The 113,896-nt window shown below is 72.2% G+C and carries 103 protein-coding genes, 1 tRNA gene and 1 pseudogene; 65 read left to right on the top strand and 40 right to left on the bottom strand.

Annotation, left to right across the window (positions count from 1 at the left end):
- Positions 1-44: 44 nt before the first annotated feature.
- From KUM32_RS10165 to hmgA, 4 genes are all read right to left on the bottom strand, one after another.
- Positions 45-380, bottom strand: a complete 336-nt coding sequence (locus tag KUM32_RS10165) for a hypothetical protein (RefSeq protein WP_217141502.1) — start codon at positions 378-380, stop codon at positions 45-47.
- A gap of 377 nt (positions 381-757) precedes the next feature.
- A complete protein-coding gene (locus KUM32_RS10160; protein ID WP_217141501.1) occupies positions 758-1,918 on the bottom strand; it encodes a type ISP restriction/modification enzyme in 1,161 nt (386 codons plus the stop codon).
- A 22-nt stretch (positions 1,919-1,940) separates the two neighbouring features.
- Positions 1,941-2,690, bottom strand: coding sequence for a GntR family transcriptional regulator (locus tag KUM32_RS10155; RefSeq protein ID WP_217141500.1), 750 nt, complete (start codon positions 2,688-2,690; stop codon positions 1,941-1,943).
- Positions 2,691-2,716: 26 nt separating this feature from the next.
- Positions 2,717-4,042 carry a homogentisate 1,2-dioxygenase gene (gene hmgA / locus KUM32_RS10150; RefSeq protein ID WP_217141499.1) on the bottom strand — a complete coding sequence of 442 codons (1,326 nt, stop codon included), beginning with the start codon at positions 4,040-4,042 and terminating at the stop codon, positions 2,717-2,719.
- A 257-nt stretch (positions 4,043-4,299) separates the two neighbouring features.
- Between hmgA and KUM32_RS10145 the strand changes: the two genes are divergently transcribed.
- From KUM32_RS10145 to KUM32_RS10115, 7 genes are all read left to right on the top strand, one after another.
- Positions 4,300-4,989 carry a hypothetical protein gene (locus tag KUM32_RS10145; protein ID WP_254405302.1) on the top strand — a complete coding sequence of 230 codons (690 nt, stop codon included), beginning with the start codon at positions 4,300-4,302 and terminating at the stop codon, positions 4,987-4,989.
- Between the two features lie 275 nt (positions 4,990-5,264).
- Entirely contained in the window at positions 5,265-5,882 is a 618-nt protein-coding gene (locus KUM32_RS10140) for a TetR/AcrR family transcriptional regulator (protein ID WP_217141498.1), read from the top strand.
- Positions 5,883-5,994: 112 nt separating this feature from the next.
- On the top strand, positions 5,995-8,226 hold the full coding sequence (locus KUM32_RS10135) for a molybdopterin oxidoreductase family protein (protein WP_217141497.1): 2,232 nt from the start codon (positions 5,995-5,997) through the stop codon (positions 8,224-8,226).
- A gap of 191 nt (positions 8,227-8,417) precedes the next feature.
- Positions 8,418-9,890, top strand: a complete 1,473-nt coding sequence (locus tag KUM32_RS10130; protein WP_217141496.1) for a CitMHS family transporter — start codon at positions 8,418-8,420, stop codon at positions 9,888-9,890.
- 67 nt (positions 9,891-9,957) lie between these two features.
- Positions 9,958-11,304 carry an MFS transporter gene (locus KUM32_RS10125; RefSeq protein WP_217141495.1) on the top strand — a complete coding sequence of 449 codons (1,347 nt, stop codon included), beginning with the start codon at positions 9,958-9,960 and terminating at the stop codon, positions 11,302-11,304.
- A gap of 90 nt (positions 11,305-11,394) precedes the next feature.
- Positions 11,395-12,783 (top strand): aldehyde dehydrogenase family protein, encoded by a 1,389-nt coding sequence (locus KUM32_RS10120; protein WP_217141494.1) that lies wholly within the window; start codon positions 11,395-11,397, stop codon positions 12,781-12,783.
- 19 nt (positions 12,784-12,802) lie between these two features.
- Entirely contained in the window at positions 12,803-13,900 is a 1,098-nt protein-coding gene (locus tag KUM32_RS10115; RefSeq protein WP_217141493.1) for a zinc-binding dehydrogenase, read from the top strand.
- On the opposite strand, the gene KUM32_RS10110 is transcribed toward KUM32_RS10115, so the two are convergent.
- The 3 genes from KUM32_RS10110 to KUM32_RS10100 form a co-directional block, all read right to left on the bottom strand.
- A complete protein-coding gene (locus KUM32_RS10110) occupies positions 13,897-14,937 on the bottom strand; it encodes a DMT family transporter (protein WP_254405300.1) in 1,041 nt (346 codons plus the stop codon). The two genes, KUM32_RS10115 and KUM32_RS10110, sit on opposite strands and share 4 nt — an antisense overlap.
- 120 nt (positions 14,938-15,057) lie before the next feature.
- Positions 15,058-15,771 (bottom strand): helix-turn-helix transcriptional regulator, encoded by a 714-nt coding sequence (locus KUM32_RS10105; protein WP_217141492.1) that lies wholly within the window; start codon positions 15,769-15,771, stop codon positions 15,058-15,060.
- A gap of 47 nt (positions 15,772-15,818) precedes the next feature.
- Entirely contained in the window at positions 15,819-16,460 is a 642-nt protein-coding gene (locus KUM32_RS10100) for a TetR/AcrR family transcriptional regulator (RefSeq protein WP_217141491.1), read from the bottom strand.
- Positions 16,461-16,664: 204 nt separating this feature from the next.
- On the opposite strand from KUM32_RS10100, the gene KUM32_RS10095 reads away from it, so the two are divergent.
- The 3 genes from KUM32_RS10095 to KUM32_RS10085 all read left to right on the top strand — a co-directional run bounded on the left by KUM32_RS10095 (position 16,665) and on the right by KUM32_RS10085 (position 18,937).
- The gene (locus tag KUM32_RS10095; RefSeq protein WP_217141490.1) at positions 16,665-17,816 is read left to right on the top strand and encodes an acyl-CoA dehydrogenase family protein; all 1,152 of its coding nucleotides are present in this window, start codon (positions 16,665-16,667) and stop codon (positions 17,814-17,816) included.
- A 99-nt stretch (positions 17,817-17,915) separates the two neighbouring features.
- A complete protein-coding gene (locus tag KUM32_RS10090; RefSeq protein WP_217141489.1) occupies positions 17,916-18,206 on the top strand; it encodes a YiaA/YiaB family inner membrane protein in 291 nt (96 codons plus the stop codon).
- A gap of 86 nt (positions 18,207-18,292) precedes the next feature.
- A complete protein-coding gene (locus KUM32_RS10085) occupies positions 18,293-18,937 on the top strand; it encodes a TetR/AcrR family transcriptional regulator (RefSeq protein ID WP_217141488.1) in 645 nt (214 codons plus the stop codon).
- On the opposite strand, the gene KUM32_RS10080 is transcribed toward KUM32_RS10085, so the two are convergent.
- On the bottom strand, positions 18,928-19,389 hold the full coding sequence (locus tag KUM32_RS10080) for a MaoC family dehydratase (RefSeq protein WP_217141487.1): 462 nt from the start codon (positions 19,387-19,389) through the stop codon (positions 18,928-18,930). The two genes, KUM32_RS10085 and KUM32_RS10080, sit on opposite strands and share 10 nt — an antisense overlap.
- Before the next feature lie 104 nt (positions 19,390-19,493).
- Between KUM32_RS10080 and soxR the strand changes: the two genes are divergently transcribed.
- Positions 19,494-20,018 carry a redox-sensitive transcriptional activator SoxR gene (soxR, locus tag KUM32_RS10075; RefSeq protein ID WP_217141486.1) on the top strand — a complete coding sequence of 175 codons (525 nt, stop codon included), beginning with the start codon at positions 19,494-19,496 and terminating at the stop codon, positions 20,016-20,018.
- A 225-nt stretch (positions 20,019-20,243) separates the two neighbouring features.
- Here the strand turns inward: soxR and KUM32_RS10070 are convergent, their stop codons facing one another.
- Complete coding sequence (locus tag KUM32_RS10070; RefSeq protein ID WP_217141485.1) at positions 20,244-20,849, bottom strand: hypothetical protein; 606 nt, start codon at positions 20,847-20,849, stop codon at positions 20,244-20,246.
- Positions 20,850-21,068: 219 nt separating this feature from the next.
- Between KUM32_RS10070 and KUM32_RS10065 the strand changes: the two genes are divergently transcribed.
- Positions 21,069-23,876 carry a penicillin acylase family protein gene (locus KUM32_RS10065; RefSeq protein WP_217141484.1) on the top strand — a complete coding sequence of 936 codons (2,808 nt, stop codon included), beginning with the start codon at positions 21,069-21,071 and terminating at the stop codon, positions 23,874-23,876.
- A gap of 15 nt (positions 23,877-23,891) precedes the next feature.
- Here KUM32_RS10065 and KUM32_RS10060 read toward each other — a convergent pair whose 3' ends face one another.
- A complete protein-coding gene (locus KUM32_RS10060; protein ID WP_217141483.1) occupies positions 23,892-25,145 on the bottom strand; it encodes an exo-beta-N-acetylmuramidase NamZ domain-containing protein in 1,254 nt (417 codons plus the stop codon).
- A gap of 174 nt (positions 25,146-25,319) precedes the next feature.
- Here KUM32_RS10060 and KUM32_RS10055 point away from each other — a divergent pair, with 174 nt between their 5' ends.
- Together KUM32_RS10055 and KUM32_RS10050 are read left to right on the top strand one after the other, a co-directional pair.
- Positions 25,320-26,090, top strand: a complete 771-nt coding sequence (locus KUM32_RS10055; RefSeq protein WP_217141482.1) for an SDR family oxidoreductase — start codon at positions 25,320-25,322, stop codon at positions 26,088-26,090.
- A 203-nt stretch (positions 26,091-26,293) separates the two neighbouring features.
- Complete coding sequence (locus KUM32_RS10050; protein ID WP_217141481.1) at positions 26,294-26,887, top strand: TetR/AcrR family transcriptional regulator; 594 nt, start codon at positions 26,294-26,296, stop codon at positions 26,885-26,887.
- Between the two features lie 75 nt (positions 26,888-26,962).
- On the opposite strand, the gene KUM32_RS10045 is transcribed toward KUM32_RS10050, so the two are convergent.
- The 3 genes from KUM32_RS10045 to KUM32_RS10035 all read right to left on the bottom strand — a co-directional run bounded on the left by KUM32_RS10045 (position 26,963) and on the right by KUM32_RS10035 (position 29,681).
- The gene (locus tag KUM32_RS10045; RefSeq protein ID WP_217141480.1) at positions 26,963-28,186 is read right to left on the bottom strand and encodes an acyl-CoA dehydrogenase family protein; all 1,224 of its coding nucleotides are present in this window, start codon (positions 28,184-28,186) and stop codon (positions 26,963-26,965) included.
- A 6-nt stretch (positions 28,187-28,192) separates the two neighbouring features.
- Complete coding sequence (locus KUM32_RS10040; protein WP_217141479.1) at positions 28,193-29,218, bottom strand: phosphotransferase family protein; 1,026 nt, start codon at positions 29,216-29,218, stop codon at positions 28,193-28,195.
- A 166-nt stretch (positions 29,219-29,384) separates the two neighbouring features.
- Positions 29,385-29,681, bottom strand: coding sequence for a hypothetical protein (locus KUM32_RS10035; protein ID WP_217141478.1), 297 nt, complete (start codon positions 29,679-29,681; stop codon positions 29,385-29,387).
- 73 nt (positions 29,682-29,754) lie between these two features.
- On the opposite strand from KUM32_RS10035, the gene KUM32_RS10030 reads away from it, so the two are divergent.
- Positions 29,755-30,699: an NADP-dependent oxidoreductase gene (locus tag KUM32_RS10030; RefSeq protein ID WP_217141477.1), complete on the top strand. Its 945-nt coding sequence runs from the start codon at positions 29,755-29,757 to the stop codon at positions 30,697-30,699.
- 96 nt (positions 30,700-30,795) lie between these two features.
- On the opposite strand, the gene KUM32_RS10025 is transcribed toward KUM32_RS10030, so the two are convergent.
- The 5 genes from KUM32_RS10025 to KUM32_RS10005 all read right to left on the bottom strand — a co-directional run bounded on the left by KUM32_RS10025 (position 30,796) and on the right by KUM32_RS10005 (position 34,585).
- Positions 30,796-31,128 carry a DUF202 domain-containing protein gene (locus KUM32_RS10025; RefSeq protein ID WP_217141476.1) on the bottom strand — a complete coding sequence of 111 codons (333 nt, stop codon included), beginning with the start codon at positions 31,126-31,128 and terminating at the stop codon, positions 30,796-30,798.
- A 4-nt stretch (positions 31,129-31,132) separates the two neighbouring features.
- The gene (locus KUM32_RS10020) at positions 31,133-31,525 is read right to left on the bottom strand and encodes a DUF202 domain-containing protein (RefSeq protein WP_217141475.1); all 393 of its coding nucleotides are present in this window, start codon (positions 31,523-31,525) and stop codon (positions 31,133-31,135) included.
- 125 nt (positions 31,526-31,650) lie between these two features.
- Positions 31,651-32,160 carry an NUDIX hydrolase gene (locus KUM32_RS10015; RefSeq protein WP_217141474.1) on the bottom strand — a complete coding sequence of 170 codons (510 nt, stop codon included), beginning with the start codon at positions 32,158-32,160 and terminating at the stop codon, positions 31,651-31,653.
- A gap of 374 nt (positions 32,161-32,534) precedes the next feature.
- Entirely contained in the window at positions 32,535-33,932 is a 1,398-nt protein-coding gene (locus tag KUM32_RS10010; RefSeq protein ID WP_217141473.1) for a GntP family permease, read from the bottom strand.
- A gap of 125 nt (positions 33,933-34,057) precedes the next feature.
- Positions 34,058-34,585: a gluconokinase gene (locus KUM32_RS10005; RefSeq protein WP_217141472.1), complete on the bottom strand. Its 528-nt coding sequence runs from the start codon at positions 34,583-34,585 to the stop codon at positions 34,058-34,060.
- A 130-nt stretch (positions 34,586-34,715) separates the two neighbouring features.
- Between KUM32_RS10005 and KUM32_RS10000 the strand changes: the two genes are divergently transcribed.
- A complete protein-coding gene (locus KUM32_RS10000) occupies positions 34,716-35,417 on the top strand; it encodes a FadR/GntR family transcriptional regulator (RefSeq protein WP_217141471.1) in 702 nt (233 codons plus the stop codon).
- A gap of 17 nt (positions 35,418-35,434) precedes the next feature.
- On the opposite strand, the gene KUM32_RS09995 is transcribed toward KUM32_RS10000, so the two are convergent.
- Together KUM32_RS09995 and KUM32_RS09990 are read right to left on the bottom strand one after the other, a co-directional pair.
- The gene (locus KUM32_RS09995) at positions 35,435-35,809 is read right to left on the bottom strand and encodes a YchJ family protein (RefSeq protein ID WP_217141470.1); all 375 of its coding nucleotides are present in this window, start codon (positions 35,807-35,809) and stop codon (positions 35,435-35,437) included.
- Positions 35,810-35,879: 70 nt separating this feature from the next.
- Positions 35,880-35,967, bottom strand: a tRNA-Leu gene (locus KUM32_RS09990).
- 172 nt (positions 35,968-36,139) lie between these two features.
- Between KUM32_RS09990 and KUM32_RS09985 the strand changes: the two genes are divergently transcribed.
- The 3 genes from KUM32_RS09985 (at position 36,140) to KUM32_RS09975 (ending at position 38,886) form a co-directional block, all read left to right on the top strand.
- Complete coding sequence (locus KUM32_RS09985; protein WP_217141469.1) at positions 36,140-37,465, top strand: M20/M25/M40 family metallo-hydrolase; 1,326 nt, start codon at positions 36,140-36,142, stop codon at positions 37,463-37,465.
- 196 nt (positions 37,466-37,661) lie between these two features.
- A complete protein-coding gene (gene chpH / locus KUM32_RS09980; protein ID WP_217141468.1) occupies positions 37,662-37,895 on the top strand; it encodes a chaplin ChpH in 234 nt (77 codons plus the stop codon).
- Positions 37,896-38,094: 199 nt separating this feature from the next.
- On the top strand, positions 38,095-38,886 hold the full coding sequence (locus KUM32_RS09975) for a chaplin (protein WP_217141467.1): 792 nt from the start codon (positions 38,095-38,097) through the stop codon (positions 38,884-38,886).
- A 90-nt stretch (positions 38,887-38,976) separates the two neighbouring features.
- Here the strand turns inward: KUM32_RS09975 and KUM32_RS09970 are convergent, their stop codons facing one another.
- Positions 38,977-39,165, bottom strand: a complete 189-nt coding sequence (locus KUM32_RS09970) for a DUF5703 family protein (RefSeq protein ID WP_217141466.1) — start codon at positions 39,163-39,165, stop codon at positions 38,977-38,979.
- Positions 39,166-39,212: 47 nt separating this feature from the next.
- Here KUM32_RS09970 and KUM32_RS09965 point away from each other — a divergent pair, with 47 nt between their 5' ends.
- Entirely contained in the window at positions 39,213-39,983 is a 771-nt protein-coding gene (locus KUM32_RS09965) for a hypothetical protein (protein ID WP_217141465.1), read from the top strand.
- Positions 39,984-40,106: 123 nt separating this feature from the next.
- Here the strand turns inward: KUM32_RS09965 and KUM32_RS09960 are convergent, their stop codons facing one another.
- Both KUM32_RS09960 and KUM32_RS09955 read right to left on the bottom strand, forming a co-directional pair.
- Complete coding sequence (locus KUM32_RS09960; protein WP_374227497.1) at positions 40,107-42,752, bottom strand: helix-hairpin-helix domain-containing protein; 2,646 nt, start codon at positions 42,750-42,752, stop codon at positions 40,107-40,109.
- On the bottom strand, positions 42,749-43,735 hold the full coding sequence (locus KUM32_RS09955) for an aldo/keto reductase (RefSeq protein ID WP_217141464.1): 987 nt from the start codon (positions 43,733-43,735) through the stop codon (positions 42,749-42,751). The genes KUM32_RS09960 and KUM32_RS09955 overlap by 4 nt, the downstream gene beginning before the upstream one ends.
- A gap of 111 nt (positions 43,736-43,846) precedes the next feature.
- Here KUM32_RS09955 and KUM32_RS09950 point away from each other — a divergent pair, with 111 nt between their 5' ends.
- Both KUM32_RS09950 and KUM32_RS09945 read left to right on the top strand, forming a co-directional pair.
- Complete coding sequence (locus tag KUM32_RS09950) at positions 43,847-44,902, top strand: LLM class F420-dependent oxidoreductase (protein ID WP_217141463.1); 1,056 nt, start codon at positions 43,847-43,849, stop codon at positions 44,900-44,902.
- A gap of 170 nt (positions 44,903-45,072) precedes the next feature.
- Positions 45,073-45,459, top strand: a pseudogene (locus KUM32_RS09945) (ferritin-like domain-containing protein); the annotation flags it as partial.
- Positions 45,460-45,511: 52 nt separating this feature from the next.
- On the opposite strand, the gene corA reads toward KUM32_RS09945, so the two are convergent.
- Positions 45,512-46,507 carry a magnesium/cobalt transporter CorA gene (gene corA / locus KUM32_RS09940; RefSeq protein ID WP_217141462.1) on the bottom strand — a complete coding sequence of 332 codons (996 nt, stop codon included), beginning with the start codon at positions 46,505-46,507 and terminating at the stop codon, positions 45,512-45,514.
- Between the two features lie 61 nt (positions 46,508-46,568).
- Between corA and KUM32_RS09935 the strand changes: the two genes are divergently transcribed.
- The 5 genes from KUM32_RS09935 (at position 46,569) to KUM32_RS09915 (ending at position 51,138) form a co-directional block, all read left to right on the top strand.
- Positions 46,569-47,255 (top strand): histidine phosphatase family protein, encoded by a 687-nt coding sequence (locus KUM32_RS09935; protein ID WP_217141461.1) that lies wholly within the window; start codon positions 46,569-46,571, stop codon positions 47,253-47,255.
- A gap of 85 nt (positions 47,256-47,340) precedes the next feature.
- A complete protein-coding gene (locus KUM32_RS09930) occupies positions 47,341-47,931 on the top strand; it encodes a DUF3090 domain-containing protein (RefSeq protein WP_217141460.1) in 591 nt (196 codons plus the stop codon).
- Complete coding sequence (locus KUM32_RS09925) at positions 47,895-48,725, top strand: SCO1664 family protein (RefSeq protein WP_217141459.1); 831 nt, start codon at positions 47,895-47,897, stop codon at positions 48,723-48,725. Before KUM32_RS09930 ends, KUM32_RS09925 begins: the two co-directional genes overlap by 37 nt.
- 103 nt (positions 48,726-48,828) lie before the next feature.
- A complete protein-coding gene (gene mshC / locus KUM32_RS09920; RefSeq protein WP_217141458.1) occupies positions 48,829-50,058 on the top strand; it encodes a cysteine--1-D-myo-inosityl 2-amino-2-deoxy-alpha-D-glucopyranoside ligase in 1,230 nt (409 codons plus the stop codon).
- Between the two features lie 120 nt (positions 50,059-50,178).
- Complete coding sequence (locus KUM32_RS09915; protein ID WP_217141457.1) at positions 50,179-51,138, top strand: SMP-30/gluconolactonase/LRE family protein; 960 nt, start codon at positions 50,179-50,181, stop codon at positions 51,136-51,138.
- A gap of 71 nt (positions 51,139-51,209) precedes the next feature.
- Here KUM32_RS09915 and KUM32_RS09910 read toward each other — a convergent pair whose 3' ends face one another.
- From KUM32_RS09910 to KUM32_RS09885, 6 genes are all read right to left on the bottom strand, one after another.
- Complete coding sequence (locus KUM32_RS09910) at positions 51,210-52,193, bottom strand: PAC2 family protein (protein WP_217141456.1); 984 nt, start codon at positions 52,191-52,193, stop codon at positions 51,210-51,212.
- Positions 52,194-52,367: 174 nt separating this feature from the next.
- A complete protein-coding gene (locus KUM32_RS09905; protein ID WP_217141455.1) occupies positions 52,368-53,039 on the bottom strand; it encodes a FadR/GntR family transcriptional regulator in 672 nt (223 codons plus the stop codon).
- Positions 53,040-53,213: 174 nt separating this feature from the next.
- On the bottom strand, positions 53,214-54,830 hold the full coding sequence (locus KUM32_RS09900; RefSeq protein WP_217141454.1) for a glycerol-3-phosphate dehydrogenase/oxidase: 1,617 nt from the start codon (positions 54,828-54,830) through the stop codon (positions 53,214-53,216).
- An 18-nt stretch (positions 54,831-54,848) separates the two neighbouring features.
- Positions 54,849-56,387, bottom strand: coding sequence for a glycerol kinase GlpK (gene glpK, locus KUM32_RS09895; protein ID WP_217141453.1), 1,539 nt, complete (start codon positions 56,385-56,387; stop codon positions 54,849-54,851).
- Between the two features lie 85 nt (positions 56,388-56,472).
- On the bottom strand, positions 56,473-57,267 hold the full coding sequence (locus tag KUM32_RS09890; protein WP_217141452.1) for an MIP/aquaporin family protein: 795 nt from the start codon (positions 57,265-57,267) through the stop codon (positions 56,473-56,475).
- Positions 57,268-57,593: 326 nt separating this feature from the next.
- A complete protein-coding gene (locus KUM32_RS09885; protein ID WP_217141451.1) occupies positions 57,594-58,358 on the bottom strand; it encodes an IclR family transcriptional regulator in 765 nt (254 codons plus the stop codon).
- Positions 58,359-58,696: 338 nt separating this feature from the next.
- On the opposite strand from KUM32_RS09885, the gene metH reads away from it, so the two are divergent.
- The 3 genes from metH (at position 58,697) to KUM32_RS09870 (ending at position 65,094) form a co-directional block, all read left to right on the top strand.
- Positions 58,697-62,209 (top strand): methionine synthase, encoded by a 3,513-nt coding sequence (gene metH / locus KUM32_RS09880; RefSeq protein ID WP_217141450.1) that lies wholly within the window; start codon positions 58,697-58,699, stop codon positions 62,207-62,209.
- Positions 62,210-62,345: 136 nt separating this feature from the next.
- Positions 62,346-63,047, top strand: a complete 702-nt coding sequence (locus KUM32_RS09875) for an HAD family phosphatase (RefSeq protein WP_217141449.1) — start codon at positions 62,346-62,348, stop codon at positions 63,045-63,047.
- 445 nt (positions 63,048-63,492) lie between these two features.
- Positions 63,493-65,094, top strand: a complete 1,602-nt coding sequence (locus KUM32_RS09870; RefSeq protein ID WP_217141448.1) for an ABC transporter substrate-binding protein — start codon at positions 63,493-63,495, stop codon at positions 65,092-65,094.
- A 94-nt stretch (positions 65,095-65,188) separates the two neighbouring features.
- Here KUM32_RS09870 and KUM32_RS09865 read toward each other — a convergent pair whose 3' ends face one another.
- Positions 65,189-65,860, bottom strand: coding sequence for a response regulator transcription factor (locus tag KUM32_RS09865; RefSeq protein ID WP_217141447.1), 672 nt, complete (start codon positions 65,858-65,860; stop codon positions 65,189-65,191).
- 84 nt (positions 65,861-65,944) lie between these two features.
- On the bottom strand, positions 65,945-66,916 hold the full coding sequence (locus KUM32_RS09860; RefSeq protein ID WP_217141446.1) for a RecB family exonuclease: 972 nt from the start codon (positions 66,914-66,916) through the stop codon (positions 65,945-65,947).
- A 174-nt stretch (positions 66,917-67,090) separates the two neighbouring features.
- Here KUM32_RS09860 and KUM32_RS09855 point away from each other — a divergent pair, with 174 nt between their 5' ends.
- From KUM32_RS09855 to KUM32_RS09845, 3 genes are all read left to right on the top strand, one after another.
- Entirely contained in the window at positions 67,091-68,704 is a 1,614-nt protein-coding gene (locus KUM32_RS09855) for a site-2 protease family protein (protein WP_217141445.1), read from the top strand.
- 47 nt (positions 68,705-68,751) lie between these two features.
- On the top strand, positions 68,752-69,654 hold the full coding sequence (locus KUM32_RS09850; protein WP_217141444.1) for a tRNA (adenine-N1)-methyltransferase: 903 nt from the start codon (positions 68,752-68,754) through the stop codon (positions 69,652-69,654).
- A 244-nt stretch (positions 69,655-69,898) separates the two neighbouring features.
- Entirely contained in the window at positions 69,899-70,477 is a 579-nt protein-coding gene (locus KUM32_RS09845; RefSeq protein WP_217141443.1) for a hypothetical protein, read from the top strand.
- A 74-nt stretch (positions 70,478-70,551) separates the two neighbouring features.
- Here the strand turns inward: KUM32_RS09845 and KUM32_RS09840 are convergent, their stop codons facing one another.
- A complete protein-coding gene (locus KUM32_RS09840; protein WP_217141442.1) occupies positions 70,552-70,857 on the bottom strand; it encodes a ferredoxin in 306 nt (101 codons plus the stop codon).
- Between the two features lie 244 nt (positions 70,858-71,101).
- On the opposite strand from KUM32_RS09840, the gene arc reads away from it, so the two are divergent.
- The 6 genes from arc (at position 71,102) to prcA (ending at position 77,210) form a co-directional block, all read left to right on the top strand.
- Positions 71,102-72,868 carry a proteasome ATPase gene (gene arc / locus KUM32_RS09835; protein ID WP_217141441.1) on the top strand — a complete coding sequence of 589 codons (1,767 nt, stop codon included), beginning with the start codon at positions 71,102-71,104 and terminating at the stop codon, positions 72,866-72,868.
- 232 nt (positions 72,869-73,100) lie between these two features.
- The gene (dop, locus tag KUM32_RS09830; protein ID WP_374227496.1) at positions 73,101-74,612 is read left to right on the top strand and encodes a depupylase/deamidase Dop; all 1,512 of its coding nucleotides are present in this window, start codon (positions 73,101-73,103) and stop codon (positions 74,610-74,612) included.
- Between the two features lie 179 nt (positions 74,613-74,791).
- A complete protein-coding gene (locus KUM32_RS09825) occupies positions 74,792-75,010 on the top strand; it encodes a ubiquitin-like protein Pup (RefSeq protein WP_011027899.1) in 219 nt (72 codons plus the stop codon).
- On the top strand, positions 74,949-75,533 hold the full coding sequence (locus KUM32_RS09820) for an endonuclease domain-containing protein (RefSeq protein WP_308408628.1): 585 nt from the start codon (positions 74,949-74,951) through the stop codon (positions 75,531-75,533). The genes KUM32_RS09825 and KUM32_RS09820 overlap by 62 nt, the downstream gene beginning before the upstream one ends.
- A gap of 14 nt (positions 75,534-75,547) precedes the next feature.
- Positions 75,548-76,393, top strand: a complete 846-nt coding sequence (gene prcB / locus KUM32_RS09815) for a proteasome subunit beta (RefSeq protein ID WP_217141440.1) — start codon at positions 75,548-75,550, stop codon at positions 76,391-76,393.
- 64 nt (positions 76,394-76,457) lie between these two features.
- Positions 76,458-77,210 (top strand): proteasome subunit alpha, encoded by a 753-nt coding sequence (gene prcA / locus KUM32_RS09810; protein ID WP_217141439.1) that lies wholly within the window; start codon positions 76,458-76,460, stop codon positions 77,208-77,210.
- Positions 77,211-77,394: 184 nt separating this feature from the next.
- On the opposite strand, the gene KUM32_RS09805 is transcribed toward prcA, so the two are convergent.
- A complete protein-coding gene (locus KUM32_RS09805) occupies positions 77,395-78,405 on the bottom strand; it encodes a LacI family DNA-binding transcriptional regulator (protein WP_217141438.1) in 1,011 nt (336 codons plus the stop codon).
- 107 nt (positions 78,406-78,512) lie between these two features.
- Between KUM32_RS09805 and KUM32_RS09800 the strand changes: the two genes are divergently transcribed.
- From KUM32_RS09800 to KUM32_RS09725, 16 genes are all read left to right on the top strand, one after another.
- A complete protein-coding gene (locus KUM32_RS09800; RefSeq protein WP_217141437.1) occupies positions 78,513-79,772 on the top strand; it encodes an MFS transporter in 1,260 nt (419 codons plus the stop codon).
- Between the two features lie 9 nt (positions 79,773-79,781).
- Complete coding sequence (gene pafA, locus KUM32_RS09795; protein ID WP_217141436.1) at positions 79,782-81,143, top strand: Pup--protein ligase; 1,362 nt, start codon at positions 79,782-79,784, stop codon at positions 81,141-81,143.
- A 159-nt stretch (positions 81,144-81,302) separates the two neighbouring features.
- Positions 81,303-82,304, top strand: a complete 1,002-nt coding sequence (locus tag KUM32_RS09790) for an FKBP-type peptidyl-prolyl cis-trans isomerase (RefSeq protein WP_217141435.1) — start codon at positions 81,303-81,305, stop codon at positions 82,302-82,304.
- 60 nt (positions 82,305-82,364) lie between these two features.
- Positions 82,365-82,736, top strand: a complete 372-nt coding sequence (locus KUM32_RS09785; protein ID WP_217141434.1) for an FKBP-type peptidyl-prolyl cis-trans isomerase — start codon at positions 82,365-82,367, stop codon at positions 82,734-82,736.
- A gap of 126 nt (positions 82,737-82,862) precedes the next feature.
- A complete protein-coding gene (locus KUM32_RS09780) occupies positions 82,863-83,840 on the top strand; it encodes a YafY family protein (protein ID WP_217141433.1) in 978 nt (325 codons plus the stop codon).
- 18 nt (positions 83,841-83,858) lie between these two features.
- A complete protein-coding gene (locus tag KUM32_RS09775) occupies positions 83,859-84,914 on the top strand; it encodes a YafY family protein (RefSeq protein WP_217141432.1) in 1,056 nt (351 codons plus the stop codon).
- Positions 84,915-84,943: 29 nt separating this feature from the next.
- Positions 84,944-85,204, top strand: coding sequence for a phage terminase large subunit family protein (locus KUM32_RS09770; protein ID WP_254405294.1), 261 nt, complete (start codon positions 84,944-84,946; stop codon positions 85,202-85,204).
- Between the two features lie 10 nt (positions 85,205-85,214).
- Positions 85,215-85,409 (top strand): hypothetical protein, encoded by a 195-nt coding sequence (locus tag KUM32_RS09765; RefSeq protein WP_217141430.1) that lies wholly within the window; start codon positions 85,215-85,217, stop codon positions 85,407-85,409.
- Between the two features lie 269 nt (positions 85,410-85,678).
- Positions 85,679-85,966 carry a Sec-independent protein translocase subunit TatA gene (gene tatA, locus KUM32_RS09760; protein WP_217141429.1) on the top strand — a complete coding sequence of 96 codons (288 nt, stop codon included), beginning with the start codon at positions 85,679-85,681 and terminating at the stop codon, positions 85,964-85,966.
- A 47-nt stretch (positions 85,967-86,013) separates the two neighbouring features.
- Positions 86,014-86,964 carry a twin-arginine translocase subunit TatC gene (gene tatC / locus KUM32_RS09755; RefSeq protein ID WP_217141428.1) on the top strand — a complete coding sequence of 317 codons (951 nt, stop codon included), beginning with the start codon at positions 86,014-86,016 and terminating at the stop codon, positions 86,962-86,964.
- Positions 86,965-87,044: 80 nt separating this feature from the next.
- Positions 87,045-89,897, top strand: a complete 2,853-nt coding sequence (locus KUM32_RS09750; RefSeq protein WP_217141427.1) for an RNA helicase — start codon at positions 87,045-87,047, stop codon at positions 89,895-89,897.
- Between the two features lie 455 nt (positions 89,898-90,352).
- A complete protein-coding gene (locus KUM32_RS09745; RefSeq protein WP_217141426.1) occupies positions 90,353-91,972 on the top strand; it encodes an ATP-binding protein in 1,620 nt (539 codons plus the stop codon).
- A gap of 26 nt (positions 91,973-91,998) precedes the next feature.
- Positions 91,999-92,376, top strand: a complete 378-nt coding sequence (locus KUM32_RS09740; RefSeq protein ID WP_254405316.1) for a roadblock/LC7 domain-containing protein — start codon at positions 91,999-92,001, stop codon at positions 92,374-92,376.
- Positions 92,373-92,789, top strand: a complete 417-nt coding sequence (locus tag KUM32_RS09735) for a DUF742 domain-containing protein (protein ID WP_217141424.1) — start codon at positions 92,373-92,375, stop codon at positions 92,787-92,789. The genes KUM32_RS09740 and KUM32_RS09735 overlap by 4 nt, the downstream gene beginning before the upstream one ends.
- On the top strand, positions 92,770-93,390 hold the full coding sequence (locus KUM32_RS09730; protein ID WP_217141423.1) for an ATP/GTP-binding protein: 621 nt from the start codon (positions 92,770-92,772) through the stop codon (positions 93,388-93,390). Before KUM32_RS09735 ends, KUM32_RS09730 begins: the two co-directional genes overlap by 20 nt.
- A gap of 57 nt (positions 93,391-93,447) precedes the next feature.
- Entirely contained in the window at positions 93,448-94,941 is a 1,494-nt protein-coding gene (locus KUM32_RS09725; protein WP_217141422.1) for a cytochrome P450, read from the top strand.
- Here KUM32_RS09725 and KUM32_RS09720 read toward each other — a convergent pair.
- On the bottom strand, positions 94,935-95,903 hold the full coding sequence (locus KUM32_RS09720) for an RluA family pseudouridine synthase (protein ID WP_217141421.1): 969 nt from the start codon (positions 95,901-95,903) through the stop codon (positions 94,935-94,937). The genes KUM32_RS09725 and KUM32_RS09720 overlap by 7 nt on opposite strands.
- A 99-nt stretch (positions 95,904-96,002) precedes the next feature.
- On the opposite strand from KUM32_RS09720, the gene KUM32_RS09715 reads away from it, so the two are divergent.
- The gene (locus KUM32_RS09715) at positions 96,003-96,584 is read left to right on the top strand and encodes a GNAT family N-acetyltransferase (protein WP_217141420.1); all 582 of its coding nucleotides are present in this window, start codon (positions 96,003-96,005) and stop codon (positions 96,582-96,584) included.
- Positions 96,585-97,065: 481 nt separating this feature from the next.
- Here the strand turns inward: KUM32_RS09715 and KUM32_RS09710 are convergent, their stop codons facing one another.
- Positions 97,066-97,908: a siderophore-interacting protein gene (locus tag KUM32_RS09710; RefSeq protein WP_217141419.1), complete on the bottom strand. Its 843-nt coding sequence runs from the start codon at positions 97,906-97,908 to the stop codon at positions 97,066-97,068.
- Between the two features lie 180 nt (positions 97,909-98,088).
- Positions 98,089-98,994, bottom strand: coding sequence for a 5'-3' exonuclease (locus KUM32_RS09705; RefSeq protein ID WP_217141565.1), 906 nt, complete (start codon positions 98,992-98,994; stop codon positions 98,089-98,091).
- A 266-nt stretch (positions 98,995-99,260) separates the two neighbouring features.
- On the opposite strand from KUM32_RS09705, the gene KUM32_RS09700 reads away from it, so the two are divergent.
- The 4 genes from KUM32_RS09700 (at position 99,261) to KUM32_RS09685 (ending at position 104,694) form a co-directional block, all read left to right on the top strand.
- On the top strand, positions 99,261-100,349 hold the full coding sequence (locus tag KUM32_RS09700) for a glycine betaine/L-proline ABC transporter ATP-binding protein (protein WP_217141418.1): 1,089 nt from the start codon (positions 99,261-99,263) through the stop codon (positions 100,347-100,349).
- The gene (locus KUM32_RS09695; protein WP_217141417.1) at positions 100,342-102,960 is read left to right on the top strand and encodes an ABC transporter permease/substrate binding protein; all 2,619 of its coding nucleotides are present in this window, start codon (positions 100,342-100,344) and stop codon (positions 102,958-102,960) included. The genes KUM32_RS09700 and KUM32_RS09695 overlap by 8 nt, the downstream gene beginning before the upstream one ends.
- Before the next feature lie 437 nt (positions 102,961-103,397).
- Positions 103,398-103,967: a helix-turn-helix domain-containing protein gene (locus KUM32_RS09690; RefSeq protein ID WP_217141416.1), complete on the top strand. Its 570-nt coding sequence runs from the start codon at positions 103,398-103,400 to the stop codon at positions 103,965-103,967.
- 7 nt (positions 103,968-103,974) lie between these two features.
- The gene (locus tag KUM32_RS09685; RefSeq protein ID WP_217141415.1) at positions 103,975-104,694 is read left to right on the top strand and encodes a helical backbone metal receptor; all 720 of its coding nucleotides are present in this window, start codon (positions 103,975-103,977) and stop codon (positions 104,692-104,694) included.
- On the opposite strand, the gene KUM32_RS09680 is transcribed toward KUM32_RS09685, so the two are convergent.
- On the bottom strand, positions 104,621-105,775 hold the full coding sequence (locus KUM32_RS09680; RefSeq protein WP_217141414.1) for a TDT family transporter: 1,155 nt from the start codon (positions 105,773-105,775) through the stop codon (positions 104,621-104,623). The two genes, KUM32_RS09685 and KUM32_RS09680, sit on opposite strands and share 74 nt — an antisense overlap.
- 70 nt (positions 105,776-105,845) lie before the next feature.
- On the opposite strand from KUM32_RS09680, the gene KUM32_RS09675 reads away from it, so the two are divergent.
- Entirely contained in the window at positions 105,846-106,805 is a 960-nt protein-coding gene (locus KUM32_RS09675) for a LysR family transcriptional regulator (RefSeq protein ID WP_374227495.1), read from the top strand.
- 92 nt (positions 106,806-106,897) lie between these two features.
- On the opposite strand, the gene KUM32_RS09670 is transcribed toward KUM32_RS09675, so the two are convergent.
- Positions 106,898-107,632, bottom strand: coding sequence for a FadR/GntR family transcriptional regulator (locus tag KUM32_RS09670; protein ID WP_217141413.1), 735 nt, complete (start codon positions 107,630-107,632; stop codon positions 106,898-106,900).
- A 73-nt stretch (positions 107,633-107,705) separates the two neighbouring features.
- On the opposite strand from KUM32_RS09670, the gene KUM32_RS09665 reads away from it, so the two are divergent.
- From KUM32_RS09665 to KUM32_RS09650, 4 genes are read left to right on the top strand one after another with little or no spacing between them, the layout of a single operon-like run.
- Complete coding sequence (locus KUM32_RS09665) at positions 107,706-109,073, top strand: glutamine synthetase family protein (RefSeq protein WP_217141412.1); 1,368 nt, start codon at positions 107,706-107,708, stop codon at positions 109,071-109,073.
- An 8-nt stretch (positions 109,074-109,081) separates the two neighbouring features.
- Positions 109,082-110,482 carry an aldehyde dehydrogenase gene (locus KUM32_RS09660; protein ID WP_217141411.1) on the top strand — a complete coding sequence of 467 codons (1,401 nt, stop codon included), beginning with the start codon at positions 109,082-109,084 and terminating at the stop codon, positions 110,480-110,482.
- Positions 110,479-111,270, top strand: a complete 792-nt coding sequence (locus tag KUM32_RS09655) for a 3-oxoacyl-ACP reductase (RefSeq protein WP_217141410.1) — start codon at positions 110,479-110,481, stop codon at positions 111,268-111,270. The genes KUM32_RS09660 and KUM32_RS09655 overlap by 4 nt, the downstream gene beginning before the upstream one ends.
- A gap of 37 nt (positions 111,271-111,307) precedes the next feature.
- The gene (locus tag KUM32_RS09650; RefSeq protein WP_217141563.1) at positions 111,308-112,315 is read left to right on the top strand and encodes a DUF2510 domain-containing protein; all 1,008 of its coding nucleotides are present in this window, start codon (positions 111,308-111,310) and stop codon (positions 112,313-112,315) included.
- A gap of 10 nt (positions 112,316-112,325) precedes the next feature.
- Here the strand turns inward: KUM32_RS09650 and KUM32_RS09645 are convergent, their stop codons facing one another.
- Positions 112,326-113,528, bottom strand: a complete 1,203-nt coding sequence (locus tag KUM32_RS09645; RefSeq protein WP_217141409.1) for an amino acid deaminase/aldolase — start codon at positions 113,526-113,528, stop codon at positions 112,326-112,328.
- Between the last annotated feature and the right edge of the window lie 368 nt (positions 113,529-113,896).

The raw sequence follows: 113,896 nt of genomic DNA, 5'->3' as shown, positions 1-113,896 counted from the left end.
CGCCCCCCCGTCTCCCCGCCCGGCGGTGACGCGCTCGGGTCCGCTCAGTGCTCGCCGTGTGCGTACCGGCGCACGACGAGCGGGGCGAACACCGCCGGCAGCACCCGTGCACCGGGCGAGCGACCCGGCGACCGGATCACCACCGGCCAGGCGGCCCCCTCCGGCACGGGAGCGTTGCCGAAGAGGCCCTCGGCCGGGACGTACGGGTGGGACGGCAACGGCAGGATGAAGGCCGTGCCGCCCAGTTGACCGGCGGCCTCCTCATTCCGGGTGAGCAGGCCCGGGTGGATGCCGGTCCACGTCGTCGTGAACCGGAACAGCGGCGACAGCCCGACGGCGTCCGCCGCGCCGAGCGCACCGCCCTCCACGCGCAGGCCCACCGCGACGTCGGCCAGCAGGAGGGGGCACGGTTCCGACGGTCGTGACGAACACGTCCGCGACCGACGTCGGTCACCCCGCCCCGGCGCGAGTCCTGGGCGGCCTCGGGTGCTGGACGGCTTCACCCGATCCGGCGTCCACCGGACGATCAGGCCCGCGCCGGTGGGCCCGTCCACGGTCCCGGGACCGTCCGGCGGGGCGTGGTCCTCCGGCGGGGCGGTGGCCGTTCGGCAGGGCGGTGGCCGTCCGGCGGGTGCACGGACTGTCCGGCGGGCTGTGCATGGCCCGTCCGGCCGGTGGCCGGGCCGTCCACGGCCCGGGACCGTTCGGTGGACCGGTGGGCCGGTGGGCCGGTGGGCCGGTGGGCCGGTCGGGACGCCTAGAGCAGTGCCAGCTGTCCCTCCGGCCCCTCCTCCTGCCGGTCCAGGACGGTGGCCGGTCTGCGGGCCGCCGGGGGTGGCGGCAGTACGCCCGCCTCGCGGAGCTCGGTCGCCGTGATCTGCTCCGTCACCGCCAGCTCCCGGCAGCGTGGCCGGACTTCGGCGAGCAGCGCGAGGACCGTGATGAGTTCCAGCAGCTCGGACGTCCAGGCCTGCGGCCAGGTGGCCGGCCGGATCGCCGCCAGCGTGCCCGGCTCGCCCTGGGCGGTGCGGGCCGCGAACCACTGCTCCAGCACCCGGGCCCCGCCCACCTCGAAGTCCCAGGCACCCGGCGGTACGGGGGAGACGCGCCCCTCGTCGAGGAGGAGCGCCTCCTCGTCGCGGACGTAGCGCAGGGTCAGCGGGCGCGGGGGCAGCGGGGCGCGGACGTACGGGCGACGGCCGCCGGGCAGCTTGGGGCGCTCGCCGTCGCGCCGCATCAGCCACAGGGTGCGCCGGCCCAGCTCGACGCCGCGCTCCCACAGCGTGGGGTCCGCGGTGAGCGGGACCACACAGCCGGGCCGCACGGCGGCCACCGCCCAGGCCAGCACGTCCACCGGGTCGGGACGGCGGCCGAGCCGGGCACCCAGGTGGTCCAGGAGGCCGGGGGCCAGGTTGGGGTCCGCGCCGCCGGGGCGGCGGTGCAGGGGCCGGATGCGGGAGCCGCCGAGCAGGGGCAGCCGTGAGGTCGCGAGGAGCAGGGGAGGGCGGGCGGCGTCGGGCGCCTCGACGACGAAGACCTGCCGCTCGTCCGCCACCCGCCACAGCTCCGGACGGGCCGCGTCGATCAGCCGGTGGTCGGGGATCAGCCACTGCTCGTCGAAGGGGGCACGCAGCACCCGGACGGGCTCCGGACACCGCCCCGAGGCGCGCACCAGTTTCTCCGTGCCACCGGCCCCGCCGGGCAACCGGCCGACCGCCGTGTGCAGACCGCGCGACCGGGTCGGTTCGAACAGTGCCTCGCGATCGGGCCCCTCGGCCCTGAGCAGGGCGTCCCAGCGGGCCTTCAGGGACGCCGGGTCGGGGGCCGCCGGCCACCCCCGGCCGAGCCGCGGCGGTGCGACGGACCACGGCATGAGGTCCGCCAGCGGCGGAGCGTCGTCGTGCGTCACGCTGGGCATCGTACGACGGGGCGGAACGGCCTCACGTGGCATCCAGGGTGACCGTGAAGGAGAACCGGTCGCCCCGGTAGTGGATGACCGCCACGTCCAGCACCCGCCCCGCCGGGTCGTACGTGACGCCCGTGTAGTGCAGGATCGGGCTGAGCAGCGGGACTTCGAGCAGTCGCGCCGTCTCCGGGTCCGCGAGCCGGGCCTCCACGGTGTCCGTGATCCGGCTGATGTCCACACCCACCACGTCCCGCAGCACCTTGGTCATCGGCCAACGGGCCAGGTCGTCCACGTCGATACGGGCGGCGACCTCGGGACGGACGTAGTTGCGGGCGTGGTTGGTGGGCTCGCCCGTCTTCTCGTCGCAGCGCAGCCGGTGGTACGTCGCCACCTCCGGCGACTGGGGGAAGTACTCGGCGAGTCGGGGCGGCACCGGGCCGGTGCCGTGGTCCAGCAGCTCGGCCTTCATGCCGGACTGCTGGGCCACGATCGCGTCCACCGACCCCAGCAGCCGCACCGGTGCGCCCCGCCTGGCGTCCGGCTCGATGAACGTGCCGCGCCGGCGGTGGCGGGTGATCAGCCCCTCCTCCTCCAGCTCCTTGAGCGCCTGCCGCATGGTCAGCACGCTCACCCCGTAGTGGCCGGCCAACTGCTCCTCCGTGGGCAGGCGGAGCGGGTCCCTGGGCGAGCGGCCGAGTATCGAGGCGCGCAGTGACTGCGACACCTGGTACCAGAGGGGCAGCTTGCGGTTCAGGACGATGGAGTCCGGGGCGAAGGAGGTCACGGGCCATCCGTACCGGTCGGGAACCCTCAGTGCAAGGGGCGGAAGTGCCGTTCCAGGCCCCGCCAGACGTCGTCGTAGTGCGGTTGCAGGTGTTCGGCGCGGGCCGCCTGGGGCGTGAGGGTCACCGGCCACCGCGTCTCGAACATGAACGCCAGCCCGTCGTCGATCCGCTGCGGCTTCAGCTCGGCGGTGCTCGCCCGTTCGAAGGTCTCCCGGTCCGGGCCGTGCGCCGACATCATGTTGTGCAGCGAGCCGCCGCCCGGCACGAAGCCCCCCGGACCGGCGGTCTTGGCGTCGTAGGCGCCCTCGATCAGGCCCATGTACTCGCTCATCACGTTCCGGTGGAAGTACGGCGGCCGGAAGGTGTCCTCGCCCACCAGCCAGCGCGGCGCGAAGACCACGAAGTCGACACCCGCGAGGCCGGGGGTGTCCGACGGAGAGGTGAGCACCGTGAAGATCGACGGGTCCGGGTGGTCGTAGGAGATGGTGCCGATCACGTTGAACCGGCGCAGGTCGTAGACGTACGGCACGTGGTTGCCGTGCCAGGCGACCACGTCGAGCGGGGAGTGGTCGTAGACGGCCGTCCAGAGGTTGCCGCAGAACTTGTTGACCACCTCCACCGGGCCCTCGGTGTCCTCGTAGGCCGCGACGGGCGCCAGGAAGTCCCGGGCGTTGGCGAGCCCGTTGGCGCCGATCGGGCCGAGGTCGGGGAGGCGGAAGGGGGCGCCGTAGTTCTCGCAGACGTAGCCGCGGGCGGCCTCGTCCAGCAGTTCGACGCGGAAGCGGACCCCGCGTGGGACCAGCGCCACATGGCCCGGCTCGGCGTGCAGCAGCCCGAACTCGGTGCGCAGCAGCAGCCCGCCCCGCTCGGGGACGATCAGCAGTTCGCCGTCCGCGTCGCTGAAGACGCGGTCCATGGAGGCCGTGGCGTGGTACAGGTGCACGGCCATGCCGGTGCGCTGGGTGACGTCCCCGTTGCCGCCGAGCGTCCACAGTCCCGCGACGAAGTCCGTCCCGGCCTCGGGTGCGGGCAGCGGGTCCCACCGGAGCCGGTTCGGGTCCGGCACGGCCTGGGTGAAGGGCGCCGCGCGGATCGCGCCGTTGCCCGCGCGGGTGAACGCCGGGTGCGCGGCCGAGGGGCGGATGCGGTACAGCCAGGAGCGCCGGTTGTGCGCCCTCGGCTCCGTGAACGCCGTGCCGCTCAGCTGCTCCGCGTACAGCCCCTCGGGCGCCCGCTGCGGCGAGTTCCGGCCCTCGGGCAGCGTGCCCGGAACGGCCTGCGAGCTGTGCTCGTTGCCGAAACCGGACAGGTAGGCCAGCCCCTCGGCGGTCTTGCGCGCGTCCCCGCTCATTGATCGCTCCCTCGCAGCCGGATTCCTATGCAACACCGTAGGATTGCGGTTTCCCGCGCGCAAGGGGCCGTACCGGAATTCCCGCCCGGCCCTGGCCCCGGTCCCGTCCCGGCCCGTCGGAGCCCGTTGCGTTCCGTCCGTTCTCCGCCGTTCGCGCCGGGTTTCTTCGCGGTCCCGCGCGGGCCCTCCCGGAGCGGATGACCGGAACCGCACCCCGGGGGCTCCGGCGTCTCGGACCGGTGTTCTAGTCTCCCGTCATGTCGTGGACGCGGGGAGTACTCGCCGTGCTCGCGGTCTGTGTCCTGTTGCTGACCGGATCCGCGGGCTGCGGCTCCAGTGGTACGGGTGAACCGGGCACCCGTGATTCGCCCACACCGGTGGGCCGGCTGCTCGACGACACCGACGAGGAGGGCCGGCGCTACCGGGAGGTGGACGGCGAGCGCGCGCCCGAGGTCGGCATCGAGGTGCAGCCCGAGAGCGACGACAGCTGGGACGTGCGGGTGACCGTCCGCGACTTCGCGTTCTCGCCGGCCGGCGCGGAGGCGAAGGCGGTGGCCGGCCGCGGCGTCGCCCACCTCTTCCTCGACGGCGACCTCCTCACCCGCCTGCGCGGCCCGCGGTACCGCATCGCCGCCGACCTCCTCCCGCGCGGCACGCACCAGGTCACGGTCCGCCTGTACGCCGACGACGGCACCGTCTGGGCCGTCGACGGCGAGCCCGTCGAGAGCACGGCCGACGTGACGGCGTCGGGCACGGGGCCGACGGAGGCCACGGAGCCGGCGGGGAACCCGCAGCCAGGAAGTGCTTCGGGGCCGGAAGGGGCTTCGGGGCCGGGGAAGGGTCCGGGCGCGGTGCCGGAGCCGGCGGTGGTCACGGTGCCGGGGCGGATCACCGAGACGGTGGTGATCGGGTCCCGGGTGCTGCCCGGCGGCGCGGGGGACCGGTGAGAGCCGGGGGAGGAGCCGCGCCGGCCGGTCCTGCCGGTCCTGCCGGTCCTGCCGGCCGGTCCGGTCTCGGGAGACGAGCCGTTCGAGCCGCATGAGCCGCATGAGCCGCATGAGCCGTTGAGCCGCATGAGTCGTGCGAGCCCGATGAGTCGTGTGAGCCGGACGAGTCGTGTGAGCCGGACGAGCCGTGTGAGCCGGACGAGCCGGACGAGTCGGTCCGCCGTCCGTTCCCGTACTGGAGGTCACGGTTCACCGGACCGCGGCGGGAGGGCATCATGAGGACCGTGTCCCACGCGACCCCGCTCCGACGTGCCCCCGTGCAGCGGCGCAGTGCCGAACGGCTGGCCAGGATCCTCGACGCCTGCGCCGACCTCCTCGACGAGGTCGGCTACGACGCCCTGAGTACCCGGGCCGTGGCCCTGCGGGCGGCCGTCCCCATCGGCTCGGTGTACCGCTTCTTCGGCAACAAGCGGCAGATGGTCGACGCGCTGGCCCAGCGCAACCTGGAGCGCTACGCGGAGCGCGTGACCGAGCGGCTGACGGAGGCGGGCGACGGCGGCTGGCGCGGGGCGCTGGACGCGGTGCTCGACGAGTACCTGGCGATGAAGCGGACCGCGCCCGGTTTCTCCCTGATCGACTTCGGCAACCAGATCCCGGTCGGCGGCCGCCACGCCGTGCCCAACCACCGCGTGGCCGACCGGCTCACCGAGCTGATCTGCGGCTACCTCGGCCGTCGCCCCGACGACCATCTGCGCCGTACCTTCCTCGTCGCCGTGGAGACCGCCGACGCCCTCGTGCAGCTCGCCTTCCGCGTCTTGCCGGACGGGGACGACGGGATCATCGAGGAGGCCCGCGAACTCCTGCGGGCGTATCTGGGGCGCGTACTGGACTGACGGGCCGGTGCCGTACGGCCGCCCCCTGAGGGCCTCCCCAACATGCCTACCGGTCGGTATGCTCGCCGTGAGTCCCACGTCCGTGCGCCACCGCCGCCTTCCGGGAGGACCCGTGCCCCGCACCGCCCTGCGTATCTGCCCCCTGTGCGAGGCCACCTGCGGCCTGGCCCTCACCATCGAGGGCACCACGGTCACCGCGGCCCGCGGCGACGGCGACGACGTCTTCAGCCGCGGCTTCGTCTGTCCCAAGGGCGCCTCCTTCGGCGCCGTCGACTCCGACCCCGACCGGCTGCGCACGCCTCTGGTGCGCAGGGACGGCGAACTGCGCGAGGCGACCTGGCAGGAGGCGTTCGACGCGGTCGCCGCGGGCATCCGGCCGGCCGTCGAGCGGTACGGGCCGCACGCCGTCGGCGTCGTCCTGGGCAATCCCAACGTGCACACCGTGGCCGGCGCCCTCTACCCGCCCGTCCTGCTCGGCGCTCTCGGCACCCGCAGCCTGTTCACCGCCTCCACGCTGGACCAGATGCCCAAGCACGTCTCCAGCGGGCTGCTCTTCGGCGACGCCAACGCCATCCCGGTGCCCGACCTCGACCGCACCGACCACCTGCTCCTCATCGGCGCCAACCCGCTGGAGTCCAACGGCAGTCTGTGCACCGCGCCCGACTTCCCCGGCCGGCTCAAGGCCCTCAGGGCCCGCGGCGGCACCCTCACCGTCATCGATCCGCGCCGCACCCGTACCGCCAGGCTCGCCGACCGGCACGTCGCGATCCGCCCCGGCACCGACGCACTGCTCCTCGCCGCGATGAGCCACGTCCTGTTCGAAGAGGACCTGGTGGACCTCGGCGCGCTCGCCCCGCACGTCACGGGGGTCACGGAACTCGCCGACGCCGTACGCGACTTCACCCCCGAGTCCGTCGCCGCCGCCTGTGACGTGGACGCCGGCGTGACGCGCGCCCTCGCCCGCGAACTCGCCGCCGCCCCCACCGCCGCCGTCTACGGCCGCATCGGCAGCTGCACCGTCCCGCACGGCACCCTCGCCAGCTGGCTCGTGGACGTCCTCAACGTCCTCACCGGCAACCTCGACCGGCCCGGCGGCGCCCTCTTCCCGCAGGCGGCCACCGACAGGACGCCCCGCCCCGCCGGACCCGGCCGCGGCTTCGCGCTCGGCCGCTGGCGCTCCCGGGTGAGCGGACACCCCGAGGCGAAGGGGGAGCTTCCCCTGTCCGCCCTCGCCGAGGAGATCGACACCGTCACCGACGAGGGCGAGCCGGTGCGCGCGCTGATCACCGTCGCCGCCAACCCCGTCCTGTCCGCCCCCGACGGCGACCGGCTCGACAAGGCGCTGGCCTCGCTCGACTTCATGGTGAGCGTCGACCCGTACCTGAACGAGACCTCGCGCCACGCCCACGTCGTCCTGCCCCCGCCCCCGCCCGCGCAGAGCCCGCACCACGACTTCGCCTTCAACACCCTCGCCGTGCGCAACCAGGTCCGCTACACCCGCCCCGCCGTCCCGCTGGAGCCCGGCCGCATGGCCGAGACGGAGATCCTGGCCCGCCTGGTCCTGGCCGCCACCGGCATGCACGGTGCCGACCCGGCGGCCGTCGACGCCATGGTGATCGAGCAGACCCTCGGCAAGGCCGTGCGGGAGCCGCACTCACCCGTGCACGGCCGCGACCCCGGTGAACTCACCGCACGACTCACCGGCGAGAACGGCCCCGAGCGGCGGCTCGACATGATGCTCCGCCTCGGCCCCTACGGCGACGGCTTCGGCGTACGACCGGACGGGCTGACCCTCCAGCGGCTGCTCGCCCACCCGCACGGAATCGACCTCGGCCCGCTGCGCCCGCGCCTGCCGCAGCCGCTGAGGACCCGCAGCGGGAAGGTGGAGCTGCTGCCCGAGCCGATCGCCGACGACCTGCCGCGCCTGCGGCGGGCCCTGGCCGAGCGCCCCGACGGGATCGTCCTCGTCGGCCGACGCCACCTGAGGTCCAACAACAGCTGGATGCACAACATCCCGCCCCTCACCGGCGGTTCCAACCGCTGCACCCTGCACCTCCACCCCGACGACGCCGAACGGCTCGGCGTGCGCAACGGTGAGCCGGTACGTGTGAAGGGCGCCGGGGGAGAGGTGACCGCCCCCGCCGAGGTGACCGGCACCGTCCGGCCCGGCGTGGTGAGCCTGCCGCACGGCTGGGGTCACGACCGGCCCGGCACCCGCCTGACCCACGCCGCCGGCGACCCCGGCGTCAACGTCAACCAGCTCCTCGACGGCAGCCTGCTGGACCCGCTCTCGGGCAACGCGGTGCTCAACGGCGTACCCGTGGAGCTCGCCCCCGCCACCTGACCCCCGCCACCTGATCTCCCCGTCATCTGACCCCCTGTCACCTGGCCCCTGACGCGAGCAAAGCCGTGACCTGGAGTTCTGCGCTTATTGCTCGCATGTCAACGTCTTGTTAACGCGAGCTCGCGGCACCTAACGTCATCGCACCGCCTGCCCCGGTGGGATGTTCAAGGGCGAACGTTAGGTACTCATTCATGCTGACCATCCTCGGCTTCGCCATGATCGCGACCTTCCTGGTCCTGATCATGATGAAGAAGATGTCGCCGATCGCGGCGCTCGTGCTGATCCCCGCGCTGTTCTGCGTGATCGTCGGCAAGGGCGCCCACCTCGGCGACTACGTCATCGACGGCGTGTCGAGCCTCGCCCCCACCGCGGCGATGCTCATGTTCGCGATCGTCTACTTCGGGGTGATGATCGACGTCGGACTGTTCGACCCGATCGTCCGGGCCATCCTGAAGTTCTGCAAGGCCGACCCGATGCGCATCGTCGTCGGTACGGCGCTGCTCGCCGCGATCGTCTCGCTGGACGGCGACGGCTCCACCACCTTCATGATCACGGTCTCGGCGATGTACCCGCTGTACAAGCGCCTGAAGATGAGCCTGGTCGTGATGACCGGTGTCGCCGCCATGGCCAACGGCGTGATGAACACCCTGCCCTGGGGCGGCCCCACCGCCCGGGCCGCGACCGCGCTGAAGGTGGACGCCACCGACATCTTCGTCCCCATGGTCCCGGCGCTGGCCGTGGGCCTGGTGGCCGTCGTGGTCCTGGCGTACGGCCTCGGACTGCGCGAGCGCGGGCGGCTGGGCACGCTGACGCTGGACGAGGCGCTGGTGCGGGAGCCGGAGACCGAGACGGTGCTGGTCGGCGCGGGCGGCGGCGCGGGCGGTGGCTCGGGTGCGGACGCCGGTGCGGGCGGTGGCTCGGGTGCGGACGCCGGTGCCGGTACGGGCGAGGCGTCCGCGTCCGCCGCGGGTTCCGCCGGTTCCGGTGACCTCGCCGCCCGGGGCGACGAGTCCGACGACGACTTCCAGGGCCTCGACCCGAACCGGGCCACCCTGCGCCCCAAGCTGTACTGGTTCAACGCCCTGCTCACGGTCGCCCTGCTCACCGCCATGATCATGGAGCTGCTGCCGATCCCGGTGCTCTTCCTGCTCGGCGCCGCGCTCGCGCTCACCGTCAACTTCCCCCACATCCCCGACCAGAAGGCCCGCATCGCGGCCCACGCCGACAACGTCCTCAACGTCTCCGGCATGGTCTTCGCCGCCGCCGTCTTCACCGGCGTCCTCACCGGCACCGGCATGGTCGACCACATGGCCAACTGCCTCGTGGGCGCCATCCCCGACGGCATGGGCCCGCACATGGGCCTGGTCACCGGCCTGCTGAGCCTGCCGCTCACCTACTTCATGTCGAACGACGGCTTCTACTTCGGCGTCCTGCCGGTGCTCGCCGAAGCCGGTCAGGCGCACGGCGTGTCGACGCTGGAGATCGCCCGCGCCTCGATCGTCGGCCAGCCGCTGCACATGTCCAGCCCGCTGGTGCCGGCCGTGTACGTCCTGGTCGGTATGGCCAAGGTCGAGTTCGGCGACCACACGCGGTTCGTGGTGAAGTGGGCCGTCCTGACGAGCCTGGTCATTCTCGCGGCGGGCATCCTGTTCGGCATCATCTGATCATCGGACCGGCTCCGTAGGAGTCGTGCGGGGCTCGGCGGTCGGCGGGTCCGGGAAGGACAGGATCATGGCGCCCGGTGGGAACCGCGGCTGGCTGCTCCGCCTCGTCATCGCCTTCGGCTTCGCGCAGGGGGCGGTGTCGATGGCCCGGCCCGCCGTCTCCTACCGGGCCCTCGCGCTGGGCGCGGACGAACGGGCGGTCGGTGTCATCGCCGGTGTGTACGCGCTGCTGCCGCTGTTCGCCGCCGTCCCCCTCGGGCGCCGCACCGACCACGGCCGCTGCGCGCCGTTGCTGCCCGTCGGCGTGGTGCTCATCGCCGGCGGCTGTGCGCTGAGCGGCATCGCCGGGTCCCTGTGGGCGACGGCCCTGTGGAGCGGCGTCATGGGCCTCGGGCACCTCTGCTTCGTCATCGGCGCCCAGTCACTGGTGGCCCGCCAGTCCGCGCCGCACGAACAGGACCGCAACTTCGGCCACTTCACCATCGGTGCCTCGCTCGGCCAGCTGGTGGGCCCCATCGCGGCGGGCGCCCTGATCGGCGGCCACGACATGGCGGGCAGCAGCGCGCTCGCCCTGGTGGCGGCGGGCGCGGGCGGGGCGGTCGCGTTCACGTCGCTGTGGCGCATCGAGCACCCGACGGCCGCCGAGTCCCGTACGGAACGGGGCACGCGCGTCCCGGTGGGGAGCATCCTGCGGGCCCGTGGTGTGCCCGCGGGCATCCTGATCAGCCTGTCCGTGCTGTCCGCGACCGACATCCTCACCGCCTACCTGCCGGTGGTCGGCGAGCACCGGGGCATCTCCCCGGCCGTGATCGGCGTACTGCTCAGCCTGCGGGCGGCGGCCACCATCGCCTGCCGGCTGGTGCTCACGCCCCTGCTGCGGCTGCTCGGCCGCACCGCGCTGCTCACGGTCACCTGTCTGCTGGCCGCCCTGCTGTGCGCCGGCGTCGCGCTGCCGGTGCCGGTGTGGGCGCTCGGGCTGATGCTGGTCGTCCTCGGCTTCTGCCTCGGCGTGGGCCAGCCGCTGTCCATGACGACCGTCGTCCAGGCGGCCCCCGACGGGGCCCGCTCCACCGCCCTCGCCCTGCGCCTGACCGGCAACCGCCTGGGCCAGGTCGCCGCACCCGCCGCGGCGGGTCTGATCGCCGGCGTGGCGGGTGCGGCCGCGCCGTTCGTGATGCTCGGCGCGCTGCTGCTGTTGTCCTCCGGCGTGGCCCTGCGCGCCCCGTCCACCGGACCGGCCGCGGACCGGCGACCCACCGTGGGTCAGGCCAGGAGCGGCCCCGGGGACGCTTCCGCGAACGGTCCCGGGGATGTGCGTCTTCGGCCGGCCCGGCGAACGCGTCTGCCCCGCCCCGGCCCGGCTGCCGGCCCTGGACGAGTGAGCCCACCGGGAAACCGCCCCCCGCAAGGGTGAGCCGCGCCACCATGGGAGCCGCCCCTGGTGCCGAAAAACTATCGGCGCTAGTTTGGGGCCGGACGACGAGGCCCGCCCGGAAGGAATCCGATGAAGGCACACGACGGCATGTACATCGACGGAGCCTGGCGACCCGCCGGCGGCCGGGACACGATCGACGTCGTGAACCCGGTCGACGAGCAGGTCATCGGCAAGGTCCCCGCCGGCACCGCCCTGGACGTCGACACCGCCGTACGGGCCGCCCGCGCCGCCCTGCCCGGCTGGGCCGCCACCCCGCCCGCCGAACGCGCCGCGCGCCTGGCCGCCCTGCGGGACGTGCTGGTGGCCCGCAAGGACGAGATCGCCGAGACCGTCACCGCCGAGCTGGGCTCGCCGCTGCAGTTCTCGCAGGCCGTGCACGCGGGCGCCCCGATCGCGGTCGCGGGCTCCTACGCCGAGCTGGCGGCGACGTACGCGTTCGAGGAGAAGGTCGGCAACTCCGTCGTCCACCACGAGCCGGTCGGCGTGGTCGGCGCCATCACCCCCTGGAACTACCCGCTCCACCAGATCGTCGCCAAGGCCGCCCCGGCGCTCGCGGCCGGCTGCACCGTCGTGCTGAAGCCCGCCGAGGACACCCCGCTCACCGCCCAGCTCTTCGCGGAGGCGGTGCACGAGGCGGGCGTCCCGGCGGGCGTCTTCAACCTGGTCACCGGCCTCGGCCCGGTCGCGGGACAGGCCCTCGCCGAGCACCCCGGTGTCGACCTGGTCTCCTTCACCGGCTCCACGGCCGTCGGCCGGCGGATCGGCGCCACCGCCGGCGCGGCCGTCAAGAAGGTCGCCCTCGAACTCGGCGGCAAGTCCGCCAACGTGATCCTCCCGAGCGCCGACCTCGCCAAGGCCGTGAACGTCGGCGTCGCCAACGTCATGTCCAACTCCGGCCAGACGTGCAGCGCCTGGACCCGCATGCTGGTCCACCGCGACCAGTACGACGAGGCCGTCGCGCTGGCCGCCGGGGCAGCCGCCAAGTACGGCGACCGGATCGGCCCCCTCGTCAACGCCAGGCAGCGGGAGCGGGTGCGCGGCTACATCGAGAAGGGCGTCGCCGAGGGCGCCCGCCTCGTCGCGGGCGGGCCCGAAGCCCCGCGCGAGCGGGGCTACTTCGTCAGCCCGACGGTCTTCGCCGACGTGACCGAGGAGATGACCATCGCCCAGGAGGAGATCTTCGGGCCGGTCCTGTCCGTCCTGCGCTACGAGGACGAGGAGGACGCCCTGCGGATCGCCAACGGCACGGTCTACGGCCTCGCCGGCGCCGTCTGGGCCGGGGACGAGGCCGAGGCGGTCGCCTTCGCCCGCCGCATGGACACCGGCCAGGTCGACATCAACGGCGGCCGCTTCAACCCGCTGGCCCCCTTCGGCGGCTACAAGCAGTCGGGCGTGGGCCGGGAACTCGGCCTGCACGGGCTCACCGAGTACCTCCAGACCAAGTCCCTCCAGTTCTAGCCAGGGAGTTGCCCACGTCATGGCCGTCCGCACCGCTGTCCGTGCCGCCGTCGTACCCGCCGTAGGCGCCCCGCTGGACGTCACCGGGATCGAGCTCCCGGAGCCCGGACCGGGGCAGGTCCGGGTGAAGCTCGCCGCCGCCGGGGTCTGCCACTCCGACCTGTCCCTGGCCAACGGCACCATGCGCGTGCCGCTCCCCGCCGTCCTCGGCCACGAGGGCGCCGGCACGGTCCTCTCCGTCGGCGAGGGCGTCACCCACCTCGCACCCGGCGACGGCGTCGTGCTCAACTGGGCCCCGTCCTGCGGCTCCTGCCACGCCTGCTCGCTCGGCGAGGTCTGGCTCTGCGCGAACGCCCTGGCCGGTGCCGCGAACGTGCACGCCCGCCGCGCCGACGACGGCACCGACCTGCACCCCGGCCTGAACGTCGCCGCGTTCGCCGAGGAGACGGTCGTGAGCGCCGGCTGCGTCCTGCCCGTGCCCGACGGCATCCCGCTCACCGACGCGGCGCTGCTCGGCTGCGCCGTCCTCACCGGCTACGGCGCCGTCCACCATTCGGCGAAGGTCCGCCGGGGCGAGACGGTCGCGGTGTTCGGCGTCGGGGGAGTGGGCCTCGCCACCCTCCAGGCGGCCCGGATCGCGGGCGCCTCCAGGATCGTCGCCGTCGACGTCTCCCCCGAGAAGGAGGGGCTGGCCCGCGCCGCCGGGGCCACCGACTACCTCGTCGCCTCCGACACCACCGCCCGTGAGATCCGCGCCCTCACCGGCAAGCAGGGCGTCGACGTCGCCGTCGAGTGCGTCGGCCGCGCGGCCACCATCCGCACCACGTGGGAGTCCACCCGGCGCGGCGGCCGCACCACGGTCGTCGGCATCGGCGGCAAGGACCAGCGGGTCACCTTCAACGCCCTGGAGATCTTCCACTGGGGCCGCACCCTCTCCGGCTGCGTCTACGGCAACGCCGACCCCGCCCGGGACCTCCCGGTGCTCGCCGAGCACGTCCGCGCCGGCCGCCTGGACCTCGGAGCCCTGGTGACCGAGCGCACTGCGCTGGACGGCATCCCGGCGGCCTTCGAGAACATGCTGGCAGGCAAGGGCGGCCGGGCGCTGGTGGTCTTCTAGGCCGTTCCGGACCGGTCCGGACGTCCTGGGCTGTTCCAGCGCGTTCCGGACCGGCCCTGGCGTCGGCCCACGTCGTCACGGCGCGGGTCCGGGGCGGGGCCGGCCCGCTCCGGACCCGCCCCCGCGCGCCTCCTCGACCGCGACACCGCCACGCCCGCCAGACACAGCGCGCCGCCCGCCAGGGTCAGCAGCCCCGGCACCTCACCCAGTACCAGCCACGACATCAGGACGACGAGGGCGGGCACGGCGTACGTGGTCGCGCCCATGCGGCCGGCGGTCGTACGGGCCAGGGCGTACGCCCAGGTCGTGAAGGCGAGCGCGGTCGGGAACACGCCCAGGTACACCATGTTGAGCGTCGCGGAGAGCGGCGCGTCGGCCGCCTCGTGCACCAGCTGCCCCGTGAACGGCAGGCAGACCACCGCTCCGACCAGGCAGCCGAACGTCGTCACCTGCAGCGCGCTCGCGCGGCCCAGGGCGGGCTTCTGGGCGACCACCCCGCCCGCGTAGGCCACGGCGGCCAGCAGGCACAGCACCACCCCGAACAGCGAGGAACCGCCCTCGCCGGACATGGACAGGCCCACGGTCACCGCACCGGCGAAGGACACCGCCATCCCCGCCAGCAGCCGTGGCGGCAGCGCGTCCCCGAGCAGCCGGGCGCCGAGCAGCGCGATGAGGATCGGGCCGACGTTCACCACGAGGGCGGCCGTACCGGCGTCCACCCGCTGCTCGCCCCAGTTCAGGACGACCATGTAGAAGCCGAACCACAGCAGCCCCGATATCGCGATCCCGCGCCGGGCCGACCGCGGTGGCAGTCCCTCCCGGCGCAGCAGACAGATCGCCCCGAGCGTCAGCGCACCCGACAGCAGCCGGCCGAGCGCCAGCGCGCCCGGCGAGTACGCCTCGCCCGCACTGCGGATCGAGACGAAGGCGGAGGCCCACAGGACCACGGTGACCGTGGCGGCGCCGGCCGCGAGCAGGCGCGGACGCCGGGAGGAGGCGTCGGGACGGGAGGAGGCGTCGGGACGGACGGTGCGCATGATGCTCCAGAGGCTGGGGACGCGACGGTCTCGGGACTCGCGGACTTCGGACCTGGCCGTTGGTCGCTGGCCGTTGGCCGTTGGCCGCTGGTTGTGGACGTGGACGTGGCACCACGGTGCTCAGCGCAGCACCACCGGGTCGATGCCCAGCAGTTCGGACAGCGCGTCCTCGCCCGCCGGTGTCACCTTCACCGCCCGTTCCGAGCCGATGCGCACGCACCAGCCCGTGTCCAGGGCGTGCCGGCACAGGGCCGCGCCCGCGACGCCCGCGAGGTGGGGGCGGCGTTCGGTCCAGTCGAGGCAGGCCCTGGCCAGCGGCCGGCGACCGGTGGGCTCCAGCGGAATGCCGGCGGTGACGAACCATCCGAGCCCCGCGTCCGTGAGCGCGAAGCCGGTGTCCTGGCGCAGCAGTCCGCGCCCGGTCAGCGCGTCGGTGACCGTGATGCCGAGCCGCCCGGCGAGGTGGTCGTAGCAGGTGCGCCCCCGGGCCATCGCGGCCCCGGCGCCCGACGCCCGCAGCGTGCGCGGACGCCGTGCCGCCGCCGTCGGCGCCACCTGGGCGGCCAGGTCCTCCACCAACTGCGCGACCCGTTCGTCCGCCAGGCGCACGTACCGGTGCCGCCCCTGGCGCTCCTCGGCGAGGAGGCCGCCCGCGACGAGCTTGCTCAGGTGCTCGCTGAGCGTCGACGCGGCGACCCCCGCGTGCCGGGCCAGCTCACCGGCGGTCCACGCCCGCCCGTCGAGCAGCGCCAGCAGACACGCGGCTCTGGTCTCGTCCGCGATCAGCCCGGCCAGCCGTGCCAGCCCGGGCGCCTCGGCGTCCTTGTCGGTCATGCCTCCCAGGATGCGGGAGTCACGGTTCGGCGGGCGCCGAAGTGTCCTCAGGCGCTCTCCGTCACCTGCTCGTACTGCTGCGCCAGCCCGTCGAGCAGCGCCGCGAGGCCGGTCTCGAAGGCCCGCTCGTCGATCTTCTCCTGCTGCTCGGCGAGGAGGTGGGCCTGCTGCAGGTGCGGGTAGTCGGCGGGGTCGTAGGCGCCGGCGTCGTCCACGAAGCCCGCGGCGAAGGAACCGAGCGCCGAGCCCATGATGAAGTACCGCATCAGCGCGCCGATGGACGTGGCCTGGGCCGGGGGCCAGCCCGCCGCGACCATCGCGCCGTAGACGGCGTCGGCCAGGTGCAGCGCGGCCGGGCGGCGGCCGGGACCGTGGGCCAGGACCGGGACGATGTTGGGGTGGTCGCGCAGCGCCGCCCGGTAGGAGACGGCCCAGTCGTGCAGTGCGGTCCGCCAGTCCCGGCCGTCCTCGAACATCGACAGGTCGACCTGCGCGCTCACCGAGTCGGCGACCGCCTCAAGGATCTCGTCCTTGGTGCGGAAGTGGTTGTAGAGCGAGGGCCCGCTGACACCCAGTTCCGCGGCGAGCCGGCGCGTGGAGACGGCCGCGAGGCCCTCCGCGTCCACCAGCGCGCGGGCCGTCTCGATGATCCGGTCGGTGCTGAGCAGGGGCTTGCGCGGTCGGGCCATGGCGCACATAGTAGGGCTGCGGACCTAAACTAGCAGTGCTAATTTAAAGGTCCGGCTTTCAAGGTCCGCCGTTCCGGACCTTCCGTCCTCCCTGCCTCCCTCCCTTCCCGCCCTCCTTCCCTCCTTCCCTCCTTCCCTCCTTCCCTCCTTCCCTCCTTCCTTCCTCTCTTCCTTTCCCGACCGTCTTCTGTGGGGTGACTCGGCATGAATCTGGAGCTCAGCGAGGAGCAGAGCGCCGTACGGCGGCTCGCCCGGGACTTCGTGGAGCGTGAGATCGCCCCCCACGTCGTGGACTGGGACCGCGCCGAGGAGGTGGACCGGTCCATCGTGAAGAAACTCGGCGAGGTCGGCTTCCTCGGCCTGACCGTCGACGAGGAGTACGGCGGTTGCGGTGGCGACCACCTCGCGTACTGCCTGGTGACGGAGGAGCTGGGCCGCGGCGACAGCTCCGTGCGCGGCATCGTCTCCGTCTCCCTCGGCCTGGTCGCCAAGACCATCGCCGCCTGGGGGGACGAGGAGCAGAAGCGGCGCTGGCTGCCGGGGCTCACCTCCGGCGAGTACGTCGGCTGCTTCGGCCTGACCGAGCCCGGCACGGGGTCGGACGCCGGGAACCTGACCACCCGCGCGGTCCGCGACGGCGACGACTACGTCATCAACGGCACCAAGACGTTCATCACCAACGGCACCTGGGCCGACGTGGTGCTGCTCTTCGCACGCTCCACGGACGCCCCCGGCCACAAGGGCGTCTCCGCCTTCCTCGTCCCGGCCGACACCCCGGGCCTGACCCGCCGCACCATCCACGGCAAGCTCGGGCTGCGCGGCCAGGCCACCGCCGAACTGGTCCTGGAGGACGTCCGCGTCCCCGGCTCCGCGATGCTGGCCCCCGAGGGCAAGGGCTTCTCGGTCGCCATGTCCGCCCTGGCCAAGGGGCGGATGTCGGTCGCGGCCGGCTGCGTCGGCATAGCCCAGGCCGCCCTGGACGCGGCCGTGCGGTACGCGGGCGAGCGCGAGCAGTTCGGGAAGACCATCGCCCACCACCAGCTGGTGCAGGAACTGATCAGCGACATCGCCCTCGACGTGGACGCGGCCCGGCTGCTGACCTGGCGGGTCGCCGACCTGATCGACCGCGGCCGGCCCTTCACCGTCGAGTCCTCCAAGGCCAAGCTCTTCGCCTCGGAGGCCGCCGTCCGCGCCGCCAACAACGCCCTCCAGGTCTTCGGCGGCTACGGCTACATCGACGAGTATCCGGCCGGAAAGCTGCTGCGGGACGCCCGCGTGATGACCCTCTACGAGGGCACCAGTCAGATCCAGAAGCTGGTCATCGGGCGCGCGCTGACCGGGGTCTCGGCCTTCTGAGTGCCCGAACCGAGTGCCCGAGCTGGTGCCTGGACTGAGTACCCGAACTGAGTACCCGGGCGGATGTGGCCCCGGCCACATCCGCCGACCCTTGTCCCCATGAGTGACACACCGGTCAAGCAGCAGAGCACGGCGGCCTTCTACGGGCAGGCCGTGGCCTCGTTCGCGGTGGCGATGACCGCCACCGCCATCGGCATCTACAACCTCCAGGCCGACGCCTGGGTGCGCGCCTTCCTGGCCATCGCCGTCCTGTACCTCGTCACCTCGGCCTTCACGCTGGCCAAGATCATCCGGGACCGTCAGGAGGCCGGGCAGATCGTGAGCCGCGTCGACCAGGCCCGGCTGGAGAAGCTCCTCGCCGAGCACGACCCCTTCGAGAAGCTGGGCTGATCCGTCCGTGTGGCGGCTGCCCTAAGCGACCGCTCAGCGTCGGCGGGTATGGTGGTGCTCCTGTCACCGAGAGGGGCGAACAAGCGATGAGTACGGCGGCCGAGACGGCGGGCGGCGACATCGAGCCGTGGGAAGAGGTCACCCCCGACGCGGCCCGGCGACTCCTGGTCGCCGCCGTGGAGGCCTTCGCCGAGCGCGGGTACCACGCGACCACGACCCGCGACATCGCCGGGCGGGCCGGCATGAGCCCGGCCGCGCTCTACATCCACTACAAGACCAAGGAAGAGCTGCTCCACCGCATCAGCCGCATCGGCCACGACCGGGCGCTCGCCATCCTGCGGACGGCGTCCCAGGGGGAGGGCGGTGCCACCGAGCGCCTCGCCGACGCCGTGAGTTCCTTCGTGCGCTGGCACGCGGGGCGGCGCACCACCGCACGCGTGGTGCAGTACGAGCTCGACGCGCTCGGCCCCGAGGCCCGCGACGAGATCCTCGCGCTGCGCCGGCAGGTCGACGCCGAGGTGCGCGGGATCATCGAGGAGGGTGTGGCCTCGGGCGAGTTCGACGTGCCCGACGTGCGCGGTACGACCCTCGCCGTGCTGTCGCTCTGCATCGACGTGGCCCGCTGGTTCAACGTGAACGGCCCCCGGACGCCCGACGAGGTCGGCGCGCTCTACGCCGACCTCGTCCTGCGGATGGTGGGAGCGGAGGCGCCCGGCGCCGCTCAGAGGTAGTAGCGCGAGACGGACTCGGCGACGCACACCGGCTTGTCGCCGCCCTCGCGCTCCACGGTGAAGGCGACCGTCACCTGGATCCCTCCCTCGACGTCCTCGACGCCGGTGATCGTCGCCGTGGCGCGCAGTCGCGAGCCGACCGGGACGGGGGAGGGGAAGCGCACCTTGTTGGTGCCGTAGTTGACGCCCATCTTCACGCCCTCGACCCGGATCAGCTGCGGTCCGAAGAGCGGAAGCAGCGACAGGGTCAGGTAGCCGTGCGCGATGGTGGTCCCGAACGGACCCGCCGCGGCCTTCTCCGGGTCCACGTGGATCCACTGGTGGTCGCCGGTGGCCTCCGCGAACAGGTCGATCCGCTTCTGGTCGACGTCCAGCCAGTCGGTGTGTCCCAGCGGCTCGCCCACCGCCGCCTTCATGTCGTCGGCGGATGTGAAGATCCTCGGCTCTGCCATGTCCCGGCCTCCCGCGTCGAAGTCTAAGCGACTGCTTAGCATGGTCGTCGGCAAGGCCCGTGTCAACGGACCGGGCGGGTGACGCGGTAGGTAGGCTTCGAGGGGTGCCTCAGATTCCCGAGAAGATCCACGAGCTCACGGTCGGCCAGCTCGCCGCGCGCAGCGGTGCCGCCGTCTCCGCCCTGCATTTCTACGAGTCCAAGGGCCTGATCAGCAGCCGCCGCACCTCCGGCAACCAGCGTCGCTTCAGCCGTGACACGCTGCGCCGGGTCGCCTTCGTCCGCGCAGCCCAACGGGTCGGCATCCCGCTGGCCACGATCCGCGAGGCGCTCGCCGAACTGCCCGAGGAGCGCACGCCCACGCGGGACGACTGGGCCCGGCTGTCCGAGTCCTGGCGGTCCGAGCTGGACGAACGCATCAAGCAGCTCAACCGGCTGCGCGATCACCTCACCGACTGCATCGGCTGCGGATGCCTCTCCCTGGACAGCTGCGTCCTGTCCAACCCCGACGACGCCTTCGGTGAGCGCCGTGCCGGCTCGCGCCTGCTGGTGGAGCGCCGCCGCGAGGCCAACACCCGCGACAAGCGCGCGAGTCGCGCCCCTGAGCGGGAGACGGAGTGCTGCGGCTGACCGGCGCGGTGCCCGGCCGCGGGCCGGCGGGGGCCTGCTCCGACCCTCCCGCACCCCGCACCGGGCGGGGGGATCCGGCCGAGCGGGCGGTGCGCGGCCATGACGCGATCGCCGTGGAGACCTGCGCCACCCCCATGGTGCCGGTCGCCACGCCGCACCGGTCGGCCGCGGCCCCGCACGGCCCGTCGGGGGTGCGGCATCCTCCGGCACACCCCCGCGGGTCGGCTACGCCGACATCAGCAGTCGTCGCCCCCGCCTGGCCTCCGCCAGCGCGTCGGCGGTGAGGACGGGCCGGGGGACGAGTATCCCGCAGTCCGTGCAGACGGGCCCCGTCGACGGTTCGTGGTCGAGGTCGTACTTCCAGACGAGGCGCTCCCCGTCGCACACCGGGCACGCCGACCCCGGTTCGCGCTCCAGGGCGGAGATCAGCCGGCGCAGCACCTCCGCCAAGGGCCCGTCGGGGTGCACCCGGGGGTCGTCGCACCAGGCGACACCGAAACCGCCCCAGGTCAGCCGGTGCCAGTCGTCCACACTGCCCGGCCTGCGCAGCCCGTCGTGCTTCTCCTTCCTGCGCCGCTCGGCGAACCCGGCCTCGTAGGCCAGCCACACCGAACGCGCCTCCTCCAGCTCCTCCAGTGCGGCCACGAGCCGCGCCGGGTCGGGGGAGCGGTCCTCGAGGCCGAATCCGGCCCGGGAACACAGATGGTCCCAGGTCGCCCTGTGCCCGTAAGGGGCGAACCGCTCAAGGCACTTGCGCAGCGAATAGCGCCGTAGCGCCAGGTCGCACCGTGGATCGCGGACCTGTCTCGCCAGACTCCGGAAACCGGCCATCGCCCTGCACCTCCGTCACACCTGCACCTGTACTTCGGTCACTTCGGCGTCGTCGTAGGGACGTCGCCGAATAGACGTATCGACACGCGATTCGGCTCCATCCGATCTCCGACGCCCTCATCAGCCGATCCACCCGTTCCGAAAAGTGACGCGTGTTCATCTTCCAACTCGGGGATACCGGCGGTAACGTCCGGCCCACCCCCGTCGGGAGGAGCTGCCATGCCACGGCGCACCCCACGCAACGCCCTCGACACACTGAGAACTCCCCGCGGCTTCCACGGGTTCCTGAAGGGCGCATCCGTATGCGCCCTCATCGCCGGTCTTTTGTCCCCGCTTTCCCCGGCGATCGCCGCCGATGCCGTCATCGACACCGGCACGACCGCGAAAGCAGCGGCGAACGACCACTGCGGCGGCCAGTGTTCCGACATCCTGCCGCCCGGCCAGAACGGCAACGCCACCCTCGCCCAGATCCTCCTCAACCAGGCCTTCGGCACCCAGCCCGCCCACGCCGAGGACCAGCTCGGCCCCTACGCGAAGCTCGCCACCGGCTACCCGGGCCTCACCGACGACGAGGTCGACACCTTCTTCAACGACGCCTCCTTCGGCGTCCCCGCCGACCAGGTCGCCTCCACCGTCCGCCCCGCCGGCCGCGACGACGTGACCATCGTCCGCGACAAGAAGACCGGTGTGCCGCACATCACCGGCACCACCCGCTACGGCACCGAGTTCGGCGCCGGATACGCGGCCGCACAGGACCGGCTGTGGCTGATGGACCTCTTCCGGCACGTCGGGCGCGGCCAGTTGACCCCCTTCGCCGGCGGCGCCCCCGCGAACCAGGGCCTGGAGCAGCAGTTCTGGCGCAGCGCCCCCTACACCGAAGCCGAACTCGAGGCGCAGATCGAGAGCGCCGCCGCCAAGGCCGGTGAGCGCGGGAAACTGGCCCTGGCCGACGTGGACGCCTACGTGGCCGGCGTCAACGCCTACATCGACGCCTCCGACAAGGGCCGGTACTTCCCCGGCGAGTACGTCCTGACCGGCCACAAGGACGCCATCACCAACGCCGGCACCATCGAGCACTTCAAGCGCACCGACCTGATCGCGCTGGCCTCCGTCATCGGCTCCCTCTTCGGCGCCGGGGGCGGCGGCGAGGTCAACAACGCGCTGTCGCTGCTCGCCGCCCAGGAGAAGTACGGCGTGGCCGAGGGCACGAGGGTCTGGGAGTCCTTCCGCCAGCGCAACGACCCCGAGGCCGTCCTCACCCAGCAGGACGGCAGCTTCCCGTACCTGGGGAAGCCCGACGACCCGCAGGGCCGCGCCCTGCCCGACGCCGGCTCGGTGGTGGCGGAGCCCCTGGTGCACGACCGTACGGGCAGCGCCGCCGCACCGAGCGCGACCGGCGCCTCCGCCACCGCCGCCGACGCGGCCGTCACCTCGGCCCGGCGCGGCATGTCGAACGCCCTCGTGGTGAGCGGCGAGCACACCGCGAGCGGCCACCCGATCGCCGTCTTCGGTCCGCAGACGGGCTACTTCGCACCCCAGCTCCTCATGCTCCAGGAGATCCAGGGCCCCGGCATCAGCGCCCGCGGCGCCTCCTTCGCGGGCCTGAGCATGTACGTCGAACTCGGCCGCGGCCAGGACTACGCGTGGAGCGCGACCACGTCGGGCCAGGACATCATCGACACCTACGCCGTCGAGCTGTGCCAGGACGACTACCACTACCTCCACCGCGGCACCTGCACGCCGATGGAGAAGGTCGAACGGAAGAACGCCTGGAAGCCGACGGTCGCCGACGGCACGAAGGCCGGCTCCTACACGATGCGGGTCTGGCGCACGAAGTACGGCCCGGTCGAGTACCGCGCCACGGTGGACGGCAAGAAGGTCGCCTACACCTCCCTGCGCTCGTCGTTCATGCACGAGGCCGACTCGATCATCGGCTTCCAGATGCTGAACGACCCGGAGTACCTGAACGGCCCCGAGCGCTTCCAGAGCGCGGTGCAGCACATCAACTACACCTTCAACTGGTTCTACGCCGACTCCCGGCGCACCGCGTACTACAACAGCGGCGACAACCCGGTGCGGGCGAGCGGCGTCGACGCCGACTTCCCGGTCCGGGCCCGGCCGGCGTACGAGTGGCGGGACTGGGACCCGGCCGCCAACACGGCCCGGTACACCCCCGCGGCGGCCCACCCGCGGTCACTGGACCAGGACTACTACGTCTCCTGGAACAACAAACAGGCCAGGGACTACACCACCGCCCCCTGGGGCAACGGCTCCGTGCACCGCGGCAACCTGCTCGACGACCGCGTGAAGAAGCTGGTCGCCGACGGCGGCGTCACCCGGGCCGCGCTGGTGAAGGCGATGGCCGAGGCGGGCCTCGCCGACCTGCGCGCCGAGGACGTACTGCCGGACCTGCTGAAGGTGATCGACTCCGCGCCGGTCACCGACCCCGCGGTGAGGACGGCCGTGGACCGGCTCAGGGCGTGGCGGGCGGCGGGCGGCCTGCGCACGGAGACCTCCGCCGGCTCGAAGAAGTACGCCCACGCCGACGCGATCCGCACCCTGGACGCCTGGTGGCCGCTGCTGGTGAGGGCCGAGTTCGAACCCGGCCTCGGCAGCGACCTGTACACCGCCTTCACCCGTAACCTGCCCGTCGACGAGTCCCCGTCCGCCGCCCACGGCCCGACCGGCGCGCACGCCGGCAGCGCCTTCCAGTACGGCTGGTGGAGCTATGTCGACAAGGACATCCGGGCCGTGCTCGGCGAACCCGTCAAGGGGCCGCTCGCGCGCGCGTACTGCGGTGGCGGCGACCTCGCCGGCTGCCGGGACACCCTGGTCGCCACCCTGAAGGAGGCGGCGGGCCGGACGGCCGCCCAGGTCTATCCCGGTGACGACAACTGCGCGGCGGGCGACCAGTGGTGTGCCGACTCGGTGATCCACCGCACCCTCGGCGGCATCAGGCACGGCGGCATCGGCTGGCAGAACCGGCCGACCTACCAGCAGGTCGTGGAGTTCACGTCCCACAGGTGACCGGCCGGCACCCGGTCAGCGATAGAGCAGGTACTGGCGGCGCGTCCTGCGGAACGCCGCCAGTTCCCGCTGCCAGGCGCCCACCACCTCGTCGGTGTCCGCGCCCGCGTCGATCATCGTGCGCACCCGCGTGGAGCCGGTGAGCCGGTCGATCCAGTGGTCCGGCCGCCAGGCGAAGCCGTCCCAGCTCCGCCTGGCGGTCACCAGGAGAGCGATGCCGGTGCGCACCGGGTCGAAGGCCGCCCGGTCGTGCACGTGGAGCTGCACGCCGCCCACGGTCTTCCCCTGGAACTTGGAGAAGGTGGGCGCGAAGTACGCCTCCCTGAAGCGCACGCCGGGCAGGCCGAGGCCGTTCACGGCGGCGGCCCAGCTCCCGTCGACGCCCTCGGCCCCCAGCAGTTCGAAGGGGCGGGTCGTGCCGCGCCCCTCCGAGAGGTTCGTGCCCTCGAACAGACACGTCCCCGAGTACACCAGCGCGCATTCGGGCGTCGGCATGTTCGGGCTCGGCGGCACCCAGGGCAGCCCCGAGGCGTCGTGGAAGTCCGAGCGCCTCCAGCCCGTCATCGTCACCGTCTCCAGCGGGACCGGGGACGGCAGGAACTCGCCGTTGAAGAGCCGCGCCAGCTCGGCGACCGTCATGCCGTGCGCCTGCGCGATCGGCCGCCGTCCGACGAAGGACGCGAACTCCTCGTGCAGGACGGGGCCCAGCGCCGCCCGCCCGGTCACCGGGTTCGGCCGGTCCAGGACCACGAACCGCTTGCCCGCGAGCCGCGCCGCCTCCATGCAGTCGAACAGTGTCCAGATGTACGTGTAGAAGCGCGCGCCCACGTCCTGGATGTCGAAGACGACGGTGTCCACCCCGGACGCCGTGAAGATGTCCGCGAGCGGCTGTCCGCTCTTCAGGTACGTGTCGTAGACCGGCAGCCCGGTCGCGGGGTCGTCGTGGCGGCCCTCGGAGCCGCCCGCCTGCGCGGTGCCGCGGAAGCCGTGCTCGGGGCCGAAGACGGCGGTCAGGTCCACGCGGTCGTCGGCGTGCATGACGTCGACGATGTGGCGTACGTCCCGGGTGATGCCGGTCGGATTGGTGACGATGCCGACCCGCTGCCCGTCGAGCGGGGCGTAACCGTCGTCGGCCAGGCGCTCGAAGCCGGTGCGCAGCCCACGGCCGCCGTGGCCCGCGGGCGCCGCCTGCGCGGTGCCCGCGGCGGCCGTGGTGCCGGCCGCGACCGCGGCCGTGGTGGCGAACAGGGTCCGTCTGGACAGCGTCATGCGGTGACCTCCGTGATCGCGGCGGGTGTCATGCGCACGCACGCTAACCCGCGTCCCGGGCCGCGCGGAACGACGCGAACCGCGTTTCACCCCTTCCGCCGCACATACCGACTGGTTAGTCTGGCGCTGCGGCGCTGCCGCCGCGTGGGTGTCGCAGCCGTGTGAAGGAGACCGATGGTGGAAGCCGTTCAGGATGCCGGAGTCGTCGTCACCGGGGCGGGAGGCGGCATCGGCGCCGCCCTGGCCCGCCGCTTCGCCGCCGGGGGCGCGCGCGTCGTCGTCAACGACCTGGACGCCGCCCGGGCGAAGGCCGTCGCCGACGAGATCGGCGGCATCGCGGTCCCCGGCGACGCCTCCGTGGTCGTCGCCGAGGCCCGGGAGGCGCTGGGCGGCAGGGTCGACGTGTACTGCGCCAACGCGGGCGTGGGCTCCGGCGGTTCCGAGGCGGCGGACGAGGCCGTCTGGGCGCTGGCCTGGGACGTCAACGTCATGGCACACGTCCGCGCGGCCCACGAACTGATCCCCGACTGGCTGGAGCGCGGCAGCGGCCGTTTCGTCTCCACCGTCTCCGCCGCCGGCCTGCTCACCATGATCGGCGCCGCGCCCTACAGCGTCACCAAGCACGGTGCCTACGCCTTCGCCGAGTGGCTTTCCCTGACGTACCGCCACCGCGGGATCAAGGTGCACGCCATCTGCCCGCAGGGGGTGCGCACCGACATGCTCACCGCGAGCGGCAGCGCCGGCGACCTGGTGCTCCGGCCCACCGCGATCGAGCCGCAGGACGTGGCGGACGCCCTCTTCAAGGGCATCGAGGAGGACCGCTTCCTGATCCTGCCGCACCCCGAGGTCGCCGCGTACTACCAGGCGCGCGCCGCCGAGCCGGACCGGTGGCTGCACGGCATGAACCGCCTCCAGCGCCAGTGGGAGGAGTCGACGGCGCGGTGACCGGCTCCCGGTACGCGGCCGAGGCCCGGCCCGCCGGCCGGCGCCCCCGACACGGGCTTTCCACGCCGCACAACGTGAGCACCCGCGCCAGGTGGAGGTCCTGCCCGACGCGCCGGGGACGGCGGGTGGGAAGATCCTCCGTCGGGACGTGCGTTCCCGCACGCACCAGAACGGACAGTGAAACGGAAAGGCAGGTGACGGCAGTGCCCAGGACCACGGACGGGGACGGCACTCCGGTGCCGCAGCGGCTCCTGGCCGCCGCCACCCGGCTCTTCGCCGAGCAGGGCTACGACCGCACCTCGGTACAGGAGATCGTGGAGGCGGCCGGCGTCACCAAGGGGGCGCTGTACCACTACTTCGGCTCCAAGGACGACCTCCTGCACGAGGTGTACGCGCGCGTGCTGCGCCTCCAGCAGGAACGCCTGGACGCCTTCGCGGACTCCGACGAGCCCGTCGAGAAGCGGGTCCGGGACGCGGCGGCCGACGTCGTCGTCACGACGATCGAGAACCTCGACGACGCGTCGATCTTCTTCCGCTCCATGCACCAGCTGAGCCCCGAGAAGAACAAGCAGGTGCGCGCCGAGCGCCGGCGCTACCACGAGCGCTTCCGCGCGCTCATCGAGGAGGGCCAGCGGGCCGGCGTCTTCACCAAGGAGGCACCGGCCGACCTGGTGGTCGACTACCACTTCGGCTCCGTCCACCACCTGTCCACCTGGTACCGCCCCGACGGCCCGCTCAGCCCGCAGGAAGTCGCCGACCACCTGGCCGACCTGCTGCTGCGATCCCTGCGCCCGTGAGACGACACCCGGTGGGGGCGGTACGGGGTTCCCGCACCGCCCCCACCGGGTGGGGCACCGCCTCGCCGCGGAGCCTCAGAGGTACTTCTTGATCTCCCGGCGCGCCAGCGAGCGCTGGTGGACCTCGTCCGGACCGTCGGCGATCATCAGCGTCCGGGCGCCCGCGTAGAGCTCGGCCAGCGGGAAGTCCTGGCTCACACCCCCCGCGCCGTGCAGCTGGATCGCCCGGTCGATGATGTCGACCACCGCGCGGGGCGTGGCGATCTTGATGGCCTGGATCTCGGTGTGGGCGCCCCGGTTGCCGACGGTGTCCATCAGCCAGGCGGTCTTCAGCACCAGCAGCCGCAACTGCTCGACGGTGACCCGCGCGTCCGCGATCCAGTTGTGGACGACGCCCTGCTGGGCCAGCTCCTTGCCGAAGGCCGTGCGCGACACCGCCCGCCTGCACATCAGCTCGATCGCCCGCTCGGCCATGCCGATCAGCCGCATGCAGTGGTGGATGCGGCCCGGACCCAGTCGGGCCTGGGCGATGGCGAAGCCGCCGCCCTCCTCGCCGATCAGGTTCGACACCGGCACGCGCGCGTGGTCGAAGGTCACCTCGGCGTGGCCACCGTGGTAGTGGTCCTCGTAGCCGAAGACCTGCATGGCCCGGTCGACGCTCACCCCGGGCGTGTCGCGCGGGACCAGCACCATCGACTGCTGGCGGCGGATGTCGTCGCCCTCCGGGTCGGTCTTGCCCATCACGATGAAGATCCTGCAGTCCGGGTTCATCGCCCCGGAGATGTACCACTTGCGGCCGGTGATGACGTACTCGTCCGTGCCGTCGGAGGCTCGCTCGATGCGCGTGGTGATGTTCGTGGCGTCCGAGGAGGCCACGTCCGGCTCGGTCATCGCGAACGCCGAGCGGATCTCCCCGGCGAGCAGGGGTTCGAGCCACTGCTTCTTCTGCCGCTCGTCGGCGAACTGGGCCAGCACCTCCATGTTCCCCGTGTCCGGCGCCGCGCAGTTCGTCGCGGTGGGTGCCAGGTGCGGGCTGCGGCCGGTGATCTCGGCGAGCGGCGCGTACTGGAGGTTGGTGAGGCCCGCACCGTACACGGCGTCGGGGAGGAAGAGGTTCCACAGGCCCTGGCGGCGGGCCTCGGCCTTCAGGTCCTCCACCACCTGGGGGGTGTCCCAGGGGGAGGCGAGCCGGGCGCGCTGCTCGTGGGCGACCTGCTCGGCGGGGTAGACGTACTCGTCCATGAAGGCGAGCAGCTTGGCGCGGAGTTCCTCGGTGCGTGCGTCGAACGCGAAGTCCATGGCGGGTCAGCCCTCCTGAAGGGTGGTCAGGCCGTGCTCGATGAAGACGGGGACGAGTTCGCCGATGCGGTCGAAGCCGCGGCCGACCGTCCGGCCCAGCGTGTAGCGGTAGTGGATGCCCTCCAGGATCACGGCGAGTTTGAACCAGGCGAACGCCGTGTACCAGGCGACCGAGGACACGTCGCGTCCCGAGCGCGCGGCGTACCGCTCGACGAGCTCGGAGGGGGCGGGGTGGCCCGGGGCCTCGGCCGTGGTGGAGACGGGGGAGTCGGGCACGGCCAGCGGCCGGCTGTACATCACCAGCAGGCCGAGGTCGGTGAGGGGGTCGCCCAGGGTGGACATCTCCCAGTCGAGGACCGCCCTGATCTCGTCGTCGGCGCCGCCGATCAGGACGTTGTCGAGGCGGTAGTCGCCGTGCACGACGGTCGGGGCCGGGGAGACCGGCAGCTCCCGGCCGAGCGTGGCGTGCAGCTCGTCGATGCCGGCCAGGTCGCGGTTGCGGGAGGCGTCCAGCTGCTTGGCCCAGCGCCGGAGCTGGCGGTCCAGGAAGCCCTCGGGACGGCCGAAGCCGGCGAGGCCCACCTCGCCGGGGTCCACCGCGTGCAGCTCGACGAGCGTGTCGACCAGGTTCAGCACGGCGGCCCTGGTGCGCTCCGGACCGAGCGGGGCGAGCTGCTCGGCGGTGCGGTACGGAGTGCCCTCGACGAACTCCATGACGTAGAACGGCGCTCTGAGGACGTCCTCGTCCTCGCAGAGGAGGACCGGCCGCGGCACCGGTACGTCCGTCGGGTGGAGAGCGCTGATCACCCGGTGCTCGCGCTTCATGTCGTGCGCGGTGGCCAGGACGTGGCCGAGCGGAGGGCGACGGACCACCCACTTCGACGTGCCGTCGTCGAGCGCGTAGGTGAGGTTGGAGCGTCCGCCCTCGATCAGCCGACCGGACAGCGGGCCGTTCACCAGGCCGGGCCGCTCGCGGTCGAGCAGGCCGCGCAACCGGTCGAGATCGAGTCCGGGCGGGTGGTCGGGGCTCATCGTCGCTCCTCTGGCAGGTGGACCATACCCGACTCATGATGCCGACCGGTCGGTATGCCGTCCAGAGGGAGGACGGAACGTGATCGGGCCCACGATAGGCCGACGGCTCCCTGCGCGGGGCGCGGGAGCCGCCGGGAGCGTGTCGCCGTCGGTCAGTGGTCGTCGGTCAGTGGTCGTCCCAGTGGCCGTCGTGCGCGGCGTGCCGGTGGCCGTCGTGGAGGTAGTCGACGTGGTCGCCGTGGGGCACGCGCGCGTGCCCGCAGTCCGCGCCGTGGCGGTGCTCGTGGCTCTCGTGGGCGGTGTGCCCGGCGGGCTCGCACTCGTCCCAGTGGCCGCCGTGCGCGCGGTGCAGGTGCCCGTCGTGCGCGTAGTCGACGTGGTCGCCGTGGGGCACCTCGGTGTGCCCGCAGCCGGGGCCGTGCGCGTGTGCGTGGGTGGCGTGCTCCTGGTGCAGGGTGGTCATGGCGCTCACCTCGACGGTGCATCTCCGGGGATTCGGCTTGCGTGACGTCCGGGTACCCCGGAGGGTCGGTGCCATGAAGGCGATCAGCTACGCGCAGTACGGCGGCCCCGAGGTGCTGGAGTACGGAGAGGTCCCGGATCCGCGGGTCGGGCCCGACTCGGTGCTGGTGGAGGTGCGGGCCGCCGCCGTCAATCCCGTCGACTGGAAGTGCCGCGACGGTCATCTCGACGCGATCCTCCAGCCGGTCTTCCCCGTCGTCCCCGGGTGGGACGTGGCGGGGGTCGTGGTACGGCCCGGGGCCGCCGTCACGGAGTTCGCCGCGGGGGACGAGGTCGTCGGCTACGTCCGCGAGGACTTCCTCTCCAGGGGGACCTTCGCCGAGTACGTGGCGGCGCCCGTCCGCACCCTCGCCCGCAAGCCGCGCAACCTCTCCTTCGAGGAGGCGGCCGGGCTGCCGCTGACCGGGCTGACCGCCTACCAGGTCCTGGTGAAGGCGTTGCGGGTGAAGCGGGGCGAGACCGTCCTCGTGCACGCCGCCGCGGGCGGGGTCGGCTCGGTCGCCGTCCAGCTGGGGCGGCACCTGGGGGCGCGGGTCATCGGTACGGCGAGCGAGGGCAACCACGACTACGTGCGGGGGCTGGGCGGGGAACCGCTGAGGTACGGGGAGGGGCTGGCCGAGCGGGTGCGGGGGCTGGCGCCCGAAGGCGTGGACGCGGTGTTCGACACGGTCGGCGGCGAGACGCTGAAGACGTCGGCGAACCTGCTGGCTCCCGGGGGCCGCCTGGTGTCGATCACCGACGGCGACGTCGTCGGCTACGGGGGTCTCTACTGCTTCGTGCGCCCCGACGCCGAGGATCTGCTGCGGCTGACCGAGCTGGTGGAACAGGAGGTCGTGACCGTGCACGTGTCGGAGACGTTCCCCCTGGAACGGGCGGCGGACGCGCACCGGCGGAGCCAGGAGGGGCGCACGCGCGGGAAGATCGTGGTGACGGTGGACCGTGAGGGGCGCGGAGCCTAGCGGAACCTTTCGCTGTCCGGAGGACCCCGGCGCCACCCGGTGGGACGCGGAGGAGTACACCCCGCGCGGCGGCGGCCGGAGGAGGCGCGGCGGCGCCTAGAGGATCAGGACCGCGCCGCACACCGCCAACGCCACGGTGCACAGGGCCGCCGCCGTGGCGTACGGCGGAGCCAGCGGCCGCGGTCTGCTCACCGAGGCCAGGGCGCGGATGCGGCGGTCGGCGAGGTACTGGACGCACAGCCACAGGGCGCAGCACAGGGCGGCGGCGACGACCGGGACGGGCCTCGCGCCGGCCTGCAGGGCGGTCCTGGCGGCGAGCACGGTGACGACGGTGGCCGACAGGGTCGTGCGGCGCCAGGCCAGCCGGGTGCGCTCGGGCTGGAGCCCGGGGTCGCGGTCCGCGGCGCCGGCGTCGGTGTCCGCGCGCACGCGCTCAGCCCTCCCAGCCGACGAGGACCACGACCACCATGGCCACGGCGACCACGGCCACGACCAGGCCGAGCAGGGCCGGGAAGCGGGAGACGGGGAGATCCTCGCCGCGCCGCATGGCCCGCTCGCAGCGCACCCAGTGGTTCACCGCGCGCAGCGCGCACAGCGCACCGGCGGCGAGCAGCGCGAGCGCGAGCCCCACCCGCCAGCCCCAGCCCAGGCCGGGCAGGAACTGGTCCACGGCGAACCCGCCGCCGATCAGGGCCAGGGCAGTGCGCAGCCAGGCCAGGAAGGTCCGCTCGTTGGCGAGCGAGAACCGGTAGTCGGGGGTACCGCCCTCCCGCCGGACCTCCTCCGGGGCGAACCAGAGCCGGGCGTTCCGAACGAATTCGATCACTTGGGGACCCTATCGGGCGGGTGGTGACCGACGGCGCCTGCGACCGTCCACGGCCGCCGGGTGGTGACCGACGGCGCCTGCGACCGTCCACGGCCGCCGGGTGGGGGCCCGTGAGGCGCACGGGCTCACCCCCGCCGTGCCCGCAGCCGCGCGTACGCCGCCAGCCCGTCCGGCACCCACTCCCACTCACCGAGCCGTCGTTCCACCTCCGCCTCTGTGAGGAAGGCGTGCCACGCCACCTCCTCCGCCTGCGGAGCGACAGGCCCCTCGCACCGCACCTCGTACACCGCCGACCACCAGCTCCGCCCGGCGCCGTCGTCGTACAGGAACGTGAAGAGGTGCTCCGGGCGGGGCAGCCCCCGCACGCCCAGTTCCTCCTCCGCCTCCCGCAGTGCCGCGTCGTCGTAGGATTCGCCCGCGCCCACCACTCCGCCGACGAACATGTCGTACAGGGAGGGGAACACCAGCTTCGTCGCCGTGCGGCGGTGGACGAAGACGCGTCCCCGGGCGTCCCGGGCCCGCACGAACACACAGCGGTGGCGCAGTCCCCGGGCGTACACGTCGCCCCGCCGGGCCTGCCCGACCACGCGGTCGTTCTCGTCGACGATGTCGAGGATCTCGTCAGCAGCGCTCATACCGCCCATCCAAGCAGCGGCCGTCCGGTCACCGCCGCCGCGGGGCAGGTGTGCGCCCGCTCTCGTAACCGAGACCGAGACCGAGACCGAGACCGAGGCGGCGGGCGGCGCTCACGGCGAGGACCAGCGCCAGAACCGGCACGCTGCGTACCTCGGTCGTCGGCCGGGTCACGGATGCGTGGGGGCCGACTCCGGTCGCGGTGGGTCCGGGGTGCCGGGGTGAGTGCCGCGTCCGGGTGGGCGGAGGGCGGCGGCCGGGTGGAAGGGAGGACGGCGGCGGGGGGAAAGGGAGGACGGCGGCCGGGGAGCGGTCCCGCACGCGTCCTCGACCTCCGCGGGGAGAGGGCGGGCCGGGCCGCTCTCTCCCCGTACCTCTATATGACCAGGGACAGGAGCAGGACCAGAGCTCCCGCGACCACCGAGATGATCGTCTCCATCAGGGACCAGGTCTTGACGGTCTGGCCGACGTTCAGCCCGAAGTACTCCTTCACCAGCCAGAAGCCGGCGTCGTTGACATGGCTGAAGAACAGCGAGCCGGCGCCGATGGCGAGGACCAGCAGGGCGGCGTGGGTCGTCGACATGTCCGCCGCGAGCGGGGCGACCAGACCGGCCGCCGAGACGGTCGCCACCGTCGCCGAACCGGTCGCCAGCCGGATCGCCACCGCGATCAGCCAGGCCAGCAGCAGCGCCGGGATCGACCAGTCCTTGGAGATCTCCAGGACCATCTGGCCCACGCCGGAGTCGATGAGCGTCTGCTTGAAGCCGCCGCCCGCGCCGACGATCAGCAGGATGCCCGCGATGGGCGCGAGGCCCTTCTCGACCAGGCCGGACACGCGGTCCTTGCCGAACCCGGCGGGCCGCAGCAGCGTGAAGATGCCGAGGATCACGGCGGCGAGCAGGGCGATCAGCGGGTTGCCGATCACGTCGAAGGTGCGCTGCACCAGATGGTCGGGGTCGTCCACGATGATGTCGACGAGCGCCTTGGCGAGCATCAGCACGACCGGCAGCAGGATCGTGGCGAGGGTGGCGCCGAAGCTGGGGCGCTTGTCCAGCTGCTCGGAGGCACGCTGCGGGATCATGCGGTCCGGAGCCGGGACGTCCACCCAGCGCGCGGCGAACCTGGAGAACACCGGACCGGCGATGATCACCGTCGGGATGGCGATCAGGACACCCAGCGCCAGCGTCACGCCGAGGTTGGCGTCGACCGCGTCGATCGCGACCAGCGGGCCGGGGTGCGGCGGGACCAGACCGTGCATCACGGACAGACCGGCCAGCGCCGGGACACCGATCCGCATCAGCGAGTAGTTGCCGCGCTTGGCGACCATCAGGACGACCGGGATCAGCAGGACGATGCCGACCTCGAAGAACAGCGGCAGGCCGACGACCGAGGCGATCAGCACCATCGCCCACGGCATCGACCGGACACTCGCCCTGGCGAGGATGGTGTCCACGATCTGGTCGGCGCCGCCCGAGTCGGCGAGCATCTTGCCGAGGATCGCGCCGAGGGCGATCAGGACGCCGACGCCCGCCACGGTGGAGCCGAGCCCGGAGGTGAAGCTGGTGATGACCTTGTCCAGCGGCGCCCCGGCGAACGCGCCGAGCGCCAGTGACCCGATGGTCAGCGACAGGAAGGCATGCAGCTTGAACTTGGTGATGAGCAGGACGATGACGGCGATGCCCAGGAGCACGGCGATGCCCAGCTGGGCGTGGCCGGCCGAGGTGATGGGCTCGACGGTGTCCGCTGCCAGCATCTCGACGCTGAGTCTGGTCACGGTGGTTCCCTTGCGGTGATGGGGATTCGGGGGAGACGGGACCGTGCGCACCCTGCGGGGTGGCACGGACCCGGGGGAGGTCGTGGGGGATACGGACTACGGCTTGCGGGCTGCGGGCACCCGGGTCACTGAGCCGGTTCGGGAAGGGCCTTCAGGGCTCGCACCGCCCGTTCGGTGATCTCCTCGGGGCTGCCGGCGACGTCCACCGCGACCCCCGCCTCGTCCGGCTCCAGCGGCTGGAGCGTGGCGAACTGGGAGTCGAGCAGTGCCGTCGGCATGAAGTGCCCCTGACGGTGCGACATCCGGTCCTCGATCAGCTCGCGGCTTCCCGTGAGATGCACGAAGACGACGCCGGGAGCGGCGGCCCGCAGCCGGTCGCGGTACGACCGCTTCAGCGCGGAGCTGCTCACCACCCCGCCGAGCCCCGCCCGCCCGTGCGCCCAGCCGCCGATGGCGTCCAGCCACGGCCAGCGGTCCTCATCGGTGAGCGGGGTGCCGGCCGTCATCTTGGCGATGTTGGCCGGCGGGTGGAAGTCGTCGCCCTCGGCGTAGGGAACGCCGAGCCGGGCCGCGAGCAGGGGACCGATGGTGGTCTTCCCGGTGCCCGCCACGCCCATGACCACGACGACCTGGGGGGTGTGCAGTTGCTGCATCGCACTCTCGCTGTCTTCGTCGACACGTGATGTCGACGCAACTGAAACCTATTAGGTACGACGAATTCAAGAGAGTGTGATGTATAAGTCTGACTTTTTCTTCCCGTGATCCGCCCCGTACGCTGAGTGCATGAGCACACCGGGCCGGGGGCTGCACGGCCGCGTACTGGACACCCTCGGCCCCGCGATCACAGCGGGTGAGTACCCCGCCGGCAGCGTCCTGCGTACGGACGAGATGGCACAGCGTTTCGAGGTGTCGCGCTCCGTGATGCGCGAGGCGGTCCGGGTGCTGGAGTCCATGCACCTGGTCGAGTCGCGCCGCCGCGTGGGCGTGACCGTCCTGCCCGAGTGCGAGTGGAACGTCTACGACCCCCAGGTCATCCGCTGGCGCCTGGCCGGTTCCGAACGCCCGCGGCAACTGCGCTCCCTGACCGTGCTGCGCTCGGCGGTCGAACCGGTGGCCGCGGGGCTCGCGGCGAGGCTCGCCACGCCGGAGCAGTGCGCCGAGCTGACCGAGTGCGCGCTCGGCATGGTCGCCAACTCGCGCGGTCACCAGCTGGAGGGGTACCTCTTCCACGACGTGGCATTCCACCGCGTCATCCTGACCGCCTCCGGCAACGAGATGTTCGCCCGCCTCGGCGGCGTCGTCGCCGAGGTGCTGGCCGGCCGTACCCACCACGACGTGATGTTCGAGGACCCCGACCCGGCCGCCGTCACCCTGCACGTCCAGGTGGCCGAGGCGGTCCGCGCCCGCGACGCCGAACGCGCCGAGCGGCTGACCCGGGAGATCACGGTGGGCGCGCTGCAGGAACTGGACGTCCTGGCCCCGTAGCGGCCTGTCCGGCGGCGCTACGCCAGGAACTCCCCGTCGACGTACACCCACGCCCCGTCGACCCGCTCGAACCCGCTCCGCTCGTGCAGCGAGCCGCCCCGGTAGGACGCCCGGAACGTCACGGTGCCGGTGGTGTGGAAGGCGGATCCGCCGGCCGTGTCCAGGATCTCCAGCCCGGTCCACCGCATCCCCGGGTCCAGGTCGAGACGCTCCGGCCGCGTCCTCGGGTGCCACGTCCGCAGCAGGTACCCCGCGTCCCCCTTCACGAAGGCGCTGTACCGCGAGCGCATCAGCGCCTCGGCGGTCGGCGCGGCGGCGGCCCCCGAGTGGAAACGGCCGCAGCACTTCTCGTACGCCTCGGGCAGCCCGCACGGGCAGGAACGCGTGGTCATGGGGGCCATTGTGCCCGCTGCCGGCCTTGTTCCGGAAAACAGAAGACCCCTGCTCAGCAGGGGTCTCATCTGGTGTCCGAGGGGGGACTTGAACCCCCACGCCCGATAAAGGGCACTAGCACCTCAAGCTAGCGCGTCTGCCATTCCGCCACCCGGACAAGGTGTCTGTCGTGCGGGGTGTTCCCCGCGGCGACGACGTAAACATTACCAGGCTTTCCGGGGTGGCCGATCACCCCTCCTTGGGCGCGGACGGCCGGAGGGGGAGGATGTGGGGGACCCACCAGCAGTGACATCAGCAGTGACATCAGCAGTGACAGCGGGAGGAAGCACGTGAGCGAGTCGGGCACGGCCGGGAACGTCACCGGCGAGGATGAGGTCGTCGACCTCTGCCGCGAGCTGATCCGGATCGACACCAGCAACTACGGCGACCACTCGGGTCCGGGCGAGCGCAAGGCGGCCGAGTACGTCGCCGAGAAGCTCGCCGAGGTGGGACTCGAGCCGCAGATCTTCGAGTCCCACCCCGGGCGCGCCTCCACAGTGGCCCGGATCGAGGGCGAGGACCCGTCCCGGCCCGCGCTGCTCATCCACGGGCACACCGACGTCGTCCCCGCCAACGCGGACGACTGGACCCACCACCCGTTCTCCGGCGAGGTCGCGGACGGGTGCGTGTGGGGGCGCGGCGCGGTCGACATGAAGGACATGGACGCGATGACCCTCGCGGTCGTCCGCGACCGGCTGCGCAGCGGGCGCAAGCCGCCGCGGGACATCGTGCTGGCGTTCCTCGCGGACGAGGAGGCCGGCGGGACGTACGGCGCGCGCCACCTGGTCGACCACCACCCCGGCCTCTTCGAGGGCGTCACGGAGGCCATTAGTGAGGTGGGGGGCTTCTCCTTCACCGTGAGCGAGCAGCGCCGCCTCTACCTGATCCAGACGGCCGAGAAGGGCATGCACTGGATGAAGCTGACCGTGGCCGGTACGGCCGGGCACGGGTCGATGATCCACCGCGACAACGCCATCACCGAACTGTCGGAGGCCGTCGCGCGCCTCGGCCGCCACACGTTCCCCGTCCGCGTCACCAAGACGACCCGGGCCTTCCTCGACGAACTGGGCGACGCCCTCGGGACCGAGCTCGACCCGGAGAACATGGAGGGCACCCTCGCCAAGCTCGGCGGCATCGCCAAGCTCATCGGCGCGACCCTGAGCAACACCGCCAATCCCACGCAGCTGGGCGCGGGTTACAAGGTCAACGTCATCCCGGGCGAGGCGACCGCGCACGTCGACGGGCGGTTCCTGCCCGGACACGAGGAGGAGTTCCTCGCCGACCTCGACCGGATCCTCGGGCCGAAGGTGCGGCGCGAGGACGTCCACTCCGACAAGGCCGTCGAGACCACGTTCGACGGAGCCCTCGTGGACGCGATGCAGTCCGCGCTGGTGGCGGAGGACCCGGCCGCGAAGGCGATCCCCTACATGCTCTCCGGCGGCACGGACGCCAAGTCCTTCGACGACCTCGGCATCCGGGGCTTCGGTTTCGCGCCGCTCAAGCTGCCGCCGGAGCTGGACTTCGCGGGCATGTTCCATGGCGTGGACGAGCGAGTGCCGGTGGAGGGGCTGCGGTTCGGCGTGCGGGTGCTCGACCGTTTCATCGACGCGTCCTGAACCGGCCCGCCGAACTCGGTCCGCCGAACTCGGCTCGCCGACACACGACTTCACCGCTCAGCGGTATTCGGCCGCGTGTACGGGAGGCAACCTGGACGGATGAATACGCTCATAAGCTCGTAGCCTCATTACTCCCTCCTCGTTACAAGTTGTGCGATCAGCAACCTGGGATCGCTTTTGCCAACTAGGAGGAATAATGCTCAAGAAGGTCGTCGCCGTCGCGGCAGCCACCGGTGGTCTGGTTCTCGCGGGTGCGGGCATGGCCGCCGCCGACGCCGGTGCCCAGGGTGCCGCCGTGCACTCGCCCGGCGTCCTTTCCGGCAACGTCGTCCAGGTGCCCGTTCACGTCCCGGTGAACGCCTGCGGCAACACGATCTCCGTGATCGGCCTGCTGAACCCCGCTTTCGGCAACGTCTGCGTCAACAAGTGACGTTGTGCCCCGCCCCATGAGGGTCTGAGTCCGCCGGCCCCGGAGCGCGCGCCATGCGCTCCGGGGCCGACGGGCCTTTGAGGGACCTCCGGACGGGGAACGACGGCAACTCGGAATTCTCGGCATTCCCGGTACCAGGGACTCTCCGTACTCGGGATTCCCGGTACTACGGGACCAGGGCAAGGCAGGGATTCAGGAAATGCGACAGGTCACCCGCAAGGGCCTGATGACGATGGCGGCGGCCACGGGCGTGTTCGCCGCCGTGGGCGGCGCCGCCCACGCGGACTCGGGGACGTACGGCTCGAGTTCGGATTCGCCCGGCGTGCTGTCCGGCAACACGGTGCAGGCGCCGGTGCACGTGCCCGTGAACGTCTGCGGCAACACCGTCGACGTCGTCGGCATCCTCAACCCGGCGATGGGCAACGCGTGCGCCAACCAGGACGACGGTCCGTCCGGCGGCCACGGCGACTCCGGAAGCCACGGGGAGTCCGGAAACCACGGGGGGTCCGGAAACCAGGAGGGCGCGCACGGGGGCTCGCACGCCGGCGGGCACGCCACCGGGTCGCCCGGCGTCGGCTCCGGCAACCACGTCGAGGTACCGGTCCACGTGCCGGTGAACGTGTGCGGCAACAGCATCGACGTCGTGGGCGCTCTCAACCCGACCACCGGGAACGACTGCGCCAACGAGGGCGGAGGGGATCACTCCACCCCGCCCGGCGACGACCAGGAGACACCGCCCCAGGAGCCCGGGACCCCCGGGAACCCGGACAGCCCCGACGTCCCGGGCACCCCGCCCGGCCCGGACGGCGAGACGCCGGACGACTCCTCGCACGTCAACCAGCCGGACGTCCAGACCGTCACCCAGCCCCGCGGCACCGCCCAGCTCGCCGAGACCGGCAGCGGCCTGCCCCTGGGCGTCGCCCTGCCGGTGGGCGCGGGGGCCCTGCTCGCCGGCACGGTGCTCTACCGCAAGGCGCGCGCCTCGGTGTGACACGGTCGGAGTGATACGCGCAGCGGGCCCCGCACCGGCGGGGCCCGCTCCGTCTCCGTCGCCCTCACCCGGTGGAGCCCGGTCACCGGCTCACCAGGTGGCGCGTACCTGGCGGATGATCCGCCGCCTCAGCCGCACCTTGCGGCTGCCGTCGCGCATCAGGGTCAGGCGGTACAACTCCCAGTGTCCGTACTCGGCGTGGTCCGTCAGCAGACGCGTCGTCTCCTTGCGGGTGACCCCGCGCGGCAGGTACACGTCGACAAATTCGTATTCCGGCATCGAATCTATTGTGCGGGCTGGGGCCCGGTACGGATAGCGTCTGCACTATGTCTGATGCTGCGCAGCCCACCGCTGCCGAGGTACGCGCCGCCGCCGAGGCGGTCAAGACAGCCCTCGACCGCCACCTGGCCGCGGTCGAACACAGGTCGGGGGAGGACGACCCGGCCGTCTACGAGGCGTTCAACCAGTTGGCCGCGGCCGCGGAGGCGTACGACGAACTGTTGTACGACCGCTATGACGAGGTCACCCCCTTCGAGATTCCCGGTGCGGAGGACACACTGCCGCCGTACACGGGCCCGGAGGAGCCGAACGCGCTGAGCGTCCTGATCCGCCGCGACTACGCCGTGGCCGAGCCGCAGCGGCTGATGGCCCAGGCCCGGCGGCTCGAGGCCGCGGACGGCGAAGGGCGGGGAGCGGACGCCTCCGGCACGGTCCACGGGGCGCTCGGCATCCTGTTCGGCGAGTTCGAGGCGGACGAGATCGCCTCCCGGCACAAGGAGTTCGGTCTGGAGGAGGGGGACTCCACGCTCTGGGTGACGGCCGCGGACGAGCCCGCCGACCCCGGCGAGTGGCTGGAGGCCCCGTTCGAGCAGGTCGAGCCGCAACGGGTGGTCTGTCGCTTCGACGTCAGCGCGGTGTTCGACGACGAGTTCGACGACGACATCGATGACGTCGACGATCCGGCCGTGGACGTCGACGTGGACGTCGACCTCGGAGACCTGGACGAGGACCTCGACACGGACATCGACACGGACCCGGACGAGGACGCGGCGGGGGACGGGGACGGGGAGCCGGCTCGGCCGGAGGCCGATCGCTGAGGGGCGGGAGCCGCGACGGGCCGGTCGGCCGGCATGACGGCGGCGGTCACGGGGACACCCCCGTGACCGCCGCCGTCGCGTGTGCCCGGGACGACCGGGCGGGCGCCAGGGCCGGGTGCCGGGTCAGCCGGCCGCCGGGATCTGCGGGGCGAGCAGTACCGGCAGCCGGGTCGTGCGCGGCTTGGCCGGGACCTCCGCCACGGCGCGCGGCAGCGCCTGCTCCACGCCGTGCACCACGGACAGATGACGGGCGGCCCGGCCGAAGGCCGTGTAGACCCAGGGACGGCTGAGGGCCTGCGCGGCGTCGCCGGGCAGGACCACGACCACCGCGGGCCACCGGCCGCCCACCGCCTGGTGCGCGGTCAGCGCCCATCCGTGCCGCACGGCGCGCTCCACCCGCTCCTTCGGTACGACGACGGCCTCGCCCGCGCATGACAGGTGCAGCCCGTCCGCGTCGGCCTTCACCACCCGGCCCGGCAGGGTGCGGCCCGGCGCGGGGGAGTAGGCGACACGGTCGCCGGGGTCGAAGCCGCCGAAGCGGCCGGGGCCGGGGTTCAGCCGCTCCTTCAGCGCCGCGTTCAGCGCCCGCGTGCCGGCCGCGCCGCCGTGGCCGGGCGTGATCACCTGGGTCTGCTCGGCGGGTACGCCGATCGCGCGCGGCACCGAGTCCGCGACGAGCTGGACGGTGCGGTGCACCGCCTCGCCGGGGTCCCGCACCGGCACGATCACGACCTCCTTGCCGGGGGCCTCCACCTGGACCAGCTCTCCGACGCCGATGCCGGAGACCAGTTCCCCGAGGGGGCCTGGGTCCGGACGCCGGGAGGCGATCTGGGGGCAGATCCGTGCCGCCAGCAGATCCGCGAAGACCCGCCCGGGACCCGCGGACCACAGCACCGCCGGATCACCGGCCAGCACCAGCCGCGTTCCGTCAGGAAGTGACTCCACCAGCAGGGCGCCCGTCTCGACGTCCAGCTGCGGCGCGTCGAGCACGACGAGCAGATCGAGCTCCAGCGCACCGTCGGCGTCCCGCCCGGGCCCCTCGGTCCCGGCCAGCAGCCCGGCCACGGTGGCGACGGCGGGGCCGCCGGGGGCGGAGCCCTCCCGGGCGCCCCCCTCCGCGGTGGGGGAGTCCGGCGCAGGCGTCCGGACGTCCAGCAGGGCGGCGAAGCGGTCCCGGCCGAGCGGGCCCGGCGCGGCCGCCCAGGCGCGCAGGCCAAGGGCGTGCGCGGCGTGCAGCAGGGCGGCCGGCTCGGCCAGGGACGCCTCCCCTCCCGTGTGCAGGACCAGTCCGTGCCCGGCGACCGCGCGGATCAGGTCGCCGGCGGAACCCTGCGCCGAGGCGGCGGCCCCCTCCCAGTCCGCCGCGGAATCCTCGTGCTTCGGTGCCGAGTCGACCAGCCGGGCCAGTCCGTCGGCGAGGCTCTCCTCCGCGAGCGCGTACCGCTCCAGGCCGACCAGCACCCGGACCGGGCGCTCCTGGCCCTCGCCGTCCTCCTCGTCCGCTCCGTCCGCGGCGCTCCCCGCGGGGGCACCGGGCTCCTCCAGAGCGTCCTGGAAGGCCAGCGCCTCACCCTCGGCGAGCGCGCTCTGGACGGCGGCGTCGGGGTCGGGCACGCCGCGCTGGGCCAGCGCGGCCGTGAGCCGCGGCAGCTCGATGGCCGTGTGCCCGGCCAGCGCGGCCTGCTCCAGAAGCCACACGGTGACCGCACGGCCGCGACGTTCGTCGTCCGGGCCGCACTCCGCGCCGAGCAGCGCACGGGCGAACCCGTCGGCCTGCTCCGGCCGGACCCCGGCGACCCGCAGCAGCTGCCAGGGGTCCGCGCGCAGAGCCTCCTGCGCGCCCTCGCCGAGCGCCGCGGCGGTCTGCGGTGCGAGCGCCTCGGGGGCGCCGCCCTCGGCCAGCACGTGGCGCACGGCCTGGACGGTCTCGGGGGCGGGGCCCACGAGCGCGGCGGCGGGCTCGGCCGGGACCGGCCGCGGTGGCCGTACCGGCTCGGGGGCGGGACGGCGGGGCGCGGGCGCGGGGTCGCCGAAGACCGTGGCCGCCGGTTTGCCGCCGCTCTCCACGGCCCGCACGGCGGCGAGCAGGTCGGCCGCGGTGCCGCTGAGCTTGCCCCCGGCGTCGATCGGCACCTGCTTCTCGGCCTTGCGCCGCTCGATCCGCTCGCGCTCGAGCCGCTGGGCGGCCAGCTCGGCCTCGGCCTCGGACACCCGGGCTGCCGCGTCCCCGCCGGCCGCCGGCCCGTCCACGGACGGATCACCCCCGGCCGAGCCGCCGCCCCCGGGGCTTGTGCCCGCCGCGCCGGCCGCGTCCTCGCCCGCTGGCCGCTCGGTCTTCCCGGCGCCCTGGGTGTCCGTGGCGTCCGGGCCCTCGTGGTCGGGCCGCAGTGCGTCGGTAGCGGCCTGATCGTCGGCGCCCGCGTCGCTGTCCGGGGTGCCGGTGTCCGGGCTGTTGTCCTCCGCCGGGCCGTCCGCGTCCGCGTCCGCTGGCCGCTCGGTCTTCCCGGCGCCCTCGGTGTCGGCGGCGTCCGCGCCCCCGCTGTCCGGCCGCCCCGCGTCAGCAGTGGCCTGACCGCCGGTGCTCGCGCCGTCGGCGTTCCGGCTCTCACGTCCCGGCCGTGCCGCCTCGATGTCCCCGGCCCGGGCGTCGGCCTTCGCCCCGCTCCCGGCGTCCTCGGGCCCGGGCGCCCCGGCGGTGCCCGGCGTCCCAGGCCCGGCGTCCACGGCGTCCGCGGTGTCCTCGGTGGCGGGCTCGGGCTGCGTGCTCACAGCGTGCTCCAGTCGTGATCGGGATAACGGTGCACAGGCGCCGACACGTCGTCGAGCGCCCGGCGGATCTCGTCAGGAAGACTAAGGGTCTCCACTGACAACGCCGCCGTGAGCTGCTGTGCGGTGCGCGCGCCGACGATCGGGGCGACCACGCCGGGCCGGTCGCGTACCCACGCCAGTGCCACCTGGAGCGGCGTCACCGCGAGCCCGTCCGCCGCCGTCGCCACCGCGTCCACGATGTGGCCGGCCGTGTCGTCGAGGTAGGGCGCGACGAACGGGGCCAGGTGTTCCGAGGCGCCCCGCGAGTCCACCGGCGTCGCGTCCCCCCGGTACTTGCCGGTCAGGACCCCGCGGCCCAGCGGCGAGGAGGGCAGCAGGCCGATCCCGAGGTCCAGCGCGGCCGGCAGCACCTCGCGCTCGATGCCCCGCTGGAGCAGCGAGTACTCCATCTGCGTACTGGCCACCCGGTTCCGCACGCCCGGGGCCGCCAGCTGCCAGGTCGCCGCCTTGGCCAGCTGCCAGCCGCAGAAGTTGGACACGCCCGCGTAGCGGGCCCGGCCGCTGCTCACCGCCACGTCCAGGGCGTGCAGGGTCTCCTCCAGCGGCGTGTGCGGATCGAAGGCGTGGAGGTGCCACACGTCGACGTGGTCCGTCCCCAGGCGGGCCAGCGAGGCGTCCAGCGCGGCGAGCAGATGGGCGCGCGAACCGTCGAAGCGGCGGTCCGGGTCCGGCACGCTGCCGGCCTTGGTCGAGATCACCAGATCCCGGCGGGGCACCAGGCCCTCCATGAGCCGGCCGAGGAGATACTCGGCCTCCCCGTCGCCGTAGACGTCCGCGGTGTCGACGAGGGTGCCGCCCGCCTCCCAGAAGGTCTTCAAGAGGTCCGCGGCGTCATGCTCGTCCGTGTCCCGGCCCCAGGTCAGGGTGCCGAGACCGATGCGGGACACGCGCAGGCCGGTGCGGCCGAGATGCCTCTGCTCCATGAACGCCGACATTACTGGCCACGGCTTGCGCCGTGGGGGCCTGTGGATAAGCGATTTCGGCGCGCTAAGGTCGCCCCAACTGACGTTACTGATCGGTAAGGGGAATCGGCCATGCAGCTCGGGATCAACCTCGGCTACTGGGGTGCCGGAATGGACGCGGACAACCTGGCCGTCGCGCAGGAGGCCGACCGGCTCGGGTACGCCGTCTGCTGGGCCGCCGAGGCCTACGGCTCCGACGCGGCCACCGTGCTCACCTGGGTCGCCGCCCAGACCGAGCGCATCGACGTCGGCTCGGCCATCTTCCAGATCCCGGCCCGCCAGCCCGCGATGACCGCGATGACGGCGGCCACCCTGGACTCCCTCTCCAAGGGCCGCTTCCGCCTGGGCCTCGGCGTCTCCGGCCCGCAGGTCTCCGAGGGCTGGTACGGCGTCACGTTCGACAAGCCGCTGGCCCGCACCCGCGAGTACGTCGAGATCGTCCGCAAGGCGATGACCCGCGAGCGGCTCTCCTACGAGGGACAGCACTGGACGCTGCCGCTCCCCGGCGGCCCCGGCAAGCCGATCAAGCTGACCGTGCACCCGGAGCGCGAGCACATCCCGCTGTACATCGCCGCGATCGGCCCGAAGAACCTGGAGCAGACCGGCGAGATCGCCGACGGCGCCCTGCTGATCTTCCCCTCCGCCGAGCACCTGGAGGACACCGCGATCCGGCACCTGCGCGCCGGACGTGAGAAGGCCGGGAAGACCCTCGACGGCTTCGACGTCTGCCCGACCCTGCCGCTCGCCCTCGGCGACGACAAGGACGTCACCGCCCTCGCCGACACGTTCCGCCCCTACACCGCGCTCTACGTCGGCGGCATGGGCAGCCGCAAGCAGAACTTCTACAACCAGCTCGCCCGGCGCATGGGGTACGAGCGGGAGGCCGCCGAGATCCAGGACACGTACCTGTCGGGCGACAAGCAGGGCGCCGCGGCCGCCGTGCCGCACGACCTGATCGACAAGACCACGCTGCTCGGTTCCGTCGACCGCATCGCGGACCGGATGAAGGCCTACGCCGCGGCCGGCGTCACCACGCTGACCCTCGCCCCCGCGGGCTTCACACTGGACGAGCGGATCGCCGCGCTCCGCGCCGGCACCGAGGCGCTGGAACGCGCCGGACTCGCCTAGGAACCGGGGGCCCGGGGGCTGGGTTTCTACGGCCGTGGTGGGGGCTCGGGGGTCTTCCCCGCCACGGCCGTCACGGGGAACAACGCACCCGCGCACATGTGGTTACGCCTCTTCCGGGCTTCCGGCCCGCCTTCTTCCGGCGGAGTCGGCCACCGCACCTGTTGCCCCTGGAGAACGCGCGCATCGCGGCGCTGGTGCCGGAGAGCGAGCGCGCCCTCGCCCCCAAGACCGCCCGGCACGGCGCGGACGAGGACAAGCCCGGGCGGATCCTCAACGCCCTGCTGAGGAAGCGCGGCCTGGAGCCCGTCGAGGTGCCCCCCGACACCGACTGCACCGTGCTCCTGGAGCGGCACGGCATCGGACTCGCGCACGACAGGCTCAAGGCCGAGCAACCCCTCACGGTGCGGGACAGCAGCACCTACCTCGCACACGGCAGGGTCACCGAGCAGCGCGCCGCCGACCGGATGGCGATGCTCCGCAAGCACTTCGCGGACCACCCGGACCCGGGCCGGGCCGTCCGGACGATCTCCGCCGACGAGGACGACCACCTCGCCCACTCCGGGGCCGCCTGAGACACCCGGTGCCCTCACCGAGAGGTTCACGAGCCTTCTAGAGCCAGCCCCGACGCTTGAACAGCCGGTACAGCAGCACCTCCAGCAGGGCCATCAGCACGATCACCGCCGGATAGCCGCCCACCCAGTGCAGCTCGGGCATGTGGTCGAAGTTCATGCCGTAGATCCCGGCGATCATCGTGGGGACCGCCGCCATGGCCGCCCACGCCGAGATCTTCCGCATGTCGTCGTTCTGCCGGACGCTCGTCTGCGCCAGGTGCGCCGACAGGATGTCCGAGACCAGCCGGTCCAGGCCCTCCACCGACTCGTTCACGCGCGTGAGGTGGTCGCTCACGTCCCGGAAGAACGGCCGCGCCCTGTCGTTCACGAACGGCACCGCGCCGCCGTACGGCCCCATCCCGGCGAGCCGGGCGAGCGCCGGCGCCAGCGGACCGGTAGCCCGGCGGAACTCCAGGACCTGCCGTTTGAAGGTGTAGATCCGGGACGCGGTGCGCCGCGAACCGCCGCCGTCCGGTGAGAAGACCTCGGCCTCCAGCTCCTCCAGGTCGTTCTGCAGCTCGAGCGCCACGTCCAGGTAGTGGTCCACGACGGCGTCCGATATCGCGTACAGCACCGCGGTGGGGCCCTTGCCGAGCAGCTCCGGCTCGTGCTCCAGGCGCTGCCGTACGGCCTTCAGCGGGGATCCCTCGCCGTGCCGGACGACGACCACGAAGGCGTCCCCCAGGAAGATCATGAGCTCGTCGGCGGAGACGACGTCGCTCTCCGGCTCGTACACCACCGGCTTGAGGACGACGAAGAGCGAGTCCTCGTACACCTCCAGCTTGGGCCGCTGGTGCGCCTTCAGGGCGTCCTCCACGGCCAGCGGGTGCAGTGCGAACTCCTGGCTGACCAGGTCGAACTCCTCCGCCGTCGGCTCGTACAGCCCGATCCACACGAAGCCGCCCGCGGTCCGCGCCTCGGCGAGCGCGTCGGAGAGGTCGTCGGGCCCGTCCGTGCGGTGCCCGTCCCGGTAGATGGCACAGTCGACGATCACCGAACGCATTCTCCCCTCGCCCGGGCGCCCTCGCGCCACGCGGTACGCCTACCCTGGCCGCATGCCCACGCTGATCCTGGTTAGGCACGGACGTTCCACCGCCAACACCGAGGGGCTGCTCGCCGGCCGGACGCCCGGCGTCGCCCTCGACGAGCGCGGGGCCGCCCAGGCCGCCGCGCTGCCCGGGCGGCTCGCCGGCCTGCCGCTCTCCGAGATCGTCACCAGCCCGCTGCAGCGCTGCCAGGAGACGATCCGGCCGCTGCTCGACGCCCGGCCCGAGCTGCGGCCGCACACCGACGAACGGATCGGGGAGTGCGACTACGGCGACTGGTCCGGCCGCAAGCTAGCCGAGCTCAAGGACGAGCCCCTGATGGAAGTGGTGCAGGCGCACCCCTCAGCGGCCGCGTTCCCCGGCGGCGAGTCGATGCGCGCGATGCAGACCCGCGCCGCCGAGGCGGTGCGCGAGTGGAACGCGCGCGTGGAGCGCGACCACGGTGGCGACGCCGTGTACCTCATGTGCTCCCACGGCGACATCATCAAGTCCCTCGTCGCCGAGGCGCTCGGCCTCCACCTCGACCTCTTCCAGCGGATCTCGGTCGAACCGTGCTCCGTCACGGCGATCCGCTACACCCGCCTGCGGCCCTACCTCGTCCGTCTCGGCGACACCGGAGACCTCGCCGCACTGGCCCCGCGCGCGGAGCCCACGGGCGACGACGCCCCGGTCGGTGGTGGTGCGGGCGCACCGTGATCGTCGGCCGCAGTAGGGTGAAGCGATCGCAGCATTGCCCAGCCCCCGCCTTCCCGCTTCTTACGACTTCTCATGGAGACAGGACGTGTCCCGTCAGGTGTTCCTCTACGACCAACCGGAACGTTTCGTGGCCGGTACGGTCGGACTGCCCGGGCGCCGTACGTTCTTCCTCCAGGCTTCCGCCGGCTCCCGGGTGACCAGCGTGGCCCTGGAGAAGACCCAGGTCGCCGCTCTCGCCGAGCGCATGGACGAACTCCTCGACGAGGTCGTCCGGCGCAGCGGCGGCAGCACCGTCGTCCCCGCCACGGCCCCCACCGAGCCCGCCGACACGGCGCCGCTGGCCACCCCCGTCGAGGAGGAGTTCCGGGTCGGCACCATGGCGCTGGCCTGGGACGGCGAGGACCAGCGCATGATCGTCGAGGCGCAGGCCCTCGTGGAGCTGGACGCCGAGTCCGAGGAGGACCTGGCGGAGGCCGAGGAGCGGCTGCTCCAGGACGAGGAGAACGGCCCCCCGATGCTCCGGGTCCGGCTCACCGGCGCGCAGGCCAGGGCCTTCGCCAAGCGCGCCCTGGACGTCGTCAACGCCGGGCGGCCGCCGTGCCCGCTGTGCAGCCTCCCGCTCGACCCGGAAGGACATGTATGTCCGCGCCAGAACGGATACCGCCGCGGAGCGTGACCACCGACGCGGCGACCGCCGAGTTCCTCGCCCAGGGCGAGCTGACCGTGCGCGGACGCATCCGTGACGCCTCCAACGCGGCGCTGTACTGCACGGTGGCGTACGAGGGACGCGAGACGGCCTGCGTCTACAAGCCGGTCGCCGGGGAACGGCCCCTGTGGGACTTCCCCGACGGCACCCTCGCCCAGCGCGAGGTCGCGGCGTACGAGGTCTCCGAGGCCACCGGCTGGGGCCTCGTACCGCCCACCGTGCTGCGCGACGGGCCGTACGGCGAGGGCATGTGCCAGCTGTGGATCGAGGCGGTGCCCCAGCCGGAGCTGCTCGCCCTGGTGGACGGCGAGGAACCCGGCCCCGGCTGGAAGGCGATCGCCTTCGCCGAGGTCCAGGAGGGCCGCACCGCGCTCCTCGTGCACGCCGACGACGAGCGGCTGCGTCGGATGGCCGTGCTGGACGCGGTGCTCAACAACGCCGACCGCAAGGGCGGCCACCTGCTGCCCGCGGGCGAGGAACGGCTGTACGGCATCGACCACGGAGTGACCTTCCACACCGAGAACAAACTGCGCACCCTCCTGTGGGGCTGGGCGGGCGACCCGCTCACCGGGGAGGCCCTGGCGGTGCTCGACGCCCTCAAGGAGGCCCTGAAGGACGGCGGGACCCTGGCGACCCGGCTCGGCACGCTCATCACCCCCGCCGAACTCGATGCCACGCGCGCGCGTGTCGACGCCCTGCTGGCGTCCGGCAAGCACCCCGAACCGGGCGGGGAATGGCCGGCCATCCCCTGGCCCCCCGTCTAGGCACCGCCCCGCACACCTGCCGGTGCCGCGCAAGAGCGCCTTACCGGCCATCCGGCCCGGTCCGGTTCGTGGACGGAACATCCGTCCGGTTAGGCTCAATGACATGCATGCCTGGCCCGCTTCCGAGGTCCCCGCCCTGCCTGGTCAGGGCCGCGACCTGAGGATCCACGACACCGCGACCGGCGGCCTCGTCACCCTCGACCCCGGTCCCGTCGCCCGTATCTACGTCTGCGGCATCACGCCGTACGACGCCACCCACATGGGGCACGCGGCCACCTACAACGCGTTCGACCTCGTGCAGCGCGTGTGGCTCGACACCAAGCGGCAGGTTCACTACGTCCAGAACGTCACCGACGTCGACGACCCGCTGCTGGAGCGGGCCGAGCGGGACGGCCTCGACTGGACCGCCCTCGCCGAGCAGGAGACCGCCCTCTTCCGCGAGGACATGACGGCGCTGCGCATGCTGCCGCCGCGGCACTACATAGGCGCCGTCGAGGCCATACCCGGCATCGTCCCGCTCGTCGAACGGCTGCGTGACGCCGGCGCCGCCTACGAGCTCGAGGGCGACATCTACTTCTCCGTCGAGTCCGACCCGCACTTCGGCCAGGTCTCCGGGCTCGACGCCGCCGCCATGCGGCTGCTCTCCGCCGAGCGGGGCGGCGACCCGGAGCGCCCTGGCAAGAAGAACCCGCTCGACCCGATGCTGTGGATGGCGGCCCGCGAGGGCGAGCCCAGCTGGGACGGCGCCACGCTCGGCCGCGGGCGGCCCGGCTGGCACATCGAGTGCGTGGCCATCGCCCTCGACCACCTCGGCATGGGATTCGACGTGCAGGGCGGCGGCTCCGACCTCGCCTTCCCGCACCACGAGATGGGCGCCTCGCACGCCCAGGTGCTCACCGGCGAGTTCCCCATGGCCAAGGCGTACGTGCACGCCGGCATGGTCGGGCTCGACGGCGAGAAGATGTCCAAGTCCAAGGGCAACCTGGTCTTCGTCTCGCAGCTGCGGCGCGACGGTGTCGACCCGTCGGCCATCCGGCTCACGCTCCTCGCCCACCACTACCGCTCGGACTGGGAGTGGACCGACCAGGTGCTGCGGGACGCCGTCGCCCGGCTGGAGCGCTGGCGCGCCGCCGTGTCCCGGCCCGACGGCCCGTCCGCCGAGGCCGTCGTCGAGGAGATCCGCGAGGCCCTCGCGAACGACCTGGACTCCCCGGCCGCGCTCGACGCCGTCGACCGCTGGGCCGCACTCCAGCAGGACAGCGGCGGCACGGACACCGGCGCACCCGGCGTCGTCTCGCGTGCCGTCGACGCGCTGCTGGGCGTCGCTCTGTAGGCACCGGGGAACTGGCAGAAGGGCTTCCGCGGACAATGCCTGCGGAAGCCCCCGTCATGTGGTGGGCTGGGTGCCCCTGTTGGCCGCCGGCCGTCGGCCGGCTCCCCGGAAGGACGCACCGTGGCACCCACCGATCGTTCCTTCGCACGCCGAGCTTTCCTGACCGGCAGCACCGCTCTCGCCGGAGCCGCGCTGCTCGGCGGCACCGCCCACGCGACCGGGCACGACCCCGCCCGGCCCTGGCCCCGGCGGTTCGGGCTGCCCGACGGCTTCCAGCCCGAGGGCATCGCCATCGGCGCGGCGCCGTACGCCTACTTCGGCTCGCTCGCGAACGGCGACATCTACCGCGCGGCCCTGGCCACCGGCCGCGGCTCGGTCGTCGCCAAGGGCCTCGGCGCCGGACATCCGTCCGTGGGCATGCGCCTGGACCGGAGCGGCAGACTCTTCGTCAGCGGCGGCGACAGCGGCGAGATCCGCGTCGTCGACGTCCGCACGGGCGAGACCGAGAAGGTCTACGACGTCGGCGGCACGTTCGTGAACGACGTGATCCTCACCCCGGGCGCCGCGTGGTTCACCGCATCCTTCCAGCCGGTGCTCCACCGGCTGGCCCTGGACCGGCACGGCCGGCCCGGCGCCGTGGAGACCCTGCCGCTGAGCGGCGACTGGGAGCAGGGACCGGACTTCACCGCCAACGGCATCGAGCGCACGCCCGACGGCAGCGCGCTGCTCGTGGTCAACGCCTTCGCGAACGGTGGCGGCCTCATGCGGGTGGACCCGCGCACCGGAACCGCCCGCGCCGTCGACCTCGGCCCGGCCAGGCTCCCCAACGGCGACGGACTTCTGCTGCGCGGCAGGACCCTCTACGCCGTCCAGCAGTGGCAGAACGCGATCGACGTGTTCCGGCTGAACGCGGCCGGCACCGAGGGCACCGCCGTCGCCCGCATCACGGACCCGCGTTTCCGCATCCCGACCACGGTCGTGGCCTGGGGCGACCGCCTCTACCTGCCCAACGCCCGCTTCGACGTGGAGCAGCCGACGCCGGACACCGAGTACGACGCCGTGGCGGTGGACCGGGTCTGAGGTCGTGGCGGTGGACCGGGTCTGAGGTCGTGGGCGGGGCGGTCGGCCGCCGCCCCGCCCACGACACCCGGTCATTCCTCCGACGACTCCTCGTCGTCGCCGCTCTTCGGCCCCTTGGACGGACGGGGCCGGCCGCCGGGGTTGTCCCGCAGGTAGGGCGTCCCCGTCGGGCCGTCGCCGCCGTCCGCCGTGGCGTGCCCGCCCGGTCCGGAGCCGCCGTCCCGGCGCCGCAGGTACCGCTCGAACTCGCGGGCGATCGCCTCGCCCGAGGCCTCCGGCAGCTCCGCGGTGTCCCGGGCCTCCTCCAACGACTGGACGTACTCGGCGACCTCACTGTCCTCCGCGGCCAGTTGGTCGACGCCCACCTGCCAGGCACGCGCGTCCTCGGGCAGCTCACCCAGCGGGACGCGCACGCCGATCAGGTCCTCCAGGCGGTTCAGGAGGGCCAGCGTGGCCTTCGGGTTGGGTGGCTGCGACACGTAGTGCGGCACCGCGGCCCACAGCGACACGGCCGGCACGCCCGCGTGCGTGCACGCCTCCTGCAGGACGCCGACGATGCCCGTGGGCCCCTCGTACTTGGTCTCCTCCAGGTCCATGCGCCGGGCCAGGTCCGCGTCCGACGTGGTACCGCTGATCGGGACCGGCCGGGTGTGCGGGGTGTCGCCCAGCAGGGCGCCCAGGACGACCACCAGCTCGACGCCCAGCTCGTGGGCGAAGCCGAGCAGCTCGTTGCAGAAGGACCGCCAGCGCATGGACGGTTCGATGCCGCGGACGAGGACGAGGTCGCGCGGTTTGTCGCCGCCCACCCGGACCACCGACAGCCTCGTCGTCGGCCACGTGATCTTGCGGACGCCGTCCTCCATGAACACCGTGGGACGGTTGACCTGGAAGTCGTAGTAGTCCTCGGCGTCCAGCGCCGCGAACACCTCGCCCTTCCACTCCCTGTCGAGATGCGCGACCGCGGTGGAGGCGGCGTCGCCGGCGTCGTTCCAGCCCTCGAACGCGGCCACCATGACCGGGTCGACCAGCTCGGGAACCCCCTCGAGCTCGATCACCCAGCGCCTCCTTCCGACGTGCCCTCGCGTACCCCCCAACCTTACGGCGTGCCGAGGGGCCGCCCGCAGCCCCCTCGCACGGGGGAGTGAACGGATCACTGCCCCGTTCCCGGCGGCCGGACACCCCGCCGCCGCCCCGGACCGGAGCCGGTCCGGCACCCCACCGGACCCGGGTCACAGGGTCGAGCGCAGCCACTGCTCCACGGAGGCGATGTGCACCGTCGCCCAGGAACGCGCCGCTTCCGCGTCCCGGTCGCGCAGCGCGCCGAGGATCGCGCGGTGCTCGTGCAGGGTGCGGCTGACCGCGTCCTCCTGGGTCAGCCCGCGCCAGACCCGGGCCCGGGTGGTGGGGCCGGAGAGACTGTCGAGGAGGGAGCAGAGCACCGAGTTGCCGGCGGCCCCCACGATGCCCCGGTGGAACTCCAGATCCCCGGCGACCAGCTCCTCCACCGACGGCTCGCCGCCCAGGGCGGCCATCTGGGCGTCGAGTGCGTCCAGTTCGCGCTCGCTGATCCGGGAGGCCGCCATCGCGGTCGCGGCCGGCTCCAGGATGCGGCGCACGGCGAGGAACTCCAGCACCGTGTCGTCGCGGTGGAAGTCGACGACGAAGCTCACGGCCTCCAGCAGGAGCTGCGGATCCAGACTGGTGACGTAGGTGCCGTCGCCCTGCCGCACGTCCAGGATCCGGATCAGCGACAGGGCGCGCACGGCCTCGCGCAGGGAGTTGCGGGACAGCCCGAGGCCGGCGGCGAGTTCGCTCTCCTTGGGCAGCCGGTCGCCGGGCCGCAGCGCGCCGGAGACGATCATGTCTTTGATCTTCTCGATCGCCTCGTCGGTGACCGCCATGGCCGACCTCCTCGTGTCGCTGGATGCCGCCCAGACATCCGATGTCTTACGACATTATGGGGCCGCGGTTCCCCCCGGTCGCGCAGCACGGAAGAAGGCGGTGGCTCCGTCGGCGCGGAGCCACCGCCTTCCGGCAGGCCGGCGGCCCGGCGGGCCCGCCGGGCCGCGGGCGGCCTACTTCTCGTCGAGCAGGTCCTGGACCTTCGCGCGGACGTCGTCCGTGGCCAGGCCGCGGATCGTCAGCGTCGTCCGACGGCGCAGCACGTCGTCCGCCGTCTCGGCCCACTCGTGGTCCCGGGCCCACACCACCTGCGCCCAGATCTCCGGGGCGTCCGGGTGGACGCGCTCGGCCAGCTCCGGGCTCTCGTTCGCGAGCCGGGCGATGTCGAAGGCCAGCGAACCGTAGTGCGTGGCCAGGTGCTTGGCGGTGTCCGCCGCCATGCGCGGGCCGGGCGCGGGCCCGTCCACCAGCAGCCGGTGGGCGACCGCGCGCGGATTGGCGACGCCGGGCAGCGGCAGCTTCTTCGGCAGCGAGGCGATGGGTTCGAAGTCGTCACCCAGCGGGTGGCCCGGCAGCGCCTCCAGCTTCTTCATGACCGTACGGCCGATGTGGCGGAAGGTGGTCCACTTGCCGCCCGCGACGGACAGCATGCCGCCCCGGCCCTCCGTGACGACCGTCTCGCGCTTGGCCTTCGCGGTGTCACCGGGACCGCCCGGCAGCACGCGCAGGCCCGCGAAGGAGTACGTGATGAGGTCCCGGTCGAGCTGCTGGTCGCGGATGGAGAAGGCGGCCTCGTCGAGGATCTGGGTTATGTCCTTGTCGTTGACCGCCACGTCCGCCGGGTCGCCCTCGTACTCCTCGTCGGTCGTGCCGAGCAGCAGCATGTCCTCCCACGGGAGGGCGAAGGTGATGCGGTACTTGTCGATGGGGGTCGCCAGCGCCGCCTTCCAGGGCGCGGTGCGCTTGAGCACCAGGTGCGCGCCCTTCGACAGGCGGATCGACGGGGCCGCGTTCGGGTCCTCCATGCGGCGCAGGTGGTCGACCCACGGGCCGGTGGCGTTGAGCACCAGGCGGGCGTTCACACCGAACTCGTCGCCGGACAGCCGGTCCTTCAGCTCGGCGCCGGTCACCCGGCCCTTGGTGAAGCGCAGCCCGGTGACCTCGGCGTGGTTGAGGACGACCGCGCCGGACTCGACCGCCGCGCGGACCGTCATCAGGGCCATGCGGGCGTCGTTCATCTGGTCGTCGCCGTACACGGCCACGGCCTTGAGGTTGTCGGTGCGCAGCTCCGGCACGTCCTGCGCGGCCTTGGCCGGGGAGAGCAGGTGGCCGACGCCGTCGCCGAAGGCGGACAGCGCCGAGTACGCGAAGACACCGGCACCGAGCTTCGCCGCGCCGTGCGGTCCGCCCTTGTACACGGGGAGGTAGAAGGTGAGCGGGTTCGCCAGGTGGGGGGCCACCTGGCGGGAGACCGCACGGCGCTCGAAGTGGTTCTCCGCCACCAGCTTCACCGCGCCGGTCTGCAGGTAGCGCAGGCCGCCGTGGAGCAGCTTGGAGGAGGCGGAGGAGGTGGCGCCGGCGAAGTCGCCGGCGTCGACCACGGCCACCCTGAGGCCGGACTGCGCGGCGTGCCAGGCGGTGGAGATGCCCAGGATGCCACCGCCGATCACGAGAAGGTCGTACGACGCCTTGGAGAGCTGCTCCCGGGTCTCGGCCCGGCTCGGGTTGGAGCCGGAGGCCGGGTGCGTCCCCAGGGCAGGCACGGACTGCAGGGTGGACTGAGTGGTCATTGCGGTTCTTACTCCTCGTCAGTCTTCGTCGGCGATCCAGCCCATGGTCCGCTCCACGGCCTTGAGCCAGCTCTTGTACTCACGGTCGCGGGTCTCCGCGTCCATGCGGGGGGTCCACTCGGCGGCCCGCCGCCAGTTGGCGCGCAGGTCGTCGGTGCTGTTCCAGAAGCCGACGGCGAGGCCGGCGGCGTAGGCGGCGCCGAGGCAGGTGGTCTCGGCGACCATCGGGCGCACCACGGGGGCGTCCACGAAGTCGGCGAGGGTCTGCATCAGCAGGTTGTTGGAGGTCATGCCGCCGTCGACCTTGAGGGCGGTCAGCTCCACACCGGAGTCCTTCGTCATGGCGTCCGCGATCTCCCGCGTCTGCCAGGCGGTGGCCTCCAGGACGGCGCGCGCGAGGTGCGCCTTGGTGACGTACCGGGTCAGGCCGGCGATCACACCGCGGGCGTCGGAGCGCCAGTACGGGGCGAACAGGCCGGAGAAGGCCGGGACGAAGTAGGCGCCGCCGTTGTCCTCGACCTGCATCGCCAGGGTCTCGATCTCGGCGGCGGTGGAGATCAGGCCCATCTGGTCGCGCATCCACTGCACCAGCGAGCCGGTGACGGCGATCGAGCCCTCCAGGGCGTAGACCGTGTCCTGGTCGCCGATCTTGTAGCCGACCGTGGTCAGCAGGCCCGAGTAGGAGTTGATGATCTTGTCGCCGGTGTTCATCACCATGAAGGTGCCGGTGCCGTACGTCGACTTGGTCTCGCCCTCGGAGAAGCAGGTCTGGCCGAACAGGGCCGCCTGCTGGTCGCCGAGCGCGGAGGCGACGGGGATGCCGCCGAGCAGGTCGCCGAGCCTGCCGCCCTTGATCTCGCCGTAGACCTCGGCGGAGGAGCGGATCTCGGGGAGCATCTGCGTCGGCACGCCGATCGACTCGGCGATCCGCTCGTCCCACTGCATGGTGTGCAGGTTCATCAGCATGGTGCGGGAGGCGTTGGTGACGTCGGTGACGTGCTTGCCGCCGTTCACCCCGCCCGTCAGGTTCCAGATGACCCAGGTGTCCATCGTGCCGAAGAGCAGGTCGCCCGCCTCGGCGCGCTCGCGCAGACCGTCGACGTTGTCGAGCAGCCAGCGGGCCTTGGGGCCGGCGAAGTAGGAGGCGAGGGGGAGGCCGGTCTCGCGGCGGAAGCGGTCCTGGCCGACGTTGCGGCCGAGTTCGCGGCACAGGGCGTCGGTGCGGGTGTCCTGCCAGACGATGGCGTTGTGGACCGGCTCACCGGTGTTCTTGTCCCAGACGACGGTGGTCTCGCGCTGGTTGGTGATGCCGATGGCCTTGATGTCGTCGCGGGTGATGCCCGCCTTCTCGACCGCCCCGGCGACGACCTCCTGGACGTTGGTCCAGATCTCGGCGGCGTCGTGCTCGACCCAGCCCGGCTTGGGGAAGATCTGCTCGTGCTCCTTCTGGTCGACGGAGACGATGCGTCCGTCGCGGTCGAAGACGATGCAGCGCGAAGAGGTCGTGCCCTGGTCGATCGCGGCGATGAAGGGTCCGGCGGTGTGGGCGTCGGTCACTGTGTGCTCCTGGGGTTCCGTGGGGTGGTGGCCGGTGTGTACGGCGCGTGCTCTGCGGCTCGATGATGACCGAGCGGATGTCCGCTCAGGCGAACGCGACGTTGTAGACACCTCCGGCGATCGCACCGCCGATCAGCGGACCGACGACCGGGACCCAGGCGTAGGCCCAGTCCGAGCCGCCCTTGTTGGGCAGGGGGAGCAGGGCGTGCACGATGCGCGGGCCGAGGTCGCGGACCGGGTTGATCGCGTAGCCCGTCGGACCACCGAGGGACAGACCGACCGAGACCACTACGAACGCGGTGATCAGGGCGCCCAGGACGCCGAGGCCGTTGCCCTCGTCGTTGAGCCCCTGGGTGAGGATGGCGAGCAGCAGGACGAAGGTGCCGATGATCTCGGTGGCGAGGTTCTGCACCGTGTGCCGGATCTCCGGGCCGGTGGAGAAGACGCCCAGGACGGGGCCGGCGCCGCCCTCCTGTGCCTCGACGGACTTGGCCGTCGTGTCCTGCGCGCCCGGCCCGCCGACGATCTCCGGGTCGGTGAGGTGCGCCTGGAACTGGCCGTAGTAGGCGACCCAGACCAGGACCGCGCCGATCATGGCGCCGAGGAGCTGACCCGCGAAATAGGTCGGGACGTTGGTCCAGTCGCCGTCCTTGATCGCGATGCCGACCGTCACGGCGGGGTTGAGGTGGGCGCCGGAGAGCGGCGTCGAGATGTACGCCGCCGTCATGACGGCGAAGCCCCACCCGAACGCGATGGCGAGCCAGCCGGCGTTGCGGGCCTTGGAGGCCTTGAGCGTCACGGCGGCGCAGACACCGCCGCCGAGCAGGATGAGTATGGCGGTACCGATGGTCTCGCCGATGAAGATGTCGGAGCTGGACACCCGCGACTCCTTTGTCCTTCGTCCAGGGGAAGCCGAACCCCCGGGTCCCTCCGGGTGTTCCGGCGCCCTCGGTGTGAGAGCGATGGCGGCCCTTGGCGTTGTCACACTCTAGCGCGTATTGCCGGTAGGTGTTCGACAATGCCGACCGATGGACGCGAGTCTCGCTTCGCGTCCGGCATGCGTCAAGAGTTCTGTTATCGAAAGCACGATCGTTATTGATCGACCGGGGCTATCGATCACCGGGCGTGGCGCGGCGTGTCCCCTCCGTCCGGGTACGCCGAAGGCCGGAGCGCCGCTCGGCGTTCCGGCCCGTGCTCGTGTGTGCCCTAGAACCGCCCGGCGCCCAGGTCCCGCGACACCGCGCGGGCGCAGTCCCGCACCGCCGCGACCAGCTCGGGCCGCAGCTCGCCCTCCCGGCACAGCCGCTCCACGGCACCGGTGATGCCGACCGCGCCGACCGGCATGCGGCGCCGGTCGTGGATCGGGGCGGCGATGGACGCGACGCCCTCCCAGGTCTCCTCCACGTCGCACGCGTAACCACGCGCGCGCGTGATGTCCAGGACGTGTTCGAACCCCTCGGGCTCGCAGACGGTCCGGTCCGTGTACGCCTTGCGCTCGGCCTCCAGCGCCTCGCTGTGCGCCACCGGGTCGTACGCCGAGAGCACCTTGCCCAGCGCCGTCGAGTGCAGCGGCTGCATGGCCCCGATCTCCAGGACCTGCCGGCTGTCGTCGGGCCGGAAGACGTGGTGCACGATCAGGACGCCCTGCTGGTGCAGGACGCCGAGGTGGACGCTCTCGCCGCTGGACCGCGCGAGGTCGTCCGCCCACACCAGGGCACGTGCCCGCAGCTCGTGCACGTCGAGGTAGGTCGTGCCCAGGCGCAGCAGTTCGGCGCCCAGCTGGTAGCGCCCGGAGGTGGCGTCCTGCTCGACGAACCCCTCCTGCTGGAGGGTGCGCAGGATGCCGTGGGCGGTGCCCTTGGCCAGGCCCAGCGACGAGGCGATGTCCGACAGGCCGAGCCGCCGCTCGCCGCCCGCGAGCAGGCGCAGCATCGCGGCCGCCCGTTCGAGCGACTGGATGTTCCGTGCCATCGACGTACTGCCTCCGTCCCTTCGACTGCCGACCTCGGCGACGCTGACGTCGTTCGGCAATGTCGAACACTACCGGTCGATGTCGACCTCCCGCCAATAGTCGGCGGGCAACTGTTGCACCCGCCCGTGCTCCGGCGGCGGCCGGACCGCCTCGCCCCGCGGCGGAGCCACCGTTCGACGCCGACCGGACCGTCGGGCCCGTCCGTGTCGTGGACGCCCCGACCATCGGCCCGCGGTCCCGGCTACCCTGGCGGCGTGCGTTCTCCCCCGGGACGTTCCGAGCGGACGGCCCCGGGCAGCGCAAAGCCGACAGCCGTCGCATCCTAGGGAGCCCCTTCATGGCCTCGTCGCCGTCCACCCCGTCCGCCGACACCAGGACCCGTGTGTCCGCCCTCCGCGAGGCACTCGCCACCCGTGTGGTGGTCGCCGACGGGGCGATGGGCACCATGCTCCAGGCGCAGAACCCCTCGCTGGACGACTTCCAGCAACTCGAGGGGTGCAACGAGGTACTGAACGTGACCCGCCCCGACATCGTCCGCTCGGTGCACGAGGAGTACTTCACCGCCGGCGTCGACTGCGTGGGGACCAACACCTTCGGCGCCAACCACTCCGCCCTCGGCGAGTACGACATCCCCGAGCGCGTCCACGAGCTCTCCGAGGCCGGCGCCCGGGTGGCCCGCGAGGTCGCCGACGAGTTCACCGCCCGCGACGGCCGGCAGCGCTGGGTGCTCGGCTCCATCGGCCCCGGCACCAAGCTCCCCACCCTCGGCCACGCCCCGTACCCGGTGCTGCGCGACGCCTACCAGCGCAACGCCGAGGGCCTCGTCGCCGGCGGCGCCGACGCCCTGCTGGTGGAGACCACGCAGGACCTGCTCCAGACCAAGGCCTCCGTACTCGGTGCCCGGCGCGCCCTGGACGCCCTGGGCCTCGACCTCCCGGTCGTCGTGTCCGTGACCGTGGAGACCACCGGCACCATGCTCCTCGGCTCGGAGATCGGCGCCGCGCTGACCGCGCTGGAGCCGCTCGGCATCGACATGATCGGCATGAACTGCGCGACCGGCCCCGCCGAGATGAGCGAGCACCTGCGCTACCTGGCCCGCCACTCCCGCGTCCCGCTGTCCTGCATGCCCAACGCCGGCCTGCCCGTCCTCACCAAGGACGGCGCCCACTACCCGCTGACCCCGGCCGAGCTCGCGGACGCCCAGGAGACCTTCGTCCGCGAGTACGGACTGTCCCTGGTGGGCGGCTGCTGCGGCACCACCCCCGAGCACCTGCGCCAGGTCGTGGAGCGGGTCCGGGGCACGACCCCGACCGAGCGCCACCCGCGCCCCGAGCCGGGCGCGGCCTCCCTCTACCAGAGCGTGCCGTTCCGGCAGGACACGTCGTACCTGGCGATCGGCGAGCGGACCAACGCCAACGGCTCGAAGAAGTTCCGCGAGGCCATGCTGGAGGGCCGCTGGGACGACTGCGTGGAAATGGCCCGCGACCAGATCCGCGAGGGCGCGCACATGCTCGACCTGTGCGTGGACTACGTGGGCCGGGACGGCGTGGCCGACATGGAGGAGCTGGCCGGCCGGTTCGCCACCGCCTCCACGCTGCCGATCGTGCTGGACTCCACCGAGGTCGACGTCATCCAGGCGGGCCTGGAGAAGCTCGGCGGCCGGGCGGTGATCAACTCGGTGAACTACGAGGACGGCGCCGGCCCCGAGTCCCGGTTCGCGCGCGTCACCGAGCTGGCGAAGGAGCACGGCGCCGCGCTGATCGCGCTGACCATCGACGAGGAGGGCCAGGCCCGCACCGCCGAGAAGAAGGTCGAGATCGCCGAACGGCTGATCGCCGACCTCACCGGGAACTGGGGCATCCACGAGTCGGACATCCTCGTCGACTGCCTCACCTTCACCATCTGCACCGGCCAGGAGGAGTCCCGCAAGGACGGCGTGGCCACCATCGAGGGCATCCGCGAGCTCAAGAAGCGGCACCCGGACGTCCAGACCACCCTCGGCCTGTCGAACATCTCCTTCGGCCTCAACCCGGCCGCCCGCATCCTGCTGAACTCCGTCTTCCTCGACGAGTGCGTCAAGGCCGGCCTGGACTCGGCGATCGTGCACGCGAGCAAGATCCTGCCGATCGCCCGCTTCGACGAGGAGCAGGTCACCACCGCCCTGGACCTGATCTACGACCGCCGCCGCGAGGGCTACGACCCGCTGCAGAAGCTCATGCAGCTCTTCGAGGGCGCCACCGCCAAGTCGCTCAAGGCGTCCAAGGCCGAGGAACTGGCCGCGCTGCCGCTGGAGGAACGCCTCAAGCGCCGCATCATCGACGGTGAGAAGAACGGCCTGGAGCAGGACCTCGACGAGGCCCTCCAGGAGCGTCCGGCCCTGGACATCGTCAACGAGACCCTGCTCGACGGCATGAAGGTCGTCGGGGAGCTGTTCGGCTCCGGCCAGATGCAGCTGCCGTTCGTGCTCCAGTCCGCCGAGGTCATGAAGACCGCGGTGGCCCACCTGGAGCCGCACATGGAGAAGACCGACGACGAGGGCAAGGGCACCATCGTGCTGGCCACCGTCCGCGGCGACGTGCACGACATCGGCAAGAACCTCGTCGACATCATCCTGTCCAACAACGGCTACACCGTCGTCAACCTCGGCATCAAGCAGCCGGTCTCCGCCATCCTGGAGGCGGCCGACGAACACAAGGCCGACGTCATCGGCATGTCCGGACTCCTGGTCAAGTCCACGGTGATCATGAAGGAGAACCTGGAGGAGCTCAACCAGCGGGGCCTGGCCGCCGACTACCCCGTGATCCTCGGCGGCGCCGCCCTCACCCGCGCGTACGTCGAGCAGGACCTGCACGAGATCTACGACGGCGAGGTCCGCTACGCCCGCGACGCCTTCGAGGGCCTGCGGCTCATGGACGCCCTGATCGGCATCAAGCGGGGCGTGCCCGGCGCCAAGCTGCCCGAGCTGCGGCAGCGCCGCGTGCGGGCCGCCACCGTCGAGATCGAGGAGCGCCCCGAGGAGGGCCACGTCCGCTCCGACGTCGCCACCGACAACCCCGTCCCCACCCCGCCCTTCCAGGGGACCCGCGTCGTCAAGGGCATCCAGCTCAAGGAGTACGCGTCCTGGCTCGACGAGGGCGCCCTGTTCAAGGGCCAGTGGGGTCTGAAGCAGGCCCGCACCGGAGAGGGACCCTCGTACGAGGAACTGGTCGAGTCCGAGGGCAGGCCGCGCCTGCGCGGGCTGCTGGACCGCCTCCAGACGGAGAACCTGCTGGAGGCCGCCGTGGTCTACGGCTACTTCCCGTGCGTCTCCAAGGACGACGACCTGATCATCCTGGACGAGGCCGGGAACGAGCGCACCCGCTTCACCTTCCCGCGCCAGCGGCGCGGCCGGCGCCTGTGCCTGGCCGACTTCTTCCGCCCGGAGGAGTCCGGCGAGCGGGACGTCGTCGGCTTCCAGGTCGTCACCGTCGGCTCCCGCGTCGGCGAGGAGACGGCCCGGATGTTCGAGGCCAACGCCTACCGCGACTACCTCGAACTGCACGGCCTGTCCGTGCAGCTCGCCGAGGCACTCGCCGAGTACTGGCACGCGCGCGTGCGCTCCGAACTCGGCTTCGCGGGGGAGGACCCCGCCGCGATGGAGGACATGTTCGCCCTGAAGTACCGGGGTGCCCGCTTCTCCCTCGGCTACGGCGCCTGCCCGGACCTGGAGGACCGCGCCAAGATCGCCGACCTGCTCCAGCCGGAGCGCATCGGCGTCCACCTGTCGGAGGAGTTCCAGCTCCACCCGGAGCAGTCCACCGACGCCATCGTGATCCACCACCCGGAGGCGAAGTACTTCAACGCCCGCTGAGGCCGGCACGGGGGCCCGTGCGCGCTCCGGAGCCGCACCAGGCGTTCCCGACCCGCACGACGTAGACTGGTCCGTCCACCGCAGGCCGGTTCCCACCGTGGGAACCGGCCTGATCGTCCCTCAAGGAGGTACGTGGATGACCAGTACGGTTCCCGCGCTCGGAACCCGAACGGCCGAAGGCTCCGCCCTGCAGGCCGTGCTCCTCGACATGGACGGCACCCTCGTGGACACCGAGGGCTTCTGGTGGGACGTCGAGGTCGAGGTCTTCGCCTCCCTCGGCCACACCCTCGACGACTCCTGGCGCCACGTGGTCGTCGGCGGGCCCATGAGCCGCAGCGCCGGATTCCTGATCGAGGTCACCGGGGCCGACATCACCCTCGCCGAACTCAGCGTGCTGCTCAACGACGGCTTCGAACGGCGCATCGGCCGCAGCCTGCCGCTCATGCCGGGAGCCGCCCGGCTGCTCGCCGAGCTGTCGACGCACGAGATCCCCACGGCCCTGGTCTCCGCCTCGCACCGGCGCATCATCGACCGCGTGCTGGCCTCGCTGGGAGCCCAGCACTTCGGCCTCACGGTCGCCGGCGACGAGGTGCCCCGCACCAAGCCCCACCCGGACCCGTACCTGGCCGCCGCGGCCGGCCTCGGCGTGGACCCGGCCCGCTGCGCCGTCGTCGAGGACACCGCGACCGGAGTCGCCGCCGCGGAGGCCGCCGGCTGCCACGTCGTGGCGGTGCCTTCGGTCGCCCCCATCACCCCGGCCGCGCGGCGTACGGTGGTCCGCTCGCTGGAAGAGGTCGACCTGGCGTTCCTGCGCGGCCTGATGACCTACGTGTCCTAGGCGTCCACCCAGCGTGCGGCACCGTTCGCGCGGCAATTCCGGAAACGGAGCCGTGCGGGACCACGCGGGGACGCGGACGAGGGAATTCCCGCCACCGTGACGACCGGATTCCGGGATTCACCGAGGGACGGCCGCATGTGACGTTCCCCACGTCTCCGGGGGTCGACAGGGAGGTGTCGATGTGCTTCGCCGAGTCCGGCGAACGTTGTCGCGGCTCCCTTGTGTCCTGATTGATGGAACGCTGCACTAATCCTTCCTCTGTCGGGTTTTCGGTGTGTCCACACCCGGTTTCACTCCGTGATGAGCTCTCATCTCCGGCGGCTGCGAACCCCTCTGCGGGCGCGGACTAATCTCGTCGCGAGAACATCGGCCACTACCCCCGTGATCCGCCGCGACACCCCTGCATGCCGGATACACGGACCGACAGCTCTGGAGAAACTCGAGCATGAACCGCAAGACTTTGGTGCTGCCGGCCGTCGTCGGCCTGCTCGCGCCGGTACTCGCCGCCTGCGGCGGGTCCGACGGTGGCAGCGGCGGGGACGCGATCGTCGTCGGCACCACGGACCGGTTCAGCGTCTCGAACGACGCACCCGCCCCCCTCGACCCGGCATACGCCTACGACGTCGGCCTCTGGAACATCCTGCGTCAGACCACGCAGACCCTCATGGTGCAGCCCCGCGGCGACGGGGAACCGGTGCCGGAGGCCGCCGAGAAGTGCGGGTTCACCGACACCGGCAACGAACGGTACGCGTGCACCCTGCGGGACGGCCTGAAGTTCGCCAACGGGGACCCGATCACCGCGGAGGACGTGAAGTACTCCGTCGAGCGTGCCCTGACCATCAAGGACGACACCGGTGTGTTCGCCCTGCTGTCGACCGTGGACACCGTCGAGACACAGGGCGACCGTGAGGTCATCTTCCACCTCAAGACGGCGGACGCGACCTTCCCGTACAAGCTGTCCACGCCGGTCGCGGGCATCGTCAACGCGGACCAGTACCCCAAGGACAAGCTGCGCGCCGGCTTCGAACTGGACGGCTCCGGCCCGTACACCATGAAGGCCGAGGTCAAGGGCGACAAGCTCGCCAAGGCCGTGTTCACCAAGAACCCCAACTACAAGGGGAGTCTGGAGGTGAACAACGACAAGGTCGAGATGGTCTTCTTCGACGACGCGGAGGCCATGGGCGCCGCGATCGACAAGGGCGACATCGACCTGATGACCCGTGCGATGACGCCGGACCAGATCCAGAAGCTGTCCAACGGCACGGACAGCGACGTCAACCTGGTCGAGGTGGCCGGCCTCGAGATCCGCTACCTGGGCTTCAACACGGCCGCACCGACGGTGAAGGACAAGGCCGTCCGCCAGGCGATGGCCCAGCTCATCAACCGCAGCCAGCTCGTCTCCGAGGTCTACGGTTCCCAGGCCGAGCCGCTCTACTCGATGGTTCCGGCCAGCATCACCGGCCACTCCAACTCGTTCTTCAACACTTACGGCGACCCCAGCGTGAGCAAGGCCAAGAGCACGCTCGCGGACGCGGACGTCACCACGCCGGTGAAGCTGACGCTGCACTACACGACCGACCACTACGGTGCCGCGACCAAGCAGGAGTTCGAGCAGCTGCAGAAGCAGCTGAACGACAGCGGTCTCTTCCAGGTCGACATCGAGGGCGTGCCCTGGGACACGTTCCAGACGGCGCAGCGCAAGGGCGAGTACGACGTCTTCGGCATGGGCTGGTTCCCCGACTTCCCGGATGCCGACAGCTTCATCGCGCCGTTCCTCGACAAGGACAACACCCTCAACTCGCCGTACCTGAACCCGAAGATCATCGACAAGCTGATCCCCGAGTCCCGCGGTGAGGCCGACCGGCTCTCCGCCGTGGACAGCCTCACCGAGATCCAGAACATCACCGCCGACGACGTCCCGATGATCCCGCTGTGGCAGGGCAAGCAGTACGTCGCCGCCCGGGGCGACGTCACCGGCACGGCCTACGTCCTCAACTCCTCCTCGTCGCTCCAGCTGTGGGAGCTGAGCCGCGGGGTCAGCGACTGACGCACCACCGGCACAACGCGAAGGGCGCCCTCCTCCCCGTCGGAAGAGGGCGCCCTTCGCGTTGTGCCGCCGAGACCGGCGCGAGGAACGCCGCCTACTGCGCGCCGGGACGGACCAGGCCGCTCTCGTAGGCGTACACCGCGGCCTGCACCCGGTCGCGCAGGCCCAGCTTGGTCAGCACATGACCCACGTGCGTCTTGACGGTGGTCTCGCTGACGAACAGGTCGGCGGCGATCTCCGCGTTGGACAACCCGCGGGCCACCAGCTTCAGCACCTCCACCTCACGCTCGGTCAGCGTGTGCAGGGTGTCCGGCACCGGCTCCTCACCGGACGGCAGATGCGTCGCGTACTTGTCGAGCAGCCGCCGGGTGATGCTCGGCGCGAGCATCGCCTCGCCGCCCGCGACGACACGGATCGCCTGCACGAGTTCGTTGGCCGGGGCATCCTTCAGCAGGAACCCGCTGGCACCCGCCTTCAGCGCCTCCACCACGTACTCGTCGAGGTCGAAGGTGGTCAGCACCAGCACCTTCGCCGGGCCGTCGCGCTCGGGCCCGGTGATCTGCCGGGTCGCCTCCACACCGTCCATCCGCGGCATGCGGATGTCCATCAGCACCACGTCGGGCTGCAACGCCCGCACCTGGTCGAGCGCCTGGAGGCCGTCTCCGGCCTCGCCGACGACCGCGAGGTCCGGCTCCGCCTCCAGAATCATCCGGAAGCCCGTGCGCAGCAGCGGCTGGTCGTCGACCAGTAGGACGCGGATGGCCACGTAAGTCTCCTTCGCTAGTCCGCCGCCCATTCTGCCCTGCGCGCGCGGCCGCGCTCGCGCGCGGGGGGCCCGGGCCCCGGCGGCTCACGTGCCGCCGGGACCGGCCGTCCCGACCGGCAGCGGATACGGCGGGGGAGTGCCGCCGAACTCCGGGCAGTGCGCCTGGTGGTCGCACCAGCCACACAGCTTGGTGGGGCGCGGTCGCCAGTCACCTGTCTCGGTCGCCAGCCGGATGGCCTCCCACAGCGCCAGCAGCTTGCGCTCGACCCGCTCCAGATCGGCGAGGACCGGGTCGTAGGTGAGCACGTCACCGCTGCCGAGATAGACGAGCTGCAGACGCCGCGGCACGACCTTCTTCAGCCGCCACACCACCAGGGCGTAGAACTTCATCTGGAACAGCGCGCCCTCGGCGTACTGCGGCCGGGGCGCCTTGCCCGTCTTGTAGTCGACGATCCGCACCTCGCCGGTGGGGGCCACGTCGACCCGGTCGATGATGCCGCGCAGCCGCAGCCCGGAGTCCAGATCGGCCTCGACGAACAGCTCCCGCTCGGCGGGCTCCAGCCGGCTCGGATCCTCCAGCGTGAACCAGCGCTCGACGAGCCGCTCCGCCTCGGCGAGCCACTGCGCCAGCCGCTCGCCCTCCGGATCGTCCGCGAACAGCTCACCCACCTCCGGCCGGCTCTCCCGCAGCCGGTCCCACTGCCCCGGGACCAGCGCCTTCGCCCGCGGCGGCGTGCGCTCGGCCGCCGGGGCGTCGAAGAGCCGCTCGAGCACCGCGTGCACCAGGGTGCCCCTGGTCGCCGCCTCGCTCGGCTTCTCCGGCAGGCGGTCGATGACCCGGAACCGGTACAGCAGCGGGCACTGCATGAAGTCCGCCGCCCGGGAGGGCGAGAGCGAGGCGGGTGCCACGGCGACGGGCACGGGGGCGACGGACTCGGGCCCGGGCGCCGCCGTCGCGGCAGCCGTCTCTCCCGGCACACCACCGTGATCCGCCGTCGCCGCCGGCCGCGCGTCCCCCGCGGGGCCCTCCGCGACATCCTCGATGCTCGTCTCCATGCCCATAGACCTTACGGCCCGCCACTGACAGTGACCCAGCCCACGGCCGTCACCCCTGTGACGAAAGGGAAGCAGTGGGGTGCCGGGGCGGAACGGGCCGGGGCGGACGCATACCATCGACAGGAGACCCTCCCGTCCGGCAGGCGCGGGAGACGCTTCGAACGAGGGGACACCGTGGACGTGAGCGGCGGGAGCGGGCACCCGCGGTCCGGCAACGACGAGTCGGCCGAGCCCCGGGCAGAGCCCACGACCCCGGCCACCGGCCCCGCGCACCCGGGACCCGCGGAATCCGGCCCGTCCGAGGAGCGGCCGACCGGCCGCCCCCGCACACCGGAGGAGGAGACCGGCAGCCCCGCCACCGACGACACCGCACCGGCCCCGGAACCGCCGGCTCCCCGCCCGGCCGGCACCGCCCCCGCGGACACCGGCGCCCCCGCGGACACCGGCACCACCGCCGGCCCCGCTCGGACCCCGCGGCCCGGACACGACGCCACGCACGATCCGGCACCCGACGGCGACCGCCCCGCCCACGCACCCGCGGACCCCGCCCACCACGCCCCCGGCGGGCCCCGCGCCGAGGCCCACCCGCACACCGGCCCCGGCACCGGTCCCGGACGCCCGCCGCAGCGCCGCCCGGAACCAGGCGGCGGACTCCTGATGGGCAGGCCCTTCGGCGTCCCCGTCTACGTCGCGCCCAGCTGGTTCCTCGTCGCCGCCCTCATCACCTGGGTGTTCGGCGGCCAGCTCGACCGCGTGCTGCCCGAACTCGGCGCCGCCCGCTACCTGGTCTCCCTCTTCTTCGCCGTAGCCTTCTACGGCTCGGTCCTCGTCCACGAGCTGGCCCACACCGTCGCCGCCCTCCGCTTCAAGCTCCCCGTCCGCCGCATCCAGCTCCAGTTCTTCGGAGGCGTCTCCGAGATCGAGAAGGAAGCCGAGACCCCCGGCCGCGAGTTCGTGCTGGCCTTCGTGGGCCCCCTGCTCTCCCTCGTCCTCGCCGGCGCCTTCTACCTGGCCCTGCTCACGGTCGAGCCCGGCACCGTCCCCGGCGTCCTCCTGGCCGGCCTGATGATCTCCAACCTCATCGTGGCCGCCTTCAACCTGCTGCCCGGCCTCCCCCTGGACGGCGGCCGGATGCTCCGCGCCGTCGTATGGAAAATCACCGGCAAACCCATGAACGGCACCATCGCCGCCGCCTGGGTCGGCAGAGCCCTCGCCGTCTGCGTCCTCATCGGCCTGCCCCTGCTCACCCAGTCCGGCGCACTCGGCGCGGACGCCGTGGACAACGTCGGCATGGACACCGTCATGGACGCCCTGCTCGCCGCCATCCTCGCCGCGATCATCTGGACCGGAGCCGGGAACAGCCTGCGCATGGCCCGCCTGCGCGAACACCTCCCGGAGCTCCGCGCCCGCGCCCTCACCAGGCGCGCCGTCCCCGTCCCCGCCGACACCCCGCTCTCCGAGGCCCTGCGCCGCGCCAACGCCTCCGGCGCCCGCGCCCTGGTCGTCGTCGACGGCGACGGCAGCCCCGTGTCGCTGGTCCGCGAGGCCGCCATCGTCGGCGTGCCCGAGCACCGCCGCCCCTGGGTCCCGGTCAGCGGCCTCGCCCAGGACCTCACCGAGGGCATGCGCGTCTCGGCCGAACTGTCGGGCGAGGAGCTCCTGGACGCCCTGCGCGCGAACCCGGCGACCGAGTACCTGGTGGTCGAGGAGACCGGCGAGATCTACGGCGTCCTGTCCGCGGCCGACGTCGAGCGCGCCTTCGTGAAGGCCATGGCCCGCCCCTCCTGACCCCCGGCGTGGTCAGCGGCCCCGCCCGGGACCGGTAGGCTGGTCACATGTCCGAACCGACCGGTGCCGCCCGCAGGCGCGGGCCCTTCAAGGTCGGGGACCAGGTTCAGCTGACCGACCCCAAGGGCCGCCACTACACGTTCACGCTCGAGGCCGGGAAGAACTTCCACACCCACAAGGGTTCCTTCCCCCACGACGAACTGATCGGTGCTCCCGAGGGCAGCGTCGTCCGCACCACCGGGAACGTCGCCTACCTCGCGCTGCGCCCCCTGCTCCCCGACTACGTCCTGTCCATGCCCCGCGGGGCAGCCGTCGTCTACCCGAAGGACGCGGGGCAGATCCTCGCCTTCGCCGACATCTTCCCCGGCGCACGCGTCGTCGAGGCCGGTGTGGGCTCCGGCTCCCTCAGCAGCTTCCTGCTGCGCGCCATCGGCGACCAGGGCATGCTGCACTCCTACGAGCGCCGCGAGGACTTCGCCGAGATCGCCCGGCAGAACGTGGAGCGCTACTTCGGCGGCCCCCACCCCGCCTGGCAGCTCACCGTCGGCGACCTCCAGGACAACCTGTCCGACAGCGACGTCGACCGTGTGATCCTCGACATGCTCGCCCCCTGGGAGTGCCTGGAGGCCGTCTCCAAGGCGCTCGTGCCCGGCGGCATCCTGTGCTGCTACGTCGCGACCACCACCCAGCTCGCCCGGACCGTCGAGTCCATCCGCGAGATCGGCTGCTTCAACGAGCCGACCTCCTGGGAGACGATGATCCGCAACTGGCACGTCGAAGGTCTCGCCGTCCGCCCGGACCACCGCATGATCGGCCACACCGGCTTCCTGCTCACCGCCCGCCGCCTCGCCGACGGCGTCGAGCCGCCCATGCGCCGCCGTCGCCCCGCCAAGGGCGCCTACGGCGAGGACTACGACGGCCCCAACGCCGGCGGTGGCTCCGGCCGCTGAGGCGGCCCCGTACCCCAGGCAACGCACAGGCGCCGTGGCTCAGTTCCCGAACACACCCGGGAACTGAGCCACGGCGCCTTCGCGTTGACGGACGACCACCCTGTGCACACGCGACCGAGCACCACCCCGTCCGGACCGGTACACGAACCCGAGCGACTACCCACCCCGCCGTTCCCCCGCACTGTGACGTGTGGCACGATGCAGGCCACCCCCACCGGCACAGCCCTCACAGGAGACACTCCTCGTGCAGCACCCCGCCGTTCCGGACCTGTCGCACACGCACACCCGCCCCATCCACTGGGTCGCCACCGCCACGGCGCTCGCCGGAGTCGTGGCCCTGTCCGCGGTCCTGCAGCCCGACGCCGCGACGGCCGCACAGACCGCCGCCCCCTCGCCCCGGAGCGCCCCGGCGCAGACCCCGCCGCCCGATCCCGCGGCCGTCGCCTTCCCCGTGGAGTGCGGACCGGTCAAGGCGGTGGTGCACAAGAAGGCCTCCGGCGACCTCGACGGGGACGGCCGGCCCGAGACGGTGGCCGTCGTGCACTGCGACGCCCCCATGGGCACCCCGCCCGACGGGATGTACGTCCTCACGCGGGCCGCCGACGAAGACAAGCCCCGCGTCGTGGCCACCCTCGTGGCCCCCGAGGACCGCCGGACGGTCACCGACCTCTCGGTGCGCGACGGCGCCGTCCTCGCCACGCTCCTCGGCTACTCGTCGGCCGACGTGCCCAGTTGCTGCCCCGACGTCACCGACGACGCGAAGTGGCAGTGGAAGAACGGCGCGTTCGTGCGCGGGACGCCCTCCCAGGCACGGACCGTGTGACCGGCACCCCCGCGACGGACGGTGTGACACACCGGACACCGGTCACGCAACGTGCCCTTCGAGTCACAGTTGGGTCACTCCGCATCCGGTCCGTAGACCTCGGCCCTGTCCGAAACGCGACGCACATGGATGCACTCCCCGGGACACTCCTTCACCGAGTCGATCACATCCGTGAGAAGCGGCAACGGCACGGGCGTTGTCGCCCCCGCGGCCTGCAGAAGCTCGTCGTCCGCGCCCTTGACGTAGGCCAGACCGTCGATGTCCAGCTCGAACACCTCCGGCGCGTACTGCGCACAGATGCCGTCACCGGTACACAGGTCCTGGTCGATCCAGACCTCCAGTGCCTCGTCGACGACTCCGGCCTCCTGCTGCACGCTCATCTCTCCTGCCGTTTCCTGCGTCGAGCGGTTCGGGAATCCGGCCAGCTCCGACGGGTGTTGAACGCTTCGAGCCTACCTTCGCCTGGGTTCCATCCACGTTCGGTGGGTATTCCCCTGGCGTGAGGGAGAGCGCAAGGGTGAAGATCGGACACACCCCGACCGTCTTTTGATCTAGGGGTTTCAATCGACACCCACCCAGGTAGGGTCTGGAAGCGTCCAGCTCCCCTTGGAGGAGGTGAGGACCGTGGCAGCCCACGACGACGACATGAACCGCGGCATCCGCCCGGGACGCGGGTCCGAGGACCCGGCCGGGCAGGTCGCCTATCTTGAGCAGGAGATCGCCGTCCTGCGACGCAAGCTCGCCGACTCTCCGCGGCACACGAGAATTCTCGAAGAGCGGATCGTCGAGCTGCAGACCAACCTGGCCGGCGTGTCCGCCCAGAACGAGCGACTCGCCAACACACTCCGCGAGGCCCGCGACCAGATCGTGGCCCTCAAGGAGGAGGTCGACCGGCTGGCCCAGCCGCCGGCGGGCTTCGGCGTCTTCCTGCAGGCCAACGAGGACGGCACCGCCGACATCTTCACCGGCGGCCGCAAACTCCGGGTGAACGTCAGCCCGAGCGTCGAACTCGACGAGCTCCGGCGCGGCCAGGAAGTGATGCTCAACGAAGCACTCAACGTGGTCGAGGCCATGGAGTTCGAGAGCATCGGCGACATCGTCACCCTCAAGGAGATCCTGGAGGACGGCGAGCGCGCCCTGGTACTCGGACACACCGACGAGGAGCGCGTGGTCCGACTCGCCGAGCCACTGCGGGGCACCACCATCCGCGCCGGCGACGCCCTCCTGCTCGAACCCCGCTCCGGCTACGTCTACGAGGTCGTCCCCAAGAGCGAGGTCGAGGAACTCGTCCTCGAAGAGGTCCCCGACATCGGCTACGAGCAGATCGGCGGCCTCGGCGGTCAGATCGAGGCCATCCGCGACGCGGTCGAGCTCCCCTATCTCTACCCCGACCTGTTCCGCGAGCACGAGCTGCGCCCGCCCAAGGGCGTCCTGCTCTACGGGCCCCCCGGATGCGGAAAGACGCTCATCGCCAAGGCGGTCGCCAACTCGCTGGCCAAGAAGGTCGCCGAGGTGACCGGCCAAGCCGCCGGCAAGAGCTTCTTCCTCAACATCAAGGGTCCCGAGCTGCTCAACAAGTACGTCGGTGAGACCGAGCGACAGATCCGCCTGGTCTTCCAGCGGGCCCGGGAGAAGGCCAGCGAGGGCACCCCCGTCATCGTCTTCTTCGACGAGATGGAGTCCCTCTTCCGCACCCGCGGCTCCGGGGTCAGCTCGGACGTGGAGAACACCATCGTCCCGCAGCTGCTCGCCGAGATCGACGGCGTGGAAGGCCTGCAGAACGTGGTCGTCATCGGCGCCTCCAACCGGGAGGACATGATCGACCCCGCCATCCTGCGGCCCGGCCGGCTCGACGTGAAGATCAAGATCGAACGTCCGGACGCCGAGGCGGCCAAGGACATCTTCGGCAAGTACCTCACCGAACGCCTGCCGCTCCACGTGGACGACCTCTCGGAACACGGGAAGGACAAGGCGGCCACCGTCCAGAGCATGATCCAGACCGCGGTGGAACAGATGTACGCCGAATCCGAGGAAAACCGTTTTCTGGAGGTCACCTACGCCAACGGCGACAAGGAAGTCCTCTACTTCAAGGACTTCAATTCCGGCGCCATGATCGAGAACATCGTGGGCCGCGCCAAGAAAATGGCGATCAAGGACTTCCTCGAGAAGAACCAGAAGGGCCTCCGCGTCTCCCACCTCCTCCAGGCCTGCGTGGACGAGTTCAAGGAGAACGAGGACCTGCCCAACACCACCAACCCGGACGACTGGGCCCGGATCTCCGGAAAGAAGGGTGAGCGGATCGTGTACATCCGTACGCTCGTCACCGGAAAGCAGGGCGCGGACACCGGACGCTCCATCGACACGGTGGCGAACACCGGCCAGTACCTGTAAAAGGCGGGGCGGCTGCGGGTGCCCTCTCCGGGTACCCGCAGCCGACTGTTTTCCGGAGCCCCGGCTGGAGCAAGGCAATGACGCAAATGATCTCCCCACCAGCGCAAAGGCGTTCTAGGCTCTTCCGTACCGCCGGGTCGCGCAGCGCGGGGACGGGCACCGCATCTGCATCGGAGCGCCAGCGGTACTTGAGCGGCGCCCACGACGGGCGTCGCCGGGCAAGGAGGGCCGCATGACCGTACGGCGAGTAATGGGCATCGAGACGGAGTACGGGATCTCCGTCCCCGGCCACCCGAACGCCAATGCCATGCTCACCTCGTCCCAGATCGTCAACGCCTACGCGGCGGCGATGCACCGGGCCCGCCGGGCCCGCTGGGACTTCGAGGAGGAGAACCCCCTGCGGGACGCGCGAGGCTTCGACCTCGCCCGTGAAGCCGCCGACTCCAGCCAGCTCACGGACGAGGACATCGGCCTGGCCAACGTGATCCTCACCAACGGAGCACGGCTCTACGTCGACCACGCCCACCCCGAGTACAGCGCTCCGGAGGTCACCAACCCGCGGGACGCCGTCCTGTGGGACAAGGCCGGCGAGCGGATCATGGCCGAGGCCGCCGAGCGGGCCGCCCAGCTGCCCGGTGCCCAGCCGATCCACCTCTACAAGAACAACACCGACAACAAGGGCGCGTCCTACGGCACCCACGAGAACTACCTGATGAAGCGGGAGACCGCCTTCTCGGACATCGTGCGCCACCTCACGCCCTTCTTCGTCTCCCGCCAGGTCTTCACCGGCGCCGGCCGCGTCGGCATCGGCCAGGACGGCCACGAGCACGGCTTCCAGCTCAGCCAGCGCGCGGACTACTTCGAGGTCGAGGTGGGCCTGGAGACGACGCTGAAACGGCCCATCATCAACACGCGCGACGAACCGCACGCGGACGCGGAGAAGTACCGCCGGCTGCACGTGATCATCGGCGACGCGAACCTGTCGGAGATCTCGACGTACCTGAAGCTCGGTACGACGGCGCTGGTGCTGTCGATGATCGAGGACGGGTTCATCGCCGTCGACCTGGCCGTCGACCAGCCGGTGCGCACCCTCCACCAGGTCTCGCACGACCCGTCGCTCAAGCACCTGGTCACCCTGCGCAGCGGCCGGACACTGACGGCGGTGCAGCTCCAGATGGAGTACTACGAGCTGGCGCGCAAGTACGTGGAGGAGCGGTACGGCGCGGACGCCGACGACCAGACCAAGGACGTCCTCGGCCGCTGGGAGGACACGCTCAACCGGTTGGAGAACGACCCGATGAGCCTGGCCGGCGAGCTGGACTGGGTCGCCAAGCGCGAGCTCATGGAGGGCTACCGGCGCCGGGACGACCTGGACTGGGACGCCGCCCGGCTGCACCTGGTGGACCTCCAGTACGCCGACGTACGGCCCGAGAAGGGCCTGTACAACCGGCTGGTGGACCGCGGCCGCATCAAGCGCCTGCTGGACGAGCCGGAGGTCGAGCGGGCCCGTACGAAGCCGCCGGAGGACACCCGGGCGTACTTCCGCGGGCGCTGTCTGGAGCAGTACGCGGACGACGTCGCGGCGGCCTCCTGGGACTCGGTGATCTTCGACCTGCCGGGCCGGGACTCGCTCCAGCGGGTGCCAACCCTGGAACCGCTTCGCGGAACGCGTAATCACGTCAAGGAGCTCCTGGACCGCTGCCGCACCGCGGAGGACCTGGTCAGGGTCCTGTCCGGCGGCTGACGGCGCCCAGCGGGTAGAGGGAAGGAGACCGCCGGACAGGGTGGAAAGTCACCGGGTCCGGGAACCATCGAGGTGGCCCCCGTACGTTGAGGAAACTGCGGGGCCGATGTCGGACCCGGCTTGTAGGGTCTGGTCTTGACCGAGCAACTGTGTCGGGCGAACCGAGCGGGGTGAGGGTTATGGCGACCAAGGACACCGGTGGCGGGCAGCAGAAGGCCACGCGTTCCACCGAGGAGGTCGAGGAGCAGGCGCAGGACGCACAGGCTTCCGAGGACCTCAAGGAGCGCCAGGAGAAGCTGAGCGACGACGTGGACTCCGTCCTGGACGAGATCGACGATGTCCTGGAAGAGAACGCCGAGGACTTCGTGCGCTCCTTCGTTCAAAAGGGTGGAGAGTGATCTCACCTTCGGTTCGAAGGATTCGGCGGGGGAGTTGGGGTTGTCCCAGGAAGGCGTGAAGCGCTGCTCGCGGTGCAGGCGGTACAAGCCGCGAGCAGCTTTCGCGAGTTCTGCGGCGTACTACCGCAAGCGCCAGGGTGCGCGCGGCGGAAAGCCCCGCCCGGGGGTCGCCGCACCCGGGGGGCACGAGTACCGCCGGCGTCGCGGGGGAATCAAGCCGCACTCTGAGCGGGGTCGCACCAGAACGGCTTCCGACGGCCTGTCGACAGCCTGCAACGCCTGCCGGGCCATCGAAGGGCGGGCACGTCACCCGCAGCGCCACCATGGCCTGGCGGAAGCCGAGCGTGATGCGATGGTCGCGTCGCAAAAGGGCCTCAGCGTGATCTGCCTGAAGGCTGCCACCGCACATGTGGATCACTGCCACGAGACGGGTAGGGTCCGTGGCGTACCGTGCTTCAGCTGCGATGCTGCGCTGGGGCAGTTGAAGGACCGGCCCGATGCCATAAGGCGGGCTGCCGCATAAGTGGAAGGAATCGCGTGGAAGCCAACACTCGTAGCACCGGGCGTCTACCAGCTGCCTTCCTGACGCCTGGATCCTCCTCCTTCATGGACTTCCTCGGGGAGCACCAGCCGGAGCTGCTCCCGGGCAACCGGCAGCTGCCGCCGGTGCAGGGCGTGGTCGAGGCGCCGCACGGCACCACGATCGTGGCCGTGACGTTCCCCGGCGGTGTCGTGCTCGCCGGTGACCGGCGGGCCACCATGGGCAACATGATCGCGCAGCGGGACATCGAGAAGGTCTTCCCTGCCGACGAGTACTCGGCGGTGGGTATCGCCGGTACGGCGGGTCTGGCCGTGGAGATGGTGAAGCTGTTCCAGTTGGAGCTGGAGCACTTCGAGAAGGTCGAGGGCGCGCAGCTGTCCCTGGAGGGCAAGGCGAACCGCCTGTCCACGATGATCCGCTCCAACCTGGGCATGGCGATGCAGGGACTGGCCGTGGTGCCGCTGTTCGCCGGATACGACGTGGACCGCGGCAAGGGCCGCATCTTCTCGTACGACGTGACGGGCGGGCGGTCGGAGGAGCACAGCTTCGCGACCACGGGGTCGGGGTCGATCTTCGCGCGCGGGGCGATGAAGAAGCTCTTCCGTGAGGATCTGACCGAGGAAGAGGCCACGACGCTCGTGGTCCAGGCGCTGTACGACGCGGCGGACGACGACTCGGCGACCGGTGGTCCCGATGTCGCGCGCCGGATCTATCCGATCATCACTGTGATCACCGAGGACGGTTACCGTCGGCTGACCGAGGACGAGTCCTCGGAGCTGGCCCGCTCGGTCCTGGAGCGGCGGCTGGAGCAGCCCGACGGGCCGCGGGCCGCGCTGCTGTAGCGGTGGCGTTGTTGTGTTGAGGGCAGGTGGTCCAGTGACTTCGACAGAAAGGGACGGGTAACCGGTGTCGACGCCGTTCTATGTCTCACCCCAGCAGGCGATGGCGGACCGGGCGGAGTACGCCCGCAAGGGCATCGCCCGTGGCCGCAGCCTGGTCGTGCTGCAGTATGCCGACGGCATTGTGTTCGTCGGGGAGAACCCGTCCCGTGCGCTGCACAAGTTCAGTGAGATCTACGACCGGATCGGCTTCGCGGCCGCCGGTAAGTACAACGAGTACGAGAACCTGCGGATCGGCGGAGTGCGATATGCCGACCTGCGGGGTTACACGTACGACCGGGACGACGTGACGGCTCGTGGTCTGGCCAACGTCTACGCCCAGACGCTGGGCACGATCTTCTCCAGTTCGGCCGAGAAGCCGTACGAGGTGGAGTTGGTCGTCGCGGAGGTGGGCGAGAGCCCGGACGGCGACCAGATCTACCGGCTGCCGCACGACGGATCGATCGTGGACGAGCACGGCTCGGTCGCGGTCGGGGGCAATGCGGAGCAGATCAGCGGGTACCTGGATCAGCGGCACCGGGACGGTATGACGCTGGCCGAGGCGCTGAAGCTGGCGGTGCAGGCGCTGTCCCGCGACACGAACGGCAGCGAGCGGGAGATTCCCGCGGAGCGGCTGGAGGTCGCCGTGCTGGACCGTACGCGTCCGCAGAAGCGGAAGTTCAAGCGGATCGTGGGCGGCCAGTTGTCGCGGCTGTTGGAATCGGGGACGGGTGAGGTGTCCCTGGAGGGCGAGGGTGAGGGAGACGGCGAGGGCGAGTAGGGGGCGGGTGCGCGTAGCGCGTCGTGCCGACGGCCGCGCCGCGGGTAGTCGTGCGGCGTGACCGCGGGCCGCGGGGCCGCTGGGGCGGCACGGCACGGGTGGGCGCGGCGGCACCCCGCCGGCGCCGGGCCGCGTCGCCCTTCCCCGGCCCGCACCTTTACCGCGCCCGTGCCGGGGTGGCGCTTCACCGGGGTGGTGCCGTGGAGCCCCGTACTACGAGGGTCACCGGGATGTCGCCCTGTTCGGGGGACCGGCCCTCCAGGACCGCAAGCAGGGCCCGCATCCCGCGTTCGCCGAAGAGTTCCGCGTCCAGGCGGACCGTCGTCAGCTCGGGGTCGATGGCCGTGGCCAGGCCGAGGTCGTCCAGGCCGGTGATGGAGAGGTCGTCGGGGACGCGCAGGCCGGCCCGGCGGGCCGCTTTGTAGGCGCCGGCCGCGAGTTTGTCGTCGTCGCAGACGAGTGCCGTGGGCCGGGGTCCGGGCGCGGCGAGTGCGGCCCCGGCAGCGATCAGGGCGCCCTCGATGGAGAGGGGGGCGTGCGCGGTGCGCAGGTCGGTCCCGGGGACCGCCTCCAGCCGGGCCGCGAGCTCCCGGGCGCGTACCTCGAAGGTCCAGGAGGGGACGTCCGCCGCGAGGTGGAGGAAGCGGCGGTGGCCGAGGGTCAGGAGGTGCTCGGCGACCTGGCGGATGCCGTCGGCGATGTCCAGGTTGACCGTGGCGGCGCCGAGGCTGCCCTCGGGGTCGCTGTCCAGCATGACCAGGGGGAGCTGGTCGCCCCGGATCGCGGTGAGCGCGTCGGCGGCCATGGAGGAGGCGATGACGCCGTCGAGGGCGGCCTGTGCGGAGGCGAAGGGGTCCTTGGCGGGGCCGATGCCCTCGGGGGAGGGGTACAGGACGACTCCGAAGCCGTGCTCGGCGGCGACCCGTGCCGCGCCCGTGTAGACCTCCGCGAAGAATTCCGTGGTCAGTGCGGGGACGACGAGCAGGACCGTGCGGGTACGGCCCAGGCGGAGGTTGCGGGCGGCGAGGTTGGGGCGGTAGCCCAGTCGGTGTGCGGCCTCCCGGACGCGTTGGGCCGTGGGTTCGGACACCCGGCCGCGCCACTTGTCGCCGAGCACCAGGGACACGGCGGCCTGGGAGACGCCGGCGGCCTGGGCGACGTCCCGGCTCGTGGGGCGGGTGCTGCCTCGTGCCACCGTCGGCCTGCTCTCTCGTCTGGACTCGTGAACAGGCGACATGGTACGTATGGCGGACTTAGTTATACGTAAAACCTGTTGGTTCGTTCCACGGAAAGGGGTGCGTCGTGGTCGCCGGGTACCTGGACATACTTCGGGCGCGGCATGCCGTCCGACTGCTCGTCGGCACGCTCGTGGGGCGGCTGCCCAATGCCACCGCCGCGATCGCGATCGTGCTGTTCGTCCGGGCCGAGGGCGGTTCGTACAGCTTGGCGGGGGCGCTGGCCGCCGTGTACGGGGTCGCCAACGCCGTGGGGCAGCCGGTGCTGGGACGGCTCGTGGATCTGCACGGGCAGCCCCGGGTGCAGTTGCCGGCCGCGGTGCTGTCCGGGCTGGCCATGGCGGTCTTCGCCTTCGCCGGTACGGGGTCGGTCGCCCTCGCGTACGTGACCGTGGGGGCCGCTGGTCTCTTCACACCGCCGCTGGAGGGCGGGCTGCGGGCACTGTGGCCCAGCGTGCTTCCCAAGGAGGACCAGGTGCACACGGCGTACGCCATGGACGCCGTGGCGCAGGAGGTGATGTTCACCGTCGGGCCGCTGCTGGTGACGGTGTGCGTGTCGCTGTGGTCGCCGCAGGCCGCCCTGCTCGTGCTGAACGCGGTGGGCGTGCTGGGCGCGCTGTCCGTGGTCGTGTCGCCGCCCTCGCGCGCGTGGCGGTCGGCGCCGCGCGAGGCGCACTGGCTGGGCGCGCTGCGTTCGCCCGGGCTGCTGGCGCTGCTGGGTGCGTTCCTGTTCGTCGGGACGGCGCTCGGCTCCATCACCGTGGCCTCGGTGCCGTACGCCGACGAGCACGGTGGCGACGCCGTCTACGGCTGGCTGATGGCCGCTCTCGGGCTCGGGGCGCTCGTCGGCGGGGCCGTCTACGGCGCCCGTCAGTGGACCGGTGACCCGGCGCGGCGGCTGCGTGGGCTGGTGGCTCTGCTGGCGGTGTGTTATCTGCCGCTCATGCTGCTGCCGGGCGTGTTCGCCATGGTGCTGCTCACCGTGCTCGCCGGTGTCTTCCTCGCGCCGTGCATCGCCTGCGCGTTCGTCCTCGTCGACCTGCACGCGCCGCGGGGCACGGTGACGGAGGCGTTCTCATGGCTGGTGACGACGTTCACCGTGGGTGCCTCGCTGGGTACGGGCCTCGCCGGGCCGGTCGTCGAGCACGGTGGGGCGCTGTGGGGCTTCGCCCTGCCCGGGGCGGCGGGGGTCGTCTCCCTGCTCGTGCTGGCGTGCACCGGACGGGTCCTCGCAGTTCCCGCCCGCCCGGCGGTGGTTGCGGCTTCATCGGAAAATGATCCGAACCGTGCCGTCGAACCCCGTTTCAGTTCGGGTCATCAGGCGTAATGTTCAGTCATGGACCGCCGCATTTTCGGGCTGGAGAACGAGTACGGCGTCACGTGCACGTTCAGGGGACAGCGCCGCCTGTCGCCTGACGAGGTGGCGCGGTACCTCTTCCGCCGTGTCGTGTCATGGGGCCGCAGCAGCAATGTCTTTCTGCGCAACGGGGCCCGCCTCTATCTCGACGTGGGATCGCATCCGGAATACGCCACCCCCGAATGTGACAACGTGATCGAACTGGTCACCCACGACAAAGCGGGCGAGCGCATTCTCGAAGGACTCCTGGTGGACGCCGAACGACGCCTGCACGAGGAGGGAATCGCGGGCGACGTCTACCTCTTCAAGAACAACACCGACTCCGCCGGCAACTCCTACGGCTGCCACGAGAATTACCTGGTGGCCCGGCACGGAGAGTTCTCGCGGCTCGCGGACATCCTCATTCCGTTCCTGGTGACGAGGCAGTTGCTGTGCGGCGCCGGCAAGGTGCTGCAGACGCCGCGCGGTGCCGTGTACTGCGTCAGCCAGCGGGCCGAGCACATCTGGGAGGGAGTCTCCTCGGCGACCACCCGCTCCCGGCCCATCATCAACACGCGCGACGAGCCGCACGCCGACGCCGAGCGCTACCGGCGCCTGCACGTCATCGTGGGCGACTCGAACATGTCCGAGACGACCATGCTGCTCAAGGTCGGCGCCACCGACCTGGTGCTGCGCATGATCGAGGCGGGCACGGTGATGCGCGACCTCACCCTGGAGAACCCGATCCGGGCGATCCGCGAGGTCAGCCACGACATCACCGGGCGGCGGAAGGTGCGCCTGGCCAGCGGCCGGGAGGCGTCCGCGCTGGAGGTGCAGCGGGAGTACTACGAGAAGGCCGTGGACTTCTGCGAGCGCCGCGGCATCCGCACCGGAACGGTGGAGCGGGTGCTGGAGCTGTGGGGCCGCACACTGGAGGCGATCGAGGCCGAGGACCTCGACCGCATCGACACCGAGATCGACTGGGTCATGAAGTACAAGCTCCTCGAGCGGTACCGGGCCAAGCACAACATGACCATGTCGCACCCGCGAGTCGCGCAGATAGACCTCGCGTACCACGACATCCACCGCCGTCGTGGTCTGTACTACCTGCTCGAGAAGAAGGGCCAGGCCGCCCGGGTCGCCAACGACTTGAAGATCTTCGAGGGCAAGTCCGTGCCGCCGCAGACCACTCGGGCCCGGCTGCGGGGCGACTTCATCCGGCGCGCCCAGGAGCAGCGCCGTGACTTCACCGTCGACTGGGTCCACCTCAAGCTCAACGACCAGGCCCAGCGCACCGTGTTGTGCAAGGACCCGTTCCGTTCGGTGGACGACCGGGTGGAGAAGCTGATCGCCGGGATGTGAGCCGGCCGAGGCCGGCGAGGGTGGGACCCGCGTTCACGCGCGAAAGGGCGGAACGCCACACGGGCACCGTACGTTATCCGTACGGTGCCCTTCTCACGTCGTAGAGTTGCGCGCACCCCATCCCGCAAGACCGACCCACACCGATACGAGGCCCCCACCGTGCGCCGACGTTCACTTCTCATCGCCGTCCCAGCCGGACTGGTCACGCTCGCCGCATGCGGTGACGAGGACTCCGGTCCGAGCAGCGCCGACGACAGCGCGACGCCCGAGGCGTCGGCCACGTCGGCGGCGCCGCCACCGAAGATCGTCGACGGCCCGCTGCCGGCGATCACCGCGGGGACGAAGTTCGACGAGAAGCCGACCGTCGCCAAGGGCAGCGGCGAACCGTCCAAGGACCTCGCGGTGAAGACGGTCATCGCGGGCGGCGGCAAGGCGGTCGCCGAGAACGACTTCGTCGTGGCGAACTACCTGGGGCAGATCTGGCAGAGCGCGAAGGTCTTCGACAACTCCTACGACCGCAAGACCCCACTGGTCATCCAGCTCGCCCAGGGCAGCATCATCGACGGCTGGCGGTACGCGCTCACCGGAAAGAAGACCGGCAGCCGCGTCCAGTTCTCCGTGCCGCCCACCTGGGGTTACGGCAAGCAGGGCAACGAGGACGCGGGCATCAAGGCCACCGACACGCTGGTGTTCGTGGTCGACGTCCAGAACACCTTCAACGCCAAGGCCTCGGCGAAGGGCGAGGAGGTCCCCCAGGGCGACGCCAAGCTGCCCAAGGTCGGCACCAACACCGACGGCAAAGCGCCCTCCATCGAGGTGCCGAAGGCCGACGCTCCGAAGAAGCTCGTGGCGAACTACGTCCTCGAGGGCGACGGCGCCGAGGTCGGCGCCCAGGACAGCGTGCTCGTGCAGTACAAGGGCGTGGTCTGGGACGGCGGCAAGGAGTTCGACTCCACGTACGGCAGGAAGCAACTGACGTCGTTCTCGCTCCAGCAGGTCGTCAAGGGCTGGGCCCAGGGCCTGACCGGCAAGAAGGTCGGCAGTCGCGTCCTCATCGTCATCCCGCCCGACCTGGGCTACGGCGACAGCCCGCCGCAGGGCAGCGGCATCGAGAAGGACTCCACGCTGGTCTTCTCCGTCGACATCCTGGCGAAGATGTGACGCCCGGGAGATGTAAGACTGGGCCCGTTGCCTTTCCGCAGACAAGCAGGAGCTGAACACGTGAGCATCGACAAGCCCGAGGTCGACTTCCCGGGTGGCGAGCCCCCGGCGGACCTCGAGATCAAGGACATCTGGGAGGGCGACGGCGCGGTTGCGCAGGCGGGTCAGACCGTCACCGTGCACTACGTGGGTGTCGCCTTCAGCACGGGCGAGGAGTTCGACGCCAGCTGGAACCGCGGTACGCCGTTCCGCTTCCCGCTCGGTGGCGGCCGCGTCATCGCGGGCTGGGACCAGGGCGTGCAGGGCATGAAGGTCGGCGGCCGTCGCCAGCTGACCATCCCCGCGCACCTCGCCTACGGCGACCAGAGCCCGACCCCGGCGATCAAGCCCGGCGAGACGCTGATCTTCGTGGTCGATCTCCTCGGAGTCTGATCGAAGTCCGATCGGAGCCGTTCACCTGGGGTCCATGCTTGTCCGGGCATGGACCCTCGGCTTTTGCCACGCCACCGCGGGGCGGTACGGTCATCCGTCGTAAGCACCATAGGGAGAAGGGCGTCGATGGCCATTGCCAAGGCCGAGCGGCTGATGAACCTGGCGCTGTGTCTGCTCGGGACACGGCGGCCACTCAGCAAGCGCGAGCTGCGTGATTCCATCGAGGCGTACGTCGAGGCCGTCCGGCCGGAGAAGGGCGCGACCGGGTCCGACGACTCCTTCAACCGCATGTTCGAGCGGGACAAGGACGACCTGCGGGAACTCGGACTGGTCATCGAGACCGTCGAGGGCCTCGACGGCGAGGTCGGCTACCTGGCCCGGCGGGACAGCAACCGCCTGCCGCCCATCACCCTGGACGCCGAGGAGGCCGCCGCGCTCGGGCTCGCCGCCAAGGTGTGGCAGCAGGCCCGGCTGGCCGGTGCCGCGAGCGGCGCGCTGCAGAAGCTGCGCGCGGCCGGGCTGCCCGAGGACGTCGACCCCTATGAGGCGCACAGCGCGCTGGAGCCGCGCATTCCCGTGCACGAGGCGGCCTTCGAACCGCTGATGCTGGCCTGCCGCGACCGCCGCCCCGTCGTCTTCGACTACCGCAAGGCCAACGCCGCTCAGCCCGAGCCCCGGCACGTGGAGCCGTGGGCGCTGGAGTGCTGGCGCGGCCACTGGTACCTGGCCGGGTTCGACCGCGACCGCGGGGCCGAGCGGGTCTTCAGGCTGTCGAGGATCACCGGCAGGGTGCGTTCGCGCGGTGCGCGGTTCACCGCCCCCGTGCCCGACGTCGTCACCGTCCGTGAGACGGTCGCGAGCTGGGCGGGGGAGACCGCCGACCGCTCCGCGCTGATCCGGCTGCGTACGGGCGCGGGATACCCCCTTCGGGCGAAGGCCACCGCCGTGCGGGAACTCGGCGGCGGCTGGGACGAGTTGGAGATTCCGTACGGCCACGGCCTGGACGCCTGGCTCGTGGAGTTCGGGCCGGACGTGGTGGTCGTCGAGCCCGCGGAGCTGCGCGCGGACGTGGTGGACCGGCTGCGTGCCGTGGCCAAGGGCTGAGGGGGAGCGGACAACACAGTGGCAGGCAAACCGGTCAGGCCCGTGAACGCCATCGACCAGACGCGGCGGATGCTGTCCTTGGTGACGTATCTGCGCGAGCGCCCCGGCGCCCGGGTCGAGGACGTCGCGCGCGCCTTCGGCATCACCGAGGACGAGCTGGTCTCCGACCTCGACGTGCTGCCCATGTGCGGAACCAGCTTCCGCGGCGGTGATCTCCTCGACATCGACACCGACGGCGAGCGCATCTGGTGGCACAATCCCGCCGCGCTCGGCGCGGACGCCGCCGAGCCGCTGCGGCTCGCCGCCGACGAGGCCACCGCGCTGCTCGTCGCCGCCCGGGCCGTGGCGACCCTGCCCGGGCTGCGGGAGAGCGACCGGCAGGCGCTGCTGCGGGCGACCGCCAAGGTGGAGACCGCGGCGGGTGAGGCCGCGGGGGCGAGTTCGCGCCTGTCCGTCACCTTCGAGTCGGAGGGCGGCGTCTTCGCCGACGTCGACCGGGCGATCTCGGAGCGCCGCCGGCTGTGGATCCGCTACTACTCGCCGGCCCGTGACGAGGTCACCGAGCGCGAGATCGACCCCATCCGCCTGGTCAGCGTCGGGCACACGTACGTGGAGGCCTGGTGCCGGCGTTCCGAGGCCCGGCGCACCTTCCGGCTCGACCGGGTCGCCGAGATCCGGATCCTGGACGAGCCCTCCGCACCGCCCGAGGTCGAGCTGCGGGACCTGTCGGAGGGGCTGGTGCAGCCCTCCGCCGAGGATCCCGCGGTCGTCGTCGAGGTCGGGCCGGGGGGTCGCTGGGTCGCCGAGTACTACCCGCACGACAGCGCGGAAGAGCTTCCCGACGGCGGGCTGCGCATCACTCTGCGCACTCCCGACCCGGCGTCCCTGCGGCGGCTGGCGCTGCGGCTCGGGCGCGACGGCCGGATCGTCTCCCCGCCCGAGCTCGCCGGCAGCGCCCGGCAGGCCGCCCGCGAGGCACTGGCGGCGTACGACGGGATGGAGGCGTCCGGGGCCGGCGCGGCGCCGGACGGGCCGGGGGACGAGCGGTACGGCGGGCAGGAGGGAGGGCTGTGAGCGAGTCGGCGGCGCCAGGTGGGCCGGGCATGACCGCGTCGTCGGCGTTCGCCGGTATGCGGCGGGTCTCCCCGGTCGTCTTCAAGGCGGGCTGTCCGGAGTGCCGGGGACGCTTCGAGCTGGCCGCGAGCGCCCTGCGCCTGGCCATCGGCGCCACGAGCCGCACCACGTTCTACTCGTTCACGTGCCCCGAGTGCGGGTCCGCCGTCCGCAAGCCGGCGGGGGAGCGGGTGGTGGAGTTGCTCACGGGCGGCGGGGTCAGGACCTTGCGGCTGCACTCCACCGTCTAGGCTCGGCGTCATGTTCTGGCCGATGTTCGCGGTTGCCGTGGGTTTCCTGGGTCTCGTCGTTCTCGCGGTGCTTGCCGTGAGGGTGTTCGTGGAGGCGCAGCGCCTGGGCCGGCAGGTGACGGATTCGGCCCGCAGGATCAACCGGGCGGCGGAGGACCTGGAGCGCGCCACGGAGAGCGCCGCCCGCGCCGTGGACGCCCTGTGAACCTCACGGCTGATCTTCGTGTGCGACACGAGTGGACACCCGGAGTTGCGTTTTGGGGTACTTCGCCCTGTGACCTGACGGGCGCCTGAAGGTACGCTGCTGGTCGCGGCCAGGAAACGAGGCCCGGCCGCGAACGGGAGTACGCACGGGGATTGCCTCACGTTTACCCCTGAGCGTTACGATCGCTGCACAAGACGATCGATTGGACATATGTCCGACCGGTCGGACAGCACCCCCACCCAGCCGCCTCGGTGAGAAGGTAAACACTTATGTTCGGAAGGCTCGGCGCCCCCGAGATCATTCTCATCCTCGTCGTCATCATCCTGCTGTTCGGCGCGAAGAAGCTTCCCGACATGGCGCGGTCGCTCGGCAAGTCCGCCCGGATCCTCAAGAGCGAGGCGAAGGCGATGAAGAGCGAGAGCAAGTCCGACGACGCCGCCCCGGCCGATCCGCCCCACCCCGAGCAGGCCGCGAACCAGCGCACCATCCAGGCCGCCCCCGGCGACGTGACCAGCTCACGGCCGGTCACCGAGCCGACGGACACGACCAAGCGCTGACGCAGGGCCGGTGACCTCCGGCCCGCCGCACGAGATGGGAACGTGGGTTGCTGAAGCCTGCCCGCAACAAGGAGAAGGACCCCGAGGGGCGGATGCCCCTTGCGGAGCACCTTCGTGAGCTCCGCAACCGGCTCGCGAAGGCGCTGCTGGCCATCATCGTCGTCACGGTGGCCGCCGCCTTCTTCTACCAGGAGATCATCAACTTCCTCACCGAGCCGATCCTCGAGTCGGTCGGCTGTGAGAAGTCGTTCGCGGAGCTGGCCGAGTCGACGGCCGGTTCGGAGCCGTGCGCGCAGATCACCATCAACGGTCTGCTCGGCCCCTTCACCCTGGCGCTGAAGGTGTCCCTGACCGCCGGTGTCGTGCTGGCCGCGCCGGTCTGGCTCTACCAACTGTGGGCGTTCGTCGCCCCGGGGCTGCACAGGAACGAGAAGAAGTACGCTTACGCGTTCGTCGCCAGCGGCGCCCCGCTGTTCCTCGCCGGCGCCTACTTCGCCTACGCGGTGCTGCCGACCTCCGCCAAGGTGCTGATCGAGTTCACCCCGAGCGACGTCGACAACCTGCTGCCGCTGGACGAACTGCTCGACCTCGTCACCCGCTTGGTGATCGTCTTCGGTCTCTCCTTCGAGCTGCCCCTGCTGCTGGTGATGCTCAACCTCACCGGAGTGCTGACGGGCAAGCGGATGCTCGGCTGGTGGCGCGCGATGATCATGGGGATCACGCTGTTCGCGGCCATCGCCACGCCCAGCACCGACCCCCTGACCATGGTCGCGCTGGCCGGACCGATCTGGGTCCTGTACTTCGCCGCCGTCATCATCTCCCTGCTGAACGACCGCCGCAGGAGCCGCCGCGAGGCCCTGGAGCCCGACGACGACGAGGCGTCCGAGCTGGACCTCACCCCCGAGGACATCGGCGAGGTCGAGGCCGTGACCACCGCCCGCGCCCTGCCCGAGCAGGCCACGAAGGACCGGGTCAACGGCTACGACGACGTGACCTGAGGGCCGCCGGGGCGGTGACGGCGCGCGTCGCCGCCCTCACGGAACCCGCGGCGGGGTGCCCCACCGGACCGATGACGATAATGATCGTCCTGTTGTCAGTGCGGCCCGGTACGCTCGAAAGCACGATGACAGAGGATCTCTCTCCGGCCGAGCGGTACGCGGCAGCCCGTCAGCGCGCTGTCGAGCAGGCCACCGCGCTCGCCTCCTTCCGCGAGATGTACGACTTCGGCCTCGACCCCTTCCAGATCGAGGCCTGCCAGGCACTCGAGGCGGGCAAGGGCGTGCTGGTGGCGGCGCCCACCGGCTCCGGCAAGACGATCGTCGGCGAGTTCGCCGTCCACCTGGCCCTGCGACAGGGCAAGAAGTGCTTCTACACGACACCCATCAAGGCGCTGTCGAACCAGAAGTACGCCGATCTGTGCCGGCGCTACGGCACGGACCGGGTGGGCCTTCTCACCGGCGACAACAGCGTGAACTCCGACGCCCCGGTCGTCGTGATGACCACCGAGGTCCTGCGGAACATGCTGTACGCCGGCTCGCAGACCCTCCGCGGCCTCGGCTACGTGGTGATGGACGAGGTGCACTACCTCTCCGACCGCTTCCGCGGCGCCGTGTGGGAGGAGGTGATCATCCACCTCCCCGAGTCGGTGACGCTGGTCTCGCTCTCGGCGACCGTGTCGAACGCGGAGGAGTTCGGCGACTGGCTCGACACCGTCCGTGGCGACACCCAGGTGATCGTCTCCGAGCACCGGCCCGTGCCGCTGTTCCAGCACGTGCTGGCCGGGCGCCGGATGTACGACCTGTTCGAGGAGGGCGAGGGCCACAAGAAGGCCGTCAACCCCGACCTCACGCGCATGGCGCGCCTGGAGGCGAGCCGCCCGTCCTACCAGGACCGCAGGCGCGGCCGTGCCATGAAGGAGGCCGACCGGGAGCGGGAGCGCAGACAGCGCGCCCGCGTCTGGACGCCGAGCCGGCCGGAGGTCATCGAGCGGCTCGACGCCGAGGGGCTGCTGCCCGCGATCACCTTCATCTTCAGCCGCGCCGCCTGCGAGGCCGCCGTCCAGCAGTGCCTGTACGCCGGGCTCCGGCTCAACGACGAGGACGCGCGGGACAGGGTCCGCGCCCTCGTGGAGGAGCGCACCGCCTCGATCCCGGCCGAGGACCTGCACGTCCTGGGCTACTACGAGTGGCTGGAGGGCCTGGAGCGCGGCATCGCCGCCCACCACGCGGGCATGCTGCCGACGTTCAAGGAGGTCGTCGAGGAGCTGTTCGTCCGGGGGCTGGTGAAGGCCGTCTTCGCGACCGAGACCCTCGCCCTCGGCATCAACATGCCCGCCCGCTCGGTCGTGCTGGAGAAGCTCGTCAAGTGGAACGGCGAGCAGCACGCCGACATCACCCCCGGCGAGTTCACGCAGCTCACCGGCCGGGCCGGCCGACGCGGCATCGACGTCGAGGGACACGCCGTCGTGCTGTGGCAGCGTGGCATGAACCCCGAGCACCTCGCGGGGCTGGCCGGCACGCGCACGTACCCGCTGCGGTCCAGTTTCAGACCGTCGTACAACATGGCGGTCAACCTCGTCGAGCAGTTCGGCCGGCACCGTTCGCGGGAGCTGCTGGAGACCTCCTTCGCGCAGTTCCAGGCGGACAAGTCGGTCGTCGGGATCTCCCGGCAGGTGCAGCGCAACGAGGAGGGTCTGGAGGGCTACAAGGCCTCCATGACCTGCCACCTCGGCGACTTCGACGAGTACGCGCGGCTGCGCCGTGAGCTGAAGGACCGGGAGACCGAGCTGGCCCGGCAGGGCGCCAACCAGCGGCGTGCCGAGGCGGCCGTGGCGCTGGAGAAGCTGAAGCCGGGCGACGTCATCCACGTTCCCACCGGGAAGTACGCGGGTCTCGCCCTGGTGCTGGACCCGGGCCTGCCCGCGGGGCGGTCCAACGGGCACCGCGGCTTCGATCACCACGACGGGCCGCGCCCGCTGGTGCTGACCGCCGAGCGGCAGGTCAAGCGGCTGGCGTCGATGGACTTCCCGGTGCCGGTCGAGGCGCTGGAGCGGATGCGGATCCCGAAGTCCTTCAACCCGCGCTCGCCCCAGTCCCGCCGGGACCTCGCCTCGGCGCTGCGCACCAAGGCCGGGCACATCCCGCCGGAGCGGGCCCGCAAGAAGCGGTCCCAGGCCGCCGACGACCGGGAGATCGCCCGCCTGCGCAAGGCCATCCGCGCCCACCCGTGCCACGGCTGCGACGACCGGGAGGACCACGCCCGCTGGGCCGAGCGCTACCACCGGCTGCTGCGCGACACCTCGCAGCTGGAGCGCCGGATCGAGGGCCGTACGAACACCATCGCCCGCACCTTCGACCGCATCGTCGCGCTGCTGACGGAGATGGACTACCTGCGCGGCGACGAGGTCACCGAGCACGGCAGGCGCCTCGCCCGCCTCTACGGCGAGCTGGACCTGCTCGCCAGCGAGTGCCTGCGCGAGGGCGTGTGGGAGGGCCTGTCCCCGGCCGAGCTCGCCGCCTGCGTCTCGGCGCTGGTCTACGAGTCCCGGGTCGCCGACGACGCGATGGCGCCGAAGCTGCCCTCGGGCAGGGCCAAGGCCGCGCTCGGTGAGACGGTCCGCATCTGGGGCCGTCTCGACGCCCTGGAGGAGGACTTCCGGATCAGCCAGACCGAGGGCGTCGGCCAGCGCGAGCCCGACCTCGGCTTCGCCTGGGCCGCGTACATGTGGGCGTCCGGCAAGGGCCTCGACGAGGTGCTGCGCGAGGCGGAGATGCCGGCCGGCGACTTCGTGCGCTGGTGCAAGCAGGTCATCGACGTCCTCGGCCAGATCTCGGCAGCCGCGCCCACCGAAGGGTCGACGGTCCCGAAGAACGCGCGCAAGGCGGTCGACGGTCTGCTGCGCGGGGTGGTCGCCTACTCGTCCGTGGGCTAGGGCAGGCCCTCAGGTCCGTCACTCACAGGCCCGGCAGGGCGCGGTCCGTCCGGGAGTCCGGAGCGGGGGCGCCCTGCCGGGCCTCTGTGCGCCGGGGGGCTTCTGTGCGCCGGGGGGCTTCTGCGCGCCGGGGGGCTTCTGCGCGCCGAGGGGGTCGGCGCCTCTTTCGCCGATCACGGTGAGTGATGTTCGCGCGCCCGCACGCAATGACACTGTGTGTTCGAATGATTCCGGGGTGTGCAAATAGGTCTGAGACTACTCCAGTCCCCGCGCCGGTCTCAGGTGCTTGCTGAATATGACATGGCGATGATCCGCTCGGACTAAGCTCGCCCGCAGCGCACCGAGTTGAGGTGGAATCGCGCGCTTGTTCCCAATGCGCCGAAGATCCCGACAACTCACTGACATACCCCGTCGCAAGCTCCCCCATCCCAGCCGATTCGTTTCAGAGGGCCTACATGGTGAGTGTTGATTCCCCTCCAGGTCGCCGCGAACTTCCCTACGCGCGCACGCTGTTGCTGCCGGCCATAGTGATGGCCGCGGCCACCGGGGCCGCCGTCGCCCTGGTGACCGAACCGGCCCGGCTCGCCGTCGGCTGGTGCGGAGCCGTCGCCACCCTCCTGGTGATCGCCACGGCGGCCGAAGCGGTACGCCGCGGCCGTACCCTGCGGGCCCTGCGGGCCGAACACGCCCGTCACAGCGCGTATCTGGAACGCCGGCTCGCGGGCCATCACGAGGAGATGGCCCACATCGGCGAAGAGGTCCTGCCCGCCGTGCTGACCTACATGCGCCGGGGGAACACCCCCGCGGAGACGATGCGTCACCTCGGCGACATCGACCCCTCGTACACCGACCTCGGCGAGCCGCAGCGCAGGCTGATCCGGATGGTGTGCGAGATCGTCGACCACGAAGACGCCATGCGCGAGTCGGCCGAGCGGTCCTTCGTCGACATCGCCCGCCGCGTGCAGGCGATCGTCCACCAGCAGAACAAGGAACTCCGCGAGATGGAGGAGGACCACGGCCGCAACCCCGAGGTCTTCGACGACCTCCTGCGCATCGACCACGGCACCGCGCTGATCGGCCGGCTCGCCGACTCCATCTCCGTCATCGGCGGTGGCCGGCCCGGACGCCAGTGGCCGCAACCGGTCGCCCTGTACAGCGTGCTGCGCGGCGCCATGTCCCGGATCCTGGAGTACCGCCGGATCAACCTGGCCTCCATCGCCAAGGTCAACATCAAGGGCACCGCGGTCGAGCCGGTCATCCACGCCGCCGCGGAACTCCTCGACAACGCCACCCGCTACTCGCCGCCGGGGTCCAAGGTCCACGTCACCGCGACCGAGGTGCAGAGCGGCGTGTGCATCGAGATCGAGGACGCCGGCGTCAGCCTCAGCGAGGAGTCCCGCGCCCGCATCGAGGGCCTGCTGGAAGACGCCAAGCGCGGCACGGACGTCCAGGACCTCGCCCAGCACCCGCGCCTCGGCCTGTCCGTCGTCGGCCGGCTGTGCACGCAGTACGGCATGGACGTGTCGCTGCGGGCCTCCGCGTACGGCGGGGTCCGGGCCATCCTCATCGTCCCGAGCAAGATGATGACCACCGAGCCCGGCGTCGGACTCGCCCACGGCATCGGCGCCACCTCGATCCCCACCCCGGGCCCCGACGCCCTCCCCGGCCCCCAGCGCCGGCCCAAGAAGCGCCGTCCCACCAGCCCCCGCATCCCGGCCACGGTCTCCCTGGAGGACGAGGTCCCCGAGGTCACCGAGTGGACGGCGGGCGGCCTCCCGCAGCGCCGCAGCCGGGTCAAGATGCCGCTCAGCCAGCGGCTCGCCGAACAGGCGGCCTGGGAACGCGAGGAGGCCGAGCGCGAGGCCCGCGAGGCGGCCGAGCGCGCCCGCAACGGCCTCCCGGCGGTCACGGAACCGGAGCCCCGGGCGGAGAAGGCAGAGGAGCTCCCGCCGGGGCACTGGATCGGGGCCTTCTGGGAGGGCCTCAAGCAGTACCCGGGCATCACCCAAGCCCACCAGCAGTCCAGCAGTGAGCCGGCCCACGCCCCGGCAGACGACGAGGGGAACCTCAAGTGATCGAGCAGCAAGGCAAGTTCGACTGGATGCTCCGGGACCTCTACGACGGCGTCCCGGGAATCGAGATGATCGTCGTGCTCTCCGCCGACGGCCTGCGCATCGCCCGCTACTCCGGCGACCCCGACGCCGCCGACCGGGTCGCCGCCGCCTGCGCGGGCCTGCAGAGCCTCGCTGGAGCCGTCTCCCAGGAGATCCCGACCAGTGACGGCGACATGAAGATGGTCCTCATCGAGATGAACGGCGGCTACTTCTACCTGATGGCCGCCGGTCCCAACGCCTACCTCGCCGTCCTCGCCGACGTGCGCTGCGAGCCGGGGCGGATGGCGCTCAGCATGGCCGACCTGGTCGCCCGCATCGGTCCCCACCTGACCAGTCCCGCGCGGCGCAACGGGCAGACCGTATGACTCCTCCGCAACGCCAGAGGCGAACTCCCGGGCAGGCGCCCACCGTCGCCTCCGACTCCGCCGATCCCTCGTCGAAGGGCGGCGAGACGCCCAACCCCGAGCGGCTGTTCGTCATCGGCGGGGACGGGGGCGGCGAGCGCGCCGAGCTCGACCTGGTCACGCTGATCGTGGCCCGCGCCGACCCGCCGGTGTCCGCCACACCGGAACAGGCGGCCCTGCTGCGGCTCTGCGCCGCGCCGCTGTCCGTGGCCGAGCTGTCGGCCTATCTGAGCCTGCCGTTCAGTGTGGTGACCGTGCTGCTCACCGACCTCCTGGCGACCGAACTGGTGCAGGCCCGCGCCCCGATCGTCCGGCAGAAGGTCGCCGACCGGACCCTCCTCGAAGCGGTGATGCATGGACTTCAAAAACTCTGACACGATCCCGGGCCCACGGACCGAGGACCGGCTGCCGCACACGGCCGAGGCCGCCGTGAAGATCGTCATCGTGGGCGGCTTCGGGGTCGGCAAGACCACCATGGTCGGCTCGGTCAGCGAGATCAGACCGCTGACCACCGAGGAGACGATGACGCAGGCCGGCATCGGCGTCGACGACAACTACGGCTCCGCATCCAAGACGGCCACCACGGTGGCCATGGACTTCGGCCGCATCAGCATCACCGACCAACTGGTGCTGTACCTCTTCGGCACACCGGGCCAGGAGCGCTTCTGGTTCCTGTGGAACGGCCTGTTCGAGGGAGCGCTCGGCGCGGTCGTACTCGTCGACACCCGCCGTCTGGAGGTCAGCTTCGACGTCATGGGACGACTGGAGGAGCGCGGCGTGCCCTTCGTCGTCGCCGTCAACTCCTTCCCGGACGCCCCGCGTTACCCCCTCGCGGAGCTGCGGACGGCGCTCGACCTGCCCGAGGAGATCCCCATCCTCGACTGCGACGTACGGCGCCGCGCCTCCAGCCGTGACGTCCTGATGACGCTGATGCGCTTCCTGCACTCCCTCGCCATGAAGGGCGCGCTCACCTGACCCCGCGCGGCCGACGACCGACCCCCTTGACCCACACCTCTGTTGCGGAGCGACACTGTGACGCCTGAACGCCACACCCCGACCGGTACGGGAGACTCCCTGCTCGAACCACCGCCCGGCTGTCCCGCGCACGGCCTCGGACCGGGTGGACTGCGCCGGCTGCACGAGGCGGACGACCTGGACGAGCTGTACGAGAAGCTGCGCGAGGAGCACGGGCCGGTGGCGCCGGCGCTGCTCCACGACGACGTGCCGGTGTGGGTGGTCCTCGGGCACGCCGAGAACCTGCACATGGTGAGCACGCCCGCCCAGTTCTGCCGCGACAGCCGTATCTGGACGCCGCTCAACGAGGGCATGGTCAAGCCCGACCACCCGCTCATGCCGCACATCGCCTGGCAGCCCATCTGCTCCCACGCCGAGGGCGACGAGCACAAGCGGCTGCGCGGCGCGGTCACCGCGGCCATGTCCACCATCGACTTCCGGGAGCTGCGCCGGCACATCAAGCGGTACACCCAGCGCCTCGTCAACCGGTTCTGCGAGGAGGGCCGCGCCGACCTCGTCAGCCAGTTCGCCGAGCACCTGCCGATGGGCGTGATGTGCCACCTCCTCGGCATGCCCGACGAGTACAACGACCGGATGGTGGAGGCCGCCCGCGACACGCTCAAGGGCACCGAGACGGCGATCGCCAGCCACGCCTACGTCATGAACGCCCTGGGCCGGCTCACCGCCGCCCGCCGGGCCCGGCCCGAGAACGACATCGCCGGCCACCTCGTCACCCACCCGGCGGGGCTCACCGACGACGAGGTCAGGGAGCACCTCCGAGTGGTCCTCCTGGCCGCCTACGAGGCGACCGTCAACCTCATCGGCAACGTGCTGCGCGTGGTGCTCACCGACCCGGGCTTCCGCGCCCAGCTCAGCGGCGGCCAGATGACGGTGCCCGAGGCGGTCGAGCAGTCCCTGTGGGACGAGCCGCCGTTCAGCACCGTCTTCGCCTACTTCGCCAAGCAGGAGACGGAACTGGGCGGTCAGCGCATCCGCGCCGGCGACGGGCTGCTGCTCGGCATCGCACCGGGCAACGTCGACCCGCGCATCCGTCCCGACCTGGACGCGAGCATGCAGGGCAACCGCTCCCACCTCGCCTTCGGCGGCGGCCCGCACGAGTGCCCGGGCCAGGACATCGGGCGTGCCATCGCGGACGCGGGCATCGACGCGCTGCTGATGCGGCTGCCGGACGTCCGGCTCGACTGCGACGAGGACGACCTGCGGTGGCGGTCGTCGATCGCCTCGCGTCACCTGGTGGAGCTGCCGGTGCGGTTCGAACCCAGGGCACAGCAGGCGGTGACCCAGCAGCCGAGCCACGCCCCGGTCTCCTCGCGACGCGCCGACTGGCACATCGGCATCCCGCAGCCCGAGCCCTCGGCCCCCTCCGCACCGTCGGCCCCGCAGCAGCCCGTGTCGGTGACGGCCGCGCGGCCCCCGCAGGTGGCGGCACCGGAGCGGTCGCGCCCCCGTGGCGTCTGGCAGCGCCTCCTGCTCTGGTGGCGCGGCTACTGAGGGCCGGCCCAGTCCTCGTACGCCGCCCAGGCGTCGAGGGACCGTCCGCTGCGGAACCGGTGCTCGCGCCCCGTCACCGGGTCGGTGAACCCCAGCTCCCGCGCCAGCAGTTGCAGGGGCCGCCGGAAGTCGCCGGCCGGCACGGGGGCGGCCACCTCGGGGTACAGGGGGTCACCGAGGATCGGCGTGCCGAGCGCGTTCATGTGGACGCGCAGCTGGTGGGTCTGGCCGGTGTGCGGCACCAGCCGGTACCGGCCCAGGCCGTGTCCCGCCGCCGGGCCCGGCCGGTGGGCGATCAGCTCGATGCGGCTCACCGCGTTCGGCTCGCCCTCGACCTCCCGGGCGGCCAGTACCCCGCGTTCCTTCAGGATCCGGCTGCTCACGGTGCGGGGCAGGGCGAGCACGGGATCGTACGGGGCGACGGCCTCGTACTCCTTGTGGACCCGCCGGTCGCGGAACAGCGTCTGGTACGCGCCGCGCTCCTCGGGGCGCACCGTGAACAGGACCAGTCCGGCGGTGAGCCGGTCCAGGCGGTGCGCGGCGCCGAGCGTAGGGACGCCCAGTTCCCGGCGGAGCCGGGCGAGCGCGGTCTCGGTGACGTGGCCGCCGCGCGGTGTGGTGGCCAGGAAGTGCGGTTTGTCGGCGACGACGATGTGCTCGTCGCGGTACACGACCTCCAGCAGGAAGGGCACCGGCGTCTCGGCGGGCGGATCTCGGTGGAACCACACGAACATCCCCGGCGTGTAAGGCGCGTTCCCCGGTACGGCCCGCCCGTCCGCCCCGACGACCAGCCCGGCGTCGAACATGCCGTCGACCACGCCGGCCCCCGCGCCGGACAGCCGCTCCACCAGGTGTTCACGCACCGTGGACCACGGTCCGGTCATGGGCAGCCGCACCCGCACCGCGTCGATGCCGTCGCGCTGCGGGAGGGGTGAGGGCGGGGGAGGGGTACGGCGTCTCATCACCCGCCAGCGTAGCCAGCCCGGCCGGCGGACGAGGCGGGCGGAGGACGCGGGAAATCCGGTGGGCCGCCTGCCCCGCTGCTGGCAGGATGAGGGCGCATGCCCTACCTGACGCGCCCCGTACTTCCCGCGGGCACCCTCTCCCGCGCCCCGCAGCCCACGATCCCCACCGGCGACGGGCTGCTCCTGCGCCCCTGGCGGGCCGAGGACGCCCCCGCCGTCCACGCGGCCTTCCAGGACCCGGTGCTGCACCGGTGGCACCTGCGCGCCGCCGACTCCGAGGAGGAGGTACGCGGCTGGATCACCACGTGGCAGCGGGCCTGGGAGCGGGAGCGGAGCGTCGAGTGGGCCGTCGCCGACGAGGCCGACGACCGGCTCCTCGGCCGGGTCGCCCTGCGGGAGATCGTGCTCGGCGACGCGGTGGCCGAGGTCGCGTACTGGACCACGGCTGCGGTGCGCGGCCGGGGCGTCGCCGCCCGCGCCACGACCGCGCTCGCCCGGTGGGCCCTCGACGGGATCGGCTTCCAGCGCCTGGAACTCAGCCACTCCGTCACCAACGAGGCCTCCTGCCGAGTCGCCCGGAAGACGGGCTTCGCCCTGGAGGGCACGAAGCGCAGCGCGCTGCTGCACGCCGACGGCTGGCACGACATGCACCTCCACGCGCGCGTACGCGGCGACTGAGGCGGGGCCCGCCCAGCGCGGTCCGGGCTCTGTCGGCGGGGACGCCGTACGCGTGCGGGCAGCGGGCCTGCGGGGTGCGGTCGGCGCGCGCCGCGCCGGGCGCCCTCGTACGGCCGGTGTGCGCCTCACCCGCGGGCGCCCGCGGACTCGTGCCACGGGCGGGTGCCGCGGCGCACCGTTTCGGGACGGGCTCGTACGGCGCCGGACTCCACGCGCGCGGGGGACGGCGCGTGGTCGCTGCTGATGGCGGCGGGTGACGCGGCGGGCCGCCGCAGGCCCCGGGTGCGCGCGGACGTGGCCGGTGGGCCTGCCCCAGGGGTGAGGGCGGGGCGGGGTGCCGCCGCTGTCGCGGGCGGGGGTGAGCGTGGTGCCGGGGACGGCCGGGCCCGGGGGCTCGGCCGCGTGGCCGGTGGCGTGCGCGGGCCGTCGGGCGGGCGTCCACGTGCCGTCAGGTCCGCCGTCTCCGCGCGGCCGGTGCTCGCTACGCGGCCGGCGTGCCCTCCTGCTCCGCCTCGACGCGGGCGTTCCACTCCCGCTTCGACGCCTGCCAGCCGTCCTCGTTGTGGCCGAGGCGCCAGTAGCCGGAGATGGACAGGTCCTCGCGGGGGATCCCGCGCTCCACCCGCAGGAGCCTGCGGAGTTCCTTCACGCAGCCCGCCTCCCCGTGCACGAACGCGTGCACCCGGCCCTCGGGGAAGTCCAGGGCGCGCACGGCCTCGACCAGGGCCTGGCCGACCGGCCGGCCGCCGCGGTGCAGCCAGACGACCTCCACGTCGGAGTCGATCTTCTGCTCCTCCTGGTCCCCTTCGACCTCGACGAAGGCGAACGCGCGGGCGCCGTCGGGCAGTGCCTCCAGCGCGCGGGCGATCGCGGGCAGCGCGCTCTCGTCGCCGGCGAGCAGGTGCCAATCGGCGGCGGGATCGGGGGCGTAGGCGCCGCCGGGGCCCAGGAAGCGGACGGTCTCGCCCGGCTGGACGCGCTTCGCCCAGGGGCCGGCCAGCCCCTCGTCACCGTGGATCACGAAGTCCATGGTGAGCTCACGGTGCTCGGCGTCCCACTGGCGCACCGTGTAGGTCCGGGTCACCGGCCACTGCTCGCGCGGGAACTCCTCGCGGATCCGTTCCATGTCGAAGGGTTCCGGATAGGTCACGCCCTCGGCGGGGAACAGCAGCTTCACGTAGTGGTCGGTGCAGGTGTCCGCCGAGAACGCGGACAGCTCCTCGCCGCCGAGCACCACGCGCTGCATGTGCGGGGTCAGCCGCTCGGTACGGAGGACCCGCGCGGTGTGCGGCTTGCGCGGCGTGCGCCCCGGACGGTCTGCCATGACGGCCTCCCTGCTCCCTGCGTGAGGGTCCCTGACTTAGGTATACCTAAGCTAACATCCCCGCCCTGCTTGTCACCTCACGGAGGCGGGGACGGCCCGGCCTCGCGCGCGGGGTACGGCTCCCCCTTCCCGGGAATCCCATGCGCCCCGCGCGGGCGTGGCCCGCCCCGACGGCCCGGCTCAGGTGGTGAGGGTGGTCAGCAGCCGCTCCAGTGACCCGCCCAGTCCCCAGCGGGCCGCCAGCCCGTCCAGCGCCGCCGGGTCGCGCGGCGTGCGAGGCAGCGCGGTGTCGACGTCCGGCAGCGGGACGTCGTCGGCGACCCTGACGACCTTCGGGGCGACCGCGAGGTACGGCCGGGCCTCGGTCAGCCGCTTGCGCTGCGAGGGCGTGAGCTTCGCCCCGGGGTCGTCCACGGCGGCCTGGATCCCGGCCAGGTCCCCGAACTCCGCGAGCAGCTTGGCGGCCGTCTTCTCGCCGATGCCCGCCACGCCCGGCAGCCCGTCGCTCGGGTCGCCCCGCAGCAGCGCCAGATCGGCGTACCCGCGGCCGTCCACGCCGTACTTCTCACGCAGTGCGGCCTCGTCGGTGAGGTGGAGCGTGCCGACGCCCTTGACGGGGTAGAGCACGCGCACGCCACGGGCGTCGTCGACGAGCTGGTACAGGTCCCGGTCGCCGGTGACGATGTCGACCGGGCCGGTCGCCCGCGCCGTGTACGTGCCGATGACGTCGTCGGCCTCGTAGCCGGCCACGCCGACGCGGGCGATGCCGAGCGCGTCCAGGACGGCCTCGATGACCGGCACCTGCGGCGAGAGCGTGTCGGGCACCTCCTCGGCGTCGGGGCCCTGCGGGCGCTCCTCGGCGACGCGGTGCGCCTTGTAGGAGGGGATCAGCTCCACCCGCCAGTGCGGGCGCCAGTCGGCGTCCATGCAGGCGACCAGGTGGTCGGGGCGGTGGTCCCGCACCAGGCGGTCGATGAAGTCGAGGAGGCCGCGCACGGCGTTCACCGGCGTGCCGTCGGGCGCCTTCACGGAGTCCGGTACGCCGAAGTAGGCGCGGAAGTAGAGGGAGGCGGTGTCGAGGAGCATCAGTCGTCCGGTCACGCCTCGCATCATGCCGCAGGGCATGGGGGCGGACGACGGAGGGGGTGTGAAGTGGATCACTCATGTGTTTGGGTCGGAGTGATCAGGGCAGGCGCGCAGCCGGGCCGAAGCTGGTTGATGCATTCAACTGTTAGCGAGTCTTCGCATCAACGGGTCGTGTGTCAGCGGGTCGTGTCGACGGGTCGTGTGTCAGCGGGTCGTGTCAACGAGTCTTCACGCCCCTGCCCCTGCCCCCGATCCAAGAGGTAAGCGTGTCAGCCAGGCTAGAGGCCGAGAACCTGTACAAGGTCTTCGGCAGAAAACCGGACCAGGCGGTCGAGCGACTGCGCCAGGGAGCCGACCGGGAGGAACTGCGCGCCGACGGCGCCACGGCCGCCGTCATCGACGCGTCCTTCACCGTGGAGCCCGGTGAGATCTTCGTGGTCATGGGGCTGTCCGGGTCCGGCAAGTCCACGCTGCTGCGCATGCTCAACGGTCTGCTGGAGCCGACCGCCGGGCACGTCCGCTTCGGCGGTCAGGACCTGACGGAACTCGGCGGCCGCGGACTGCGCGAGGTCCGCTCCAGGAAGATCAGCATGGTCTTCCAGCATTTCGCGCTCTTCCCGCACCGCAGCGTCCGCGAGAACGCTGCCTACGGCCTTGAAGTGCAGGGCGTGCCCCGCGCCGAGCGCGAACGCCGCGCCGACGAGGCGCTCGCCCTGTGTGGCCTGGCCGGCTGGGAGAAGTCCTGGCCCGACGAGCTGTCCGGCGGTATGCAGCAGCGCGTCGGCCTGGCGCGCGCCCTCGCCACGGACGCCGACCTGCTGCTCATGGACGAGTCCTTCAGCGCTCTCGACCCGCTGATCCGCCGCGACATGCAGGACCAGCTGCTCGAACTGCAGAAGACCCTGAAGAAGACCATCGTCTTCATCACCCACGACCTCAACGAGGCCATGCGCCTGGGCGACCGCATCGCCGTGATGCGCGACGGCCGGATCGTGCAGATGGGCACCGCCCAGGACATCCTCGTACGCCCCGCCAACGAGTACGTCGCCTCCTTCACCCAGGACGTCGACCGCTCCCGCGTACTGACCGCCGGTGCCGTCATGGACACCGACCTGCGCGGCGACGAGGCCGACTGCGCCTGCGAGACGGCGACGCCCGGAACGCCGTTCACCGAGCTGTGCGCGATCAGCGCCCGCGTGCCGCACGCCGTGGCGGTCGTCGACGGCGACGACGGGCTCGTCGGAGTGGTCCCCACCCGCCGGCTCGTCGGCTTCCTCGGCGACGAGCAGGCCGAGGTCGGCACCTGCGACTCCCCGCGTGACAAGGGCCCCGAGAAGGTGATGGCCCGTGCCTAGGATCCCGCTCGGCGACTGGGTCAACGACGCCGTCGACTGGCTGCTCGAACACGTCGCGTGGCTCTTCGACTTCCTCAAGACCGTCTTCACCGGCACCTACGACGGCATCAACGCCGTCCTCCAGGCGCCCGAACCGCTCCTTCTCGTCGGCATCTTCGCGGTCATCGCCTTCTGGCTGCGCGGCACGGCCGCCGGTGTCCTCACCTTCCTGGGATTCGCGTTCATCGTCTCCCTGGAACTGTGGGAGAACGCGATGATCACCCTGGCGCTGGTGCTCGTGGCGACCATCATCGCGCTGGTCGTCGCGGTACCCGTGGGTATCTGGGCGGCCCGCTCCGACCGGGTCAGCGGCATCGTGCGGCCGGTGCTGGACTTCATGCAGACACTGCCCGCGATGATCTACCTCATCCCGGCGATCCTGTTCTTCGGCACCGGCGCCTCCGCCGGCATCGTCGCCACCCTGATCTTCGCGCTCGCCCCGGGCGTGCGCATGACCGAGCTGGGCATCCGCCAGGTCGACAAGGAGCTGGTCGAGGCCGCCGAGGCCTTCGGCACCACCCCCCGCAACACGCTGCTGCGCGTCCAGCTCCCGCTGGCGCTGCCCACGGTGATGGCGGGTGTCAACCAGGTCATCATGCTCGGCCTGTCCATGGCCGCGATCGCCGGCATGGTCGGCACCGGCGGCCTCGGCGGCGACGTCAACGAGGCCATCGGCCAGCTCAACGTGGGCCTCGGCTCCGAGGCCGGCGTCGCCATCGTGATCCTGGCGATCTACCTGGACCGCATGACCAGCGCCCTGGGCACCCAGGTCTCGCCGCTCGGCCGGCGTGCCGCCGCCCGGGTCCGGGCCGCGAGCGGCCTGAAGATCTGGTCCTACCGTCCCCGCCCGCAGGTCGCCGCGATCGGCGTCGTGATCCTGGCCCTGGTGGCCGGCGGCATGGGCGTGTTCGGCGGCTCGGGTGACTCCGAGAGCGTCGCCGACGGCAAGAACGTCGGCCAGGGCAAGAAGATCACCCTCGGCTACGTCCCGTGGGACGAGGGCGTCGCCTCCACCTTCCTGTGGAAGGAGATGCTCGAACAGCGCGGCTACGAGGTGGAGGCCAAGCAGTTCGACGCCGGGCCGCTCTACACTTCCCTGGCGCAGGGCGACATCGACATCGTCACCAACGCCTGGCTGCCGACCACCCACGAGCAGTACTGGAAGAAGTACGGTGACCGGCTCGACGACCTCGGCTCCTGGTACGACGAGACGTCACTGGAGCTGACCGTCCCCGCGTACATGAAGGACGTCGACTCGCTGGCGGACCTCAAGGGGAAGGCCGCCGAGTTCGGCGGGAAGATCACCGGGATCGAGTCCAGCGCCGGTGAGATGGCCCTGCTCAAGAGCAAGGTCCTCAAGGAGTACGGCCTGGACGAGGAGTACAAGGTCGTCGACAGCTCCACCCCGGCGATGCTGGCCGAGCTGAAGCGGGCCATGAGCAAGCAGGAGCCGATCGTCGTCACGCTCTGGTCCCCGCACTGGGCGTACAACGACTACGACCTGAAGAAGCTGAAGGACCCCAAGGGCGCCTGGGGCGAGGGCGACGGCGTGCACACGCTCTCCCGCAAGGGCTTCGCCGGCGACGACCCCACCGTCGCCCGGTGGCTGAAGGACTTCGAGCTCACCGAGAAGCAGCTCACCAGCCTCGAGGCCGAGATCAACAAGGCCGGCAAGGGCAAGCAGCAGGACGCCGTGCGTACCTGGCTCAAGACCGACCCCGGCCTCGTCGACAGGTTCGCCCCGGTCGAGGGCGGCTCCGGCGGCGACACCCCCGCCGAGGCGAAGCGCCCGCTGGACATCGCCTGGTTCCCCTGGGACGAGGACATCGCCGTCACCTACCTGTGGAAGAACGTCCTGGAGCGGCGCGGCTACAAGCTGAACCTGAAGCAGATGGACGTCGGCCCGGTCTACACCGGCCTGGCCTCCGGCGACCTCGACCTCAACTTCGACGCCTGGCTGCCCCACGCCCAGAAGAACTACTGGGAGAAGAACAAGGACAACCTCACCGACCTGGGCACCTGGTACGAACCGACCTCCCTGGAGATCGCCGTCCCCTCGTACGTGAAGGACGTCAAGTCCCTCGCCGACCTCAAGGGCAAGGCCGACCTCTTCGACGGGAAGATCATCGGCATCGAGCCCGGCACCGGTGAGATGCAGCTGCTCAAGAACGAGGTCATGCCGGGCTACGGCCTGGAGGACGAGTACGAGGTCGTCGACGGCTCCACGCCGGCGATGCTGGCCGAGCTCAAGCGCGCCCTGGCCAAGAAGGAGCCGGTCGCGGTCACGCTCTGGTCGCCGCACTGGGCGTACAGCGAGTACGAGCTGACCAAGCTGAAGGACCCGGAGAAGGCCTTCGGCGAGGGCAACACGATCCGCACCATCTCCAGCAAGAAGTTCCCCGAGCAGTACCCGCAGCTCACCAAGTGGGTCAAGGGCTTCCACATGAGCGAGGGCGAACTCGGCAGCCTGGAGGCCGAGATCAAGAACCGCGGTCAGGGCCACGAGGAGGAAGCCGTGGCGGCCTGGCTGAAGGAGCACCCGGACATGGTGGACCGGATGACCCCGCAGTAGGACGCACAGCGGCACGGGCGGCAGTAGGGCCCGTGCACGGCCACGCGTAGGACGGCCCCCGAGGGGTGGGCCGGCCGCACTCCGACGGTGCGGCCGGCCCACCCCTCGGGTCTTTCCCGCCGGGACACGGTTAGGATCCGGACAACCACGGAGCGCCAAGCCCCCGCCTGAGCTTCTTCTACGGGGCTGGACGGACCGGTGGGAACATGGAGGGGTGTCCGCGCCTTGAACCGGTAGGGCGTCCGGCGCGGCGGGCGGGTCGGCCCTCCGGTGGCGAGAAACGTGAGGTCGCGGCCACCGCACCGTGACATCGATGTGACGGCCGCGTGAAACGGTTTGCCGAACATGCGTAGGGTGCAGAGAACTCAGCAGGAGAGCGGCGCCCCGAGACGGGCACCGCGGCGGAACGGCGACGGGTGAAGGAGGGAGCCGGAGCGATGGGCGACCACAAAGACCAGCACCTTCGGGTGGGCGCGGCCGTACGGCGGCGGCGCCGGGCCCTCGAGCTCACCCTCGCCGTCGTCTCCGAGCGCAGCGGGCTGTCCGTGCCCTTCCTGAGCCAGATCGAGAACGACCGGGCGCGGCCCAGCCAGAGCTCCCTGGAGAAGGTCGCCGACGCCCTGCGCACCACCGCCGTGGAGCTGCTCGCCGCCGCCGACCCCGCGTGCAGCGTGGACGTGGTCCGCGCCGAGGACCCCGACCCGGAGCTGGCCCCCAGGGTGCGCTCCCTGGTGCGCGGACACCATCAGATGCACGCCTCGGAATTCACCGGCGACCACGACGCGGGCCGCGAACTGCAGTACCGCAACGACCAGTTGATGTTCGTGGCCGAGGGAGCCGTGGAGATCGAGGCCGAGGGCCGCGCCTACCGGCTGGGGCGCGGCGACACGCTCTACCTCACCGGCGGGGTGCGGCACCGGTGGCGGGCCACGGTGCCCGACACCCGGCTCGTCGTGGTGGCGGTCGCCGAGCACATCGAGGCGGTACGGGACCGGCCGCGCCGGTGAGCGCGCCGTGAGGGTCGTCTCGCTGGTGCCCTCGCTGACCGAGGCCGTGGCCGGTACGGTCCCCGGCGCCCTGGTCGGCGCCACCGACTGGTGCACGCACCCGGCCGGCCTCGACGTCGTACGCGTCGGCGGCACCAAGAACCCCGCGGTCGAGCGGATCCTCTCCCTCGCGCCCGACCTGGTGGTGGCCAACGAGGAGGAGAACCGCGCCCCCGACCTGGACGCCCTGCGCGCGGCGGGCCTCGAGGTGCTGGTGACCGAGGTGCGCACCGTGCTGCAGGCCTTCGGCGAGCTGGCGCGGCTGCTGACGGCCTGCGGAGCGCCGTCACGGCCCCGGTGGCTGGACGAGGCGGAGGCGGCCTGGTCGACGCTGCCGGTCCCCGCGCGGCGCCGCACGGCCGTCGTACCGGTCTGGCGCAGGCCCTGGATGGTGCTGGGCCGGGACACCTTCGCGGGTGACGTACTGGCCCGCCTCGGCATCGACCACCTGTACGCCGGTGACACCGACCGCTACCCGAAGGTCCCGGTCGAGGAACTGCGGGCGGCCCGCCCGGACATCGTGGTGCTGCCGGACGAGCCGTACCGCTTCACCGCCGACGACGGCCCGGAGGCCTTCCCCGGCCTGCCCTGCGCCCTCGTCGACGGGCGGTACCTCACGTGGTACGGGCCGTCGCTGGGCGGGGCGCCCCGGGTGCTGGGCGCGGCCCTGCGAGCAGCACGCCGCTGACCAGTCCGTGCGCGGTCCGCACGGCGGCTACGGCCCAGGCGGCGACGAGCACCGCGTACAGCAGGACGGTGAGCCCGTCGTAGACGACGAGCCCGGTGTGCCGGGCCAGCGCCTCGGCGCCGGTGACGCAGGTGCCCACCGGGAAGGTGAACGACCACCACGTCATCGAGAAGCCCATGCCCTCCCGCCGGGCCCGCACGACGTGCGCGACGGCGAGGCACAGCCACATCAGCGCGAAGCCCGTCACGGGCACGCCGTACAGCACGGCGAGCACCCGGAAACCCTCGGCGTACAGGTCCGGCACGACCCCCGGGGCCACGTCCGCGAACTTCCCCACGGCGGTCGTCGACTGCCCGAGCGGACCCAGCACCAGGAACAGGGACGGGGTGAGCGCGAGCGGCAGCGGGCCGCCGGTCAGCAGCCGGCCGAAGATCACCGGAAGCGTCACCAGGGTCGCGAGCAGGCTCACCCCGAACATCGCGACACAGGCGAGCAGCAGCGTCTCGCGGGCCTGCCCCGGCGGGAGGTGCGGAACCAGCAGCGGACCGACGGCCGCGGACACCATCGGCGCGACCAACGGCAGCAGCCACACCGGACTGGCCTGTCCCGGCTCGACCCGGTGGCGCACGGCCATCAGATACGGCACGGCGACCGCCGCCACGAGGCCGACGACGGTGCCGGTGGTGAAGAGCACGGTGTCCAGGGCGACCGCGGCCGGGGTGCCGATCCAGTCCCCTCCGACGGTCACCGCGCCCCCGCCCACGGCCAGCAGCGCCATCGACAGACAGCCGTAGAACGGGGCCGCCGCCGGGTCGAGCAGATGGGCGCGGGCCTGGTCGCGGTGGTGCCGCCAGTGCAGGGACCTGGCGGCCAGCAGGACGGCGAGCAGGACGAGGGACAGCGCCCAGACCGAGGCGCAGACGGCCCGCAGCCCCGGCACGTGCCAGGGCAGCCCGGCGCCCGCGGTGCCGACGATGGCGGTTCCCATGACGCAGGCGTACCAGTTGGGCCCGAGGTGACGGACGGCAGGGACGCGCCGGGGTGGGGCGGCGGGGGAGAGAGGCTGGGCTGCGGTGACCATGCGTCCACGGTCTCCGCGACCGGAGGCCCTGACCAGGGACCATGTTCCTATGAGGACATAAACTGAGGTTATGAGCAGCAGTGCGGACAGCGCGGCGGACGGACACGGCGTACCGGGCGCACCGGGGCGGCAAATGGCGGGCCCGTTGGCGCACCGGGTACCGGATCTCGGAGCCCTGGAGCTGCTGCTGGCGGTGGCGCGCCTGGGCAGCCTCGGCGGGGCGGCGCGCGAGCTCGGCATCACACAGCCGGCCGCCAGCAGCCGCATCCGCTCGATGGAACGCCAGCTGGGGGTCGCCCTGGTGGACCGCTCGCCGCGGGGGTCCCGGCTCACCGACGCCGGCGCGCTGGTCACGGACTGGGCCCGCCGGATCGTGGAGGCGGCCGAGGCGTTCGACGCGGGCGCGCAGGCGCTGCGGGACCGGCGGGACTCGCGGCTGAGGGTGGCGGCGAGCATGACGATCGCCGAGTACCTGCTGCCGGGCTGGCTGGTCGCGCTGCGCGGGCAGCTGCCCGACACCGCGGTGTCGCTGCTCGCCGGGAACTCCGCGGCGGTGGCGGAGCGCCTGCTGTCGGGCGAGGCCGACCTGGGGTTCGTGGAGGGGGTGAGCGTCCCGTCGGGCCTCGACTCGGTCGTCATCGCCCATGACCGGCTGATCGTCGTGGCCGCCCCCGGCCACCCGTGGGCCCGGCGCCGGCGCCCGGTCGAGGCGGCCGAACTGGCGGCCACCCCGCTGATCCTGCGCGAGAAGGGCTCCGGCACCCGGCAGGTCCTCGACGCGGCGCTGGGCGGTCTGGCCCGCCCCCTGATCGAACTGTCGTCGACCACGGCGGTGAAGGCGGCGGCGGTGAGCGGCGCGGGTCCTTCCGTGCTCAGCGAACTCGCCGTCGGTGAGGAGCTGGCGACCCGGCGCCTGGTGAGCGTGCCGGTGTCCGACGTCGCCCTCGCCCGCGACCTGCGGGCGGTCTGGCCCACGGGCCACCGCCCGACCGGCCCCGCCCGACGACTGCTCTCGCTGACCCGGGCCTGACCCCGGACCGCCGGGGCCTTCGCGGGGGCTTTGACGGCGGGTAATGGATCTTCTCCGTACCTTTGCCACGCCACGCCGTGGTGGCAACACGCTCAGGCCAGGAACCCGCGCAGCAGCGCCGCCGTCCCCGCGCAGTGCTCCCGCATGATCTCCCGCGCCCCGTCCGCGTCCCCGTCGAGCACGGCCTCCACCAGCGCGGTGTGCTGCCGCTGGGAGTGCTCCAGGTTGCGCACCAGCAGCGGAATGCAGTCCAGCAGGCCGTTCACGGTCGCCCGTACGCCCGCGTACCGCGCGGCCAGCGTCGGTGAGCCGCACAGCTCGGCGAGCGCGAGGTGCAGCATCGTGTCCAGCCGCCGGTACTCCGCCGGCGGCGCGTCGTGCGTGGCCTCCAGCGCCCCGCGCAGCCGCGCCGCCTGCCCGTCCCCCAGCCCGTGCGCCGCGCACAGCCCGGCCGCGCCCACCTCCAGCACCTCCCGGAAACGCAGCACGTCCTCCAGGTCGACCCCGGCGACCCGGCGCCGCAGCTCGTCCTCGCCGGCCGCGTCCGGGCCAGGGAGCACGAACGTGCCGCCGTACCGGCCGCGCCGGGCCTCCACCAGCCCCTGGTCCTGGAGCACCCGCAGCACCTCGCGCAGCGTCACCCGGCTGATCCGCAGCCGCTGCGCCAGCTCCCGCTCCGCGGGCAGCCGCTCACCCGCGGACACCAGGCCCAGCCTGACGACCTGGAGGATCTGCTCCAGCGCCTCCTCGAAGCCGTTGCCGGCCCGTACCGGCCGCAGTACCGGCGTGAGCCGGTCCGGCACGCTCCCCCCGGTTGCCTCCGGCATGCGGCCGCGTCCCCTTCCCAACCAATGGTTCCCAGCAATACCTTATGGTCCCCGGCCAGAAGGAGCCCTCCCCGTGGCAGACCGCACACCTCCGCTCGGTGTCGAGGAACTGCACGCAGCCGTCGCGGGCGGCGAGATCGACACCGTCGTCCTGGCCTTCCCCGACATGCAGGGCCGCCTCCAGGGCAAGCGGTTCGCCGCACGCTTCTTCCTCGACGAGGTCCTGAGGCACGGCACCGAGGGCTGCAACTACCTCCTCGCCGTCGACGCCGACATGAACACCGTCGACGGATACGCGATGTCCTCCTGGGACCGCGGCTACGGCGACTTCGCCCTGCACACCGACCCGGCCACCCTGCGCCGCCTGCCGTGGAACGAGGGCACCGCGATGGTGATGGCCGACCTCGCCTGGGAGGACGGCTCCCCGGTGCTCGCCGCGCCCCGGCAGATCCTGCGCCGCCAGCTCGAACGCCTCGCCGGGCACGGGTACACCGCGCAGGTCGGCACCGAGCTGGAGTTCATCGTCTTCCGGGACACCTACGAACAGGCCTGGGACGCGAACTACCAAGGCCTGACCCCCGTCAACCAGTACAACGTCGACTACTCGGTCCTCGGCACCGGACGCGTCGAGCCCCTGCTGCGCCGCATCCGCAACGAGATGGCCGGCGCCGGCCTCACCGTCGAGTCCGCCAAGGGCGAGTGCAGCCCCGGCCAGCACGAGATCGCCTTCCGCTACGACGAGGCCCTGGTCACCTGCGACCAGCACGCCGTCTACAAGACCGGCGCCAAGGAGATCGCCGCCCAGGAGGGCATGTCGCTCACCTTCATGGCCAAGTACAACGAGCGCGAGGGCAACTCCTGCCACATCCACCTCTCCCTCACCGACGCCGACGGCAACAGCGTCATGCCCGGCGACCGGGAGGGCGGCATGTCCGACGTCATGCGGCACTTCCTCGCCGGACAGCTCGCGGCGCTGCGCGAGTTCGCGCTGCTCTACGCCCCGCACATCAACTCCTACAAGCGCTTCCAGCCCGGCTCCTTCGCCCCCACCGCCGTCGCCTGGGGGCACGACAACCGCACCTGCGCCCTGCGCGTCGTCGGCCACGGACGCTCCCTGCGCTTCGAGAACCGGCTCCCCGGCGGCGACGTCAACCCGTACCTCGCGGTGGCGGGCATGGTGGCGGCCGGCCTGCACGGCGTCGAGCGGCGACTGGAACTGCCCGAGCCCTGCCCCGGCAACGCCTACGACACCGCCGACTTCGCGCACGTCCCCGCCACCCTGCGCGAGGCCGCCGGACTCTGGGAGAACAGCACCCTCGCCAAAGCAGCCTTCGGGGACGAGGTCGTCGCCCACTACCGCAACATGGCGCGCGTCGAACTGGACGCCTTCGACGCCGCGGTCACGGACTGGGAACTGCGCCGCTCCTTCGAACGCATGTGAGGCCCCACATGTCCCATGAACGGCAGGAACTGCGTGTCCTGAACCCCGCCACCGAAGAGGTCCTCGCCACCGTCCCCGCAGCCTCGGCGGCCGACGTCGACGCCGCGGTCGTACGGGCCGCACGGGCGCAGGAGAGCTGGGCCGCGCTCGCCCCCGGCGACCGTGCCCGGCTGCTGCGCCGGTTCGCCGCCGTGGTGGACGGGCACCTGGAGGAGCTGGCCCTGCTGGAGGTCCGGGAGGCCGGGCACACCGTCGGCAACGCCCGCTGGGAGGCAGGGAACGTCCGCGACCTGCTCGACTACGCCGCCGGGGGAGTGGAGCGCCTCACCGGCCGGCAGATCCCGGTCGCCGGCGGCCTCGACGTGACCCTCCTCGAACCCCTCGGCGTCGTCGGCGTCATCGCACCCTGGAACTTCCCGATGCCGATCGCGGCCTGGGGCACGGCACCGGCGCTCGCGGCGGGCAACGCGGTCCTCCTCAAGCCCGCCGAGACCACCCCGCTGACCGCGCTGCGGCTGGCGGAACTCGCCCTGGAGGCGGGGCTGCCCGAGGGCCTGTTCCAGGTGCTGCCCGGACACGGCCCGGTCGCGGGCGACGCGCTCGTCGGGCACCCGGGGGTCGCGAAGATCGTCTTCACCGGGTCGACCACCGTGGGCCGACGGATCGCGGCCAAGAGCGCGGCGCTCCTCAAGCCCGTCACCCTGGAACTCGGCGGCAAGAGCCCCAACATCGTCTTCGCCGACGCCGAACTGGAGGCCGCCGCGGCCGCCACCCCCATGTCCTTCCTCGACAACTCCGGCCAGGACTGCTGTGCGCGCACCCGCATCCTCGTCCAGCGCTCGGTGTACGACCGCTTCCTCGGCCTGCTCGCCCCCGCGATCGAGTCCGTCCGCGTCGGCGACCCGGCCGACGAACGCACCGACATGGGCCCGCTGATCTCCCGCGCCCAGCTGGACCGGGTCCGGTCCTACGTCCCCGACGACGCCGACGGCATCCGCGGCAAGGCACCCGAGGTCGGCCCCGGCTTCTGGTTCCCGCCCACCGTCCTCACCGGCGTCGACCCGCACGCGCGCGTGGCCGTCGAGGAGGTCTTCGGGCCCGTCGCCGTCGTCCTGCCCTTCGACGACGAGGCCGACGCGGTCCGCCTGGCCAACGCCACCGAGTACGGCCTGTCCGGCTCGCTCTGGACCCGGGACGTCGGCCGCGCCCTGCGCGTCTCGCAAGCGGTGCGGGCCGGGAACCTGTCCGTCAACTCCCACGCGAGCGTCCGCTACTGGACGCCGTTCGGCGGGTTCAAGCAGTCCGGCCTCGGCCGCGAACTCGGCCCGGACGCGCTGACCGCCTTCACCGAGACCAAGAACGTCTTCATCAGCAACGTCCCGTCGAGCACGGAGGGTCCCGCACAGTGAGCGAAGCGACCGAGGACATCATCTGCCGCCGCCTGGCCGGCCGGACCGCCGTCGTCACCGGGGCCGGCAGCGGCATCGGCCTCGCCGCCGCCCGCCGGCTCGCCTCCGAGGGGGCGCACGTCGTCTGCGGCGACGTCGACGAGACCCGGGGCAAGGCGGCGGCCGAGGAGACCGGCGGGATCTTCGTCAAGGTCGACGTCACCGACGCCGAGCAGGTGGAGGCGCTGTTCAGGACGGCGTACGACACCTACGGCAGTGTCGACGTCGCGTTCAACAACGCCGGCATCTCGCCGCCCGACGACGACTCCATCCTCGAGACCGGCCTGGAGGCGTGGAAGCGCGTCCAGGAGGTCAACCTGACCTCCGTCTACCTGTGCTGCAAGGCCGCCATCCCGTACATGCGCCGACAGGGCAGGGGCTCGATCATCAACACGGCGTCCTTCGTGGCCAGGATGGGCGCCGCCACCAGCCAGATCTCGTACACCGCCTCCAAGGGCGGCGTCCTCGCCATGTCACGCGAGCTGGGCGTGCAGTTCGCGCGGGAGGGCATCCGCGTCAACGCCCTGTGCCCCGGTCCGGTCAACACCCCGCTCCTCCAGGAACTGTTCGCCAAGGACCCGGAGCGGGCCGCGCGCCGCCTCGTCCACATCCCCGTCGGGCGCTTCGCCGAGGCCACGGAGATCGCCGCCGCCGTCGCGTTCCTGGCCAGCGACGACTCCTCGTTCGTGAACGCCACCGACTTCCTGGTGGACGGCGGGATCTCGGGGGCGTACGTCACACCGCTGTAGATCACCGCGGGCCGCGTCCTACAGTGCCGGGATGAGTATGACGCCTCCGCCCGGCTGGTACCGCGACCCGTCGGGCCCGCACCAGGAACGCTGGTGGGACGGAACGGCCTGGACGGAGCACCGGCGCGCCCCCGAGGCCCCCGGCTACGGAGCGCCCCTGCCCCCGCAGCCGATGCCGCAGGCGGTGCCTCAGGCGGTGCCCGGTCAGCCGTCGACCGTGCCGCTGTTCACGGGCGGAGGCCCCGGGCAGCGGCAGCCGGGTGCCGGGGGCGGGCGCGGGAAGGCCGTCGCCCTCGTCACCGCCGCGGCCGTGCTGGTCGCGGCGGTCGTCACCGGCGTGTTCGTCCTCGGCGAGGACGACGGCGGCGGCCCCGAGGCGCGGACCCCGCCGGCCACGGCGACCACCACCGGCCCGGCGCCGGCGAGTGGGACGCCGACGCCTTCGCCCACTCCCACGGAGTCCGTCGCCGACGACCCGGCCGTGGTCGAGGACCAGCTCAACGGCATCACCTTCCCGCTGCCGGACGGCTGGATCCCGCCGAAGTACGTCGCCGAGGACGACGTCATGATGATCACGGACGGCACCTACGACTGCCCCGCCGACGGCGGTGTGTGCCGGCACGGCCTCGTCATCTCCCGCACCGTCACGGCGAACGCCGAGTCCTCCCCGAAGGCCCTCGCCGAGCAGGACATCGAGGACGCGGCCGACGACGCCTACGAACGCGACCTCGTCGGCAACAAGCCCTTCGGGGGCATCCGGGCCCACGAGGAGGTGGGATCCGGGCCGGTCGCGGTCGCCGGACGCGCCGGGTACTACGTGCGCTGGCGGGTGAGGACGGCAGAGGGCCCCGGCGGCTACGTCCAGTCGATGGTGTTCCCCTCGACCGTCGGCACCGAGTCCCCGATCCTCGTCCGCTACGTCTTCGACGCCGGCGCGGACGGACCACCGCTCGCCGAGATGGACCGCATCACCAAGGGCATCCGGCCCGTCGGCGACGCGGACACGGGCGGCGGCGTGGGCAGCGGCATCGGCCCGACGAGCTGACCCTGCCGCCCTACAGGAAGGCGTGCCCCTCGCCCCGGTACGTCGGCACCGTCGCCGTCACCGCGTCCCCCTCCACCAGGTGCAGCGCGTCGAACCGCTCGCAGAGTTCACCGGCCTTGGCGTGCCGGAACCACACCTTGTCGCCGATGAGGAGGTCGTCGGCGGGCGGGCCGAGCAGCGGCGTCTGCACCTCGCCGGCGCCCTCCTGGGGGTCGTAGCGCAGCCCCTCGGGCAGATACGGCACCGGCAGCCGGTCGGTCCCGGCCGCACCGGAGGCCGGATAGCCGCCGCCGAGCACGGTCACGACGCCGACTCCCGGCCGCCGCACGACGGGCTGCGCGAACAGCGCGGCCGGCCGCCCGCTGAACGACGTGTAGTTGTCGAACAGCCGCGGCAGGTACAGACCGGACCCGGCGGCTATCTCCGTGACCGCGTCCTCCGCCGCGGTGTGCTGCACGCTGCCCGTGCCGCCGCCGTTGACGAACTCCAGGCCGGGCACCACGGCCCGGACCGCCCGCACCACCGCGGCCCGCCGCTCGGCGAGCTCCCGGCGGGCGGCGGCCTGCATCAGCCGCACCGCCCGCGACCGCAGCGGACGGCCGGCCACCGCGTCCCCGACACCGGCGACATGACCCTCGTACGCCATGATGCCGACGACCTCGAACCCCGGCCGGCGGGCCACCGACCGGGCCAGGTCGGCGACCTGGGCGGGGGAGTGCAGCGGGGAACGGCGGGCCCCGACCCGCACCCGACCGCCGAGCAGTCTCAGCGAGGTGTCCAACTCCAGGCAGACCCGCACGACTTCACGGCCGCCGTCGCGCGCCGCGTCGATGAGGCTCAGCTGCACCGGGTCGTCGACCATCACGGTCACGGCGGAGGCGAGCCCCGGGTCGGCGGTCAGCTCCGCGTACCCGGCGCGGTCCGCCGACGGATAGGCGAGGAGCACGTCCTCGAAACCGGAGCGCGCCAGCCACAGCGACTCGGCCAGGGTGAAGGACATGACGCCCGCGAAACCGTCTCTCGCCAGGGCCCGTTCCAGCAGCGCACGGCAGCGTACGGACTTGCTGGCGACCCGGATCGGTTTGCCGCCGGCCCGGCGGACCAGATCGTCCGCGTTGGCGTCGAAGGCGTCCAGGTCCACGATCGCCACGGGGGCGTCCAGATGAGCGGTGGCCCGGTCGTAACGGGCCCGGTCGGCGGCGCGCGCAGTCATGAACGCAGCCTGCCAGACCGGTCTACCGCGGGGTAGGGGGACGTTCCGGGCCAATGCCACCGGCGCGCGGACTGGTTCCCCGCCGGGCGGGAGCACGCCGTAGAGTGACGCGCACGCACGGTGGTACGGCCCCGGTGACAGGGCCCCGAGGTCCGCGCCGGGATGGCGGTCCTCCCGTGCGGGTATGCGTGCCCGGGACGGGTCGTTCCGCGCCGGGCCGGGGCAGGAGACCACATCACCGGCCCGCGCCGGAGGAACGGCCCGGGTCGAGGAACGGGGGGTGCATGAGCACGGAAGCGCGCCGCGCCTCCCTCCCCCCACGCCCGGGCACCCCACCCCGCCCCGCCCCCCTCCCGCCCACCGAAGCC

This window comes from Streptomyces sp. AC627_RSS907 (assembly GCF_019049165.1).
The sequence above is the reverse complement of the archived record's forward strand: the minus strand, read 5'-3'. Positions and strand labels throughout refer to the sequence as shown.

What these genes read in the sequence shown, in the direction of transcription:
- KUM32_RS10160 (WP_217141501.1), bottom strand. Translation starts at nt 1,918, where the DNA reads ATGCCCAGCGTGACGCACGACGACGCTCCGCCGCTGGCGGACCTCATG.
- hmgA (WP_217141499.1), bottom strand. Translation starts at nt 4,042, where the DNA reads ATGAGCGGGGACGCGCGCAAGACCGCCGAGGGGCTGGCCTACCTGTCC.
- KUM32_RS10145 (WP_254405302.1), top strand. Translation starts at nt 4,300, where the DNA reads ATGTCGTGGACGCGGGGAGTACTCGCCGTGCTCGCGGTCTGTGTCCTG.
- KUM32_RS10140 (WP_217141498.1), top strand. Translation starts at nt 5,265, where the DNA reads ATGAGGACCGTGTCCCACGCGACCCCGCTCCGACGTGCCCCCGTGCAG.
- KUM32_RS10130 (WP_217141496.1), top strand. Translation starts at nt 8,418, where the DNA reads ATGCTGACCATCCTCGGCTTCGCCATGATCGCGACCTTCCTGGTCCTG.
- KUM32_RS10125 (WP_217141495.1), top strand. Translation starts at nt 9,958, where the DNA reads ATGGCGCCCGGTGGGAACCGCGGCTGGCTGCTCCGCCTCGTCATCGCC.
- KUM32_RS10120 (WP_217141494.1), top strand. Translation starts at nt 11,395, where the DNA reads ATGAAGGCACACGACGGCATGTACATCGACGGAGCCTGGCGACCCGCC.
- KUM32_RS10115 (WP_217141493.1), top strand. Translation starts at nt 12,803, where the DNA reads ATGGCCGTCCGCACCGCTGTCCGTGCCGCCGTCGTACCCGCCGTAGGC.
- KUM32_RS10110 (WP_254405300.1), bottom strand. Translation starts at nt 14,937, where the DNA reads ATGCGCACCGTCCGTCCCGACGCCTCCTCCCGTCCCGACGCCTCCTCC.
- KUM32_RS10105 (WP_217141492.1), bottom strand. Translation starts at nt 15,771, where the DNA reads ATGACCGACAAGGACGCCGAGGCGCCCGGGCTGGCACGGCTGGCCGGG.
- KUM32_RS10100 (WP_217141491.1), bottom strand. Translation starts at nt 16,460, where the DNA reads ATGGCCCGACCGCGCAAGCCCCTGCTCAGCACCGACCGGATCATCGAG.
- KUM32_RS10095 (WP_217141490.1), top strand. Translation starts at nt 16,665, where the DNA reads ATGAATCTGGAGCTCAGCGAGGAGCAGAGCGCCGTACGGCGGCTCGCC.
- KUM32_RS10090 (WP_217141489.1), top strand. Translation starts at nt 17,916, where the DNA reads ATGAGTGACACACCGGTCAAGCAGCAGAGCACGGCGGCCTTCTACGGG.
- KUM32_RS10085 (WP_217141488.1), top strand. Translation starts at nt 18,293, where the DNA reads ATGAGTACGGCGGCCGAGACGGCGGGCGGCGACATCGAGCCGTGGGAA.
- KUM32_RS10080 (WP_217141487.1), bottom strand. Translation starts at nt 19,389, where the DNA reads ATGGCAGAGCCGAGGATCTTCACATCCGCCGACGACATGAAGGCGGCG.
- KUM32_RS10070 (WP_217141485.1), bottom strand. Translation starts at nt 20,849, where the DNA reads ATGGCCGGTTTCCGGAGTCTGGCGAGACAGGTCCGCGATCCACGGTGC.
- KUM32_RS10065 (WP_217141484.1), top strand. Translation starts at nt 21,069, where the DNA reads ATGCCACGGCGCACCCCACGCAACGCCCTCGACACACTGAGAACTCCC.
- KUM32_RS10060 (WP_217141483.1), bottom strand. Translation starts at nt 25,145, where the DNA reads ATGACGCTGTCCAGACGGACCCTGTTCGCCACCACGGCCGCGGTCGCG.
- KUM32_RS10055 (WP_217141482.1), top strand. Translation starts at nt 25,320, where the DNA reads ATGGTGGAAGCCGTTCAGGATGCCGGAGTCGTCGTCACCGGGGCGGGA.
- KUM32_RS10045 (WP_217141480.1), bottom strand. Translation starts at nt 28,186, where the DNA reads ATGGACTTCGCGTTCGACGCACGCACCGAGGAACTCCGCGCCAAGCTG.
- KUM32_RS10040 (WP_217141479.1), bottom strand. Translation starts at nt 29,218, where the DNA reads ATGAGCCCCGACCACCCGCCCGGACTCGATCTCGACCGGTTGCGCGGC.
- KUM32_RS10035 (WP_217141478.1), bottom strand. Translation starts at nt 29,681, where the DNA reads ATGACCACCCTGCACCAGGAGCACGCCACCCACGCACACGCGCACGGC.
- KUM32_RS10030 (WP_217141477.1), top strand. Translation starts at nt 29,755, where the DNA reads ATGAAGGCGATCAGCTACGCGCAGTACGGCGGCCCCGAGGTGCTGGAG.
- KUM32_RS10015 (WP_217141474.1), bottom strand. Translation starts at nt 32,160, where the DNA reads ATGAGCGCTGCTGACGAGATCCTCGACATCGTCGACGAGAACGACCGC.
- KUM32_RS10005 (WP_217141472.1), bottom strand. Translation starts at nt 34,585, where the DNA reads ATGCAGCAACTGCACACCCCCCAGGTCGTCGTGGTCATGGGCGTGGCG.
- KUM32_RS10000 (WP_217141471.1), top strand. Translation starts at nt 34,716, where the DNA reads ATGAGCACACCGGGCCGGGGGCTGCACGGCCGCGTACTGGACACCCTC.
- KUM32_RS09995 (WP_217141470.1), bottom strand. Translation starts at nt 35,809, where the DNA reads ATGACCACGCGTTCCTGCCCGTGCGGGCTGCCCGAGGCGTACGAGAAG.
- chpH (WP_217141468.1), top strand. Translation starts at nt 37,662, where the DNA reads ATGCTCAAGAAGGTCGTCGCCGTCGCGGCAGCCACCGGTGGTCTGGTT.
- KUM32_RS09975 (WP_217141467.1), top strand. Translation starts at nt 38,095, where the DNA reads ATGCGACAGGTCACCCGCAAGGGCCTGATGACGATGGCGGCGGCCACG.
- KUM32_RS09970 (WP_217141466.1), bottom strand. Translation starts at nt 39,165, where the DNA reads ATGCCGGAATACGAATTTGTCGACGTGTACCTGCCGCGCGGGGTCACC.
- KUM32_RS09965 (WP_217141465.1), top strand. Translation starts at nt 39,213, where the DNA reads ATGTCTGATGCTGCGCAGCCCACCGCTGCCGAGGTACGCGCCGCCGCC.
- KUM32_RS09955 (WP_217141464.1), bottom strand. Translation starts at nt 43,735, where the DNA reads ATGGAGCAGAGGCATCTCGGCCGCACCGGCCTGCGCGTGTCCCGCATC.
- KUM32_RS09950 (WP_217141463.1), top strand. Translation starts at nt 43,847, where the DNA reads ATGCAGCTCGGGATCAACCTCGGCTACTGGGGTGCCGGAATGGACGCG.
- KUM32_RS09935 (WP_217141461.1), top strand. Translation starts at nt 46,569, where the DNA reads ATGCCCACGCTGATCCTGGTTAGGCACGGACGTTCCACCGCCAACACC.
- KUM32_RS09925 (WP_217141459.1), top strand. Translation starts at nt 47,895, where the DNA reads ATGTCCGCGCCAGAACGGATACCGCCGCGGAGCGTGACCACCGACGCG.
- mshC (WP_217141458.1), top strand. Translation starts at nt 48,829, where the DNA reads ATGCATGCCTGGCCCGCTTCCGAGGTCCCCGCCCTGCCTGGTCAGGGC.
- KUM32_RS09905 (WP_217141455.1), bottom strand. Translation starts at nt 53,039, where the DNA reads ATGGCGGTCACCGACGAGGCGATCGAGAAGATCAAAGACATGATCGTC.
- KUM32_RS09900 (WP_217141454.1), bottom strand. Translation starts at nt 54,830, where the DNA reads ATGACCACTCAGTCCACCCTGCAGTCCGTGCCTGCCCTGGGGACGCAC.
- KUM32_RS09885 (WP_217141451.1), bottom strand. Translation starts at nt 58,358, where the DNA reads ATGGCACGGAACATCCAGTCGCTCGAACGGGCGGCCGCGATGCTGCGC.
- metH (WP_217141450.1), top strand. Translation starts at nt 58,697, where the DNA reads ATGGCCTCGTCGCCGTCCACCCCGTCCGCCGACACCAGGACCCGTGTG.
- KUM32_RS09875 (WP_217141449.1), top strand. Translation starts at nt 62,346, where the DNA reads ATGACCAGTACGGTTCCCGCGCTCGGAACCCGAACGGCCGAAGGCTCC.
- KUM32_RS09870 (WP_217141448.1), top strand. Translation starts at nt 63,493, where the DNA reads ATGAACCGCAAGACTTTGGTGCTGCCGGCCGTCGTCGGCCTGCTCGCG.
- KUM32_RS09860 (WP_217141446.1), bottom strand. Translation starts at nt 66,916, where the DNA reads ATGGAGACGAGCATCGAGGATGTCGCGGAGGGCCCCGCGGGGGACGCG.
- KUM32_RS09850 (WP_217141444.1), top strand. Translation starts at nt 68,752, where the DNA reads ATGTCCGAACCGACCGGTGCCGCCCGCAGGCGCGGGCCCTTCAAGGTC.
- KUM32_RS09840 (WP_217141442.1), bottom strand. Translation starts at nt 70,857, where the DNA reads ATGAGCGTGCAGCAGGAGGCCGGAGTCGTCGACGAGGCACTGGAGGTC.
- dop (WP_374227496.1), top strand. Translation starts at nt 73,101, where the DNA reads ATGACCGTACGGCGAGTAATGGGCATCGAGACGGAGTACGGGATCTCC.
- KUM32_RS09825 (WP_011027899.1), top strand. Translation starts at nt 74,792, where the DNA reads ATGGCGACCAAGGACACCGGTGGCGGGCAGCAGAAGGCCACGCGTTCC.
- KUM32_RS09820 (WP_308408628.1), top strand. Translation starts at nt 74,949, where the DNA reads ATGTCCTGGAAGAGAACGCCGAGGACTTCGTGCGCTCCTTCGTTCAAA.
- pafA (WP_217141436.1), top strand. Translation starts at nt 79,782, where the DNA reads ATGGACCGCCGCATTTTCGGGCTGGAGAACGAGTACGGCGTCACGTGC.
- KUM32_RS09780 (WP_217141433.1), top strand. Translation starts at nt 82,863, where the DNA reads ATGGCCATTGCCAAGGCCGAGCGGCTGATGAACCTGGCGCTGTGTCTG.
- KUM32_RS09770 (WP_254405294.1), top strand. Translation starts at nt 84,944, where the DNA reads ATGACCGCGTCGTCGGCGTTCGCCGGTATGCGGCGGGTCTCCCCGGTC.
- KUM32_RS09765 (WP_217141430.1), top strand. Translation starts at nt 85,215, where the DNA reads ATGTTCTGGCCGATGTTCGCGGTTGCCGTGGGTTTCCTGGGTCTCGTC.
- tatA (WP_217141429.1), top strand. Translation starts at nt 85,679, where the DNA reads ATGTTCGGAAGGCTCGGCGCCCCCGAGATCATTCTCATCCTCGTCGTC.
- KUM32_RS09750 (WP_217141427.1), top strand. Translation starts at nt 87,045, where the DNA reads ATGATCGTCCTGTTGTCAGTGCGGCCCGGTACGCTCGAAAGCACGATG.
- KUM32_RS09745 (WP_217141426.1), top strand. Translation starts at nt 90,353, where the DNA reads ATGGTGAGTGTTGATTCCCCTCCAGGTCGCCGCGAACTTCCCTACGCG.
- KUM32_RS09740 (WP_254405316.1), top strand. Translation starts at nt 91,999, where the DNA reads ATGCTCCGGGACCTCTACGACGGCGTCCCGGGAATCGAGATGATCGTC.
- KUM32_RS09735 (WP_217141424.1), top strand. Translation starts at nt 92,373, where the DNA reads ATGACTCCTCCGCAACGCCAGAGGCGAACTCCCGGGCAGGCGCCCACC.
- KUM32_RS09730 (WP_217141423.1), top strand. Translation starts at nt 92,770, where the DNA reads ATGGACTTCAAAAACTCTGACACGATCCCGGGCCCACGGACCGAGGAC.
- KUM32_RS09720 (WP_217141421.1), bottom strand. Translation starts at nt 95,903, where the DNA reads ATGAGACGCCGTACCCCTCCCCCGCCCTCACCCCTCCCGCAGCGCGAC.
- KUM32_RS09715 (WP_217141420.1), top strand. Translation starts at nt 96,003, where the DNA reads ATGCCCTACCTGACGCGCCCCGTACTTCCCGCGGGCACCCTCTCCCGC.
- KUM32_RS09710 (WP_217141419.1), bottom strand. Translation starts at nt 97,908, where the DNA reads ATGGCAGACCGTCCGGGGCGCACGCCGCGCAAGCCGCACACCGCGCGG.
- KUM32_RS09705 (WP_217141565.1), bottom strand. Translation starts at nt 98,994, where the DNA reads ATGCTCCTCGACACCGCCTCCCTCTACTTCCGCGCCTACTTCGGCGTA.
- KUM32_RS09690 (WP_217141416.1), top strand. Translation starts at nt 103,398, where the DNA reads ATGGGCGACCACAAAGACCAGCACCTTCGGGTGGGCGCGGCCGTACGG.
- KUM32_RS09680 (WP_217141414.1), bottom strand. Translation starts at nt 105,775, where the DNA reads ATGGTCACCGCAGCCCAGCCTCTCTCCCCCGCCGCCCCACCCCGGCGC.
- KUM32_RS09675 (WP_374227495.1), top strand. Translation starts at nt 105,846, where the DNA reads ATGAGCAGCAGTGCGGACAGCGCGGCGGACGGACACGGCGTACCGGGC.
- KUM32_RS09670 (WP_217141413.1), bottom strand. Translation starts at nt 107,632, where the DNA reads ATGCCGGAGGCAACCGGGGGGAGCGTGCCGGACCGGCTCACGCCGGTA.
- KUM32_RS09660 (WP_217141411.1), top strand. Translation starts at nt 109,082, where the DNA reads ATGTCCCATGAACGGCAGGAACTGCGTGTCCTGAACCCCGCCACCGAA.
- KUM32_RS09650 (WP_217141563.1), top strand. Translation starts at nt 111,308, where the DNA reads ATGACGCCTCCGCCCGGCTGGTACCGCGACCCGTCGGGCCCGCACCAG.
- KUM32_RS09645 (WP_217141409.1), bottom strand. Translation starts at nt 113,528, where the DNA reads ATGACTGCGCGCGCCGCCGACCGGGCCCGTTACGACCGGGCCACCGCT.